Source organism: Staphylococcus ratti (genome assembly GCF_020883535.1).
In the GTDB taxonomy this organism is placed as follows: domain Bacteria; phylum Bacillota; class Bacilli; order Staphylococcales; family Staphylococcaceae; genus Staphylococcus; species Staphylococcus ratti.
This window is the reverse complement of sequence record NZ_CP086654.1, coordinates 1,845,489-1,960,831: the sequence shown is the minus strand read 5'-3', so window position 1 is coordinate 1,960,831 and position 115,343 is coordinate 1,845,489. Positions and strand designations below refer to the sequence as shown.

Here is a 115,343-nt window from a genome sequence, read left to right as displayed (position 1 = left end):
GGAGGCATCAACTCCACATTTACAAGTATGGGAAATTTCGTAGGTCCATTATTTGCAGGAGGACTTTATGATGTGAACATCGAATTTCCACTAATCATGTCTATCGCATTTATGGGCGTAGGGTGTTTCGTTATTTTGATTGAAAAGCAATTGCGAGGCCGTTTTATAAAAGGATAATTTGAGTAGAGTCTTTTGAGGAGAGACAACAATCGATTGGATTTCGTTGTCTCTCCATAGCAAAAAACTTATGGTATTAAAAGGTAAAAAACGTAATGTCCCATCCTCACTGAAATATTAATAAATCGTGATATACTACAATAAATTCTTTTTTTAGGAGTAATCGATTATGCATATTAAAATTTTAGGATTTAATTTATTTCAAAAAGGAGGTACGACACGAAGTAACCTCAATTTACTCCACACTTTACGAGAAGCAGGGCATACGGTCACGTATATCAACTATTTACCATTTCGTAATCGTCATGTTCAGAATTTAAAATTAAGTGCGGGGCGTCAAGTGGAAGAGATCCATTTTGAAAGTTTCAGACGCACGCAATCTTTACTAGATTGTGATGTGTTAATTTTAACAAGAGAAGACTTTTTCGCTTTTGCACGTGATGTGAAGCGACGCGCACCACACATTCAAATATTAGGTGAAATTCATGGACCGCTCGCTTATTTAAATACATCAAGTGATCTCGCGTTGGATGCTATAGATGCAATTCGTGTAAGTACGCCAGAAATTGCAACGCGCTTTAAAGCACAATACGATTTTCCATACGTTTTTCCAATGTACGTTAATACAGATCACATTGTGTACCAACCGCAACCGAAGCCTCAAACTCATAATTTAATCATTAAAGCACGTTTTGAAGATGCAATTAAAGATATTTCCTATGCATTAAAGTTAATGCATTTTATTGTCCATACTAAAGGGGAAAAAGAAGTTCATTTATATTTACAAGGGTACGGCCCTTCGTTAGAAATGTATGAACGATTAATACGTTACTATCGTCTTGAAAGTCACGTGCATCTTAATGAGGAACCTCCTCAAAATGCAATTTATCTGTCAACGTCTCCATATGAAACATTGGGATATTCTATACTTGAAGCGATTGGAGATGGCAACCAAGCATGTATTTTTCCTGGGAAGGATAATGTACTTAAGCATATTTATGCGCCATTTCATGCTGTAAAATTTTTGAATAAGCAACTTTCTCATGATTATGAAGTAGTGATGGATGTCATTAATAGCACGTACACCTTACAAATGCGTAAAGATGATTTTCAGTATTTTCATCAACAATTTCAGTATGAAAATTATAGTGGAACTTTGCTCGAACAGTTAGCCGCATTGGCTCATAAACATGCGGTGAACACTCGCGATATAGCCAATAAAACAGCGTCGATACCTTTTTATTATAGTCGTTATGTTATGAAGCATACGTTAAAAAAAGCTGTTAATCATCTTCCTAACCGAGTTCAGCGGGTATTTAATAAAAAATCGCGTCTTTATCAATATTCAAGACGAGGGCTATTTGCTATTGAAAAAAAGGTTAAGCAACGCAAACAACAGCAAAGACAGCCGTCCATTGATCATATTTTTATAGAATCATTTCACGGCAAAAACTTTTCTGGAGATCCTAAAGCTATCGCGCTTGAAATACAGCGCCAGTTTCCTAATAAACATATATTTGTGAGCTCGATAAATGAATTTGTAGATATAGAGATTCGGAGATGGGGATTACAACCTATTCGTTTCGGTTCACGTGACTATACGAAAGCTTTCGAACAATCTAAGTTTGTAGTAATCAACGGCAACTTATGGGACCGGTTGTTAAAACATCCGCAACAAAAAGTAATTCAAACTTGGCATGGTGTCCCTTTAAAACGTATGGTTAATGATTTAAAAGATGGCGTTGAACGAAAACAACAAAGCGAAGCCTTTACACCGCGTATGATGAAATGGGATGTGCTTTTATCATGCTCTAAGCGCTACGAAACACTTGTGGCCAGTGCGTTCAATTTAAAACAGCACCCGTCTTTACACATATGGCAAGAAGGTGCGCCGCGTAATAGCATCCTTATGAGAGATAAAGCTGATTTAACGCAACGTATGGCAGTGCAAGATAAATATTTAGAAGTTCAAGATGCGAAGACACGTTATATTTTATTTTGTCCTACTTGGCGTAAAAGCAAACGTCAGAAAGTTTCAGAGCTTGATTTAGTAGAGCTCATTAACACTTTGCCTCAACATTACGAAGTTATCGTAAAATTGCACCCTAATGAAGGCCATCTCTATGAGACGTATCGCCATCTTGATCCACGTATTCATTGCTTTATGAATGAATGGGTAGATATTCAAGAACTCTATTTAATGGCTGATGCATTAATTACGGATTATTCTTCGGCGTTGTTCGATTATGCACATTTGAATCGGCCAATGATTGTACTTGATGAAGATACGGTCGATTATCATCAAACTGTCGGATTTTATTTTGACTTGGATGAAATCAGCTCTGTCGTACAATTGTCTGCGGATGTTAAACAGATTGCAACATATCTATTGGAAAATGAACATGTCAATCACGAAGCAATGATACAAACTTTTATGACGTTAGATCGGCCAAACTCTGATAAAAATATCGTAGAGAAAATGTTTACAACTGGTCTGGAGTGAATTTAATGACAAAAAAGACGAATGCAATGCGACGTTTAGATCGGGAGAAAGTGCGATATGATATTCGCACATTTGAAGTCTCAGAAATGCATGTCGATGGTGAAGAGGTGGCAAAGAAAATAGATGTCCCATCGGAATTTGTGTACAAAACGCTCGTTCTTGAAAATAAGCAGCATGAGCATTTTGTGTTTGTAATTCCTGTATCTGCACATTTAGATATGAAAAAAGCGGCACAAGCGGTACGACAAAAGAAATTACAATTAATGCCACTAGATGATTTAAAACGTGTGACTGGGTATGTGCGAGGCGGCTGTTCGCCGATAGGGATGAAAGCAGAATTGCCCACCGTATTTGATAACGCTATGTTTGCATATGATTGTATTTTTGTAAGTGCAGGGCAGCGGGGCATACAAATGGGTGTTAATCCTGATGCGTTAGCAACCGTTGCTCATGCGCATCGGGCGACGGTTACGATAACCGCAGAATAGATAAGCATCAAAACTTCAAACAATACGTGCACGCACTTCGAAGTAACCATTAAAAAGAGGGTTGCTTTGAAGTGTGTTTTTATTTGTCTTCTATTTTGAAAATGACCATGTAATGAGATGTTTTTTTGGTGGTTTGTGAGCGTTTAGTAAGAAAATATGGCATAATTATGTCTTTTGATGACTGTTTTTGAATGGTTTTGAAAGAACATGATTGAATTTTGTAAACGCATTCATTATAATGTAAGAGAAAAGAGGTGGTTGAATGTTGACAGAGAAAAGGCATGGAATGATTATCGCTGCATTATCGCAACATCATTTTCTATCTTTGCAAAATTTAATGAAACATACGGGATGTAGTGCGTCCACAATTCGCAGAGATTTAACTAAACTTCAAGAGGAAGGGTTATTAATACGTGTGCATGGTGGTGCCAAATTAACTCAAAATCAAAGCGAATTGGCATTAGAGGCGAAGCGCACACAACATATGGATGAAAAAATTCAAATTGCACAACAAGCAGCCCAATTAGTTAAAGACGGCGATTGTATTTATATCGATGCTGGTTCAACAACGCTAGAGATGATTGCACATATTAAAGCGCAAAACGTAACGGCTGTTACAAATGGATTGCCTCATGTTGATGCACTGATTAAGCGTAGTATACGTACGATAGTCATAGGTGGCTCGATTAAGACAACGACATTGGCAGTGATTGGTTCCAGAGCTGCGGATAGTTTGAAGCATTACTCATTCAATAAAGTGTTTTTAGGGATTAATGGTATAGACTGTGAAGCCGGGTTGACGACGCCAGATGAACAAGAAGCTTTTATGAAAGAGAGCGCGATGCATCAAGGTTTACAAACGTATATATTAGCAGATGCCTCTAAATTTCATCAAAGTTATTTTGCGCGCCTTCATACTAATGAAACGCCTATTCTTATTACATCAAAAAAAGCGTTTAGTACTATTGATTTCAATCTATTCAAAGCACATTATGAATTTTTAGGAGGATAATAATGATATATACTGTGACGTTAAACCCCTCTATTGATTACGTTGTTTTTCTCGAAGATTATCGAACAGGGGCATTAAATCGTTCTACTGCTACTGCAAAATTTGCAGGTGGAAAAGGTATCAATGTATCGAGAGTATTGAACACATTAGGTGTATCTTCTGTTGCGTTAGGATTCACAGGTGGGTTTCCAGGTCGCTTTATTGAACATCAATTAGAAAGTGCTGGAATACAAACAGATTTTATAGCAGTAGATGAAGATACACGTATTAATATCAAACTAAAAAGCCATGAAGAAACGGAAATTAATGCGTCAGGCCCTACAATTTCTGAGGCGCAACTCCAATCTTTATTGCAACGTATTGAACAAACGACTTCAGAAGATATCGTTGTGCTTGCTGGGAGCGTCCCAACGAGCCTGCCTCAATCTACGTATGTAGATATTGCTGAAATCGTTCGTAAAACTGGAGCACAGCTTGTTGTAGATGCTGAAAAAGGGTTAATGGAAGGTATTTTGCCGTATCGACCTTTATTTGTGAAACCGAATCAACATGAATTAGAAGAAATGTTTGATGTACAAATCGATAGTGATCAAGATGTAGTGGCGTATGCCACAAAATTGATAGAACGTGGTGCTCAAGCAGTGCTCGTATCTCTAGGTGGAGCAGGTGCGATTTACGTAGATGACACGCAAGCGTTCAAAGTCAATGCGCCAAAAGGTCGTGTTGTAAATACGGTGGGGGCTGGAGACAGTACCGTTGCTGGAATGTTGGCGAGTTTAGTAGAGCAATTACCGATTGAAGCACGGCTTAAACTTGCAATTGCCTCTGGATCAGCCACAGCATTTAATGACGACTTAGCAGAACGACAAACCATTCAATCTTTACAATCAAACGTGTCAGTGACACCGATAAATAAGGAGGGGTAACATGAGAATCACAGAGTTACTCACTAAAGAAACAATCGCTATGGAATTGGATGCAACGGATAAAAATGGTGCAATCGAAGCACTAGCCCATCAGTTGAACCAAGCAGGAAAATTGAATGATTTAGCCGGATTTATTGAAGGTATAAACAATCGGGAGCGTCAAAGTTCTACGGGTATTGGTGAAGGGATTGCGATTCCACATGCTAAAGTAGCCGCTGTAGCCGCCCCTGCAATCGCTTTTGGTAAATCACAAGCAGGGATTGATTATGACAGTTTAGATATGCAACCTGCACATCTGTTTTTTATGATTGCAGCACCTGAAACAGGCGCACAAACACACTTAGATGCTTTAGCAAAATTATCTGGTATTTTAATGGATGAAGCAGTTCGTGCCCAATTGTTAAAAGCAGCTTCTCCAGAGGAAGTACTTGCCATTATCAATCAAGCAGACGATGAAGCGACAGACGAAGCAACGGAAGAAGTCGCAACGACAGTGCCTGATCATGACAATGAGCCTTATGTACTTGCAGTTACAGCTTGTCCTACAGGTATCGCACATACATTTATGGCTCGAGATGCACTTAAAAAGCAAGCAGACGCAATAGGCATTAAAATGAAAGTAGAGACAAATGGTGCGGGCGGTGTCAAAAATCGATTAACAGACGAAGATATTGCACATGCAACAGGAATCATTGTAGCTGCTGATGTACATGTTGAAACAGATCGCTTTAACGGAAAAAATGTAGTACAAGTCCCTGTAGCTGATGGTATTAAACGACCAGAAGCATTAATTAAGAGCGCACTCGACACCTCTAGAAAACCTTTTACATCACAAGGTAGTGGTCAAACTTTGACACAAGAAGAAAAAATGGGTATCGGTAAAACGATTTATAAACATTTAATGAATGGTGTTTCTAATATGTTACCCCTCGTCATTGCTGGTGGTATTTTAATGGCGATTGTATTTATGATTGGTCCAGAAGCTTATGACCCAAAAAGTTCAGATTACAACGCTTTTGCAGCAACATTATGGCAGATTGGTAATAAAAGTGCTTTCGCACTTATCGTTCCGATTTTAGCGGGATTTATTGCACGTAGTATCGCTGACAAACCTGGATTTGCGGCTGGTTTAGTTGGTGGGATGTTAGCGATGAGTGGACATTCAGGCTTTATCGGAGGAATTATTGCTGGTTTCTTAGCAGGCTACATTACACAAGGTATTAAAAAGTTAACTAAAAATTTCCCGCAAATGTTAGAAGGATTAAAACCAACACTTATTTATCCAATAGGCTCAGTTTTAATTACCGGTTTATTGATGGTTTACGTTTTCAACACACCTGCTTCATGGTTAAATGGAGCATTACAAAATGGCTTGAATGGACTTTCAGGTTCGAATGTGGTCATTTTAGGTATTGTGATTGGTGCAATGATGGCGATTGATATGGGAGGCCCATTTAACAAAGCGGCTTATGTATTTAGTACAGCTGCTTTAACAGCAGGTAATGCGGCACCGATTACAGCTGCAATGGTGGGCGGTATGGTTCCACCTATTGCCATTGCACTAGCGATGATTTTCTTTAAGAAAAAATTCTCAAAAGCGCAACGTGGGGCAATTATCCCGAATATCGTAATGGGGGCCTCATTTATTACAGAAGGTGCCATTCCGTTTGCAGCAGCTGACCCGATTCGTGTCATTCCTTCAATGATGGTAGGTTCAGGTGTTGCAGGTGGTTTAGCGCTATTATTCGGTTCAAATATTCAAGCACCTCATGGCGGTATCTTCGTGATTTTCGGAACAGATTTGAGCCACGCGCTATATACTATTATTGCCATTTTAATTGGGGGATGTATCAGTGCTATCCTTTACGGAATATTAAAAAAGAATACTGAAAAAATAACAATGTCAGATCTTACGTAAAAGTCTCAGTGGTTGTTATAGTGTGAACGTTCATTTTGGGGGTGAGACGACGAAATCAAATAGATTTCTGTCTCACTCCCTTTTATCTTAATTAACAAAGCGTGCAATAGTTGGGAAGTATATGTGGTTAAAGGTATATTTATAAAGCAATCAGTGAGGCAGGCTATCAAGTTGAAATGAGCAGAAGCATGTATTAATAGTATTATTTCACCTAAAATTATGCTATGATAGAATTAATATTTTTGCGTCTGGAGGGAGCTCAATGGGAAGGATTTAACATCAAGAAACTTTAAATTATCATGTATTAAATTATTGATGTCATCGCCTTTACTTGAGCGATGCAAAAAAACGGAGGTGAATCCCTTTCTATAAGGGAACTAATTGGATAGTACGACCATATTATATTTAACAATATTTGCAGCATTAATTGCATTAACAACAGTTTTTGTTGGTTCGGAGTTTGCGCTAGTAAAGGTGCGCGCTTCACGTATCGAACAATTGATTGCGGAAGGCAATGGCAACGCGAGAGTAGTAAAGCGCATGATTTCCAATCTGGATTATTACCTATCTGCCTGTCAATTGGGGATTACTGTGACCTCTCTCGGATTAGGGTGGTTAGGTGAACCGTTATTTGCGCGTATTTTACATCCTGTTGTGGAATTATTACATTTACCTAATGCGTTAGTTACCACGATTTCAATTGTGACAGCATTTATTATTGTGACGTATATACACGTTGTAATAGGTGAATTGGCACCGAAAACTTTAGCCATTCAATATACTGAAAAAGTTGCTTTGCTTTATGCACGTCCATTATACGTGTTCGGTTTAATTATGAAACCGCTCATTTGGGTAATGAATGGTTCAGCGCAAATGATTATTCGTTTATTTGGTGCAGATCCTAACGCCGGTAATGAAGCGATGTCTGAAGAAGAACTGAAAATCATTATGAACAACAGTTATCATGGTGGCGAAATTAACCAAACGGAATTGGCATATATGCAAAACATTTTTTCTTTTGATGAGCGACATGCTAAAGATATTATGGTGCCAAGAACACAAATGATTACATTAAATGAACCTTTTAATGTTGATGAATTGTTAGAGACAATTAAAGAACACCAATTTACACGTTATCCAATTACTGAAAATGGGGATAAAGATCATATTAAAGGTTTTATCAATGTGAAAGAATTTTTAACGGAATATGCATCGGGGACACCGATTAAAATTAGTAACTACATTCATGAATTGCCGATGATATCGGAAACGACACGTATTAGTGATGCACTTATCCGAATGCAGCGAGAACATGTACACATTAGTTTAATTATTGATGAATATGGCGGTACAGCCGGGATTTTAACAATGGAAGATATTTTAGAAGAAATCGTCGGAGAGATTCGAGATGAATTTGATGATGATGAAGTCAACGACGTCATTAAATTGGACGAAAGTACGTATCAAATTAACGGTCGTGTGTTACTGCGTGATCTTGAAGAAATGTACCAAATTCAATTTGAAGATTCTGAAGATATTGATACCATTGGTGGTTGGTTACAATCACAAAATACCGAACTAGAACAAGATGATTACATTGATACTAAATATGATCGTTGGGTCATATCTGAAATTGAGAACCATCAAATCATCAACGTATTATTGCGTTACGAATACAACGAAGCACGTCCTCGTTTAGGTAATAGTGAAGACGAAAACGTTCAAGAAAATATGCAAGACAAATAATAAAACCAAAAAGCGGACAAATCTTCCTTATTGTTATAGACATAATAAGTAATCGTCCGCTTTTATTCTATATGTAGCCTTACGACCATAAATGAAAATAGAATGAAGTTGAATGGTATTTTCAACAAATTTGATATATTTTTTGCTTTTTTGTAGGCGAATGAACCTTAATCTTGATATAGTTAGGGTTAGAGTTTAAATCGATTGTAAAGCAATCATGTGAATTCATATGTTTTGATGGCTTTGAATCCATGAGAATTACATTTTTAAGCCACTTTAGAAAAATACAGTGAGATAAGTAGGTGCACAATAATGAAGTTAAGAGTCATCGTGCCTTGTTATAACGAGACGGAAATCATTCAACAAACCATTTCGAAGTTAACATCAATATTAGACGAAGCATCCCAACAAAAATCTTTTGAATACGATTTATTATTTGTGGATGATGGTAGCAAAGACAATACTATTGAGATTTTACAAAATGCTGCAGAAACGATACCAACAGTAAAATATTTGTCGTTTAGTCGTAATTTTGGGAAAGAGTCTGCGATGATTGCAGGGTTTGAACATAGTACAGATTGCGACGCAGTAGTTATGATTGATGCAGATTTACAACACCCACCTGAGTTGATTCCTCAAATGGTAGAGGTGTATCGAGAAGGTTATGATCAAGTGATTGCCAAACGTAATCGTGATGGTGAGAATGCACCGCGTAAATGGATGACGCGCTTTTACTACAAAACAATTAACTACTTTGTCGAAGATATCCGTTTAGAAGATGGTGTTGGTGATTTCAGATTATTAAGTCAACGCGCCGTGCAATCACTCGTTAGCCTTAGTGAATATAATCGTTTTTCAAAAGGCTTATTTGCTTGGATTGGCTATAATACGAAAGTGATTAGTTATAAAAATGTCGAAAGAGAAGCCGGAGTATCAAAATGGTCATTTGGTAGCTTATTGAACTATGCGATTGATGGTCTCATTTCATTTAATAATAAACCATTACGTATGATGATTTACTTAGGTTTAGCGATTTTTGTAGTGAGCATGTTGTATATTGCTTACTTATTAGTGGATACTTTTGTACACGGTGTATCTGTGCCAGGCTATTTTACGAGTATTGCAGCCGTATTATTTATTGGTGGAATTCAACTAATATCCATTGGGGTTATTGGAGAATACATTGGTAGAATATATTATGAAGTTAAGCAAAGACCGAAATACATTGTTCAAGCGTCCAATGTTCAGCCGCCTGTAGAACTCAAAAAACAAGCATAAAGAAAAAGCTATTCGTCTTTATAGGCGTATATAGCTTTTGATTATTTATCAAAAATTAATCCAATATCTCTAAAAAAAGAGGCGGGAACATGGTTCCTGCCTCTTTACGTATTTATTGATTATCTTTTTTTACCACGTAAAGCACCTAAAATTAATGATACTAACGCGATAAGAATAATTGAACCAATTAAAGCTGGTAAGATGTAAACGCCACCTAAAGATGGACCCCAATGACCAAGTAATGCCGTACCTAATGCTGAGCCGAGAAGACCAGCGATAATGTTACCAATAATACCGCCTGGGATATCTTTACCAAGGATTGCACCTGCAGCCCAACCGATAAGTCCACCGATAATTAACATTAAAATAAAGCCCATTTATAAAACCTCCTCTATATCTAAATTATTGTCTTGATACATATACCACGATTGTGAGAGGTTTAATCATCAAATGTTAAATTTTGTATAACTTTTCTAAGTTGATAATTAAGAAGAACCCGAAATGGATAAGTAGCACGACATACCATAAAGGTGTTAAAGCTGAAAGTGTAACGATGCCAAGTATGATAAATAGTGTGCCTGTCCATCGTGGATTCCGGACTTTAATTTTTTGGTAAAAAGCTTGGTAGCGTGGTGACTGAAACGTACTAGAAAAAAATAAAATGCCACCCAAAATAAAAATAGTAGGTGCAGCGAAAGGGACGGACATATAATAGGATTGATCACCTGTTTGATATGTAATCACTAAAGCAACACTGACCATGGTTGCAAACAAAGCCATTAAAAATTTTTGTTGTCGTACTCTAAATGGTAAGTCGTGACGGTCTAAGTAAAAATGTAAAATGGTCCATACAATATACATCAACATTGCCGCCAAAGAAATAAAAGTAACTTTATTCAATATGATTTGGTTGAGGAAACTATTGATTGCAATCGCTAATAATACACTGCTAAATCTAAAAGATTGATACTGGTTTTTATGTAAATCGAACGCTAATATCATTAAGACGATTACAATATTCAATAAAACAAAAAGGACCATTGTACTCTCCTATCTTTTTAGTTCGTTTTTTCATTATAACAATAAGATGTCAAGATAGCATGTGAAACGGCCCTTTTCTATTAATTTGTTTATTTATAAATTAAACACCTTTTTTATTGCTCCATAATAACGTATGAAGTTGAGGAAGGACGAAGACGTTATTCATTGTAGCATCTGACATTACACGATCGATGAGTTGTTCATAGCGCACTAACAATTTGTCTGTATGATGAACCACATCGTCTTCTAAATAAGGGTTACCTACTTGTAAATAAAATGGAAGGTGCGGATAGCGATGATGAATCGTCTGAGCAAAGTGGTAGTCGTCATCATTAAAAATCACAACTTTAAGATTCAATGTTGTTGAGACACATTGATCAATAACAGTATCCAAAATTTCTAAGTTTTGCTGCATGCCCGAACTTGGGGGTTTAGGAGATAATGTTAAATCATCAATTTGGCGCATCCAAGGTTGGAATTTGCTGCCTTGGGTTTCAAGTGCTGTTTGAATATTGTAGGTTTTAAACAAATCAATGAGCGCTTGAATTCCCTTAATTAAGGCAGGGTTTCCTCCTGAAATCGTGACATGATTAAACTGATCGCCGCCTATAGCTTTAAGTTCATCATAAATCGCTTCTGGCGTCATCAGTCGAATGTCATCTTTAGCGCTACCGTCCCAAGTGAATTTGGAATCGCACCAACTACAACGAAAATCACATCCTGCTGTACGTACGAACATGGTTTTACGGCCAATAACTCGGCCTTCGCCTTGTATCGTAGGGCCAAAAATCTCTAATACAGGAATTTTAACCATGAGATTGCTCCTTTTTACGAGGGCGGTATACGACATAACTTGATGGTGTTTCTCTTAAAAAGACTTGAACACATACTGGAGCATGAGGTAATGTTGCTAAATGTGCTTCAATCATTTCATATATTGTGTGTGCGACAACTTCAGTTGAAGGAGACTTGCCTTTGAAATGTGTTAAGTCATTTAATAAATAATGATCAAATTGATCGTGGACTAATTGTTTAAGTGTGCTAAAGTTAACGAGAAATCCTAAATCGTCTAAAATATCACCAGCAATCGTGAGGTTTACAAAATACGTATGACCATGGATACGTTGACATTTTCCTGCGCGTGCATCTGGAATGGCATGAGCAGCTGAAAAGTTAAAATCTTTATTAAGCTCATATGTGTAGTTATGTGCAACCTGAGGATACATTTGATGCATCATGACTTCATAGCTCCTTTCTCATTTAAATAAGCGTTTAAACCTTGTTGTCTAAGATGGCAAGCGGGGCATTCACCACAACCTTCTGCCACAACCCCGTTATAACATGTTAATGTTTTTGTTCGGACATATTCTAAAGCGCCAAGCGAATCACTAAGTGCCCAAGTTTCTTTTTTATTGAGCCACATGAGCGGTGTATGAATTACAAAATCTCGATCCATAGCGAGGCTCATTGTGACGTTCATTGATTTGATAAAAGCATCTCTGCAATCTGGATAGCCAGAAAAATCGGTTTCACAAACGCCAGTAATGATATGTTTCGCATTGATTTGATATGCAAGTGCACCGGCGAAAGATAAAAATAATAAGTTGCGTGCAGGGACAAATGTATTAGGGATATCATCTGAAGCATCGATAGGCATATCATGTGATGTGAGGGCGTTTGGTGAGAGCTGACTTAATAGAGACATATCTAATACGTGATGTTTGAGGCCTTGTTCTTGTGCGATGTGCTTAGCAACTTCAATTTCTTGTGCGTGACGTTGTCCATATTCAAATGTCACAAGTTCAACTTCCTTAAAATGTGCTTTAGCATAAAAGAGGCAAGTCGTACTATCTTGACCTCCACTGAAAACGACAAGTGCTTTTTCGTTTTGAAGCACGTCTGACATAAAAAACCGCTCCTTTTTATAATAGAAGCTCCTAATCAATTATTCTTAATGAGTTGAATAGACGATTGAAATCATTGGATTTCGTTATCCGATGACGCAAGGTCGTCTAAATTAAAACTGATTAGCATAACCATTTTTAATTTAAACATCATCGCATCTCTTAAGATCAACACAGTAGATAAGGGGATGTGTTCAGCCCTATGTCCATAAAAAAAGCCTGTCTTCACTTAAGACAGACAGGACTAGACCAATTGACGTGACAAACCATACATCATCACTATAGGTGTCTAGTTTTTTATAGAGGGTTAAGTGCTAGGAACCTCTGTCTTTAGTTACGTTCCATACTTTAATACATTTGAAGTAAGAAATCAAGATGTAAAAATGGGATTATCTCTTTGTCAATCCTATCTACATCTGTGATAATAGATTTATTATTAAATGAATGAGGCGAATTAAGATGATAATAATGATAGATAATAAAGATTCGTTTACATATAACGTTGTAGATTTGTTGCATCAGGCAACAGAACAACATATAGAAGTAATAGATATTAACGATGTAGCAATTTCTGAACTAGAACAGATGAATCCTCGTGCTATAGTGATTTCTCCAGGACCTGGAACACCAAAGGATTATCCAATATTATTTGAAGTATTGCGCCGTTTTGAAACAATGTGTCCCATACTAGGTGTCTGTTTAGGCTTCCAACTTATCAATGCGTATTATGGGGGAGAGATTATTAAAGCGCCGTGGCCAGTGCATGGTCATACGACAACACTGAACCATAATGGATTAGATTTATATGAAGGACTGCCTTCTACTTTTAAAGTCATGCGTTATCATTCCTTAATGGTGGATGCTAAAACCGTCGCCTTACCATTAGTAGTAACGGCACAAAATGAGGAAGAGATTATTATGGGCGTGAAACATACGGCGCTTCCGATCTATGGCGTACAATATCATCCTGAATCCATCCTATCTGAGTATGGTTTAGCACAAATCAAAAATTTCTTAAGTAAGGTGAGTGACGTTCGTGGTTGTCGCATTTGATTTTCAATATTATTTAGATACATATCAAACCGAAAGATTAAAATTTACTTTTCAAAATCCTATCGCACAATATATCGCGACGACTTGTGAAGAAGTTGGTAATGTATTGACAAAAGCTGAAAAATATCAAAAACAAGGATATTATGTTGCCGTTTATTTACCATATGAAGCAGCGAAATACTATCATCAAAGCTTTCATGTGAAAGAGCCTGACAATGGTATTTATGCAGCATGTTATGTTTTTGAGCGTCCTGAAGAAGAGCAACATGTTACTCAAAAAGATGTTACGCACACACCGTTAAACTTTAAATTCACAGAATCCAAACAGCAAATTCAACAACAGATTCGACAAATACAAAATGAAATTCTTGAAGGTGAGACGTATCAAGTTAACTATACGACACGCCTTGAAGCACCGGTTTCAACAGATATTCAATCATTGTACGAACAACTCACAAAGCAAACGAACGGACATTATACCGTTATGATGGATACAGAGGAGTTGCAAATTGCGTCCATTTCACCTGAGTTATTTTTTCAAGTAGGCCCATTTCACGATCAAAAGCGTACGGTTGTAAGTAAACCGATGAAAGGGACGATGCCAAGAGGCATGAATCTAGCTACAGATGAAAATAATAAACAAGCATTACAAGCTTCTGAAAAAGATCGCGCTGAAAATGTGATAATTGTCGATTTATTACGCAATGATATTACACGTATTGCAACACCGGGCACAATACAGACGCCCCGACTGTTTGATGTTGAAAGTTATCCGACCGTTTTTCAAATGACGTCTATGGTGACAGGTGAAGTTGGAACGGGGGTAACGTTAAATGATATGATGCGTGCATTGTTTCCGTGTGGTTCGATTACTGGTGCACCAAAAGTGAATACGATGCGTATTATTGATGAGCTTGAACATGCGCCAAGACATATTTATTGCGGGGCGCTAGGACTCTGTTTGCCAGATGGACGTGCAATGTTTAATGTGCCGATACGCACCGTGCAATATATTAATAATAAAGCGATTTATGGTGTGGGCGCAGGTATTACGATAGATTCCGAAGCAGATAAAGAATATATAGAATTTCAAGATAAAACTAAAATTTTAGAGGGATAAAATGATGGAACTTTTTGAAACAATGCGATTAGAAGAAGGTCAAATTAGTCGAGAATCATATCACTACAAGCGTTTAAAACAAGCGAGCGAAGCATTAGGATTTAAGTTTGATGATATGGCATGGAAACATTGTATTCAAAACATTCAAAGTACTTTAACCCAAGGGACACATCGTATTAAAGTCCTACTAAGTAAGGACGGGACGTTGCAATATGTCGATGCCCCATTACCTAAAACGCAAATGATGTCAGCAAGTTTAAAAAAGTTGGATTCGTCAACGCCTATTTGGCAACGTATATATAAAACAACGGAACGCGATTATTTAAATCATTCCCACATTACACAATTAGTTTTACTTTATGATGTTAACGAGAAAATTTTAGAGTTTGACATTGGGAATGTAGTCGTTGAATTCGAAGGTCAATATATCACGCCTAAGTATGAAGATGATTTTTTACGTGGCTGTATGCGTCAAGATTTGTTGGATAATCAAAAAATAGAAGTAGGTATACTGACATTAAGTTCCTTAAAGCAATTTCTAAATCAAGGTGGTAAACTATGGATGATAAACAGTTTAAGAGGTTGGGTACCTGTTAAACTCATTGAATTGTAAAGGATGAGCCACATGATACTTTTATACTTATTGTGTATTATCATTGTGTTGTGGTTAGGGCAATGGATCAATCAACGTCTATTAAAACGCAACAAAGTAGCTGTTGCATATGTATGTTTTGGTGTCGTTTTGTTCATTCAAGGTATTTTGATATATCATTTTGTGAAAGCTATTTTACAGTGGCTAACATTTATTTTAAAGTTATTTTATAAATAATGATTGGGGAGAAAATCATGAAGGTTTATAGCCAAGGCGACCAAGCGATTGTCGTTTCTTTAAAAGGTGCCCTTACACCCGAAGCAACAGAACGATTATTGCTATTACGTCACTATTTAATCGAACAAAAGTATCCATTTATTACAGAAATTGTTCCAACAGAAACAGATATGTTAATTTCGTATGATGCGCGTCAAATGATGAAGCATTTAAATATTTCGTCGCCATTTCAATATATGAAATCATTAATTGAAAAAATAGATTTAAGTCATGAAACGTGGGAAGAAAAACGTCAATGTATTAAAGTGCCCGTTTATTATGGTGGAGACTATGGTCCGCATTTTGATGCTATTTTAGACGAGCTTCAAATGGATCGTAAAACATACATTCAGCACCATACAGCGCCTGAGTATTTTGTGTCAATGATGGGCTTTTCTCCAGGATTTCCTTATCTTTCAGGTCTATCTGAAGCGCTAGCGGTTAATCATACTGCTGATGAAAAGCAGTTTATCCCAGCAGGGTCTGTGGTTTTAGAAAACAAAAAATGCGGCATTACAACGACAGATATTTATGAAGATTGGCTAGTAATTGGCTACACGCCTGTAAAGCTCTTTGATGTAAATAGAGAAGATATGATATTAATATCTATTGGCGATCATGTTAAATTTTACGATGCCGAAGAAAGAGGCGAGACATTATGACAATCATCATTGAAGAGGGTGGCTTATTTTCAAGTTTTCAAGATTTTGGACGTGTAGGGTATGAACATTTAGGTATTATACGAAGCGGTGCTTTAGATGTGCTTGCGCATGAAATAGCTAATCGTTTAGTAGGCAATGATAAAAACGAAGCTACACTTGAAATGACAAATCAAATGGCACGAATTCGATTTACGGAACCGACGTTAATTGCGTTATCTGGCGCTCAAGCGGTAGCGTATACACAAGAGAGACCCGTAAAAATCAATACATTATATCTCATGAATAAAGGAGACGTCTTAACATTCGATTATGTTAAACGTGGTGCGCGTGTCTACATGGCTATTGCAGGAGGTTATGAAGTTGACGAGTGGTTGGCATCGACTTCAACAGATGTGCTTGCGCAAATAGGTGGATTTCATGGTCATACGTTAAAAGATGGCGATGAAATCCAAATGAAGCGTGATTATAATGAACGCCATCATAAACTGTTTGAAAACCTTGAAGTTACACGGCATACTGATTGGGGTGTCGATGGATATGCGCTCTCTTTTAATTATCTATCGGATGTCGTTCACGTTATTCCAAATAACGGGACTGAAGATTTCGATGCGCAAACATTAAAACAATTTACAAGCGGAGAATATCGAGTGACGAGCAAAGCCAATCGTATGGGAGTAGTGCTAGAGGGAGATCCAATTAAAGCATATTATAAAGAGTGTCCGCCACACCGTTCTGTTAAACGCGGCACAATTCAAGTAAAAAAAGATGGTTCACCTGTTGTGTTGTTAAACGATCACTACACGCTTGGTAGCTATCCTCAAATTGGAACAATCGCAACATATCATCTCACAAAAATCGCACAAAAGCGCCAAGGATCGAAAATTAAATTTCAATTCATTGACGTATTACAAGCCGAACAAAATCTCGTTAAGTATCATCGATGGTTGAAACAACTGTTTCATGGTATTGAATACCGCATGCAAAGTGAAATGTTAAAGTAAGTTAGATAACATTTGATGTTGGGAGTGGGACAGTGTGAGACATATGATCTATGTATGTTGATTTACATATTGATGCCTAGTTGTAAATAAGTGAGGCGCAACGTTTAGATGTTATGAGAATAAAAAGAGTGCGAGTGATTGACTTGCTCTACAACCGTAGTCCGAGTACATTTTAAAATGAATGTTATATAATCAATGATATTCGAGTGAAAAAGTATTGTTCCAAATAGATGTTAAGGAAATATTAATAACATATAAACGTAGTATATTCCTCTTTTTGAACGAAAATGAATTCGTTCAATTTCAAGAGTATAAACCCGTTTTCACTTGAAAAATCACACTAATTCATATATATTGTTATAATGAACTTACATATATTACGATAATGTTACAAATATAAAGTGGAACTAATGAATATGATGTGAATATTAAATTGTTGAATATATATTAAAGATTTGCGATTTTTAAACTGTGCAAAATGCACCATATGAGATAGAAATATGGGGGAACACGAATGGAAAATAATAGAAAGAAAATAGGGATTTTTACGTTTTTCCTTTTAATGGTATTTACAATTTCGCTAAAAACGTATTTTGCTTATTATGTTGACTTGTCACTTGGCGTTAAAGGACCGGTTCAAAATTTTATCTTATTAATGAATCCCTATAGTTTGCTTGCACTAATTTTAAGTGTCTTTCTGTTTTTTAAAGGGCGCAAAGCATTCTGGTTCATGCTAATCGGTGGATTTCTACTTACATTTTTACTGTATGCCAACGTTGTGTATTTCAGATTCTTTTCTGACTTTTTAACGTTTAGTACATTAAACCAAGTAAGTAATGTGAACTCAATGGGTGGTGCCGTTGGTGCGTCATTCCAATGGTATGATTTTGTTTACTTCTTAGATATTATTGCTTATTTGTTTATTTTAATTTTCAAGCAAAAGTGGTTGAGCTTGAATGTATTTCATAAGAAATTCATTCCTGTCGTGATGGCGGCTTCTGTAGCACTATTCTTTTTAAATTTAGCTTTCGCAGAAACGGATCGTCCTGAATTACTGACGCGTACATTTGACCACAAATATTTAGTTAAATATTTAGGACCTTATAACTTTACAGTTTATGATGGTGTTAAAACGATTCAAAATAATCAACAAAAAGCGTTAGCATCTGAAGATGATTTAACGAAAGTTTTAAACTATACGAAACAAAAACATACAGCACCCAATATGGAATATTATGGTAAAGCCAAAGGCAAAAACATTATCAAAATTCATTTGGAAAGTTTCCAAACGTTTTTGATTAATAAAAAAGTGAATGGTCATGAAGTAACGCCATTCTTAAATAAATTATCGTCAGGTCAAAATGATTTTAGATATTATCCGAACTTTTATCACCAAACAGGACAAGGTAAAACTTCTGACGCAGAATTTACAATGGATAACAGTCTTTACGGTTTACCACAAGGTTCTGCCTTTTCACTAAAAGGAGATAATACGTTCCAATCATTACCTGCTATATTGCATCAAAAACAAAAGTTCACATCTAATGTGATGCACGGGGACTATAAAACTTTTTGGAACCGTGACCAAGTATATCGACACTTTGGCGTTGATAAATTTTATGATGCAACATACTACGATATGTCACCGGAAAATGTTGAAAATCTAGGTTTGAAAGACAAAGAGTTTTTCAAAGAATCAGTGGATTATTTAGATAAAGAAAAACAACCTTTCTATTCACATTTAATTACGTTGACGAACCACTATCCATTTACATTAAATAAAGATGATGCGTCAATTCCACCAGGTAATACGGGCAACCCTACCGTGGATGGCTATATTCAAACGGCACATTATTTAGATCAAGCCGTAGAAGAGTTTATTAATGACTTGAAAAAACGTGGTCTTTATGACGATTCTGTAATTATTTTATACGGTGACCATTACGGTATTTCAGAAAATCATAACAAAGCAATGTCTCAACTGCTTGATGAGCCAATCACACCTGCTAAATTTAATGATTTAAATAAAACAGGTTTCTGGATAAAAGCACCGGGTGTAGAACCTAAAGTCGATCCAACTTATGCAGGTCAAGTAGACGTTATGCCTACATTACTTCACTTGATGGGTATCGATACGAAAAATTACATCATGTTAGGTACAGATATGTTATCTAAAGATCACAAACAGTTGATTCCATTCCGTAACGGTGACTTTGTTACTGATAAATATAAATATGTGAATGGTAAAGCTTACAGTCATAAAGACAATAAGCCGATGACAACACCACCATCTGATTTACAAAAAAATAAAAATCAAGTGGAAAATGATTTAGAAATTAATGATGAAATATTAAATGGAGACTTAATGCGTTTCTATAAAAACCCAGACTTCAAAAAAGTAAATCCTAGTGATTACCACTATGATGCTGGACCTAAGGGTAAAGGAAATTAATTGAATGCATTTAAAAAGCACTTTGGCGATGCGCCAAAGTGCTTTTTTATCATAAGTAAAAAGGACCTACGTCTATTTAAGTATATGTGATATGCATTAAACTATAGCATTAAGAGAATACAAGAAAATTTTATTGAACGTGTTTGAATGGCATAGGATTAACCAAGTGCTACATCAAGTATCATCATTAGTGTAAACCCTGCCATGAGACTTAACGTAGCTAAATCTGTATTTTCGGAGGATTGAGAATCAGGAATCAACGCTTCTACAACGACGAAAATCATAGCACCTGCTGCAAAAGCTAATGCGTATGGTAAGATAGGCGTTACGGTGATGACAGCAGCAGCTCCGATAACCGCAAAAACAGGTTCAACGAGTGCGGATGCCTGACCATAATTAAAAGCTTTCCACTTACTACTGCCTGCAGCGCGAATTGGAAGAGATAAAGCGGCGCCTTCTGGAATGTTTTGGATTCCAATTCCGATAGCTAAACCTAAAGCGCCTAAAATCGTAGCATGTGTATTGCCTGTTGCAATGCCCCCAAATGCAACCCCTATAGCTAATCCTTCTGGGATATTGTGCAACGTAATAGCTAAAAACAATAATGTGTTTTTCGTTAAATTTGTCTGCACACCTTCTTGTTTTTGAGAATCGTCTTGGGCATTACGATGCATATGAGGTATAACATAATCCAATGAGCGAATAAAAATCCCACCTAATAAAAAGCCGACTGCTGCTGGTAGCCATGGCATGGCACTACCTGAACTGCTTTCGATAGCCGGCTGAAGCAAAGACCAAAAACTGGCTGCAATCATAATACCTGCTGCAAAACCTTGCATCGAATTCAATACTTTTTCATTTACATTTTTAAAAACAAAAACCGTTGCCGCTCCTAATGCAGTCAACAACCATGTCACAGTTCCAGCTAGCAATGCTTGTAAAGTTGGGGACAACGCTGTGAAAAATTCTATCATTCTAAAAGGCTCCTTGTATCAATTAAGTTCAAAAAAGTGTATAATATACAGAACTGATTTAAGCGTAACAAATAATCTAGAGTAAATCTATAAGAAAAAGGAAGTATCAGCGTTGGAAGCTTTTAAAATTGAACACCTCAACAAATCATATGCAGATAAAGTGATATTTGATAATTTAGCATTGTCTATTTCCAATCAAGAACGTATTGGATTAGTCGGTATTAATGGGACAGGCAAGAGTTCTTTACTTAAAGTCATCGCTGGACTAGATGAAGATTTTACAGCAGATTTAATATATCCTAAACAATATAAAATAAGGTATGCGGCACAAAAAGAAGCGCTAGATTTAGAGGCGTCCGTATATGATGTAGTATATGAAGCAGAAACGGATGCTTTAAAAACAATTAAGCGTTATGAAGAAGCGGTTTCACGATATAGTGCGCAACCGACAGACCAAGCTTTAGATGAGATGATGAGTGCACAAGCCGATATGGATGCACAAGGTGTTTGGGATTATAGCGCTGAAATTAAAACAATCTTGTCTAAACTTGGTATTAACGACACGAATCAAAAAGTAAGCGCATTGTCAGGTGGGCAACAAAAGCGTGTCATTTTAGCACGTACACTTATTGAAAAGCCAGATTTATTATTACTTGATGAGCCTACAAACCACCTCGATTTTGAATCTATTCAATGGCTCATTAATTTTGTTAAATCTTACCCTAAAACAGTGATGTTTGTTACGCATGATCGCTACTTTTTAAATGAAGTGGCGACACGTATTGTCGATTTAAAAGACGGGCGACTTCATTCCTATCCTGGAAATTATGAAGCATATATTGCGATGCGTTCAGAACGCGACGAAATTGAACAGAAGCAGCAAACTAAGCAACGTGCTTTATACAAGCAAGAATTAGAATGGATGCGTGCTGGAGTGAAGGCACGTACAACCAAACAACAAGCACGTAAAGAGCGTTTTCAAAACCTTGAACAACAGGTCAAGTCGCATAAAACACAAGATAAAGGGGAACTTAACTTAGCGTATTCTAGGCTTGGAAAACAAGTATTTGAACTTGAAAATATTTCTAAATCAATTGGAGAAAAATGCTTATTCCGTGATTTTTCTACCATTGTCCAAAAGGGAATGCAAATTGGCATTGTAGGTCCAAATGGTGCAGGAAAAACAACACTTCTCAATATTTTAGCGGGTTTGGATTCTGATTTTAATGGCACATTAAAAGTAGGACAAACTGTCAAAATTGCATATTTTAAACAAACGGATGAACGACTTAATCGTGATATTCGTGTTATTGACTTTTTACGTGAAGAAAGTGAATTGGCACGTCAAAAGGATGGCACGTTAGTCTCAGTGACACAGTTGTTAGAACAATTTCTTTTTCCGAGCGCGACGCATGGAAAGAAAGTTTACAAACTATCCGGTGGGGAACAAAAGCGACTGTATTTACTAAAATTACTCGTACATCAGCCGAATGTTTTAATTTTAGACGAGCCTACAAACGATTTAGATACTGAAACGTTAACGATATTAGAGGATTATATTCAAACTTTTGGCGGTACTGTGATTACAGTCAGTCACGATCGCTATTTCTTAAATAAAGTCGTCGACCGTTATTGGTATATTCATGATAATCAAATTGAAGTTGTTTTAGGACAATTTGAGGATTATATGAGCTATAAGAAAGCTTTAGAATTAGCCAAGCAACCTTCCAAAGTGAATGTAGAAAAATCTGATGCGACTAAAAAGAAAAGTAAAGGTTTATCGTATAAAGAAAAACGGGAGTATGAAATATTGTTAACACGTATCGATGAGACGGAGAGCCGTTTAACAGAAATAGAGCAAGAAATGATAGAAGCGCATGCAGATTATGGGGCTATCAAACAATTAAACGATGAAAAGCAAAGTTTAGAAACACAATATGAAGCAGACATCACGAGATGGAGTGAACTTGAAGAAATTATTGAACAGTAAGAGGGATAAAATGGAACAAACACTGTCACATTATTTTGGATATACGCGTTTTCGTCCAGGACAAAAAGAAATTATTACAAATGTACTTAATCAGCATCATACATTAGGTGTGTTACCTACGGGTGGCGGGAAATCCATTTGTTATCAAGTCCCCGGTTTGATGCTCGGGGGTACGACACTTGTGATTAGCCCACTCATTTCTTTGATGAAAGATCAAGTCGATCAATTACAAACGATGGGAATTTCTGCAGCGTATTTAAATAGTAGTTTGACGATGAAGGCGCAAAAAGAAATTGAAACGCAACTGGTGAATGGAGAACTGCAATTTATCTATGTTGCACCTGAGCGTCTTGAGAATGAAATGTTTTTACGTTTATTGCGTCATGTGAACCTTAAACTTGTCGCCTTTGATGAAGCACATTGTATTTCAAAATGGGGGCATGATTTTAGACCGAGCTATCAAGCAGTAATTCATCGTGTTTTAGCTATGCCGCAGCAATTTGCCATCGTTGCTTTAACAGCGACAGCTACTACTGAGGTTCAACAGGATATTATGACGAGTTTAGGTATTCATGTCTCACATCTCATTAAAACGAGTATTAAACGATCAAATTTAATTTTTAAAGTGAATAACACATATCAACGTCAAAAATTTGTATTAAATTATGTTAAAGAACACCAAAATGTTTCAGGTATTATTTATTGTTCGACACGTAAACAAGTAGAAGCGGTGTATGAAGCTTTAGAAGACGCAAATATACCAGCGACTTACTATCATGCAGGTTTATCTGCCAAGCAACGCGATGAGGCACAACATGAGTTTTTATATGATCGTAAACGTATTGTTGTAGCAACCAATGCGTTTGGGATGGGAATTGATAAATCTAATGTGCGTTATGTGATTCATTACAATATGCCAGGAGACTTGGAGTCTTATTATCAAGAAGCAGGGAGAGCTGGGCGTGATGGACTAAACAGTGAATGTATTTTACTGTTTAGTGATCGTGATATTACGCTACATCAATATTTTATATCCAGTTCTACGGCAGATGACGATTACAAAGAAAAAATGGGTGAAAAGCTCACTAAAATGATTCAATATACAAAGACAAATAAATGCCTAGAAGCAACATTAGTCCATTACTTTGAACCTAATGAAAAATTGGCAGAATGTCAGAAATGTAGTAATTGTGAAGCGCAAAACAAAACGTATGATATGACGAAAGAAGCTAAAATGATTATTAGTTGTGTGATACGTCTAGGTCAAAAAGAAGGCTATCAAACCGTCATTCAAGTGTTAAGAGGAGAAGAGTCCGACTACTTAAAACACCAAAATTATGAAGGGTTGTCGACTTATGGCATTATGAAGTCCTATACTACAGGTGAATTACATCACTTAATTGACGAGTTGCGTTTTAAAGGATATTTAAACGAATATGATGAAATTTTGATGTGTGATCGTTCAGTTGAACAGTTGTTAAATGAAGATGTTCAAATATTAACGACACCATTCAAGACGAAATCTAAAGAAAGAGTAAATATTAATACGGTAGAAGGCGTCGACCGTCATTTATTTAATGCATTGAGCGAAGTGCGTCAAAAAATGAGTGACCAACTTGATGTCCCGCCAATCAATATTTTCTCAGATTATACGTTAGAAGAGTTTGCGAAACGAAAGCCTACGACTAAACAAGAAATGATTCAAATTGAAGGAGTAGGAAGCTACAAACTCAAGCACTATTGTCCTCAATTTTTAGAGGCGATTCAAAATTATAAAACACATGTGTAACACAGATGAATAAAAGAACTTGTGCAAAGGGCTGTACAAGTTTTTTTCTGTTTAGAAGCGCCTTAATATTATGTTAAATTTACTTAAGTCAAGCGGTTAACGATGATTGAATAGGGTATAATTTCTACAATGGAAATAAAAAGATATTTAAATGAGGGGAAATTATGATTAAATTCGAGGATGTTACGAAAGTTTACGGTGATAAAGTCGTCGTTGATAAAGTAAACCTGAATATTAAAGAAGGCGAATGTTTTGTATTGATTGGGCCGTCTGGATCGGGCAAAACGACAACAATGAAAATGATTAACCGACTGATTTCTTTAACAGATGGTTTTATTTATTTTAAAGATAAATTAATTAGTGATTATTCTGTATATGAAATGCGCTGGGATATGGGCTACGTTTTACAACAAATTGCGTTATTTCCACATATGACTATTCGGGATAACATCGCGCAAGTCCCTTTGATGAAATCTTGGACAAATGAGGATATCGATGCGCGTGTGGATGAACTGCTAAAAATGGTGAACTTGGACCCTGAGATTTATCGCAATCGAAAACCAGATGAATTATCCGGAGGGCAACGTCAACGTGTAGGCGTGGTTCGTGCGCTAGCAGCAGATCCTCCTGTCATTTTAATGGATGAGCCATTTAGTGCTTTAGATCCTATTACACGTGAAAACTTGCAAGATGATTTATTACGTTTACAAGCACAAATTAAAAAGACGATTGTATTCGTTACACATGATATTGAAGAAGCTTTCAAACTTGGAGACCGTATTTGTTTACTGAATGAAGGACGTGTTGAACAAGTTGGCACACCTAATGAATTCATTCAGCATCCTAAAAATGATTTTGTTAAACAATTTATTGGAGATTTATCAGGTGTCTTTTTAAATCATTTTACTTTGGGAAAAGTTGCAGAATTAATTGGTCATCCGACTTCACAGACAGAGCATCTTTCCGTCGTAAGTGGTGACCGAGTGGTAAGTGAGATTTATTCCGAGTTTGCCAACAATGAAGCGGTTATTGTACAAACTGAGCATCAATATTGGTTATTATCAAGACAAGATATATTTAACTTCTTATCCACGCACGGGGTAGGTGAAGTAAGGTGAAGGCATTTTTAACAACATTAAATGAACGAAAAGGCGAATTATTATCATCACTCATTGATCACATTCAACTGTCATTTATTGCTTTATTGATTGCTGTATTAATTGGTGTGCCTTTAGGAATACTGTTAACTAAGCAAAAAGGTATGGCAGAAATAGTCATTAATATTGCAGCGGTACTTCAGACGATTCCTTCGCTTGCATTATTAGGCTTAATGATTCCGTTATTTGGAATCGGTACGGTGCCAGCAATTATCGCACTTGTAGTGTATGCATTACTTCCGATTTTGCGTAATACATATACAGGGGTTACAGAAGTGGATCCTTCATTAATTGAAGCAGCGAAAGGGATAGGGATGAAACCTTTGAGACGCCTTACTAAAGTAGAACTCCCCCTAGCAATGCCGGTCATGATGGCGGGGATTAGAACTGCCATGGTACTAATTATTGGGACAGCGACACTAGCCGCATTAATAGGAGCTGGTGGACTTGGGGATTTGATTCTTTTAGGTATCGATCGTAACAATGCATCCTTAATTTTAATTGGCGCAATACCTGCTGCATTACTTGCGATTATTTTTGACATTGTCTTACGTATATTAGGACGTATGTCATATAAAAAAATGTTAGTGACGCTAGGCGCTATTTTGTTAATCATGTTTTTAGTTACAATCACACCACTTTTAGCGCATAAAGGAGAACGTGTGACTTTAGCAGGAAAACTTGGCACGGAACCTTCTATTGTAACGAATATGTATAAAATTTTGATTGAAAATGATACGGACTATACGGTAGAAGTTAAAGACGGTATGGGCAAAACTACCTTTTTATTTAATGCATTAAAATCTGATGATATTGATGGATATTTAGAGTTTACTGGCACTGTACTAGGTGAACTTACTAAAGAAGCACCAAAGTCTAAAAATGAATCAGCAGTTTATCAACAAGCAAATGCAAGTTTAGATAAAAAGTTCGATATGAAAATGCTTAAACCCATGAAATACAATAATACGTATGCGCTTGCTGTAAAGCGTGATTTTGCTGAAAAACATCACTTAAAAACGATCAGTGATTTGAAAAAAGTAGAAGATGAAATTCGTCCTGGGTTTACGCTAGAATTTAATGACCGTGGGGATGGATATAAAGCAGTTAAAAAAGCCTACCACCTCAACTTCCAAAATGTTAAAACGATGGAGCCTAAATTGAGATATCAAGCAATTGAAAAAGGCGATATTAATCTAATTGATGCTTATTCGACAGATGCAGAATTGAAACAATACGATATGGTTGTCCTTCAAGATGATAAGAATAGTTTTCCACCTTATCAAGGTGCACCGCTATTCAAAAAATCATTCATTGACAAACATCCAGAAATTGAACAATCACTGAACAAGTTAGAAGGTAAAATTACAGACGAACAAATGCAAGAAATGAATTATCGTGTTACCGAAAAAGATGAAGACCCTTATAAAGTAGCAAAAGCATATCTGCAAAAAGAAGGGCTTGTTAAATAAGGCATAGTTATTAGATGAAATGAAGGTAGCGCGTGAATGTTTTCGTTTAAGTAGATGGGCCAGTACAAAGCTTAGTCAGTGTCACGCTTTATCCGATTGTGTTAGTTTTATCGCCGTTTTATAGTGATTTCTCAGTATAGGTTGTAGTCTCGAATGTGTGAAAAGGTATAGCGTTTTTGCATAATTATCGCTATAATAGAAAACATATTTTAAAAATTCTGAATATTGGAGGCGGTAAACAGTGAAATCACAAATTGCCAAGCTTAATGCTTATCAACCTGGTTTATCCCCTAAGGCGTTAAAAGCGAAATATCATATTGAAGGCGAATTGTATAAGCATGCTTCAAATGAAAATGTTTTTGGACCTTCTCCTAAAGTTAAAGAAGCGATTCAAACGAGCATGGATGATTTATTTTTGTACCCTGAACCCAATGCGCCACAATTACAAAAGGCTATCGCAAAACATTTAGAAATTGAGCCAGAGCGTATTATTTTTGGTGCAGGTTTAGATGAGATGATTGTAATTATTTCAAGAACATTATTACGAGCAGGGGACAAAGTCGTCACAAGTGAAGCAACATTTGGTCAATATTTTCATAATGCTGTGGTAGAGGATGCGAATATGGTTCAAGTGCCATTGAAACATGGGAGTTATGATTTAGATGCGATTGCTGAAGCGGTGGATAAAGATACAGCTATCGTATGGCTATGTAATCCAAATAATCCGACAGGCACGTATCATTCACATGAGGCGATAGAAGCGTTTATTAAAAAAATTCCCGCAAATGTCACGATTATACTTGATGAAGCTTACGGAGAATATGTCACAGCAGCTGATTTTCCACGTACGTTAGAATTGATGGAGACGTATCCAAATGTGGCGATGTTACGTACGTTTTCTAAAGCCTATGCATTAGCAGCACTACGTATTGGCTATATGGTAACGACAAAAACGCTAGCCTCTAAATTAAATGTTTTACGCCCACCGTTTAATACAACACGTCTTTCAGAGCAAGCCGCGCTTGCAGCATTAAAAGACCAAGCTCACTTGCAAAAAGCGGTGGCAATCAATCAAAGAGAGCGTGAAAAATTTTATGAGATTGATACAAATCTTAAATTGTATCCTTCACAGACCAATTTCGTTTTTGTAGAAACGTCAGAAGCAACAAAATTAAACCAAGCCTTGTTGCAAGCAGGCATTATTGCGCGTGAATTTCCTAATGGTGTCCGTATCACAATTGGTTTTCCGGAACAAAATAAAGTGATCCGAGAAGTCTTGGCACAGTTTTAAGCGTGAGGATGAAGTACATAAGCTAAATTTGTTATAATCGATGTACTGAATGAAGACAAGGAGCGATAAGATGAGGCAATCAATAGGAATAGATATGGACGAAGTGATGGCAGATACGTTCGGCGCTATCTTGAGAGAATTTAATCAACGCACCGAATTAGGCCTTACCGTAGAACAATTGGTAGGGAAGAAAATCTATGATATTATGCCAGAGCACGTAGAAGAAATTCGAGACATACTGACTTCTGATGGATTCTTTAGACGGCTTGATGTAATAGAACATGCACAAGAAGTTGTGGAAAAGTTATCAGAGCATTACGATATCTATATTGTGACTGCAGCGATGGAAGTGCCTTCATCTTTTCATGATAAATATGAATGGTTAAAAACGCATTTTCCATTTTTAGATGCACAACAATTTGTCTTTTGTGGACGTAAAAATATTGTAGCAACGGATTATTTGATAGATGATAATCCTAAGCAACTTGCGATACATACGGGTAAACCGTTAATGTTTACAGCGCCACATAATCGAAATCATACAGAATTTGAACGTTTAAACAATTGGAAAGAAGTTGAAGCTTACTTTTTAAAGTAATAGATGTTAAGTCTTCGATGGGTTACTTCAACACACGTTATATAAAAATGAAGATAAAAAAGAGTAAAGGTCTTTTCAGAAAATGACCTTTACTCTTTTTGTATATTAACGTGTTGGAATGTTCGGTGGAACCGTTAATAATTTAATTTTTTGTGCGCAAATTTCAATGGAGATAGGTGTTTTTAAATTGATTTCGCCGTCGATATCTACACGCATATGCGGTGTTGTAGAGAGGTGGATATTGTAGCTCGGAATATGTTTAATATTTTCGCTAATTTCATTCCATGTCATACTATCTCGTAAACTAAAAATATCTTTTAAAATACTAATACTATAGTTATTAAAAATAAATGTGTTGAGCTCGCCATCTGTAGGAGATAAGTCTGTCATTGGAACTTTACCACCCCCTATGAAACGTCCATTGGCAAAAAGAATCATAGAAGTATCTCCAGTATAGGTTTTACCATCAATATTAAGTTCATAATTGAAATGTTCGGGATTTGCGAGTGTTTTCAATGTAGACGAAATGTAGCTCAATTTACCAAAAACATCTTTAGATTTGCCTTCAACATTTTCTGCATTTTGTACCATTAATCCGATACCTGCAAAATTTAAGGCGTATTGATCATTCACTTTCATAACATCATACGCTTTAGGTTCTGATGAAAGTAAGTCGTAGGCAGCATGACTTGCATTATTAGAAAGGTTTAAAGTTTTAGCAAAATCATTAAATGTGCCTCCAGGAATGACACCAACTGGAAGGTCTAATTGATTTTTAATTATGCCGTTAATCAATTCATTGACGGTACCATCTCCACCTAAAATAAATAACACATCCAAACCGTCAGCATTATCGGTTTGTGCGATACGTTGACAATAACGCGCAATATCTCCTTCCTCTTCACTAAGTTGAATAGAGAATTTTTTACATAACTGTGTCAACGCAACGGTGACGTCGCCTAATCCTTCATGAATTTTATTTAAGCCGGAATGTTGGTGGTAAAATAAGAGACCGTTTTTATATTTATGTGTCATTGTATGCTACCCACTTTCATAAAAGCTGTTTACTGACATATATACCGCAGTTGCATCTGTTTTAATCGTAAAATAAAAAATCATCTTCACGCGAATACTATATAGAGTGATTTATGAGTAGACAATAAAAAGGGGAGCGGGACAGAAATCTATTTGATTTCGTTGTCCCGCCCCGACAAGGCTGACTAGGATTGAAAAGAGCGGTGAAGCGAAATTTCAATCCAGACAGCTACTGTGCTTTTTAACAGTTATATATTCATTATAGGAGTGGGACAGAAATCTATTTGATTTCGTTGTCCCGCCCCCTTTTTTATTTATTTAACGCCTTGCATTAAGTTTTTAATGAATGGGGTAGTGAAAATGAGTAAAATACCTATGGCGATAGCGATTACACCTGAATATAAGAAGTACTCATTTGAACTGATTACTGTATACACATGAACCATTTGGGTATTGATACCTTGAGCCATTGCATTAGATAAAAACCAAATACTCATCATTTGTGCTGTAAAAGCTTCTGGAGCGAGTTTAGTCGTCGTTGATAGCCCGATAGGTGAGATACATAATTCACCTAATGTAACGATTAAGAAACTTGCTACTAACCAAAACGGATTAATTAATGATGTTTCTGCTGAAAGCGGAATAACCATAATTAAATACGAAATTCCGGCTAAAATAACCCCAATGGCAAATTTTAAAACAGTAGGTGGGTTATAGCGTCCTAATTTCACCCACAACATTGAAAATACAGGTGCGAGTAAAACAATAAAGAGTGGGTTCAACGATTGGAACCAAGCTGGTGGAATATGAAAATCAATAAAGCCACCAGTAATTTTAGCTAAATTTAATTGTGTTTTAGTATCTGCAAATTGTGCAAGTACCGTAGAACCTTGTTCTTGAATCATCCAAAATGCAACGGATGCAATAAATAATGGAAAATAGGCCAAGACACGTTTACGTTCATAGTCTTTTGTCTTCTTACTTAAAATCAATTTACCAAAGTAGAATAATGGTAGAAATACGCCTAATATAGTGACTAAATTCGCAAAACTAGCAAGTGTTAATTGGTTGAAGATACTAAGAATAAAACATAAAACAACGCCAACAATGATCACTAAACTAACAATAATCATCATTTTAAAGCGCTCTGCTTTTGTAAGTGGATCCGGTACTTCAAGACCGGCTAAACCTAAATTTTTCTTATTTGTAATCAAGTATGTCAGTAATCCGAAGAACATACCTACTGCTGCAATAGCAAACCCTAAATGGAAACCGAGATTTGCTTGTGCCCATCCAACAACAAGGGGCGATAATAGTGCACCAAGGTTAACGGACATATAAAATATTGTAAAGGCTGCATCAAGGCGTGGGTCATTTTTATCGTATAAAAGTCCTACAGTTGATGAGATGTTTGGCTTTAATAAGCCTGTACCTATAATTAAAAATAACAATGCAATCAATAATAAAGTAAAGTTATTTGGTAAAGATAGGAGGATGTGACCCAACATAATCAGTACGCCACCAAAGAAAAGTGCGTGACGCGTACCTGTAATACGGTCGGCAATCCAACCACCAATAATACCACTCATATATATTAAAGCACCATACATCGAAACGATTTGAAGTGCTAAACCTTGGTCAAGGCCAAATCCGCCTTTCGCTACAGAATAGTAAATATAGTATGCTAAAATTGCTTTCATACCATAGTAACTGAAGCGTTCCCAAAATTCTGTGAAAAATAATGTACTTAATCCCTTAGGATGCCCAAAGAAACCCGTTCGAGGTGTACTGCCGAGGATTTCTTCTTTGCTATAATGCTGACTCATAGTTTCATTTCCCCCTTAAAATCGTGAAGATAAAACTATTTTAAACCTAATATAAAGTTTTAACAAGAAAATTCAGTAAATTTAGAATGATTTCAAGTCAAAATAATGACAATTAATTTTTGAAATAAAACGTGAACATGAAGTAATTCATAGCAATCATTGATTGAGAAAATGATAAATGTTGTCTTCATTTTTATGTATAAAAAGAGAGCGGGACAACGAAATCAACTTGATTTCGTTGTCCCGCAACAAAAAAGAAAGCGTAATTTTTAGCGATTATCAATAGTTTCAGGATACATATCGTGATTCATCAGGCGATGTTCTGCCATTTTTTCGTATTTCGAATTTGGACGACCATAATTCGTATAAGGGTCGATGGAAATGCCTCCACGTGGAGTGAATTTTCCCCAAACTTCAATATAATGTGGGTCCATTAATTCGATTAAATCATTCATAATAATATTCATACAATCTTCGTGAAAATCTCCATGATTTCTAAAACTGAATAAATAGAGCTTTAAAGATTTGGATTCGACCATTTTGATATTTGGAATATATGAAATATAAATAGTTGCAAAATCAGGTTGTCCAGTAATTGGACATAGAGATGTGAATTCAGGACAATTAAATTTCACAAAATAATCGCGACCTTGATGCTTGTTATCAAATGATTCTAGCACATCAGGGCGATAGTTAAATTCATAGTTATTATTTTGGTTTCCTAGTAATGTAATATCTTGTAAATCTTCTTTAGATCGTCCCTCTGTCATGAGAAGACCTCCTTAAGTTTAATGTTTTTGTGTAGATTTTTGATGCGTCTGTGTTTCTCTTCTCGCTTTTTCAAACATGAAATAACTTGCACTTAAAATAATTACATATCCAACAACGGCGACAAAGTCAGGTGATTCACCGAATAAGATGAAACCGATGAAAGCTGTGAAAATAATAGATGCATACGTAAAAATAGAAATGTCTTTAGCCGGAGCATAGCTATATGCTACAGTAATACCAATTTGTCCCACGGCGGCAGAAAGACCAGCAAATATGAGAAATACGATTTGTGTCGTTGACATAGGTTCATAAGTAAAAATAACAAATGGAAGCAGCGCTACAACTGAGAATAGAGAAAAGTAAAATACGATAGTATAAGGTGCTTCTCGAGTGCTTAAGGCACGAACAGCAGTATAGGCAGCAGCAGCGAAAACACCTGATAATAAGCCCATTACAGCTGGGATGATATCTGAAGAAAACTCAGGTTTTACGACAAAAAGCATGCCGACAATCGCTATAATCATAGCAGTGATTTGATATTTTTGAATATATTCTTTTAAGAAAATGAGACTTAATAGAATCGTCCAAAAAGGATTGAGTTTCATTAAAATATCAGCATCACTCAACACCATATGATCTATGGCATAAATATTTAAAAGGACACCTGTTAAACCGAGTGTAGATCGGGTAATCAATAACGGTTGGCTACTAAGTTTACCTAAAATAGGTTGTTGATACTTAATAATGAAAAATAATGGTATAAACATCGCAACTAAATTACGTGCTAACGACTTTTGAAAGACAGGTAAATCACCAGCAAGACGAAAAAAAACTGCCATAAAACTAAAACCAATAGCAGAAATCAAGATAGCGATGATGCCTTTCATTTTTGAATTCATAGAATCGCCTCTTATTTATATTAAATTTGAATGTTTTTATCGTAGCACAATTCAAGCATTTGTGCATGAGAAAGTTGCAAAAAACTGAATTGAATTATATACTAAAACAGAACGTACGTTCGTGCTTTGTTCGTTGATGTACTATGTTCGTCTTCACAATGTCAAGCAATTTTGTGCTAGGTTTTAAATTAATTAAAGTCTAGAATTTTCATAAATTTTCATTCGTTGATATGGTCGCGTTTGGTGACAATTGGTGTCAAAAATTTCATTTTCTGCTTTAAAAAAAATCAAGTCTGATGTACAATGAAACACATAATATAGTATTGAGTAAGAACGTTAAACACAACATATAGTGTTTTAAGACTCAGTATACCAAGTAGAAACTACAAATAGTTAGCAAGATTACACTTTTAAAAGAGATTGGGTGTAACCTTGGATACAACATCTTGTATCCGAGTCGAATTGGCAAAAACAAATGCGTTTTAAGGGGAATTGATTTGCCAAATTATTTTATTTCATCTTTAAATAAAACAAAATATATGTTCGCTTTTACGTTAATTAATACTCAAATGTTAACTTCATTTTCTATACCTTTATATTAACACCTATAAAGATGATTAACTACATATCAATGCTGACACAACGAATATTCAAGATAAATTTTATAAATAAGCCGACGCAAAAATGCGTATATGGGCTTAAAAGAAAGGAAGTCCTTGATATGAAAGTGGTTTATTATTCATTTACAGGAAATGTAAAACGTTTTATTAAGCGTACGGAATTATCAAATACGATGGAAATAACACCAGCTTCTGTAGCAAAGCGCATCGATGAACCTTTTATCATCGTGACAAGTACGATTGGTTTTGGTGAGGTACCAAAGCCAGTGCAACAATTTTTAGATCTTAACCATGATAATTTAAGAGGTGTAGCCGCAAGCGGTAACCGAAATTGGGGACAAAATTTTGCAAAAGCAGGCAGTAGAATTGCAGATGAATACGAGGTCCCATTATTAATGCAATTTGAATTACATGGAAGCTTAAAAGATACAAAGGAATTTAAGGAGAAGGTGGTTAATTTTTATGAAGACAATGGAAAAAAAGCGATATAATCATATCGAATTGAATAACCAAGTAACAAAAAGAAATGAGACAGGCTTTTTTGATTTAGAAAAAGACCAAGAAGCATTGGTTGTTTATTTAGAAGAAATCGAGGATAAGACGGTTCAATTCGACGATGAGATAGCACGTCTACATTTTTTAGTAGACCAAAACTTCTACTACAATCTATTTAATGATTATAGCGAAGAAGATTTAAATGAAATTATCAATTTCGCAAATGACATTCCATTCCAATTTGCGAGTTATATGTCAGCGAGTAAGTTTTTCAAAGATTACGCCTTGAAAACAAATGATAAATCAAAATACCTTGAAAATTACCATCAACATGTAATTATTGTGTCGCTTTATTTAGCGAATGGGCAAGTCGAGCTTGCCAAGCAATTCGTACGTGCCATGATAGAACAACGCTATCAACCTGCAACGCCAACATTTTTAAATGCAGGACGAGCGCGTCGAGGTGAGTTGGTTTCTTGTTTTTTACTTGAAGTTGACGATAGCTTAAATTCGATTAATTTTATTGATTCTACTGCGAAGCAACTTAGTAAAATTGGTGGTGGTGTGGCAATCAACCTTTCCAAATTGCGCGCACGTGGCGAAGCAATTAAAGGTATTAAAGGTGTAGCCAAAGGTGTGCTTCCAGTTGCTAAAGCGCTTGAAGGTGGTTTCAGTTATGCTGACCAACTTGGCCAACGTCCAGGCGCAGGTGCGGTATATTTGAATATTTTCCACTATGATGTGGAAGAGTTTTTAGATACTAAAAAAGTAAATGCCGATGAAGATTTACGTCTATCGACGATTTCAACCGGCTTAATCGTCCCTTCTAAGTTTTTTGATTTAGCAAAAGAAGGAAAAGACTTTTTTATGTTTGCCCCACACACGGTAGAAGCAGAATATGGTGTGACGTTAGATGACATCAATATTGAAGACTACTACGATCAGTTAGTTGAAAATCCTAATATTATAAAAAAATCAAAAGACGCACGTGAAATGTTAAATATGATTGCGCAAACACAATTACAATCAGGTTACCCATATTTAATGTTTAAAGATAATGCCAATAAAGTGCATCCAAATGCTAATATTGGGCAAATTAAAATGAGTAACTTATGTACGGAAATTTTCCAATTGCAAGAGACGTCAATTATTAATGATTACGGTATTGAAGACGAAATCAAACGTGATATTTCTTGTAACTTAGGCTCTTTAAATATTGTGAATGTGATGGAATCTAATCGATTTAGAGATTCTGTTCATACAGGTATGGATGCGTTGACATTTGTAAGTGATGAAGCAAACATTCAAAATGCACCAGGTGTAAGAAAAGCGAACCGTGAGCTACATTCTGTGGGGCTAGGTGTTATGAACCTTCACGGTTTCTTAGCGAAAAACCAAATCAATTATGAATCAGAAGAGGCGAGAGATTTTGCAAATGTCTTTTTTATGATGATGAATTTCTATTCTCTTGAGCGTTCTATGGAAATTGCAAAAGAACGTGGAGAGGTGTTTGCAGAATTTGAAAAATCGGATTATGCGAATGGCCGCTACTTTGAGCGCTACACAACAGAAGACTTTTTACCACAATACGATAAAGTGAAAGCTTTATTTGAGCATCATGATATTCCAACACGTGAAGATTGGAAGGCGCTCCAAGAAGAAGTTGAAAAATATGGTTTGTACCATGCATACCGTTTAGCGATTGCACCAACACAAAGTATTTCATACGTTCAAAATGCAACAAGTTCGGTTATGCCAATTGTTGATCAAATTGAGCGTCGTACGTACGGTAATGCAGAAACGTTTTATCCGATGCCATTTTTATCTCCACAAACAATGTGGTACTATAAATCAGCATTTAATACAGATCAAATGAAACTTATCGATTTAATTGCGACAATTCAAACACATATTGACCAAGGTATATCGACGATTCTTTACGTTAACTCTGAAATTTCTACACGTGAATTGTCTCGTTTATATGTTTATGCGCATTATAAAGGATTAAAATCTTTATATTATACACGTAATAAATTGTTAAGTGTTGAAGAGTGTACAAGCTGCTCAGTCTAGAGTGAACTCGAAGGCTAATAGGTGATGAATTAAAAGATAGAGAATCTAAACAATTGGTGTAACGTTTTATATGCTTTGCATGTAACGTACAAATTGATTCAGATGATACGGGGAGATGTCATAGTACTAAGGGGACAAACGAGGTAGTGAGGCAGAAATATCATATTATAAAAAGGTGTGGTTGTCTCATTTCCATCGTTTACTTCATTCACCATATTAATATAAGAAAAGGAGAAATAGATTGAGATGATAGCTGTAAATTGGAATACACAAGAAGATATGACGAATATGTTTTGGCGCCAAAATATTGCACAAATGTGGGTAGAAACGGAATTTAAAGTTTCTAAAGATATCGCAAGTTGGAAAACATTAACAGAAGATGAACAAAACGCATTTAAAAAAGCTTTAGCAGGTTTAACAGGCTTAGACACGCATCAAGCTGATGATGGTATGCCGCTCATCATGTTACATACAAAAGACTTACGTAAAAAGGCAGTCTATGCATTTATGGGAATGATGGAACAAATCCATGCGAAAAGTTATTCTCATATTTTTACAACGTTACTACCTTCTAAAGAAACAAACTATTTATTAGATGAATGGGTTTTAGAAGAACCTCATTTGAAATACAAATCAGAAAAGATTGTGGGTACGTACCATAAATTATGGGGAGAAGAAGCTTCCATATATGATCAATATATGGCAAGAGTAGCAAGTGTCTTTTTGGAAACATTTTTATTCTATTCTGGTTTCTACTACCCTTTATATCTTGCTGGACAGGGGCGTATGACAACATCTGGTGAGATTATTCGTAAAATATTATTGGACGAATCTATTCATGGCGTTTTCACTGGTCTTGATGCACAACATTTAAGAAACGAACTGTCAGAAAGTGAAAAACTTAAAGCAGACCAAGAAATGTATAAATTGCTTGAAGACCTTTATAAAAATGAAGAGTCTTATACACGTGAATTGTATGAACCGCTTGGTCTTGCAGAAGATGTACTTAATTATGTGCATTATAACGGAAATAAAGCGTTATCTAATCTTGGTTTTGAACCTTACTTTGAAGAGCGTGAATTTAATCCGATTATCGAAAATGCCTTAGATACATCAACGAAGAACCATGATTTCTTCTCAGTTAAAGGTGATGGATACACATTAGCGTTAAATGTAGAAGCATTAAAAGATGAAGACTTCATTTTTGATCGTCAATAATTTAATGTAGCGATATTTTCATAAAAAAACACGTTCGTTGATGTCATGTAAAATGACGTTAACGAACGTGTTTTTTATACTCTTTGTTCATGATTCGTACGATATTGTATGCGCGCTATATTTCAAAATACAAGTGATAATGCAACTTGCAACGACTATTAAAATGCGCATTACACTTTGGACAAGCCTCAATAAGCATATACTCATTGATTGTCATTTCGTGCTTGCAAACGCCACATAAAATGGCTTTTTCATTAAACTCGCGTTCTTTCCAACGATGGATACGGTGATTTTCTGCTTCGTTGTGACATTTGTAACAAGGGTAATATTTATTGCAACATTTAAATTTTATTGCAATTACATCAAGAATGGATTGATAGTGCACGCATCGTGTTTCATTATCAATCACTTGACCATAAACAGTTGGCATTTCTTTTGCTCCTTTACTGACGTTCTTCTATTTTTTCGCCAATAATTCGAACTTCTCTTTGTAATTCAACGTCAAATTTTTCTTTCACTACTTTTTGGACATAGTGAATTAAATCTTCATAATCTGTTGCAGTACCATGGTCGACATTCACCATAAATCCCGCATGTTTTTTGGATACTTCGACGCCTCCGATGCGATGTCCTTGAAGGTCAGAGTCTTGAATTAATTTACCAGCAAAGTAGCCAGGAGGACGACGGAAGACGCTACCACATGAAGGGTACCCTAAAGGTTGTTTTGACTCACGTCGCTCAGTTAAATCGTTCATTATTTCTTGAATTTCATCTTGCTTTCCAGGTGCTAGAGTAAAAGCTGCTTCTAAAACGACATAATGCTCTTTTTGAATAATACTATTGCGATAATCTAATTCTAATTCATTATGTGTTAATTGAAGCATTTCTCCTTTTTCATTAATGACACGCGCATAGTCAATAACATCTTTAACTTCTCCACCATAAGCACCCGCATTCATATAAACGGCGCCACCTACTGATCCTGGGATACCGCAAGCAAATTCCAAACCGGTTAGAGATAAATCCCTAGCTTTTCGCGATACATCGATAATTGCAGCCCCACTGCCAGCTACGATAGTTGTATCAGAAACATCAATATAATTGAGTTCTAGGAGGCTTAGCACAATACCCCTGATACCGCCGTCACGAATAATGATGTTAGAACCATTACCTAAATAGGTAAGTGGAATATTTGCTTCATACGCAAACTTTACGACACTTTGAACTTCTTCATATTTTTGGGGTGAAATGTAAAAGTCAGCATTTCCTCCAGTTTCAGTGTAAGTATACCGTTTGAGCGGTTCATCCACTTTGATGATATCTTCTGGGACGATATGTTTTAACTTTTGTAAGATGCTAGCGTTATCCAAAAATAACATCCTTTCTTTTATGTCATTATAGTCATTTTAACGCTTTTGTATGCTTAAAGTCATCTGGAAACGTTAATTTGTGTGAATGATATGTGATAATTTTTTGAAATATGATTGTTTTAGACTTTCGTAGTCCCGTATCGGCATAGAAGGATGAATCTGTTGTTTAAAAGTATTGAAATGTGCGATTGCTGTAGGATGATGTGACAATATTTGGTCAGTTTCAATATATTGTTGGAAAACAGTTGTGTTTCGTTGGATAATATGTAAACGAACCGTTTGTTTTAATTCTGATAAATTATTGAATTTTGCCATAAGTACTTTTTTATGCATAGGTTGATGAATACGGTAAAACCCGGCATAGTTGAGGCGCTTTTCATCTAAAGATGTGATATCATGCAAGTTATCTACACCAACTAAAATATCTAATATAGGCTCAGTGGGATAGTTGAAATGTTTTGTTCCACCAATATGTTGGGTACTTTTAATAGGTGAGTCTAATAGATTAAATAAAATATCACGATAAACTAGATAACTTTTGGCATAATCGTTTAGGTGGTTTTCAACAATAAATGGTTGGACATGAGAATACATCTTTAACTCCTTATATTTACATAAATTCTGAATTACTATACCATAGTTTATTTTTAAGTTAAATACGTTTCGCTATAATATGCTATTATAGGAGGAGTATTATGAAAAATATCCTATTTCTTGTAATGACATTTTTAATTATTACAGTTACTTTAACGGCTTGTGGACACAACGATAAACAAGAAAAACAACAGTTTGATCAAAAAATGAAAACGGTTGAACAAAAAGAAAAAGCTTATTACAAAGCATGGGATGATGTTAATTTAGAAGCATTGAAGTCATTTAACCAAACCGACGCAACAGAAGACAATCATGAGATGTTAAAAAAGAAAAAGGAACAAATTGATCAAACATTGCGCCCAAAATTTAAAGCGTATCGAGATGCAGCTGAACAATTGCCAGGGTCAAATGATGATTTAAAAGCGTTGAAGCGCACCTACTTAACTGCAGTAGATAAAAAAGAAAAAGCTTTAAATGAAGTGAATCAATTTTTGGAACTTTGTTTGAATGCTATTGAATCGAATGAAAACATTTTAGCGCATACGCGCAAATTTGAACAACATCGTTCTACTGTCGAAAAGGGTTTAGCCCACGCAAAAGCGACGGCATTAGGGTACAGTGAAAGTGTGAAAATTGAACAAACGCTAATTCAAAATAACGAAAACATTAAACGTGTAGTGGAACGTGTACTTGAAGAAAAAAATGATATTCAACGTGCGAACAAAATAAATAAAGAAGTCATTCCATTAATCAAGAATGATATTAAAGCTTTAAATAAAGAACGCATCAATGAAAGTACAGTCAATAATGCGCGCCAAAGTGCAATTCAAATGTATTATGAGTTAGAATATTACTATAAAGAGCGTGCACAAAGTGCTCAATATAGCCAACGTCTATCAAAAACAAATGTAAAACGATTAATAAAAACTTCAAAAGAATTAGAACAGTACGAAGGACAGTATCACAAGAAGAATGATGAAATTGAGAGGGCTTTATAGCGCATTTATTTTAAATCAGAACGTTAGTTTTGAGATTAAGGTTAACAATAGTTGATATTATGTGTATAATAATTACCATTGAGAAAATACACAGATGTACGATTAATATAAAAAGAATTTGACTTAGAGGTGAAAAGTATGGCGACGAAGCTGACGTCTATTGATCAGTTTGAACAAGTCATCCAACAGGATCCATATATCTTTGTATTGAAACATAGTAATACTTGTCCAATTTCAGAGCGTGCAATGGATCAATTCAACAAATTTCTGTATGAAAGAGATATGGATGGGTATTATCTCATTGTTCAAGAAGAACGAGAATTATCAAATTATATTGAAGACAAAACAGGGGTTAAACATCAATCACCCCAAGCTTTCTATTTTGTGAATGGTGAGGCAACTTGGCACGAAAGTCACGATAACATTACAGTCTCATCTTTAGCTAAAGCAGAGTAATGGATTTGGGAACGTTCATAGGTGGGTGAATGCACTTATCTATGAACGTTCTATTCATTTGTATTCAAAGGTGAAGCAAGTCTATAATGGATATTAATCAAAAATGTCGAGAGGTGACAATATGAAAGTACTCGTAGCGATGGATGAATTTAATGGAATTCTTTCGAGTTATGATGCTAACCGCTATGTTGAAGAAGCGGTTGCTAGCCAAGTTCAAGATGCGGATATCGTACAAGTACCATTATTTAATGGTCGACATGAACTTTTAAATTCAGTATTCACATGGAAATCAGGAACACAATATCGCATTACAGCACATGACGCTCAAATGAATGAAGTAGAAGTACGATACGGACAAACTGACGATGGCTTAACGGTTATTCAATCTGAGCAATTCCAAAAAGGAAAAGCAAGCTATTTGGAACATACGAGTTATGGGTTAGGCGAAGTAATTGCCCATGCTTTGAACAGAGGTGCGAACAATATTGCTATCTCTGTAGGTGGTACAGATACGTACGATGGTGGTGCTGGTATGTTACAAGCACTAGGTGCAGTGTTTTATGATGATGATGGCGAACAGGTAGATATGAGAAAAGGATTAGGACAAATTAAACATATCCGCCGTATTGATACGAATGGACTACATCAAGGTTTAAAAGAAGCGCAATTTCAAATTTTAATTGATTTTGATAGTAAGATGTATGGTAAACAAAGTGCGATTTTAAAAAGTTATACGTCACTTCGCATTTCTAGAGAAGAAGCGGTAGAAATTGACAATTTGCTTTGGTATTTTAGTGAAATTATGAAACATGAACTAAAGTTATCATTAGGACAAATCGAAAGAGGGGGCGCTGGTGGAGGCCTTGCTGCTATTTTTAAAGCGATGTTCGCTACTAAAATTATGACAAGTCATGAACTCGTGGATCGAATTACAGGATTGGAAAATCTTGTAAAACAAGCAGATTTGATTATCTTTGGTGAGGGTCTGAACGAACGTGATTTTGTTATCGATACGTCTTCCTTGCGCATTGCAGAACTTGCGAATCAGTATAATAAAGTCGCTGTTGCAATATGTGGGACATCTGAAAAGTTTGAGCGATATGAAAATCAAGACGTGACCGCAATGTTTAGCGTATTTGATGAATTGCCATCGTCTTATCCTGATTTTAAATTGGGCGTACACTTGCGCGCATATGTCACTCAAATTATCAAATTATTACAAACGACGACATAAAAATAGCCGATGAGAATGCATATTATTGCCTTTCTCATCGGTTATTTTTGTTATGCGTCTTTTTCAATTTCTTGAACAATACCCACAATGACGTGAACCGCTTTTTCCATGACATCTATAGAAGCGTATTCGTAAGGACCATGGAAGTTGTCGCATCCTGTAAATAAATTCGGTGTTGGAAGACCCATAAATGATAATTGGGAACCATCTGTGCCGCCGCGTATTGGTGCTGTATTTGGAACAATACCTAACGCGTTATAGACGCGTTTTGGAATGTCTATAATATGTGGATGCGGTTTGATTTTCTCAGCCATATTGCGATATTGATCATTAATCGTTAAGTGTACCGGTTCATAATGGTAAGCATTGTTTAAAGATTTTTGAATTTCTATTAAGTGCTGTTTGCGTTTTTCAAATGTTTCGCCATTATGATCTCTTAAAATATAGTGTAAAGTTGCTTTTTCAACAGTCCCATTCATGTCTGTTAAATGATAGAAACCTTCATATCCGTCAGTTTGTTCAGGAACTTCATTTTGAGGTAATTGAGAATGGAATTGTATTGCAAGGCTTATAGCATTAATCATTTTATTTTTGGCAGAACCTGGATGAACGTTAACGCCTTCAAAAGTGACTTTTGCTTCTGCGGCATTAAAACTTTCGAACTGTAGCTCACCTAATTGGCTTCCATCCATAGTGTAAGCAAAATCAGCGTTGAAGCGTTCAACATCGAATTTGTGAGGTCCGCGGCCAATCTCTTCATCTGGAGTAAATCCAATGCGAATAGGGCCATGTTTAATCTCAGGATGGTCGATCAAATATTGTAGCGCTTCCATAATTTCAACAATACCTGCTTTATCATCTGCACCAAGTAGTGAGGTGCCATCTGTCGTCATTAAAGTATGTCCTTTTAAGTCAACAATATCAGGGAAGACTTCTGGGTCGATGACTCTTCCTGAATGGCCTAATGGAATAACTTCACCATCGTAGTTTTCAATGATTTGAGGCGTTACATTTTTAGCGTTAAAATCTGGAGAAGTATCTACATGAGCTAAAAATCCTACTGTTGGAACGGACTGGTTTGTATTGCTTGCTAGAGTAGCAAACAGATAGCCATGCGCGTCAATTTCAGTTTCTAACCCCATCGTTTTAAGCTCGTCATTTAACATGTGAAGCAAGTCCCATTGGACAGTAGTGGAAGGAGTTGATTCACTATTTGGATCGGATTGTGTATTGATTTTGACGTAACGTTCTAATCTCTTGATGATATTTGATTTCAAGTTAACACTTCCTTATATACGATTGTTCATATGATAGCCTCTTTTATAGGTCTTACCTTTCAGTTTAGCATAGTGATGTTTTAAACGTGTATAAATATAATAAAAGATTTCTGCACATAATATGCCAAATGCAATGGCTCCTGAAGTTAAAGTTACTTCTAAAAATTGGTTGACTGCTTTTGTATATTCATTTGATACAAGTAAACGCGTTGCTTCATAAGCAGCGCCCCCTGGAACGAGAGGGATAATACCAGGCACTATAAATATAATAACAGGGCGCTTGTAGCGTCTACTCATGACATGACTCATCACACCTAATATAAAGCTTCCACAGAAAGCGGCAGGGACAGCTCCATAATTTAAGTCGATCGTGAATTTGTAAATAATCCATCCCATAGCACCTACAAAACCTGCAGCAATAAGTAATTTTTTAGGTGCGTTAAAAATGATTGAAAAGAGCATGGTTGCGATAAAACTGATTAAAAATTGAGCTATGTAATACAACACGTAGGCCATTTGTGTCACACCTTTCTAGAATAAAATTAATACGACAGCAACACCGGCTCCGATAGCAAATGCGGTTAATGCAGCTTCTACACCACGTGACATGCCAGCTAACAATTCTCCCGCCATTAAATCTCGAATCGCATTCGTAATTAAAATACCAGGAACAAGCGGCATTACACCGGCAATTGTAATAATATCTTGATTGACCGTCATGCCTAATTTCGTAAAGGAAGCGGCTACGCCAATGACGACCATGGAGCTAATAAACTCTGAAAAGAATTTGATTTGAATATAGCGTTGCACAAGGTCGAAGGTTAAAAAAGCACCTGCCCCCGCCATGACAGCATAAATAAAGTCATTGGCTACGCCACCGAACATAAATAAGAAGAAACCTGAAGCAATAGCAGCAGATAAAAATTTAACAATAAATGAAAATTGAAGTGAGGCTTGTTCTAAATGAATAAGTTCAGACTTAGCTTGATCTAAAGTAAGTTGATTTTGAGAAATTTTACGTGACACATTATTGGCAATGGCGATTTTTTCGAGGTCTGTTGTTCTTTCGCGTACACGCACAAGACGTGTATTAGTACGGTTATTAAGTGAAAACATGATGGCCGTGGAAGTTACGAAAGCGTAGGTATCTTCCAAACCAAAACTTGCTGCGATACGGCCCATCGTATCTTCAACACGATATGTTTCCGCTCCGCTTTCTAACAAAACTTTGCCGGCCAATAAAACGACATCAATCACTTTGTTCTCATCAATAATTGTGAGTGAATCTGCCATAGGTGTTCCTCCTTATCTACTGAATCAATTGTCAGTCTACATGTGAATGCTTCATGTTGCAACATTTTAAATATAGGACAGGCGTGACCAAAATCATTTGAAGTTGAATATAGAAAGAATGACATGAATGCGATTTTAAAAATATTGGTGTATCGTTTGAGGCATAAAGTAAACCATCCAAAGATCGAGCGAAATGATTAGGGAGCGGGACAGAAATCTATTTGATTTCGTCGTCCCGCCCCCACAAAGCTGACTAGGATTGAATAAGCTGGCAAGCGCAGTTCAATCCAGACAGCTACTGTGCTTTTTAACAGCTATTTTCTCATTTTAAAAGCGGGACAGAAATCTATTTGATTTCGTCGTCCCGCCCCCTATTGGTCACTTTTAATCTTAGATGGTTTTATTGTAATTTGATGATTGGATTAAACATCACTTTGTTACGACCTTCATTTTTGGCAATGTGCAACATATCATCAGCATCTTTAAATACTTTACGTTGAGATTTGTAATCTTCACTTGTTAAATAACCTACGCCAATAGAGACAGATAATTTAATAACGACTTTATTAGGCAAGTGAAAATTAGATTTTTCAACGCCTTTACGAATGCTTTCAGCTAACTTAACGCATTCATCTAAAGAATAGTTTTCAAGTACAATTGAAAATTCTTCGCCACCATTTCTGAATATTTTATGCTTAGGTGGCACGTAATTTTGTAAAAGATGTGAAATTTGTTTTAAAATTGCATCACCTGCTTCATGCGTATGTGCATCATTAACTTCTTTAAAATCATCAATATCAATTAACAACAAGGCAAGACTATGCTTTTTGGCTTCAGCATGTTGCGTTAGTGTATTTAAATGACGGTCAAATTCTTTAACATTACCTAAACCTGTGAGGTAATCGATTTTATTTTCATTTTCGTAACGGTCAATAAGTTTAAAAAAGTGATGTAAGTCTACATAAAATAAAGCAGTGATCAGCGTAGCAATAATAGATAAAGGTATTAAATATAAAACTTCAATCACATCAAAGCTAGGGACAAATGTTGCGATAATAAGTAAGATGACAATACTGATAATATTTAAAATTTGTATAGCGATAATGTGGTTTTGTTTAATGAAAGGACCAATAATGCTAACTACGAGTGCAATAATTAGAAGCGCACTAGCAAATGTAAGTGGCGTTGCGAGTACGAAATAACTTACAAAGGCAATAAGTAACGCCGAAACGAACGTGTAAAACGCATTAGTATATCGGCCCAAAAATAATAAAGGAACAAATGAAAGTTGAATGTGATAATTTTCAATAGGCACTGGATAGAGTGCCAGTAATAATCCAACAATCGTCATCAGCACGGTAATGTAACTTTTAGAAAATCTGAAATCATGTGATTCAGCGTATTGAAGACGATGAAATAGATAGATACCAGCAATAGTTACTGATATATTATAAATAATGGCTTCAATCATAGTTATGACTCCTTTACTTAACCCTATGTTATTGTAAGTGAAAAGTTACATTTTGTCATTAAATAATTTAATGTACGATAAAGATTATATTTAACAGTGATGTCATACATAGACGATTCATGTTACTATGTAATAAGATTGTTACAAGAAAAAGCTTGTTTTTTGGAGAATAAAAAGTAGAATATAACAGATGAATTAATTTTTAAAATATGTAGGTGAACTGATGTATACTCTTACGTTGATTGTGTTTTCAATGATTGTCAGTTTGATACTAACGCCTATTGTTATAGCGGTTTCCAAAAAATTAGATATTGTGGATCGACCTAACTTCAGAAAAATACATACAAAGCCGATTTCTATGTTAGGAGGTTCAGCAATATTACTATCTTTTTTTATTGGTATTTGGCTTGGTGCTCCTATAGAGAGAGAAATTAAACCACTATTACTAGGTGCTATCGTTATTTACTTAGTAGGTCTTATTGATGATTTATACGATTTAAAACCTATTCTAAAGTTACTCGGACAAATCGCAGCTGCATTAATCGTTGTTTTGTACGGGGTTACAATAGATTTTATTTCTATTCCTATTGGACCAACGATTCATTTTGGATGGTTAAGTATTCCAATTACCATTTTTTGGATTGTTGCCATTACGAATGCGATTAATTTAATCGACGGCCTTGATGGCTTAGCAGCAGGTGTTTCTACAATCGCTCTTGTCACGATTGCCTTTATTGCGATTTTACAAGGAAATATATTTATCATTATGATTTGTAGTGTGCTTATTGGATCGTTATTAGGTTTTCTTGTCTTTAATTTCCATCCAGCTAAAATCTTCTTAGGAGATAGTGGGGCACTGTTACTTGGCTTTATTATCGGCTTTTTGTCTTTATTAGGATTTAAGAACATTACATTTATTTCATTGTTCTTCCCAATTGTGATTTTAGCCGTTCCTTTCATCGACACATTATTTGCGATGATACGTCGTGTGAAACGAGGACAGCACATTATGCAAGCAGATAAATCACATTTACATCATAAACTATTAGATTTAGGATATACACATAGACAAACCGTTATGTTGATATATGCAATGGCGATAATGTTTAGTGTAGTTAGTGTTATTTTATACTTATCACAACCTTGGGGCATGTTTTTAACGATTGTACTTATTGTGATAACAATTGAACTTATCGTAGAGTTTACAGGACTCATAGATGATGATTACCGTCCATTGCTCAATCTTATCTCGCGACGTCAAATAAAATAAAACCCTAGTTGCTTTAAAGCGATTTTAGCCTTAAAGTAACAAGGGTTTTATTTCATGTTTCAATATCAAACGCAAGCCTTTTAATTGTATCTTCTTGAAGTGAAAATTGACCTTGCGTATGTTGATTTAAAAAGTTGATAAATGATTCACGGTCCGTTTCTATCACATCGATTTCATATGTAACTTTATCTGTATAATGTGTATCTCTTAAATAAAAAGGGGCAGATTGAAGTTCATATTCGAATTTACCGGTTAAATCATAAGCGATTGTGACATGACAAGGGATGGCTTGTTTCAATTCTACACGACCGATAGCTTTGATAACATCACGAACAGCGCCACCATATGCACGAATTAAACCTCCAGTACCAAGCTTAATGCCTCCGAAATAACGTGTAACGACTACGGCTGCGTTATGAATGTCATAGTTTTTCAACATTTCTAACATTGGCACACCAGCAGTACCACTAGGTTCGCCGTCATCATTCGCTTTTTGGATATGCATCGTGTCACCGATAGTATAGGCTGAGCAGTTATGTGTTGCTTCACGGTGTTCTTTTTTCTTGGCTTCAATAAACGCTTTAGCTTCTTCTTCAGACTGCACAGGTTTAATATGAGCAATAAAACGAGATTTACTAATTACATTTTCTATAATATGTTCACTTTTAATGGTGATGATAGCGTTTTTCATGAGGCATCTCCAATCTGATATAGAATGAATTAAGGTTATAATATAGATTAAATGTGAACAATGAAAAAATCAATGGCTTAGTTGCCTGAAATTTGATATAAAAGATTGTATGATAGTATTAATTAAATAATATAAATACGAAGGGCGGGACAAAAGCGTTCACGTTTTAGAGAGAGTCAATCGATGTGTTGCATATAAAAGATTGTTGAAACGTGAACGGACTTATGAAAAATGTTTTTAGAGTTGCTGTTTATCAGAGCTCTAGAGCAGTTGTTCGCGACGTCCCAGTACTTAGTAGTAATAGATAGGAACTATATACGTAATTTAGGAGGACATTGGAAATGAAAATAGCTGTCATGACAGATTCAACAAGTTATATTCCTCAACTCTATTTAGACGAAAATAATATTCGAGTTGTCCCATTAAGTATTACATTAGAAAACGGTGAAAATCATAAAGAAAATGAGTCCATTACAGCGGATGAATTTTATTCCATTTTAGCGACGTCAAATTCAATCCCTACGACAAGTCAACCAGCTATAGGAGAAATGATTAATGCATTTGAAGCCTACAAAGCAGAAGGCTATACAGATGTTATCACAGTCCATTTATCAAGTGGTATTAGTGGGGCGTATCAAACGTCGGTACAAGCAGCGGTCATGGTAGAAGGCATTAATGTACATCCAATCGATTCGAAGATTGCTTGTTTTGTTGAAGGTGCGCTTGTCATTAGAGCGGTTGATCTAATTAAAGAAGGTAAACATATTGACGAAATTTTAGAAGAATTAGAAGACATGCGTCAACATACAGGTGCTTATTTAGTTGTCGATGATTTGAAGAATTTAAGCAAAAGTGGACGCATTACAGGGGCACAAGCTTGGATTGGTAATTTGTTGAAAATGAAACCTGTGCTCACATTTGAAGATGGCCTAATTGTACCGTATGAAAAAGTGCGTACAAAAAAGAAAGCTTTAAAACTTATAGAAGATAAAGCAATCGAATTATCAAATGAGTTCGAAACGTCGACGATTATCATTATTGGTGGGGATAATAAAGAAGAATCTCACAGTATATTTAATGAGCTAAAACAAAAATACCCGGAGAAAAATATTATTTTCTCTGAATTTGGACCAGTCATTTCTTCGCATTTAGGGTTAGGTAGCTTTGGTATTGGAGTAACGAACCGTAAAATTGAATTGCCTGATTATCATCAAAATATGTAAACAACGAAAGACAACAGTAAAGCGTTCTACTTACTTTGCTGTTGTCTTTTGTGTTATTTATATCGCATTACCCCGGTTTTACTCGCCTTTTTGAGGGAACAATTTTAAAGTTAAAAAAGAAATCTTGTAGTTTAAAACGAGTATATGAGTGAAGGGGGGATGAAGTGAAACGTTATGGACAGCTTATCAATGAACATGTTGTTTTGTCAGATGAAGTGATTGAAAAAGAGACATATGGTGTTATACGAACGACAACGGGTTATTGTTGCATGCAGTGTGAGACTACCAAGCAGGCACATTTTTATCGGTATCAAAGCCCCTTTTTTATAGAGCCTATTATTTATTGTCGTCATTGTTTAGCGATGGGAAGAATGGATTCTATTCATAAAGTGCGCTATGTCAAATCAGAAAGGCACACAACAGAAGGATGGTACGAACTTCCTTTCACACTATCTGAGCAACAACACTATGCGTCAACACAAATTGTTGCAGCGTTAGAAGAAAAGAAAAATTTATTGTTACATGCCGTTACAGGAGCAGGTAAAACGGAAATGATGTTTGAAGCTATCTCTAAAGCACGACAAAAAGGGTACAATGTGGCGGTCGTTTCTCCTAGAGTGGACGTAGTTATCGAAGTGAGCCAACGTATTTGCCAAACTTTTAAATGTGAAGCTATCGATATATTGCATTAAGCGAGTCGACAGACGTTTAACGGTCATTTTGTGGTTGCTACGGTTCATCAATTGTATCGATTTAAAAATCATTTTCACATTATTTTTATAGACGAGGTAGATGCGTTTCCGCTTTCGATGGAGCCTAATTTAATGCAATGTATTACTAAAGCAGCACGGAACCCTAGTACGTTAATTTATATGACAGCAACACCACCAAAAGCCTTATTAAAAGCCTTTCAAAAAGAGCAAATAATTACTTTACCTGCTCGATTTCACCGTCATCCTTTAGTTGTTCCAAAATTTAAATACTTTAAGGTGAAATACAATCATAGACAAATGCACATTTTAAAAACATTAAAACAGCAACTTCATCATCAGAGAACAACATTATTGTTTTTTAGCGATATTACACAAATGCAACAATTTTATCATTTATACCGTGCTTACTTTGATACGATGTGTTATGTATTTAGCGAAGATCCAGAACGTTTAGAAAAGGTACAAGCCCTGCGCGAAGGTGATTATAACATCGTTTTGACGACGACGATTTTAGAACGCGGTTTTACGATGGCATTTTTAGACGTTTGGGTAATGGACAGTCATCGGTATACGGCATCAGCACTAATACAAATTTCGGGGCGTGTCGGACGAAAAATAAGTTGTCCGAATGGCATGGTTCTCTTTTATCATGAAGGAAGAACGATGGCAATGTATCGGGCGAGAAATGATATTGAACGTATGAATAGAATAGGCAAAGCAAAGGGATGGATAGATGATTGACGTGTTTAGTTTGTAATGTAAAACTTCAAGAGCATTTGTCACTGCATACACTTTTTAAACCAAAACCAATGCTGTGTGACAAATGTGAGGATTTATTAAAACAATGTCGTTTCGAGGCTAAAGGCAGGTGTGACTATTGTTTGGGGGCTTTGAATGATTCCAATTGTATCAATTGTAAAAACTACGCTTACCCATATCGCTTTGATACGATACGCGCTTGTTACCACTATGAAGGTTTATATAAAAGTATATTCCAACAATATAAATTTCATGGAGATGTGGCACTTGCCAAGCTCATTGGGCAACAATTGAATGTTAAAGTATGGGACTTTGATATGATTATTCCGATTCCTTCTGTTGAAGATAACGATCTCGCTAGAACTTTCAATCCTGTACAACACGTATTACAAGTAGCACGTGTTCCATTTGAAAATTGTCTCACGATGCATCGTAGGCCTAAACAATTCACGTTGAATTTAAAAGAAAGGTTAGATTTGGAGAATGGGATAGCAATAAGAAGTGATATCTGTCTCGAAAATAAACGTATTTTTACTTGTAGATGATATTTACACAACGGGTAGAACTGCCCATAACGTAGCGGTTAAGCTATCTCAACAAAAAGTCAGAAAATTGAGTATGTTAACGTTTGCACGTTAGTATAAACATGGTAAAATATAAGTAAGAAATATATTCTAACAGAGGTTGAAAGGAGAGAGCGCTATGATTAACTTTGAAATTCATGGAGACAACCTCACAATTACTGATGCAATTCGAAATTACATTGAGGACAAGATTGGTAAACTAGAAAGATACTTCACTAACGTGCCGAAAGCGACAGCACATGTGAAAGTAAAAACTTACCAAAACTCAAGTACAAAAATTGAAGTAACAATTCCTTTGAAAAATGTTACTTTAAGAGCTGAAGAGCGTCATGATGATTTATATGCAGGCATTGATTTAATTACGAGCAAATTAGAACGTCAAGTTCGTAAATATAAAACACGTGTGAATCGAAAAAATCGTGATAGAGGAAATGAACACGATATTTTTGTAGATGCAGAAGCAACGACGCCTGAAATCGAAAATGATTCAAATGAATCAGATATTGAAATTATTCGTTCTAAAACATTTGGATTAAAGCCTATGGATTCAGAAGAAGCAGTGCTTCAAATGAATTTATTAGGACATGATTTCTTTGTGTTTCATGACAGAGAAACAGAAGGTACAAGCATCGTTTACCGTCGTAAAGATGGAAAATACGGTTTAATTGAAACAGAAGCATTAGATTAAATGATTTGAATTGTATAAATGTTATTCTCAGAAGAGCCTATCGCATGCTTATAGGCTCTTTCTTTAATGCGAATGTATCTTGTCATATCATTTTAAATATAAAATATGCACTTATCACGTAGAAAAACGAAAGATTTTGAACGAAATACGTCAACTTATTTAGTATTTTCATAAGATATAAGTATATGAGTATAAATTTATACCTAAAAATGGTATGATGTGATGTTGTAAGCGGAACAGTTTATTGCTAAAGGAGCGAAATAAATGGGTTTTTTAACGAAACTAGTTGAAGGTAATAACCGAGAAGTAAAACGCCTTGGAAAACTTGCAGATAAAGTTATTGCCTTAGAAGAAGATATGGCAATTTTAACTGATGAAGAAATAAAACATAAAACACGTGCTTTTCAAGAACAATTACAAGGCATTGAAGATAGAAAAAAACAAGACAACATGCTAGATAACATTCTTCCCGAAGCTTTTGCATTGGTAAGAGAAGCATCAAAACGTGTTTTTGATATGATCCCGTATAGAGTTCAAATTATGGGTGGTATCGCTATTCATAAAGGTGATATTGCTGAAATGAGAACCGGTGAAGGGAAAACATTAACAGCGACAATGCCAACATATTTAAATGCATTAACAGGGCGCGGCGTACACGTAATTACAGTCAATGAATACCTTGCTTCATCACAAAGTGAAGAAATGGCCCATCTTTATGAATTTTTAGGTCTTTCTGTTGGATTAAATACCAATAGTTTACAGACACACGAAAAACGTGAAGCCTATGCGCAAGACATCACATATAGTACAAACAATGAACTCGGCTTCGATTATTTAAGAGACAATATGGTGAATTATAAAGAAGATCGCGTTATGCGCAAATTGAACTTTGCAATCATCGATGAGGTTGACTCTATTTTAATCGATGAAGCCCGTACACCTTTAATCATTTCAGGTGAAGCGGAAAAATCGACGTCATTATATACGCAAGCTAATGTTTTTGCTAAAATGCTAAAATCTGAAGATGATTATAATTATGATGTTCAAACCAAAGCGATTCAACTTACTGAACAAGGTATTGATAAAGCGGAACGCATGTTCAAAATCGATAATTTATATGATGTAAGACATGTGGACATTATTCACCACATCAACCTTGCATTACGTGCACATTATACAATGGCACGTGATATTGACTATATGGTGTCAAATGGAGAAATTTTAATTGTCGATCAATTTACAGGGCGTACGATGCCTGGACGCCGTTTCTCAGAAGGTTTACACCAAGCAATTGAAGCAAAAGAATCTGTAAAAATTCAAAATGAATCTAAAACGATGGCATCGATTACATTCCAAAACTATTTCAGAATGTACAACAAACTAGCAGGTATGACAGGGACGGCTAAAACGGAAGAAGAAGAATTTAGAAATATTTATAACATGACAGTAACACAGATTCCTACGAACCGCCCAGTCCAACGTATAGACCATTCTGACCTTATTTATGTAAGCCAAAAAGGAAAGTTTGATGCTGTTGTTGAAAAAGTAATTGAAAAACATCGTAATGGACAACCAGTACTTTTAGGTACTGTCGCAGTTGAAACGAGTGAATACATCTCTAACTTGTTGAAAAAACGCGGTATTCGCCACAGTGTGCTTAACGCGAAAAATCATGAACGTGAAGCAGAAATTGTTGCTGATGCAGGACAACGTGGTGCAGTAACCATTGCGACGAACATGGCAGGCCGTGGTACAGACATTAAACTAGGTGAAGGTGTAGAAGAACTAGGCGGTTTGGCTGTTATAGGTACAGAAAGACATGAATCTCGTCGTATTGATGACCAGTTGCGTGGGCGTTCAGGTCGTCAAGGTGACCGAGGAGATAGCCGTTTTTACTTGTCGTTACAAGATGACTTGATGGTACGTTTTGGTTCAGAACGTATGCAAGCTATGATGAACCGTCTTGGTATGGATGATTCAACACCAATCGAATCTAAAATGGTTTCACGTGCGGTCGAATCCGCTCAAAAACGTGTTGAAGGGAATAACTTTGATGCGCGTAAACGTATACTTGAATATGACGAAGTATTACGTAAACAACGTGAAATCATGTATGAAGAGCGTAACCGTATTATCGATGAAGAAAGCAGCTCAGAACTTGTTATTGAGATGTTGAAATCTACATTGCAACGTACGATTCAGTATCACGTTAATGAAGATGATGAAACACCAGATTATGCACCACTCATTCATTATGTAGAAGACGTCTTTTTACATGAGGGAGAGTTAAAAGAATCTGAAATTAATGGCAAAGATCGCGAAGATATTTTTGATGTGCTTTGGGTAAAGGTCGAAAAAGCATACCATCGTCAAAAAGAAGCGCTTGGTGAGCGCATGCCAGAATTTGAAAGAATGATTTTATTACGTTCTATTGACGAAAGATGGACTTCTCACATCGATACGATGGATCAATTAAGACAAGGGATTCATTTACGTTCATATGGTCAACAGAACCCGCTTCGTGATTATCAAAATGAGGGACATGAACTATTCGATATTATGATGCAAGGTATCGAAGAAGACGTAAGTAAGTACATCCTTAAGTCAGTAGTAACTGTAGAAGATGATGTACAACGTGAAAAAACGAAAGAATATGAAGGTCAACATCTTTCAGCCAATGACGGTAAAGAAAAAGTAAAGCCAAAACCGATTGTTAAAGATCAAGAAATTGGCAGAAATGAACCATGTCCTTGTGGCAGTGGTAAAAAATATAAAAACTGTTGTGGTAAATAAAATGTAAAGGACGAGGAGCGCCGATATGGAATTATCTGAAATCAAGCGTAATATTGAACACTTTGAAACTAAACTAGAACAACTCAGGGGGTCTCTTTGACTTAGAAAAGAAAGAGACTGATATCCAAGAGTTTGAAGAGATGATGGGTGAACCTACATTTTGGGATGACCAAGCGCGCGCACAAGAAATTATAGACCAAAATAATGCGTTGAAATCAGTTGTAAGCACGTATTATGAAATCCATGATGACATCGAAGAGATGTATGCGACATGTGAATTATTGCAAGAAGATTATGATGCAGATATGAAGAATGAACTTGAAACGCTTGTCCAAGATTACGACAAGAAAATAGAGCGTTTTGAACTGCAACTGCTTCTTGATGGTGAGCATGACGCAAACAATGCTATCATGGAGCTTCACCCAGGTGCAGGGGGTACTGAGTCCCAAGACTGGACGAATATGTTGTTGCGGATGTATCAGCGCTTTTGTGAGCAACAAGGTTTTAAGGTGGAGATCGTAGACTATCAAGCAGGCGATGAAGCAGGTGTTAAAAGCGTTACAATGATTGTTAAAGGTCATAATGCTTACGGTTATTTGAAAGCGGAAAAAGGTGTGCACCGATTAGTAAGGATTTCGCCATTTGATTCTTCAGGACGCCGTCACACCTCTTTTGCTTCTTGTGATGTGATTCCTGAATTCAACAATGAAAAAATAGAAATTGATATTAATCCAGATGATATCACTGTCGATACATTTCGAGCTTCTGGCGCAGGGGGACAACATATCAATAAAACGGAATCGGCGATACGAATCACCCACCATCCTACAGGCATTGTCGTTAACAACCAAAATGAGCGCTCACAAATAAAAAACCGTGAAGCCGCTATGAAAATGTTGAAAGCAAAGTTATACCAACTTGAAATTGAACAAAAAGAACGTGAGCTTGCAGAAATTCGTGGAGAACAAAAAGAAATTGGATGGGGCAGTCAAATCAGGTCATACGTTTTCCATCCTTATTCGATGGTTAAAGATCATCGCACGAATGAAGAGACAGGTAATGTTAACGCGGTGATGGACGGGGAAATTGGACCGTTTATAGACGCTTATTTACGCAATCAGTTGAAATAATAGATGTTTTTTGAACTTGGAGTAGGGACAATCATCCGTTTACTCCAAGTTTTTTAATATTAACATTACTGGATAGGAGTGTTTTTGATTTAATGAACTATTATTTTTTAGCTTCACTTGTAACTTTTACGACATTATTGACGCAAAATATTGAAATAAGTGCTAAAATGACCCTTCGAGAAATTGCTCAAAAAACAGGAACGACAACCCGTGAACTTGAAGACTTAAATCCATCGAAAACACTAGAGACACGATATCCAAAAAACATACGTATACCTAATCAACATATACACGTCGTTCAAAACGGCGAAACATTAGCGCACATTTTAAAGCGTTACTCCTTGCCTTACTCAAAATTTCAACAATATAATCCTCATATTAAATATGTCACGCCTAAGCAATGGATTGCATTATCTCCTAAAGGTGTAGCACTTACTTTTAAACCACGTATGTTTCAACCGAATGAAATGCCTGATGCTATTAGTCATAACGCAAATGAATTAAAGAAACCTCACACAATGCGTCCCCCAAAAGCCTCATCACATACCTCGAAAAATCAAATTAACCTTTCATTCCATTCCGAAAATAATCATACGCAAAAAAGGATGCAACCAAGAGAAGCCCTATCACCATACACACCGTTGATAATGCCTTCATCTCAACTTCACCCCTTACCTAATCTTTATACGAGTGGTCAATGTACAGCTTACGCTTTTCAAAGACGCTATGATATCGGGAAGCCAATCAACAACGGTTGGGGAGACGCAAAAAATTGGCGAACAGCTGCCGAAAGGGAAGGATTTCGAGTTAATGCCATGCCTGAAGTGGGAGCAGTGCTTGTCTCTGAAGAAGGCATGTATGGCCATGTAGCACTAGTTGAAGCAGTGAAGCCTACGCATATTCTTGTTTCTGAAATGAATTGGATTGCGCCTTATGTTGTAAGTCAAAGAGTCATTGAAAATTTTCAACAGTATACCTATATTCATTGAAAATGACTATTTACGCTTATTAATATAAATAGTGATAGAATCCTTCATTTTGTGTTATATTATCATCAAACTAATAAACTGCATTCGGAGACGAAATAGCACGGTTAAATAACGTTATAGGAGGTCTGGTAATGGGCGTACATCAATATTTTAAAAGACTATCTGATTTAGAAAAATTAATTCGTTTGCCAGGAAAGTTTAAATATTTCGAACATAACGTAGCCGCGCACTCTTTTAAGGTGACGAAAATTGCTCAATATTTAGGCACTGTCGAAGAATATCATGGAAAAGAAGTGGATTGGAAAAGCTTATATGAAAAGGCGCTAAATCATGATTTTGCGGAAGTTTTTACCGGTGACATAAAGACGCCGGTTAAATACGCAAGTGGTGAATTGAAAAAATTATTTTCACAAGTTGAAGAAGAAATGGTGGATACATTTATTACCGAGGAAATACCAGAAAAGTATAGAGCCATTTATCGACAGCGCCTTCAAGAAGGTAAAGATGATTCATTAGAAGGCCAAATTTTAGCTGTTGCCGATAAAATTGACCTCCTTTACGAAACATTTGGAGAAATCCAAAAGCGTAACCCAGAGCCGCTATTTTTTGAAATTTATGAAATGAGCTTAGAAACGATTATGCAGTTTGATCACTTGTATTCTGTCCAAGACTTTATAGAAAATATTATTCCAGAGATGCTAACTGAGAAATTCATTCCACGTACAGAATTGAGAGAAACAACGATGCAAATACTTAATAACAAGAAAGTGTGATACGATGATTTGGTATATATTGGCAGCATTCTTTCCATGTGTTCTCGTAGTGATATTTAGTGCGATAACTCGAAATAAATGGGTGGGCACAATCATCACACTTATTTTAATTGGAGCATCGATTTATAAAGGTTTCTTTCATAATGAATGGATTATTTTTTTAGATGTAGTGTCATTACTTGCTGGTTATATTATTGTAGATCAATTGCATATTCATCAAAGACAAGATTTAGAAGGATAAGATTTCTGTATACAGGAATCTTATCCTTCTTTTAAATGTTTGTTATAGTGAATGCGTAAAAGAATATGCATCATTCTTAATAATGACATTCCCGAACAGATGTTTGGAATTCGGAGTGTTTTTTTGATAAAATAAGTTTATTATTGCTGTGAAAGGGGCGAACACGGATGGAGCATCACGATTTTAAAATTGCTTCAGCATTTGATCCTCAAGGTGACCAACCTAAAGCGATTGCAGCGCTTGTTAAAGGCATAAATGAAGGGAAGCGTCATCAAACGTTACTTGGTGCAACAGGTACAGGTAAAACGTTTACGATGAGTAATGTAATTAAAGAAGTAGGCAAGCCAACATTAATTATTGCGCATAACAAAACACTAGCAGGGCAACTTTATAGTGAGTTTAAGGAATTTTTTCCTGAAAATAGAGTAGAGTATTTTGTGAGTTATTATGATTACTATCAACCAGAGGCTTATGTGCCCTCAACAGACACTTTTATTGAGAAAGATGCGTCGATTAATGATGAAATTGATCAGCTACGTCACTCAGCGACAAGTGCATTATTTGAGCGCGATGATGTCATTATCATTGCAAGTGTAAGTTGTATTTATGGTTTAGGTAATCCAGAGGAGTATAAAGACTTAGTTGTAAGCATCCGCGTAGGTATGGAAATGGATCGTAGCGATCTTTTAAGAAAGCTTGTAGATGTTCAATACACGCGTAATGATATAGATTTTAAGCGTGGTACTTTTCGTGTTAGAGGCGATGTAGTGGAAATATTCCCGGCTTCTAAAGACGAATTATGCATTCGCGTAGAGTTTTTTGGAGATGAAATTGACCGTATAAGTGAAATTAACTACCTTACAGGAGAAGTTTTACGTGAGCGTGAGCATTTTGCTTTATTCCCGGCCTCTCACTTCGTTACGCGTGAAGAAAAAATGAAAATAGCGATTCAGCGTATTGAAAAGGAATTAGAGGAACAACTTGAAAAGTTGCGTAGTGAAAATAAATTGTTAGAAGCACAACGTTTAGAACAGAGAACGAATTACGACTTGGAAATGATGCGTGAGATGGGCTTTTGTTCAGGAATTGAAAACTATTCTGTACACCTTACATTACGCCCATTAGGTTCGACGCCATATACATTGTTAGATTATTTTGGCGATGACTGGCTTATTATGATTGATGAATCCCACGTTACGTTACCACAAATTAGAGGAATGTATAATGGTGACCAAGCGCGTAAAAATGTATTGGTAGAACACGGCTTTCGTTTACCAAGCGCTTTAGATAACCGACCACTTAAATTTGAAGAGTTCGAATCAAAGGCACGCCAATTGGTTTACGTTTCTGCCACACCAGGTCCATACGAATTAGAGCACACAGATGAGATGGTAGAACAAATTATTAGACCAACCGGCTTATTAGATCCTAAAATCGAAGTGCGCCCGACTCGAAACCAAATTGATGATTTATTATCAGAAATTCATGAACGCGTTGAGAATAATGAGCGCGTACTTATTACGACATTAACGAAAAAAATGAGTGAAGATTTAACGACTTATCTTAAAGAAGCTGGGGTAAAAGTAAATTATCTTCATTCAGAAATTAAAACTTTAGAGCGTATCGAAATCATTCGGGACTTAAGAATGGGAACCTTCGATGTCCTTATTGGTATTAACTTATTAAGAGAGGGAATTGATATTCCGGAAGTTTCATTAGTTGTAATTTTAGACGCAGATAAAGAAGGGTTTTTACGCTCAGAACGCTCTCTTATCCAAACAATTGGTCGTGCAGCGCGTAATGATAAAGGTGAAGTGATCATGTATGCAGACAAAGTCACAGATTCTATGCAATATGCTATTGATGAAACTGAGCGCCGTCGCAGTATCCAGATGACTTACAATAAAGAACATGGGATTACACCAAAAACAATCAACAAGAAAATTCACGATGTTATTAGTGCAACAGTTGAAACGGATGAGACCAATAAAGATAATCGCAAAGAAGTACCTAAAAAGTTAACTAAGAAAGAACGACAAAAAACAATTCAAAATATAGAAAAAGAAATGAAAGAAGCAGCAAAAGCATTAGACTTTGAAAAAGCGACAGAATTAAGAGATTTATTATTTGAATTAAAAGCAGAAGGGTGAATGAGATGAAAGAACCGTCAATCGTTGTAAAAGGGGCGAGTGCCCATAATTTAAAAAATATAGATATCGAATTGCCGAAGCATAAATTAATTGTCATGACAGGGTTGTCTGGTTCTGGTAAGTCATCACTTGCTTTTGACACAATTTATGCAGAAGGTCAACGCCGCTACGTAGAATCGTTGAGTGCCTACGCTAGACAATTTTTAGGGCAAATGGATAAACCTGACGTTGATACAATCGAAGGTCTTTCTCCAGCGATTTCCATCGATCAAAAAACAACGAGTAAAAATCCGCGTTCCACGGTGGCGACGGTAACTGAGATTTATGATTATATTCGATTATTATACGCTCGCATCGGAAAGCCGTATTGTCCTAACCACGGGATTGAAATTCAATCACAAACCGTACAACAAATGGCAGACCATATAATGCAATTGGAAGAACGTACGAAAATTCAATTACTTGCGCCTGTTGTGAACCATCGCAAAGGCACGCATGAAAAATTGCTTAATGATGTTAGTAAAAAAGGATATGTGCGTGTCCGTGTAGATGGAGAGATTATGGATATTACGGCAGTGCCAGAGTTAGATAAAAATAAAAATCACACTATTGAAATCGTTGTAGACCGTCTTGTCGTTAAGCCTGGAATTGAATCGCGGTTGGCTGACTCTATTGAGACTGTGTTAGAGCTTGCGAATGGTCGTTTAGTTGTTGATGTCATCGGCGGAGAAGCTTTAGAGTTTTCCGAAAAACATGCGTGTCCAATTTGTGGTTTTTCAATAGGAGACCTCGAACCACGTATGTTTAGTTTTAACAGTCCGTTCGGTGCTTGTCCGACTTGTGATGGTTTAGGGCAGAAGCTGACTGTAGATTTGGATTTGGTCGTTCCAGATAAGGAAAAAAGTTTGAATGAAGGTGCGATTTTGCCATGGGAGCCTACAAGTTCAGATTATTATCCAACGCTTTTAAAACGTGTATGCGAAGTTTATAAAATCAATATGGATAAGCCGTACAAAAAGTTGACAGAGCGTCAAAAAAACATCATTTTATATGGTTCAGGAGATAAAGAAATTACTTTTACTTTCAAATCAAAGTTTGGTCAAGCGCGGACAAGAACGATGGTTTTTGAAGGTGTTGTTCCGAACATTGAACGCCGTTACCATGACTCTCCTTCTGAATACGTCAGAGAGATGATGCAGAAATATATGGCAGAGCAAGTTTGTGAAACGTGTCATGGTCAGCGTTTGAGTGAAGCAGCACTTTCAATTTATGTAGGAGAGAAAAATATTGGTCAAGTTGTTGCGCAATCTATTTCTGAAGCCTTAACGTATTATCAAACGATTCAGTTATCCAATCAAGACGAACAAATTGCGCGCTTGATTTTAAAAGAAATTATTGCACGACTTGAATTTTTAAACAATGTTGGTTTAGGTTATCTTACATTAAATCGTGCATCAGGAACTTTATCGGGAGGAGAAGCACAACGTATTCGCCTTGCGACACAAATAGGCTCAAGACTTTCTGGCGTGTTGTATGTATTAGATGAACCTTCAATTGGTTTGCATCAACGTGATAACGACCGATTAATTGATACATTAAAAAATATGCGTGATTTAGGGAATACGCTTATTGTTGTTGAACATGATGAAGATACAATGATGGAAGCGGATTACCTTGTCGACATTGGCCCTGGTGCAGGGGACCATGGTGGAGAAGTTGTTGCGAGCGGTACACCAAAGCAAGTGATGCGCAATAAAAATTCTCTGACAGGTCAATACTTAAGCGGTAAGAAATATATTGCCGTTCCAGAGGTCCGTCGTGAAACGACAGCGCGTAAAATTGAAATTAAAGGCGCGCGTAGTAATAATTTAAAAAATGTTGACGTTACATTTCCATTGTCGGTAATGAATGTAGTCACAGGTGTATCCGGGTCAGGTAAAAGTTCACTTGTAAATGAAGTGCTCTATAAATCACTAGCCAAAAAGATTAACAAATCTAAAGTGAAGCCAGGAGACCATGATGAAATTAAAGGTGTGGATGAGCTCGATAAAATTATCGACATTGACCAATCACCAATTGGGAGAACACCAAGATCAAACCCAGCAACGTATACTGGCGTATTCGATGATATTCGTGACGTATTTGCCTCTACAAATGAAGCTAAAGTACGCGGTTACCAAAAAGGACGCTTTAGTTTCAATGTTAAAGGCGGACGATGTGAAGCATGTAAAGGAGATGGCATTATTAAAATTGAGATGCACTTCCTGCCTGATGTCTATGTCCCATGTGAAGTATGCGACGGCAAACGCTATAATCGTGAGACATTAGAAGTCACGTACAAAGGTAAAAATATAGCGGATGTTTTAGCAATGACGGTAGAGGATGCTACGCTATTTTTTGGAAATATCCCTAAAATTAAGCGTAAGCTTCAAACGCTTGTTGATGTGGGGCTTGGTTACATTACGCTAGGTCAACCCGCGACAACACTTTCTGGTGGAGAAGCACAACGTGTGAAGCTTGCTTCAGAGTTGCACAAACGTTCGACAGGCCGTTCGATTTACATTTTAGATGAACCTACTACCGGACTTCATGTAGATGATATTAGCCGCTTGCTTAAAGTATTAAATAAAATTGTAGACAATGGTGACACCGTTGTGATTATAGAGCATAATTTAGATGTCATTAAAACGGCGGATCATTTAATTGACTTAGGGCCTGAAGGCGGCGAAGGCGGAGGTACGATTTTAGCAACGGGAACGCCGGAGGAAATCGCTGCCACAGAGACTTCGTATACCGGAAAATATTTAAAACAAGTGTTAGCACGTGACAAAGCACGTATGGAGGGATAAACAATGACAGAAGCACAAATCAAAGTATTAGAGTTGTTAGAAGCACATAAAATTTCTGTTGAATCAGCTGTACTATTATTAGATGGAATGAACCATGTATCGAATGAAGCCGATGAGCATAAGCAACATTCAAATACTCAGAGTTTTTCATCTAAACAAGAGGATGAAAAATCAAATCATCAATCAACATCAGAAAAACAATCACAGTCGGAGTCATCGGTGGAAGATTTTGTAAGTAATACGATGAAGCAAATTTCTGCATCAATCAGAAATGCGACAGAAAAAACGTCAGAATTGCGTAAGACGAATCATGAAGTACCTACTCAAACTTTTGAGCAAATTGAAAAAGTGTTAAAAAATGTAAGCGAAAAATTAAATAAATACAACAAATAAAATGTGACGGGGTGAGCGATAAAAATAAATCAAATAGATTTATTTTTATAGGCTCACCCTGTTCATGTATACTATAATTAATTATTATAGATGAGAGTGTTAAATTGAGGTGAATGTATGTTAACGACAAAAGATTTAGTGGACAACTTTAATTTGGACGTCATTGCTGGCGAAAAAGGTTTAAACCGCCCGATACATAATACAGATATTTCACGACCAGGTTTAGAAATGGCGGGCTACTTTTCCCATTATGCTTCGAATCGTATTCAATTACTTGGAACTACAGAATTGTCATTTTACAATTTATTGCCTGTTGACGAGCGAGAAGGTCGTCTACGTAAATTATGTCGGCCAGAAACACCAGCGATTATCATTACGAGAGGTCTTGAAGCACCAGAAGAATTGATTCAAGCTTCAGAAGCCACGGATACGCCGTTAATGTATATTGATGAGGCAACGACACGCGTTATGGGAAGGTTTACAACATTTTTAGAACACGAACTTGCGAACTCAACTTCGTTACATGGTGTGTTAGTAGACGTATATGGTGTAGGCGTACTGATTACAGGAGATTCTGGTATTGGTAAAAGTGAAACTGCTTTAGAACTAGTGAAAAGAGGTCACCGGCTAGTTGCGGATGATAACGTGGAGATTAAAGAAATTAATAAAAATCAACTTATCGGAAAACCCCCCAAAATCATTGAACATTTGTTAGAAATTAGAGGCTTAGGCATTATAAATATCATGACATTATTTGGCGCGGGTTCAATTTTGACGCAAAAGCGCATTCGTCTAAATATTAATTTAGAAACATGGCGTCAAGATAAACTCTATGACCGCGTAGGGTTGAATGAAGAAACATTACGAATTCTAGACACAGAAATTACGAAAAAGACGATTCCTGTACGTCCAGGTCGTAACGTAGCCGTTATTATAGAAGTTGCCGCTATGAACTATCGTTTGAATGTGATGGGCATCAATACCGCCGAAGAATTTAACGAACGTCTTAATGCAGAAATTTTAAAAAACAGTCAACATAAAGGAGAGGTTTAGTAGTGCTAGGTTATATTGATCCTATCGCATTTTCGCTTGGGCCTATTCAAGTACGCTGGTATGGTATTATCATTGCATCGGCCATCCTTATTGGATATTGGATTGCCCAAAAAAGTGCACAAAAGATTGGTTTTAAAGAGGAAAATTTAATTAATACGATTTTAATTTGTGTCGTTGTTGCTATTTTATCTGCGCGTTTATATTTTGTATTGTTCCATCTCGATTACTATTTACTACATCCTATTGAAATTCCGATGATTTGGTTAGGAGGAATAGCAATTCACGGTGGACTTATCGGTGCATTTTTGATGGGGATTTATTACTGTCACCGACAAAATTGGAATCCATTTCAATTAGGGGATATTGTTGCGCCAAGTATTATTTTGGCACAAGCTATCGGACGTTGGGGCAATTTTATGAACCATGAAGCACATGGCGGACCTGTATCGCGCTCGTTTTTAGAAAACCTACATTTACCGAAGTTTATTATCGATAATATGTATATAGACGGACAGTATTACCATCCGACGTTTTTATACGAATCGGTTTGGAACATTATTGGGTTTGTTGTGTTGATAAGTTTAAGAAAAAATTTAAGAATTGGAGAAACATTTTTCTTATATTTAATTTGGTATTCCATTGGACGCTTTTTTGTCGAAGGTTTACGTACTGATAGTTTAATGTTAACTGAAACGATTAAAGTTGCCCAATTGATGTCTATCGTCCTTATTGTTTTGGGTGTTGTAATGTTATTATGGAGACGTCTAAAAGTGGTACCACCGAAATACAAAGACGTTAATGTGTTACCATGGCCAAGTCGCCAAAAGGGAATTAAAAATAATAAGAAACGTTAAAATGCTAAGATAGTAAGGTGAAGGGTGTGCGAATTGAGCGGAACAAAAAGTGTATGGATATGAACTTATAGAGACGTATGTCGACATTTTGTTCTCTTAGGGCTTAATGTATACTTTTGGTTTAAGCATATATTTGTAATGGAAAGAAATTTGGTTTAGTTTAAATTGTTATGAATGGGAGGTGACAATGATGACACAACATAATAAAGTGATTCAACTTGGAACGGATGTAGCGTTATATCAACGCTTAGCCAACCAAAAAATCAAACATCAAGATTACGTAAAAGCTAAAAAATATCTAGACAAAGTGTTGGAATTGTCACCTGATGATTTTGAAGCAAAGCAACAACTCGCCACATGTTATTTGAAATTACGTCAACCTAGGAAGGCGGAATTACTGTATTATGAGGCGATTAGTAAAGGGTATGAACTTGAAGCGTGTTTTTATGAGTTAAGTCAACTCAATATCGACATTAATGAAGCGAACAAAGCGTATTTATTCGGCTTACGTTATGCATTTTTATCTGGAGATGAGGCATATCGTGAAGAGTTAGAAAGCATGTTTGAAGTGACGTATATGGGAGAGCAACAATTAGAGTTTGAAAGTGAATTGTTTGTTACACAAATCATTTTTCAATATTTATTTGGGCAAGGGCGTTTGCTTGAAGCGCGTGAGTTTATATTGCAACAAGAATCACATGTTCAGAAACATAAGATTGTTAGAAATCTTTTAGCAATGTGTTACCTTTACTTAAATGAAAATCAAGCGGCTAAAGAAATGTTTGAAGCCTTGCTTGAAGAGGACGCTTCTGATGTACATGCGCTATGTCATTATACATTACTGTTATACAATATGAATGATATAAAGCAATACGCACATTACGTGAATGTATTGAATAAAATTGTACCTATAAATGATGATCAATCTTTTAAACTAGGTATCGTATTAAGTTATTTAAAACAATACGAAGCTTCGCAACAATTACTATTACCTTTGCATCGAAAAGGTAGCTTTCAAACGTTTCAACTGTTCCACGCGTTATCTTTTAATTTTTATTACCTTGGTAATAAAGCACAAAGTGAACACTTTTGGGCGTTGCTTGAAAACTTTTCCAAAGCGAATCCTGGGATTCCACCATGGGTAATGGCATCAAGCGAAAACTTTTTTAGCCAGCACATTGAACCGTTATTAACGAGTGAAGATACACATCAACGCATTTATGGTTTGTTTTTACTACATCAACTTAATGGCAAAGAAGTGTTAATGACGAAAGCCGTGTGGTCTATTTTAGAAGGATTGGGAGATTATGAAAAATTATATCTTTCCTATTTACTTCAGGACTTACAATTGCGTAAACTACATTTCATTCATAAAGGAATGGCACAATTATATGAGCAATCCATAATGAAAGATGAATCGGCGCTATTTTTAAGTTGGATTAATTATGCAGAATCGCTTTTAGAAACAGAAATTGATACCGAAAATGTGAATGCATATGCCGCTGCAGTGAGTTATTTGTATTTTAAAACGACGGACCAATCATTATTAAAATCCGAACTTAGTACGATGTTCGACACTTCAGAGGAAATGTTGGAAAAAGCATTACAAGATGTGTTGAGCATTTAACTTCATATTTCCAATTCAAATGTTGTAAAATGCGTATGATAAAGAATAGAGGAGGATTCATCCATGTCAGAACAAAAAAGATATGATGTTGCAATTATCGGGGCTGGGCCAGCAGGGATGACAGCATCAGTTTATGCCTCACGCGCGAATTTAGATACAGTTATGATTGAACGCGGCATGCCAGGTGGACAAATGGCAAATACAGAAGAAGTTGAAAATTTCCCTGGTTTTGAAATGATTTCTGGACCGGATTTATCAAGTAAAATGTTTGAACATGCAAAGAAATTTGGCGCAGAATATAAATATGGGGATATTAAAGGAATTGAAGATAAAGGTGACTATAAAGTCATTGATTTAGGATCGAACCAAGTTGAAGCGACAGCAGTTATCATTGCGACAGGTGCAGAATACAAAAAGATTGGCGTCCCAGGTGAATCAGAACTTGGCGGTCGAGGCGTAAGTTATTGTGCGGTATGTGATGGTGCGTTCTTTAAAAATAAAAATGTTTACGTCATTGGTGGAGGCGACTCTGCAGTTGAAGAAGGGACGTTTTTAACAAAATTTGCGGATAAAGTAACAATTGTTCACCGTCGTGACAAGTTACGCGCACAAAAAATCCTTCAAGATCGTGCTTTTAAAAATGAAAAAATCGATTTTATTTGGAATCATACGTTAAAATCAGTGAATGAAAAAGATGGGAAAGTAGGTTCGCTTACACTTGTCTCTACTGAAGATGGAACGGAGCAAACGGTAGAAGCAGATGGCTTATTCATTTACATTGGTATGAAACCTTTAACACAGCCTTTTGAAAATTTAGGTATTACAAATGAAGCAGGGTACGTTGTTGCAAATCCAGATATGAGTACAGCGGTCAAAGGTATTTATGTTGCTGGAGATGTACGAGAAAAAGGATTGCGTCAAATTGTGACAGCAACAAGTGACGGTAGTATTGCGGCACAAAGTGTCCAAGAATATATTGAAGCACTTAAAGATAAAGCAGAAGCTTAAAATGAATCCATTTTAGTGCATATGACATAAAGCATTATATTATGAAAGCGAAGCAGTCAATCAAATGAACATGATTTGATCACTGGTTCGCTCTTTTTTTACCTAGCCCCTACTACTAGAGTCGGATTTCATGTACACTTAAGTAGAATATGATTGGATGGTGGATAGTATGCAACAAGAAGATAAAAATGAAATAGTCAAAAGTGAACTGTTAGTTATCACAGGTTTATCAGGAGCAGGAAAGTCAGTCGTCATTCAAAGTTTAGAGGATTTAGGCTACTTTTGCGTGGATAATTTACCTCCTATACTACTGCCTAAATTTATTGAACTTATGGAACAAGGGAATCCTACACTTCAAAAAGTAGCAATTGGTATCGATTTACGTGGACGTGAGTTCTTTAAATATCTTGTGAAGGAAATTGATGATGTCTTAAGTCGAAAAAATGTCATTACAGATGTGCTTTTTGTCGATGCGACAACAGAAAAATTAATATCAAGATATAAAGAGACGAGACGCAGACATCCATTACAAGACCAAAATAATTTGACTTTAGTTGAAGCGATTAGCGAAGAACGCAATTTACTTTCAGATATTCGTAGTATGGCTAACTACAACGTGGATACTACGAATTTATCACCGAAAGAATTACGTACACGTGTGTATGAATATTTTAATAAATCAAATCATCCTACATTTATAATTAATGTCCAAAGCTTTGGTTTTAAACGTGGTATACAAATAGATGCGGATTTAGTGTTTGACGTCCGTTTTTTACCTAATCCATATTATGTTAAATCGTTACGTCCATTAACCGGAATGAATGAAGAAGTCTATAATTACGTAATGAAGTGGAAAGAAACAAACATATTCTATGAAAAATTATTAGATTTATTATTGTTTATGATTCCGGGGTATAAAAAAGAAGGGAAATCACAACTTGTTATTGCGATTGGATGTACAGGTGGACAGCATCGTTCTGTTGCTTTAGCGCAACGTTTATCTGAAGATCTTAAGCAGCACTTTGACTATGATATTTATGTGCATCATAGAGATGCACATTTTGAAAGTGGCGATAAGCATGAAGCAAATTAAACTTGTATTAATTGGTGGTGGCACAGGCCTATCTGTGCTTGCGAGAGGTTTGAAAAAGTTTCCAATAGACATTACATGTATCGTAACAGTCGCTGACGATGGCGGAAGCACAGGGAAAATACGGCATGAAATGGATATTCCGGCCCCTGGTGACGTACGCAATGTCTTGGCCGCATTAAGTGATGTTGAGCCTACATTGGAACAATTATTTCAATACCGTTTTGAAGAAGATAAAATAAGTGGACATTCACTTGGAAATCTTTTAATTGCGGCAATGACGAATATTACAGATGATTTCGGTCATGCGGTTAAAGAGTTAAGCAGAATACTCAATATCAAAGGGCGCGTGATTCCTTCGACCATATCCAGTGTCTCTTTAAATGCTGAAATGGAAGACGGGGAAATCGTCGCAGGGGAATCTAACATTCCGAGCAAACATAAAAAAATTAAACGTGTTTTCCTTGAACCGGCCAATGCAGAACCGATGGATGAAGCGGTAGAGGCTTTACTAGAGGCTGACTTAATCGTCCTTGGTCCGGGCTCTTTATATACGAGCGTTATTTCAAATTTGTGTGTTGAAGGTATTGCTAATGCGATTGTAGAGAGTAAAGCTAAAAAGTTATACGTTTCTAATATTATGACGCAACCAGGTGAAACAGACGGTTATTCTGTACTTGATCATATAGATGCAATTCATCAACAATTGGGACATAAAGTCATCGATTTTGTTATCGCAAATGAAATTACGTTTTCAAAAGAAATTTTGAACAAATATAAAGAAAAAGGGGCATGCCCTGTTTATTATGATAAGAACGAGCTTCATAAAAGTGGCATAAAGTTAGTGACTGGGGAAAATTTGGCGCAAATCTCAGAAAATCACCATGTACGTCATTGTAATGAAGTTTTAGCGGATATGATATACGATATTGCACTTGAAGAAATTGGTACGATTCAGTTTAATCTAAAGCGTATGAAGCGTTCCTAATCATGGACAATATAATAAAGGGGATGCCATTGATTATAGAGTGTCATAAGCGTGTTCTAACGTTATCAAAATCATGATAAAATAGAATACATAAAACAAATAGACGCGAATGTATCAATGCTAAAGAAAGGAATCGATAGACATGAGCTTTGCATCTGAAATGAAAAATGAACTAACCCGAATAGAGGCCGATGCTAACAGTGCGAAAGCAGAGCTCAGTGCATTGATTCGAATGAATGGAGCTTTGAATTTTTCAAATCAACAATTTGTTATTAACATTCAAACCGAAAACGCAACAACTGCTCGTCGAATTTACTCTTTAATTAAAATGGTCTTCCATGTAGAAGTAGAGATTTTAGTGCGTAAAAAAATGAAGTTAAAGAAAAATAACATTTATATCTGTCGCATTAAAATGAAAACAAAAGAGATTTTAGATGAACTCGGTATTTTAAAAAATGGTATGTTTAACCATGATATTGATGAAGAGATGGTGAAAGATGACGAGATGAAACGTAGTTACTTACGCGGCGCCTTTTTAGCAGGAGGTTCTGTGAATAATCCAGAAACATCCTCATACCATTTAGAAATCTTTTCCTTGTATGAAGGTCATTCTGAAGGTTTAACTGCTTTAATGAACCAATATGCATTGAATGCGAAAAAACTAGAGCGGAAAAAGGGCTGGATTACATATATTAAAGAAGCAGAACGTATTGCGGAGTTTCTAAGTTTAATCGGAGGCTATCAAGCCCTTTTAAAATTCGAAGATGTTCGAATCGTAAGAGACATGAGGAATTCAGTGAATCGACTTGTGAATTGTGAAACTGCCAATTTAAACAAAACAGTAAGTGCTGCGATGAAACAAGTCGAAAACATTCAATTGATAGCGCAAGAAATAGGTCTAGATAACTTGCCAGATCGCTTAAGAGAAGTGGCAAAGTTACGAATAGAACACCAAGACGTTTCTCTAAAAGAGTTGGGAGAAATGGTCAGTACAGGTACAATTTCTAAATCTGGTATTAATCACCGTTTACGCAAATTGAATGAAATGGCAGATAAAATAAGAAATGGCGAGCCATTCGAAATATAAAAGCGAGCCACCATAAAAGGCGCGCTCGCTTCTGTTATTTTATTCAGGCTGCATTACTTCGTCAATTAAACCGTAATCTTTAGCTTCATCAGCAGTTAAGAAGTTATCACGGTCCGTATCTTTTTCAATTTTCTCGATAGGTTGACCTGTACGTTCTGATAAGATTTTATTTAATTTAGCACGTGTTTTTAAAATATGATTTGCGGCAATTTCGATTTCAGTCGCTTGACCTTGAGCGCCACCAAGTGGTTGATGAATCATTACTTCTGCATTTGGAAGCGCATAACGTTTTCCTTTAGCGCCAGCTGCTAATAAGAATGAGCCCATTGATGCCGCCATACCAATACAAATTGTTTGAACGTCAGGCTTAATATGTTGGATTGTGTCGTAAATTGCAAATCCAGCAGTAACACTGCCTCCTGGAGAATTAATATAAAGATAAATATCTTTTTCTGCATCTTGTGCTTGTAAGAATAAAAGTTGTGATACAATTGAGTTTGCAACATTGTCATCAATTGCAGAACCTAACATGATAATACGGTCTTTTAATAAACGAGAGTAAATATCATATGCGCGTTCACCGCGGTTTGTTGTTTCAATAACTGTAGGAATTAAATTCATAACTCTTTCCTCCTATTAATAACTTTGAATTTATTTTAACTTAAAAGTCAAAAATGGTCAAAAATAAAGCTTGTTTAGACACTAATTTGATTTTAAGTCTTTTCTAAAAGATCTGCCAATTTAAAATTTTATTAACCCCTCGTAGTGTAATGGATAACACTTAAGATTCCGGTTCTTACAATAGAGGTTCGATTCCTCTCGAGGGGATTATTTAACTCATTTTAAATAATTTGAAATGTTGTCGAAAGTTCTATAAACGTTGATTTTACGGGGTTTGAGGAGTTTTCGGGGATTTCTCTAATACTGTAAAAAATGCTTAAATTAAAAATAAATGGTCACATTTTTGGTCACAAATTATTAAGTGCATTAACCGCTAATTTTGATTCTGATTCGTATTGTTCTTCTAGTAAATGTGAATAATACTTTAATGTTGTATCGATATTTTTATGACCTAATCTTTTTGAGATGTAATAAATAGAAATTCCTTGAGATAATAAAAATGAACAATGTGTATGTCTTAAAGAATGAGATGTTCGCTTAGTAGTGTTTAATTTATCGCATAGTTTGCCTAACGTTTTATTTATTGCTGCGTTAGAAATCACTGTGCCACATTCCGCAAATACATAACCGCTCATATCGATAGGGGTGCTATTTAAATAATTGACTAAGTGTTGCATATCATCACGCCCGATTTCAACGTACCTCGGTGATGTATCTGTCTTCTTCTCATTTATAAACAATGTGCAGTTCGTTTTGTCTATAAAACTATATTTTAAATTTAAAACGCCACTAACTCTTGCACCTGTGCATATCATCAAAAATAAAACCATGTATGAACGTAAGTTCTTCTCTTTTGCTAATTCTTTCAACTTTTTATATTCATACACTTCAAAATACTTTTCTTTTTCTTCTTTAGACGCCTTATTGCTTTTAGGTGCAACGTTGTGTGTGAAATCACGCTTAACTATTCCCTCGAATATAGCGTCTTGTACGCAGTTTTTTATTGCCCTGTGCATTTTACGTGTTGAATCTTGTACATGGTTTTTGCCATAATCATTGATGAAATTTTGGTATTGTAATCTAGTTATATTCTTTAACGGTATATGTCCGATTGTGTGCTTTTCTACAGATTTTAAACGTGCTGCCATATTAGCGATGGTTGACTTGCTATGATGCGATTCGTTATAAACATCTACATAATTTTTAAAATATTCGGCAAGCGTGATTGAATCGTTGTTATACATTCCATCTTCAATGTCAATCATTAATTCAGATTCCGCCATACGAGCCAATCTTTTAGTTTCGAAACCGCCTTTACGGTAACGCTTGCCATTCAATCTAAAGTCGTATTGGTAGGTATCGCCCCGTTTTCTTACCACCATTGTTTATAGCCTCCTCAAAAAAAGTAAAAAATAATAAGGGTAGTTTACCTACCCTGAATATTATGGTTGTAGTGATTCGTTTTGACTTCTAATTTCAGCTACACCTTTCTTATAACTTTCGTATGATTGACCGGGATAAGATAATCCCATTCCTGGACCGCCGCCCATACCTTGATATTTTTGAGGGTCTTTTTGCACATTTTCAGTTAATTGTTTGGCATTCAAATATTCTTGGTACGTTGGTTCGTTAGGGTCTCGCGGTTGTTGTACTTTATTTTGTTGTATTGCTTGTGTATTTCCATTATGATTTTGTTGCTTGGTAGTTTGAGTGTTGTTTGAATTGCTAGTGTTCGATTGTTGATTGTCATTTGTTGTTGGTGCGCTTTCTTCGGAAGCGGAAGAATCGGTTTGTTTTTCTTTCTTATCTTTCTTTTTGTCTTTCTGTTCTTGCTTCACTTCATTCTTTTTATTGTCTTTCTTGTTTTCGTCATGACCACATGCGGATAATACCAATAAACTTAAAAACACTGTAAAAATAATTCTTTTCATTTTACACATCTCCTTATTTAATTGTCTTTATTTCAAAAACTCTTAACGGCTCAAACTGAATCATGTAATTACCGCATAAAGTTTTTAACCCATATTTCTTTTTGTAATGCTCGATACAATCTAGTACATGACATTCTGTAACCTCAAAAAAATTAGCAAGCTCATACAAATTATGTATACCGTTCTTAAAAGCTTCAATTATTTCCTCTAAAGGCATTGAAGTTTCATAAGAATGTCTTCTTGCGTAGTTTTCGAATTTCCTATTATTAAATTGAGAGAGGTCAACTATATTGCCGCATGTAAGTTTGTGATGTGCAATTTCTTCATGTAAAACTTGGTGTTTAATTTTCTCTGGCAAACTTGTTTTGATAAATATGTCACCGTTCTGATACCAACCGTCAATGCCTTTAGGTAAACGATTTGTTTCAACAACTTCACATTCACTTTTCATAAGAAGTTCTTCATACTTCCCCATAAAATCCCCAACCCCTTGATGTTCTATTTTTTTCTGTCACGAACCCATTGCATAAATTTTTCTATTTCTTCCCATTCTTCAGGTGTAAATTCATCTTTATTTGCGTGGGCTGCAATTGTTTCTTGTTGAACACTTTTGTCATCAGTTATGTCAGAGGGCATAACTCCAAAATAGTCAGCAAGTAATTCGATTTTATCTCTTCTAGGATATTTAGCTGCGTTCATCCAACTACTTACAGTAGATTCTTTTAAATCTAAATCTTTTGCCATGTCTGTTTGCGTTTTACCTTTACGTTCTAAAAGATTTTTTAAATTCTTCGAAAGAATTTGTTTAGCCATTTTGTTGCCTCTCTTCTTATTTAAGTGTTGCTTAAATTATATTATTTAGTTTACAAAAAGTAAAGTGATTTCACAAAAAAATTTACTTTATGTGTTGACACTTTACTTTTAGTGTAGTAAATTAGGTACATACCTTACAAGGAGGTGGCAAAATGACAGATACAATTGAGGCATTTTCTCTGAAAGGAGCACGTAATGAATTTGATTACACACAAGAGCAAATAGCTGATAAATTAGGAGTTTCTAGGGCGCAGTACATTGCGTGGGAGAAAGGTAATGTGATACCTAAAAGTATGGTAGTTTATGCTTTAGCTTACATCTACGGCATTAACGCTGACTTATTAAGAGTCAGCAAAAAAATTTAAAACCCACTTCACTTAAAGTAAAGTTGTTGTGAAAAAGAGGACAAAAGAAACACAAACAACTTAAAAGGAGGAAGATTATGGAACAAATAACATTAACCAAACAAGAACTTATTGAAATTGTAGAGCGTGAAGTTAGTAAAAGGCTAGACGGCAAGAAGCCGATAAATTCAAATTCGATTTTTAACAACGTCAAAATTAAGGCTGTTGATTTCGAAGAAATTAATAAGGAGTTTGATTTCACTGAACATTTCTTTAAAGGTAAAAGCCCGAATGTAAGTCATTCTATATCTTTAAATAAGTACCAACATGGCTTGGGGTGTTACGAACATTACAAATCATACCCTTGTGACGTACATGACCTGATAAGAAAACTTACATTATCTATATTCGGGGTAACGCTCAATTCGGACTTAAGCGAGGTTGAATATAGTCAGGCGGCGAAAACTTACAAAGCTATAAAAGAGTTTTATTTACATCTATACAAGAACCGCTTGAGCAAGTTAACTATTGAAGATTTTAAACAAGTGCGAAAGGAGTATTAACGTATGCAAGGGTTACAACCTAAAACGGACATTGGAAAGATGTTCAACATTAAAGAAAAAGAAAATGGAGAAATTGCAATCAGTGGTCGTGAGTTGCACAAGGCGCTAGAAGTAAAAACACGTTATAACGACTGGTTCGAAAGAATGATTAATTATGGATTCGAGGAAAATTCGGACTATACAGCTATTACTCAAAAAAGAGTAACAGCTCAAGGCAATGCAACTAATTACTTAGACCACGCACTAACGCTAGACACTGCAAAAGAAATCGCAATGATTCAGCGCAGCGAACCTGGCAAACGCGCGAGACAATATTTCATCCAAGTCGAAAAAGCGTGGAACAGTCCGGAAATGGTTATGCAACGTGCATTGAAGATAGCGAATAACACAATCCTACAACTTGAATCACAAATTGAACGTAACAAACCCAAAATTGTATTTGCAGACGCAGTAGCTACAACAAAGACGTCGATTTTAGTAGGAGAGTTAGCGAAGATTATCAAACAAAACGGCGTAAATATAGGACAACGCAGGCTATTCGAATGGTTACGACAAAATGGCTATCTAATCAAACGCAAAGGCGTAGATTATAACATGCCGACACAGTATTCAATGGAACGTGAACTATTCGAAATTAAAGAAACTACCATAAGTCATTCGGATGGACATACATCGATTAGTAAGACACCAAAAGTGACAGGTAAGGGACAACAGTACTTTGTTAACAAGTTTTTAGGAGAAAAACAAACATCTTAACAGGAGGACAATATGGAAAATACAATTAAACGGTTTTTAGAATTCAGAAAGCAATTCACACTAAGACAGTGGCAAGAAATTAATCATATCGTTGATAGCCAATTCAAAAAGAAAGCCGCCGAGTTGGAACTCGACGACCAAGATGTTGAGATTATCGAAAATATTCTAACTCAACAAAAGATTACGAAGTAACTATTTGAATGAAAATAGGGTGAATGCGGTAGTCTCTAGATTTGTAATTAATCATGATGTAGTCCTGTTGATACATTGTATCAGCTTCTGTTTTTTGAATTGGAGACCATAATTCAGCGTTTTCTTCCCACCATACAGATGGAGAAGTCATACGAGGTCCCATTTTACAATTTTCATCATCATGAAGATTAACCCATTCACCTAAAAGGCAAGCGTGGACTTGTTCCATACTTATCACCTCCTTTCATAAGGAGATAAGAAAAGTATAGCACAACTAATACAAATAGGAGGATAACCATTATGCAACAAACACTTAAAGTTTCAATAGCAATACCTGAAACGCATGTAATGCTTACCTTAGATGAGTTTAAAGAATACAAAAAGTTAGAGCTTAAAGGTAAGTACTTTACACTCAATCAATTAGCGAAACGTATTAATCGCAGTGAAGAGTGGATTAAAAAACACGTTATAGACAACCCGCGTAATCGAAGACAAATTGAATCGTTTAGTAAATTTTCGACTGGCAAAGGCACTGGCTACATGTTTCATGCGGAAAAAATTTTAGATTGGTTAGATAACCACTTTGAAGATGTTGTGAAAGGGTGAGGAAATGAAAAAAGTATTTTCTATAATAATAGCATTAATAACTACATTCGTTATTGCTACACCATTCGCTTTTGAAGCGTACTTCACTACTACGATATTTGTAGCAACATGGACGCTGATAGGTAGTTACTACACAAGTAATTATGCTATCAAGACGCTAAAAAAGAATGAAAGAGGGGGTTTTTAAAATGAGCGAACAAATTACAGTAACAAAAGAAGAATTATTGACGATAGTAGAAAAAATGATTGAGAGAAAAATTGGGGGTCAAATGACCCAAGGACCAAATAATATTTTCAACAATGTTGCATTATCAACAAGCGATTTTGAAGATGTTAATAAAAAGTTTGTAATGCCACCTACATTCAGTTACTCAAATAACCACTTGGATTTAAGCAACCCACTACAAATAGCTAAGTCTAAATTTGGAGGGCGTATAACAAGTGATAACTTGCGTAGGGTACAAGCCCACGATTATTTAAGAATGCTTACACAGCGTTTGTTTGGAGTTTGTCGAAATAAAGATATAGAAGTTGATGATTATGAATTTGCAGAACAATGCTATCGAGAAATGAAAGGAAAGTTTCTTGAATTATACGAGAAAAACCTTGAAAGAAAGTTAGAAAAAAAGACTGAATGCTAGTGCCGGCTAACAAACAGTCAAAAAAACAAAAGGGTTAATGGATATGAATTATTAACCCCATTATAGCAGAAAATGGAGGTATTTCAATGAATAAAGAAAAATTTTTAAGAATTCAACGAGAATTGGACAGGACACGCATGTACTCCGACTGTGTTTGCGAAGTCAAAGGAACAAGCTATGATGACGGTCAAAACAGTATCGTCTTTACACACTATGACTCACGTTATCCGTACAACAATAATTCTATATTTATTTACGATTTTCAAGATGATGAAGCTATCGAAAAACTAGCCAACAAAGCTAAAGAAGTTATGTCGGGGGAGGCGTTAATTGAATGAAAACGATAGTGACTTATCTATATAAACACAAAGACCTAGACCTATACGTTACCAACCGTCCAACCGACGCAAATCCGACAATCAAATATTCAACCGACAAACGCGACGCTAGAAGATTTGACGGTACAGAAGATGTGCTTATAGACACGGCAACTCATGACATATACAAACACACGCATACTGAAACAGATGTGATTGAAAGGGTGGAATTATGAATAAATCAGAATCAGTTGTCGAAATTAACAAGGCTATGGTGGCCTTTCGGAAAGAAGTTAAACAACCACTTAAAGATAAAAACAATCCATTCTTTAAATCAAAGTATGTACCTCTTGAGAACGTCGTAGAAGCCATTGACGAGGCGGCAACGCCTCACGGGTTGTCTTATACCCAATGGGCATTAAATGACAGTCAGGGGCGTGTAGGAGTGGCTACAATGTTGATGCATGAAAGTGGAGAATACATTGAATATGACCCTGTGTTCATGAACGCAGAGAAGAACACACCGCAAGGTGCGGGGTCACTAATTAGCTATCTTAAACGATACGCATTATCAGCGATATTTGGTATCACGAGTGACCCAGATGACGACGGGAATCAGGCTAGCGGTAATGCCAAACAAAATAAACCTGACGCTAAGGCAATCGGCACTTTAAAACAAGAAATGCTCAAATATAGAGAACTACTGCAGTCGCAAGGCAAGCAAGTGAGTGCAGATGATATTCAACAAAAACTAGGTATTACCGACATTCAAACTTTGACTAACGCCCAAATAAGCGCATGTATCAGCAAATTGGATAGATGGATTAAGAAAACAAAGGAGCATTAATAATGGCAAATTCAGTAATTTTAACAGGACGAATCACAAAAGAATTAGAGTTGAAACCTGCAGGACAAACGGAAGTGACAAACTTTTCGTTAGCAGTCGATAACCCGTACAAAAAAGACGACGCTTCGTTCTTCGACATCGTCGCTTTTGGCAAAACTGCCCAATTACTAAATGACTACTGCGGTAAAGGAAGCAAAATTTTAATTGAGGGCACATTGAAGCAAGACCGTTTTAAAGATAAAGAGGGTAACAATCGTTCAGCAGTACGTGTCATCGCTAACCGAATTGAGTTTTTAGATAGCAAAGGTCAATCTAACAACCAACCTCAACAACAAAGAGGACAAGCGCAGATGGAAAACAACCCGTTTGATAATGGATTGCAAAACGCGAATGGTCCAATTGATATAAATGACGACGGCTTGCCGTTTTAGGTCTGATTGAATGCCACTAATCAAAAATTATATAACCCGAGATGACGGCGTGACAACCGCCGTTGTGGAGGGTGTGGAAATTGGCGATAAAGAATCGCTACTATTAGATAACGGGCTAGATGTTGAGGTCGAAGTTATAACGGTAGACCCTCATACAATTACAGATAAACAGCGTCGGAAGATATTTGCTTTGTGCAATGACATAGAGCAGCACACAGGGCAACCTCGTGAATATATGCGGTCAATGTTTATGGACTACGTGGCATTTGTCGAGGGGTACGATAACTTATCGCTTTCTACCTGCACCCGCACGCAAGCTAATCAAATTATAGAGGTTATGTTGGACTGGGTGTTTCACAACGACGTGCCACTTAACTACAAAACTAGTGACCTACTCAAACAAGATAAATCGTTTCTGTACTGGTCAACGGTTAACCGCAATTGTGTTATATGCGGTAAACCTCATTCGGATTTAGCGCATTATGAAGCGGTAGGTCGTGGAATGAATCGAAATAAAATGAATCACTACAATAAGCACGTATTAGCGCTTTGCAGGCAACACCACAACGAGCAACACAACATCGGTGTCGAAAGTTTTGATGACAAGTACAAGTTGCACAACAGCTGGTTAGCCGTAGATGAAAGATTGAATAAGATGTTGAAAGGAGAGAGGAGTTAATGGTTGAGGTATCGTGGATTAAATTAAAAGTTGGAATGTTTGACGATAGCAAAATTAAATACATTGAAGCCCTACCTGAACGCGACACAATCATAACGGTATGGGTTAAGCTGCTTACGCTTGCAGGTAAGTATAACGAGCATGGTTATATCATGTTATCTGAAAATCTACCGTATAATGATGAGATGTTGTCTAATGAATTTAACAGACCGTTAAACTCAATAAGATTAGCGCTTCAAACGTTTATTAAATTAGGAATGATTGAATATACAAAAGGGATTTACAAAGTTAAAAATTGGGAGAAGCACCAAAGTTTAGATAGCAAAAGCAAGCATAATGAAAAAAATAGATTGCGTCAACAACGTTACAGAGACCGAAAAAAACAAGAATTGCTAGAAAATAACGTTACCGTAACGTTACGTAACGATACAGAAGAAGAAGAAGAAAAAGAAGAAGAATATAAGAATAAGAAAGAGAAGAAAGAAAAAGAAGATGACGTCTTCGCAAAAGCTATTAATTACGTAATTACTAATTTAGATAAAAATACTACACCGAGCCAAATGGAACAAATCGGATATGCAACAGATGATATAGGCACTAATGCTGATGAAGTTGTAGAGGTTGCAGTTGACTATACAAAAAACAAAGGAAGTCATGTCGGTTATTTAATCAAAGTTTTAAACAACTGGGCTAAAGAGGGAGTTAAGACTAAAGATGACGCTTTGAAGAAAGTGAAGCCTAAACAAGAGAGTAAATCCGTCTTAGATGAAATTGAAAATGAATTAGGTGATGACTAATGCCTATGCATAAAAAAGAAGCGCTACACATACTTAGGCTTATAAACGATGTGTACACGATGAATCTTACGAAAGAGAAAGCAAGTACATGGATTGACATACTTTCTGAAAAGGGTGATTACGAACCGACCTTACGTAAGACAAAAAACTACATCGCTAATAACGGATATAAGCCTAAGGTAGCAGATATATTGGCGTACAAGCCTAAAGAGTTTAATTATACGAAAGTGCCTGAAAAAGAGACGAAAGAATACCTGATGAAGAATGACCCTGATTATCAACTGGGCATGAACCAGGCAAGAGAGCGTTGGGCACGCATGAGGGAGGAATTGGGATTTGACACGGATAGATAGGTATACGACAGAGCGGAGCCTTGTATCAAATCTTATGCGCGACCCTCAATTAATTAGCAAATTAAAGTTATCGCCAGAAATGTTTGAAGATGAAAACGCTAGAAAATTTATTGAATATGTGCTTGATGTCGGCAAAGTAGATTTAAATGAAATCTACTTTAAATGCCGTAACGACGAAGATTTCATACCGACAAAGACGCTATCAGAAATCTACAATTTTGACATAGCTGACATATCTTATTTTATGCGCGACCAATCAAACATCTTGAATGATTACGTATTGGTCGAATCTACAAATAAAATAGGCGAGTATCTAAAAGCACCTGATGACCAAGCGTTGAAAGTGTTAATTGATGAAATCAGTGATTTGCAAGACTTGAGCATAGAAAAGGTAAATCCTACTGATTCGTTTCTGGAAGAAATCATGACCAACGTACTAAGTGATAAGCCTAGACAGTTTATCAAGACGAAATATAGCAACCTAGATAACAAAATACTAGGCTTTGAGAGGTCGCAACTGAACATCTTGGCTGGTCGTCCGTCAACAGGTAAAACCGCATTTGCATTAAACATCATGTGGAGGATAGCGCAGCAAGGATACCCGACATCATTTTTTAGTTTAGAGACTGGCGGGACGAATATAGGCGAAAGGCTTATATCCATGATAACGAACATACCGTTATCTAAAATCAAACAATCACAAGGGCTTAGTTTGGACGAGACGAACAAAATTATGGACGCGATTAATCAAATTAAGAAGTTGCCCGGCTTTTCGATACATGACGGTGCTGTTATAACGCCTAGAGATATTAGAGAGCAGGCAATGCAAGATAATGATAAACCGCACGTGATATTTATCGACTACCTAACGCTTATGAAATCCGACGTGCCGATGAAAGAGCGTCGACTAGAGGTCGAGAAGATAAGTCGTGACCTTAAAATCATCGCGAAAGAAACGGGTTGCGTAATTATAGCATTAGCGCAATTGAGCCGTGGCGTTGAATCAAGACAGGATAAACGACCAATGATGAGTGACTTGAGAGAGACTGGCGGAATAGAGCAAGACGCGCATTTTATCTTCATGCTATATCGGGATGATTATTATGACCAAGACCTTGTGGACAATGAAACAGGTAAGTCAGATATAGAGGTCAACGTCGTTAAAAATAAGGATGGCGAAACTGGGGTTATACAAATGGAGTTTTACAAAAAAAGTCAGAGGTTTTATTGATGACTATTGGAGAAATGCAGGACTTTTTAGGACACCTCTATAGAGACGTATACAAGCACGACACGCTCATGCAACCTCTTTTGGTACAAATGGGTTGGGCGATAGAAAGATTGCTTGTGAGGGGCGATATAACGTTATTTGACGACTATGACAGAGTGAGTAAATTAATCTTCGATGAAATTGATTTTAATCAAAGGGGTAGACATGACAGAATCTGAAATCCAAAAACAAATAATTGAATATTTAAACAAATCCGAATGTAAAGTCTGGAGGGCAAACGCCGGCATGGTCAGGGTGGGGAAGAGGACGCTTAAACTTCTCCCCAAAGGATTTCCTGACATCTTCGGTGTAAGGCTAAAGGACGGAAAATTTATAGCGATAGAGATTAAAAAGCCTACTGGCAAATTATCGATTGAACAAATCGAATTTCAAGACTGGGCAATGAAACAAAAAATCATATACGGCGTCGCTTATTCAGTAGATGACGCTAAAAAAATCATAGAGGGTGATTAAATGCGTACAGTATTAGCTTTAAAGCGTAATGGAGAGAAAATAAACGAAACGTCTTATGACCAATTCGACCAAATGAAAGCAGAACGTGCATACCAGAATTATAAAAATAATCGTAAATCAAAACCGTGGTTAAAAACAGTACCACAATCGGTCAAGCCAAGTCCAGCTTACTATGATTTATGTCGTTTTGTAGGTGTTCCAACCGAAGTTCCTGATAGTTCAAAAGAAAATAACGAAAGGAAAATTGATTTCCCTGTAATTGAAAACGATAGGTCTAGAGAACTGAATTATAATGGCCAAACCTTCACAGTCAACCAACTAGCTAAATTGATTGGTAAAACTAGGGAGGACATTAACCAGCGCTTAAGCAAAGGCTGGACAGTCAGACGGTTTCTTAAGAACGGAGGATTTATTGGATGAAAATTCGTGATTTAGAAATTGATAATCGCATAGCTTTCTATGTGGATTATAACCAAGACATACCCTTCGAGGGAATTGTAACAGAGTTGATTTACAACTTTGATGGCGAAGAAAAAGCAGAAATCGAAACAGACGAGGGCGAATATTACTACATTAACGACAATGACGAATGGGAGCGAGTTTATGAATAGAGAAAAATTAATAAGTGATGTGGTTAACAACCCTGCGCACTATACGTACGGAGAGGTTGAAGTTATTGACTACATTGAGCAAGTGATAAAGGATTATCCGCCGAAAATGGCATTTGCGATTGGTAATGCGATTAAGTACATCAGTAGAGCGCGGCACAAGAATGGCAAAGAAGACCTGGACAAAGCGCGTTGGTACTTACAGAGAGCGTTCGACAATTGGGGCGAGTGAAATTATAAGGAGGACGAACACAATGAAGATTAAAACAAAGAAGAAAATGAACCTGCCACAGCTAATTGAGTGGGCTTGGGATAAAAATATTAAAGAGCGATATTTCTATAGCAACAAAGGCTCTGAGGTGTTTTTTGGTATAAATCCGTGCATAGAAATGGAATGTCTTGTTTATAAAAATGAACTATTCGAAGTTGAATGGGAAGAAGAAGTAACAGAGAAAACTAAAATACCTAGATTAATAGAGGTGTGTGAATACGAGGAAAGAATAAAAGTATTTTTGTATGAAAACGAATCTATAAAATCGGTGTTAGATTATTATTTTGATGATTTATTTCACGAACCAAAAGCATTCTACATGCTGAACGACGATATGAGTATGACGCTACTTTGGAAAGATGGAGGTATGGTGGAATGAAAAAAGAAGATTACTGGAGAAGTCAATGTTGGTTTATGACCGACGAAAATATAACGCTCAAAAAAACTATCGAACAGTTACAAGAAGAACGTGATGAATTAATCGTAAGTGAGGCTAGAGTAATACGGCATAACGCAAATTTACAACGTAAATTAACCGAAGTCACAATGTTATTTAAAGACCACTTGCACCATAAAAAAGCGTGGTCTTGCAATCCGTATTACGAAAAAGTAGAAAATGAGCTAAATGCAATTATGGAGGACAATGAATGACAGAAAAAGAGTTATTGTTGCGCCATTCACACGTAGTATTAAAAGAGATATTAAAGGAATTAAATACGGCGATAAACAAATTTGATAAATTCAGCAATACAAGTTATGACGCAGAAGTCGGTACAAGTCAATATTGGTCGACGGTTGCTAGCATGGAACAAATGCAAAAGGAAATAGACGGTTTAATCAAAAAATTACACGCTTTAGACGCTATTACAAGTTGGAGTAGCAAGCTACACCAAGACCGGTATAAATTCGTCAATAAGTACAAAGAGGCTTTAAAAAGATATGAAGTGGAGGATAAATAAAATGAATCATTTAATTAAACAAGTAGAACAATGGAGCATTGATAAAGGATTAGACAAAGGCAATAGCTTTACGCAATATGCAAAAAGTGTGGAGGAAATGGGAGAGGTTGCAGGTGCATTATGTCGTAACCGCAAACATGATTTAAAAGACGGTATCGGAGATGTAGTTGTTACTTTGATTATACTTGCACAACAAAATGGAATGACATTACAGGAGTGTTTAGAACAGGCTTATGGAGAGATTAAAGACAGAACAGGGAAAATGTCAAAAGACGGAAGTTTCATCAAATCCGAAGACTTGTACTAAAGACGTGCTGCAACGAATCAAGCAAATATTGAATAAGGAGTGATGACGTGAATATAACGGGGATTTTGACAATAATTGTTATATGGATGTTGATAGAATATATTATAAAAAATAAATTTAGAAATAGGCATGTGGATGCAACTTTAGAGTTTGCTATAGGGTTACTTGTGGCGGCGGCTATGGCCATTGGTTTAATAAATGACAGAGCGGAATTAGTGTTTGCGGTATTAATCACTATGATTCTGTTGGAAATTAGAAGCATTAATTTGAAAGAGGATTGATAACATGTGGTGGATTATATTATTTGTCATATACACATTGTTGCTTATTGGATTTAAGGTAGAGAATGCACAGTTGAAAGGGAAGTTGGAAGCTAGGGAATATGAAAAGCAAGTGCTTGAGAATAGGTTGAAACACATTGAGGGGGAACGCGATGTACAGTAAAGAGGCGATTATAAATATGATTGGCACACATAAGATGAAATGTAATGTGCTGGCTGATGTGGTGCCTGAATATGATAGCAACTCTATAGCACAATATGGTATACAAGCGACGTTACCAAAGGGTAAAGGGGAAAACAACAGTAAGGTAGAGGATATCGTTGTGAGATTAGATAGAGCGAATAAACGATTTTCTCAAATGCTAGTAGAAGTTGAGTTTATTAATAAGTCTCAACAGAAACTGGGTCATGTAGACTTCTGTTTTTTAGAGTTACTTAAAAGAGGATATCGGCGAGATGAAATCATAAAGAAAATGCCTAATGCTAAATTGAACCGCAATAACTTCTTGGCGAGACGAGATGAGTTGGCAGAGAAGATATATTTATTACAATGAATGACAAAAATGACACTAATGACTATTATAACAATGTTTTGTGTATACTGATTTATTTAATATAATAAATGTGTGGTTGATATGTATTCTCCTCCTTTCAAATAACCGGGCGTCTGTAATGGGCGTCCACTTTATACTGATATGAGTGTATAACTCAACTTTGGATGATTGGGTAAGCGTTTATCATGTATATGTTGCGCGCCCGGTTGCCGAACCGCTTATCTATTGGGTAGGCGGTTATACATTCGTATGAGTGTAGAGCTCAAATAAAATAACAAAACATAATCATTAGACACTGGTTTCTCGGTGTCTTTTTTTATATGTCAAAATAAGGTGAATTAACCGTGAGAGTTGGTGATAAATGAGATGACAAACATGCAAAATAACGCAACATTCGGGGCGTACTTAGAATTAACGAAGAAGCAACAGGCTTATATACAAATCAAGACTGATACAGGCGCAAAGGATATGGACATCGCAGAACAAATTGATGTGAACCGAGCTACTATATCCAGATGGAAAGCTAACGATAAGTTTAGAGAGGGATTTAAAGGGTATCAAGCGGAGCATTTACAAAAGCAAGTGCCTAAAGCCCTACAAACCATGATTAGCCTATTAGATGCTAAAAGTGAGTTAGTAAGGTTTCAAGCGTCCAAAGACATTCTTGACCGTACAGGATACAACCCTGTGGAGAAGCAAGAGATAGAGCATACAGGGGCGGTGATGTTTAATGACGACATCAATTAATCTTTCGTCCTTAATACCTAGACACTTTCATGATTTGTGGAGAGCTACCAAAGACTATAACGTATTGAATGTTGTAGCAAAAGGTGGTCGTGGTAGTGGTAAGTCATCAGACATATCTATAATCATTACGCAACTAATTATGCGCTATCCGATGAATGCGGTAGTTGTCCGTAAGACAGATAACACACTAGCAACATCTGTATTTGAGCAAATCAAGTGGGCGATTGAAGAACAAAAGGTGTCACACTTATTTAAGGTTAAGGTGTCGCCAATGGAAATCACATATAAACCCAGAGGGAATCGTATTATCTTTAGAGGGGCGCAGAACCCTGAACGATTGAAGTCGTTGAAAGATAGCCGGTTCCCTTTCTCTATTATGTGGATTGAGGAGCTCGGAGAATTTAAAACCGAAGATGAAGTGACCACGATAACCAATTCAATGTTACGTGGCGAGTTGGAGGACGGATTGTTTTATAAATTTTTCTTTAGTTACAACCCAGCCAAGCGTAAACAACATTGGGCTAATAAGAAGTATGAATCATCCATACAACCTGATAACACGTTTGTGCACCATTCAACATACTTAAATAACCCGTATATATCCAAACAGTTTATACAAGAGGCAGAGGCTGCTAAACAAAGGAATAAGTTACGTTATCGCTGGGAGTATATGGGTGAAGCAATAGGCAGTGGCGTTGTACCGTTTAATAACTTGCGTATTGAGAAGATACCTGACGAGTTATTTAAAACATTCGACAACATACGTAACGCTGTCGACTTTGGTTACGCTACTGACCCGTTAGCATTTGTCCGTTGGCACTATGACAAAAAGAAACGTGTTATATACGCTATGGATGAGTATTACGGCGTGCAAATCAGTAATAGGCAGTTTGGTAAGTGGCTGTGGTCTAAAGGTTATCAGAGCGACGATATATACGCGGATAGTGCTTAATGTTAGGCACTTAACTCGGTTAATTGCTGGGAACTCCTAAAGCTTTAAGTACCAAATGGTAACAATCTTAAAGATATGTGGACAATCAGCAGCAATATCATTAAGTTTTATGTCGTCATTGTGTCATATAAATGGTATAATAACCATAGGGGTGATATCAATGAAGATGATAAAAGAGATTAAAGGTTATGAAGATATTCTTGACTGTTATTTTGTAAATGAATTAGGCGGTGTTTATAGTTATTCTGCTAACGGTGGAAAAAGACGTAAAGAGCCTAAGAAATTAAAGCAATATGTAAAAACGGGCGGTTATTTATATGTAGCGCTAATGACCAATAGTAAAAAGGTTAGATATTTAAGAACTCACAGAATAGTAGCTGCGGCTTTCATAGATAACCCTAATAACAAAAAATATGTAAATCATATTGATGAAGACAGACAAAATAATAATGTGACTAATCTTGAATGGGTTACACCTAGAGAAAATAATTTACATTCATTAAAAAAGAAAATGTATGTTTACACTTTCAATGGAGATTTGGAAAAAACTTATCTGTCTACAAAGGAATGTGAAAAAGATGGTTACAACAGAGGCCATGCTTGCGCCTGCGCGAGGGATGAAACCAAATCGCATAAGAAAAGAATATTTAGTTATAAACCTTTAACAAAAGAAGATGTTGTTCAACGACTATCGAAACCGCACTATTTAAAAGGTGACCCAAGGAATAAAAATAGTGTAAGGGAGTAGAGTACACTCAAGTGAGTGGAAAAACCGAGCAATAAACGAGACCTTTCGAGGTCTTTTTTTATTGAAGATATAGTCTAATCTTGCAGGAAACTGTAAGCGGTTAATAACGGGCTGAGATTAACGACCTCAGTTGAATAAAATGGAACCCAAGTCTATTGATGAGCTTAAAAAAGAGCACGGAGTTAAGCGAATCAAGGGAGTTAAGAAAGGACCAGATTCTGTTGAATATGGCGAACAATGGTTGAATGATTTAGACGCTATTGTGATAGACCCGAACCGAACACCTAATATTGCCCGTGAATTTGAAAATATAGACTTTGAAACAGATAAAGACGGCAACGTTAAGCCTAAGCTAGAAGATAAAGACAACCATACAATAGACGCGACACGATATGCATTAGAGCGTGACATGCGTCAAAACAAAATATCAATTTTAACGTAAGAGGGTGATTAAAATATATTGGCCAAACGAAGTGCCCTATCACGAGAGAGTGGTTAAGCAGATTAAACCCAAATTCGAGACGCAAGAAGAAATGATTATCCGTTTGATAAATGACCATAAGCCGAAGATAGAGAAAATCGTGATGGGCGACAGATACTATAATCATGACCCTGATGTGCTACATCTTCCGCCTAAGTTGGATAACAAGGGTGTGGTAGACCCATTCAAACCTGATTGGAGAATGTACACTAACTACCATCAAAACTTAGTGGACCAAAAAGTAGCTTATGCGGTTGCCAACCCTGTTACTTTTGGTACTGATGACGATAAGTCATTAACGACCATTCAAAAAGTGCTTAATCATAAATGGGATGATAAGTTGGTCGACATTCTGACTGCAGCAAGTAATAAAGGTATTGAGTGGCTGCAACCCTATATCGATGAGAATGGAGAATTTAAAACATTCCGTGTACCTGCAGAACAAGCAATACCTATTTGGACGAATAAAGAGCGTGACACGTTAAAAGCGTTTATTAGGTATTACGAGTTGGACGGGGCAGAAAGAGTTGAGTATTGGACAGATACGGACGTTACTTACTACGAATATCAAGAGGGGCAATTGATACCTGATTTTTATCATGGAGATGACCATGTTCAATCACATTATTACGTTGGTAATAAGCGTGTGAGTTGGGGGCGTGTTCCATTTATACCGTTTAAAAACAACCCTCAAGAAGTTAGCGACCTGTTTATGTATAAAACAATCATTGACGCTATGGACAAGCGCCTGTCTGATACGCAAAACACTTTTGATGAATCAACTGAATTGATTTACGTATTAAAAGGATATGAGGGGCAGAACTTAGATGAGTTTATGCGTAACCTCAAATACTACAAAGCGATTAATGTAGATGGCGACGGAAGCGGTGTTGACACAATTCAAATAGAAGTACCAGTGCAGTCGTCTAAAGAATATTTGGACATGCTACGCGACTATATAATCGAGTTTGGTCAAGGTGTGGACTTCCAACAAGATAAATTCGGCAACAGTCCGTCGGGTATCGCATTGAAGTTTATGTATAGCAACTTAGACTTGAAAGCTAACAAATTAAAAAACAAAACACTTACTGCGTTGCAGGAGTTGCTACAGTACATCATAGATTTCTACAAGTTGAATATTAAAGTGCAAGATGTAGAAATCACATTCAACTTTAACGTCATGGTCAATGAGTTGGAACAATCACAAATCGGTGTGCAATCGCAATACCTATCTAAAGAAACTGTTGTTACTAATCACCCGTGGGTTAGTGACCCTGTGGCAGAACTTGAGCGCATTGAACAAGACAATATCGAATTTAACACTCAAGTAGAGGGTGACGCTAATGACAGAGCGCAAAATAACCAATCAGAATGATGTTGATAAGATTATTGAGCGCTTAATAGCTCAATCCGAAAAAGAGTTAGAGGTGTTGTTTGCTAGGTCATTAAAAGAGATTAAGCAAACACTTTCTGATATGTATGCTAAGTACGAATCGGACGACCCTCACGTCACGTGGACAGAGTTTAACAAATACAATCGTTTGAATAAGCAGTTAGCGCGTATAGCAGACATGATGACCAACGATTATAGAGAAGTAGCCAAAGCGATTAAAAAGACGCAACAGAACGTGTATATAGAGCAATATATGATGAGCTTGTATCTGTACGAAATGGCTAGTCAAACATCTATGGAATTCGACGTCCCTACACCAGCAGTGATTAATAAAGCGATTGAACAACCTATTGAATTTATTAAGTTAGTGCCCACATTGCAGAAACATCGCAATGAAATTTTAAAACGTATTCGTATACACATCACTCAAGGCGTTATGTCAGGCGAGGGTTATTCAAAGACTGCCAAAGCTATTAGTGATGACATAGGCATGAGTAAGGCGCAGGCGTTGCGTGTGGCTCGAACTGAAACAGGTAGGGCATTGTCGCAAGCTAACCTCGATAGCGCTCACATAGCGCAAGATAACGGCTTTAAAATGATGAAACGATGGTTTGCTACTAAGGACGCGAAAACACGTGATACACATCGCCATTTGGACGGTAAGAGCATTCCGTTAAACGAGAACTTTAAATCCAGTGGTTGTGTAGGACAAGCACCTAAGTTATTTGTGGGTGTAGCAAGTGCTAAAGAGAACATTAACTGTCGTTGCAAGCTACTACACTACATTGATGAAGAGGATTTGCCAGGTGTTATGCGTGTGAGGAATGATGATGGCATGACAGAAGTCGTTCCATCCATGACCTACAGTGATTGGGAGAAGATGAAACGAAAAGGTGGTGAATAATGTGGATTTTAAAGTAAGTGTAAAAGTTGATGCTGATGAAGCTATAGAAAAATTGGAACGTATCAAAGCGTTATACAAAGAAATAAATGATTTGCAAAACGAAAGACCTATTGTAAACATAAAAGTTAAAAATGAGGCGGATATTCCCGCAATTAAAACTTATATAGAAGAAGAAAATACCAAAAACATTGATTTTAGCCTTATGTAGCTAGCACCTTATGTGCTGGCTATTTTTATGCCCAAATCATGCTCAAGGCGTTAAAAGGTGCAAACTCGTGCTGGAAAAGACCAGTGTTATCAAAAATGTGAGGAGTAATAATTATGAAAAGAGAATTTTTACGTGGTTTAGGTTTAGAGGAAGAAACAGTTCAAAAGATTGTAGATGAACATCACGATACGTTACGAGATTTAAAAAGTGAAGCTAAAAAAGTTGAATCTCTAAAAGAGCAACTAGAAAAAGCTAACAAAGAACTGGAGAACCGAGACAAACAAATCACAGACCTTCAAAAAGCTAAAGATGGGGACAATCAAGAGCTTAAAGACAAGTTAAACCAATACAAGCAAGAAAACGCCCAATATCAAGCTGATATGAAGGAGCTAAAACTAAATAACGCCATCAAGTTAGCAGTTGCTAAAGAAGCAAATGACGCAAACGACGTTCTATTAATGCTTGATAAAAGCAATTTAGAACTTCAAGAAGATGGCACAGTTAAAGGTTTAGATGACGCAGTTAAAGGGCTGCAAGAATCTAAGCCTTATTTATTTGCAGAACAAAAACCCACAGGCCGTACACCTAACGAGGGTGAAAGTTTAAAAGGCGGAATCACTAAAGAACAATTTGATGACATGACCGTGTCTGAACGTGAGAACCTTTTCTACAACCATCGTGAAACGTACGACAAATTAATTAATGAGTAAAGTGAGGTAATTATTTATGGCAACAGGTACAACTAAATTAGCGTCATTGGTAAATCCAGAAGTATTAGCGCCAATGATGCAAGCAGAGTTAGACAAAAAATTACGATTTGCACAATTTGCAGAAATCGACAACACATTAGTAGGACAACCAGGTAACACATTAACATTCCCAGCTTTCGTTTATAGCGGAGACGCTAAAGTAGTGGCGGAGGGAGAAGAAATTCCAATAGACCAAATCGAAACCCAAAAGCGTCAAGCTACTATTCAAAAAATTGGTAAAGGTACTGAATTAACTGATGAGGCTTTACTTTCAGGCTACGGCGACCCTAAAGGCGAAGCGGTACGTCAACACGGTTTAGCAATCGCTAACAAAGTAGACAATGACGTATTAGCTGCACTTAAAGGCGCGTCATTAACAGTTAATGCAGACATCACTAAATTAGCTGGATTACAAAGCGCTATTGATAAATTTAACGATGAGGACTTAGAGCCAATGGTATTATTTGTTAATCCATTAGACGCCGGTAAGTTACGTGGTAACGCTACTGACAACTTTACACGTGCTACTTTATTAGGCGATGACGTAATCGTTAAGGGTGCATTTGGCGAAGCGTTAGGCGCAGTTATCGTACGTACAAACAAGCTAGATGTAGGTGAGGCAATCCTTGCTAAAAAAGGTGCGGTTAAATTAATCACTAAGCGTGACTTTTTCTTAGAGGCGGAGCGTGACGCTTCACGTAAAGCAACTGCTTTATTCTCTGACAAACACTATGTGGCGTACCTTTATGACGAAGCTAAAGTCGTTAAAATCAATAAAGGTTCAGGCTCATTAGAAGTTTAGTAAGGAGTGATAATATGCTATCACGAGTGATTGCTAAATTCACAGACGGGCAAGATGAAGGACACCTTTATAACGAGGGTGCCCTTTATCCTCGATTAGGATATAAACCTACCAAAAAGCGCATTGAAGAATTGGCGTCGGGTAATAACAAGCGCAATCTTTCTGTAATCGAGGTTATCGACTTGGCTAAATTGAAAGTTGATGAGCTTAAAGACATTGCAAAAGAGCGTGAAGTTAACGACTACGATTCGCTAAAAAAGGCTGAATTGATTGAGGCGTTAGAGGGTGGTCAATAATGCTACCTAAAGAAGTTAAACAACTCAATAAAATGCCTGTTGAAGATACGTCTAATGATGATGTTTTAACTAATTTAATTTTGTTTTATAAAGGAATTGCGGAAGAGTATTGCAATAAAACGTTTGTTGTTCCGTATCCATTTGGCGTAAGGAAGTTTATAGCTGAAAGTATCAAGTATGGTACAAATGGCAATATATCCAGTCGCACAATGGGCACGGTATCTTATACGTTTGTAACTGACCTACCGCAATCAACCTACAAACACTTAAAACCTTTACGCCGATTGAGGTGGTAAAATGTTTGACCCTTACGACGAATTCCCCCACACAATTAGAACTGGAATTATAAAGAAAGTGGGCGAGTATCCTATTATTAAAGAGCGCTTTGTAAGCGAGAAAACAATTAAAGGATTTATGGACACGCCCACTGTTTCTGAACAACTTAAATTCCACCAAATGTCCGAGGACTGCGACAGAAACTTGTATATACCGTATGACTTGCCAATCTCTACTAATACTTTATTTGAATATGAGGGCAGAATCTACGGCATGCAAGGCGATGTTATCGACCAAGGCGGTCAACATGAAATAAAAATGATTCGACTTAAAAAGGTACCATATGGCAAAGGTTAAATATGGCGCTAACTCGATTGTTGCAGACCTTGAAAAGTATTCCAAAGACATAGATAAGTGGGTTAAAAAAGGTATAGCAAAGACCACGATGAAGATTTATAACACGGCAGTCGCACTTGCACCTGTTGACCAAGGTTTTTTGAAAGAAAGTATCGACTTTCGTTTTGAGAACGGCGGTTTAACGGGTGTTGTTAATGTAGGCGCGAGTTACAGTTTATACGTTGAATATGGTACTGGTATTTACGCCACAAAAGGCAGTCGTGCTAAAAAGATTCCGTGGAGTTACAAAGACCCTAAAACTGGGCAATGGATAACAACTAAAGGACAAGCACCTCAACCGTTTTGGAATCCTGCACTTGACGCAGGTAGAAAAACGTTTGAAGCGTACTTTAACTAGGAGTGCTGCATATGTGGGTATCAGTAGAACCCGAACTTACAAATCAATTATATAAGCGGTTAAAAGAGAGCCCTATTATCAATATGTTTGTTGGCGATAGGGTTTTTGATGTTGTTCAAGAGGACGCTGTTTACCCATATATCATCGTGGGTGAATCAAACGTAACTAATAATGAATCGAGCGCTTCAATGCGAGAGACAGTCGGTATCATCTTTCATGTGTATTCGCAATTCGACACGCAGTACGAAGCGAAGTTGATTATTAGCGCGATTGGGCACGTCCTTAACCGTCCGATACAAATAGAAAATTATGAATTTGAATATAGCCGTATTGATAGTCAATCGGTATTTCCTGACATCGACAGGTTTACCAAACATGGCACGATACGGCTTCTGTTTAAGTACAGACACATTAAAAAGAACGAGGGAGTGTAATATATGGCTCAAAAAAGTTATTTAGCTGTTGTGCGTCCTGCTGAAAGCAAACTTGATAAAGTTGACGCTTTGTTATTGGCGGACTTGCAAGAGGGCGGACACACGATTGAGAATGACCTAGCTGAAATCATTCGTGGTGGCAAAACTGATTACTCATCAAACGCTACATCGGAAGAAATTAAATTAACTGTAGGCAATGTGCCAGGCGACCCTGGTATCGACGCTATGAAGAAGGCAGCCAAGACTGGCGGTCAAGTCCGCGTTTGGTTGTATGAACGTAATAAGCGTAAAGATAACAAGTACCACGGTATCTTTGGTTACAGCGTGCCAGAATCTTTCGAAATGTCATTTGATGATGAAGACAACAAAATAGGACTAACGCTAAAAATCAAGTGGAACACGGCAGAGGGTACAGAAGATACTTTGCCACCTGAATGGTTTGAAGCGGCTGGTGCTCCAACGGTTGAATACGAGCACTTTGGTGAAAAAGTTGGCACATTCGAGGAAATGCAAAACGCTACGGCGTCATCAAGCACACTTGAAGTCTAACTTAATAATAAAGGGGGCATAAGCTCCCTATTTTTTTATACAAAAATTAAAGCGAGGTATTTATTTTGAATCCAATTACAATTTTAAAGATTAACGATAACGACGTAGAAGCTAAAGCTACATTCTTCTTTGACAAGACAGCTAAAAAGTTTGCAGAAGAAAAAGAGGACGCAAACGGCAAAATGGTAAAAACGCCAGGATTCAACGTTATCTATAACGGCATTTTAGAGCGTGACACTGACGCAATCGCTAGCTTTTGGGAATGTGCAACGGCTTATTTAGGCAAAAACGCACCTACACGCGATGATATTGAGGTTGCCTTATATAAAGTCATCGAAGAAAAGAACGACACGCTAGAGCTATTACAGGGCGCATTAGAGGTGTTAAACAATAGCGGTTTTTTCAAGCAGAAGTCTCGTCTATTCTGGTCACAGATGAACGAAGCGCCGAAGTTGGCGAAAGAAGACGAAAAAGAGTCAACGAAAGCGGGAATCGAATTCATGAAAGAAAACTACAAAGAAATCATGAACGCGGAACCTTACTCAACTACTCCGAAATCCGACAACTAACAGCAAGGTTTGTCGGTTATATACCTGAATGCGAACTAATGATGATGACGCCGAATGAATGGCGTGATTGGATAATAGGTTCGCAAGACAGATATTTAGACCAACGTCAACTTGGTGTGGAAAGCGCACAAGCTAATGGCCTTGTACAAGCAGGCAAATCAATCAAACGTATTACTAAAGACATAGAAAAGCAACGTTACGAGATAAGAGAACCTGGCAGCTACAAGCGCATACAACAAGCAAGACTGGCCGAAGAAAAGCGTAGACGTGAGTTATTCAAGGCTGGTACTAGACGTTGGCTAGAGCAGAAAGGAGGTTAAGCGTGGATAAAAATTTCATGGTCAAAATCATGGCTAACATCAGGAACTTTCAAGCGAATGTACGTAAGGCTCAAAGTATGGCGAAAACATCGATTCCTAATGAGATTGAAACAGATGTTAAAGCGGACATCTCTAAATTCCACCGCGCTTTACAACGTGCAAAAGCTATGGCTCTAAAATGGCGTGAGCATACAGTAAAAATTGACGGTAACAACGCTCCTTTAAGGCATTCAATAAATGGAGCTAGAGCAATGTTAGCCACATTGTTTGATAAGACAGTAAAGGTTAAGTTTGACACTAGAGGCATGACAAGGGCGCAAATACTTACGAGAGCACTTAACCAATCATTGACAGACTACGGCGACAAAATGGACGCCTTAGCATCGAAAATACGCACATTCGGTACTGTATTTAGTCAACAAGTCAAAGGTTTAATGATTGCAAGTGTACAAGCGTTAATACCAATTATAGCTGGATTGGTACCTGCTATCATGGCCGTGCTTAACGCAGTTGGTGTGTTAGGTGGCGGTGTACTAGGTTTAGCAGGCGCATTCAGTATAGCAGGCGTAGGTGCAGTAGCATTTGGTGCTATGGCAATCAGTGCCATTAAGATGTTAAAAGATGGTACATTGCAAGCGACGAAAGAAACTAGAGCTTATCAATCCGCTTTAGAGGGTGTAAAAACAACGTGGCAAGGAATCATTAAACAGAATCAGGCACAAATTTTTAACACATTAGCAAACAGTTTAAACACGGTCAAAACAGCCTTAACTGCGTTGAAACCTTTCATATCTGGTGTGGCACAATCGATGGAACAAGCCTCACAGAAGTTATTAAAATGGTCGCAAAATAGCCAAGTAGCGCAACGGTTCTTCAACATGATGAATACGACGGGTGTTAAGACGTTTAACGCTTTGTTAAGTGCTGCAGGGCGTTTTGGCGACGGTCTAGTTAATGTGTTCACTCAATTAGCACCTCTTTTCTTGTGGGTTGCTAATGGCTTAGATAGTTTAGGTCAGAAGTTTCAAAACTGGGCAAATAGTGTAGGTGGCCAAAATGCGATTCGGTCATTTATCGAATACACGAAAACCAACTTACCTAAAATTGGACAAATATTCGGCAACGTGTTTTTAGGTATAGGCAATCTAATGAAAGCATTCGCACAAAACAGCGCGAGCATATTCGATTGGCTAGTTAATTTAACAGCTCAATTTAAATCATGGTCTGAACAGGTTGGCAAGTCAGAGGGATTTAAACAATTTGTGCAGTACGTGCAACAGAACGGTCCGGTGATTATGGAGTTAATCGGTAATATCGTGCGTGCGTTAGTAGCATTCGGAACGGCTATGGCACCTATCGCAAGTGTGTTATTAAGATTTGTAACTGCCTTAGCAGGATTCGTCGCAAACTTATTCGAAGCACACCCTGCTATTGCCAAAATTATAGGTGTATTTATGATTTTAGGTGGTGCTGTGTGGGCTTTAATGGCACCGTTATTAGCTGTAGGTACAGTTTTAAGTAATGTATTTGGCGTATCGCTTATTAGTGCCATAGGCTCAATTGGCGAATTTATATCTTCGAGTGGTGCTTTAACCGGTATCTTAAATGTACTCCGTGGCGCTTTCGCATTTTTAATGAATCCAGTTGCTAATATAGCAAAATTACTACCAATGTTAGGTACGGCATTGACTGCCTTGACGGGACCAGTCGGGATTGTCATTGCAGTTATTGCAGGATTGGTTGCGATGTTCATCTATTTATGGAAGACAAACGAGAATTTCAGAAATACCCTAATCAATGCTTGGAATGGCATAGTTAGCGCGGTCAGTGGTGCAGTTAGTTCGTTAGTAAGTTGGTTCCAGCAACTCGGTGCAAGCATTATGCAGACCCTACAACCGATAATGCCTATTCTACAAAAACTGGGTCAATTCTTCTCTGAAGTGCTAGGCGTGGTGGTTGTTGGAGTTATTCAATTGCTAATCACTAGCTTTCAAGCCTTGTGGAATGCGGTTTCGATTATCTTCACGGCGATAGGTGCGATTATATCGTCGGTTATCCAAATTATCGTCGGTATTTTTACCGCTTTCATTCAATTGTTAACTGGCGATTTTTCAGGCGCCTGGTTGACATTACAAAATACGATAATCAACGTTGGCCAAACAATTTGGGGTGCAATATCGTCAATTTGGAATCAAATTTCTAATTTCATCTTCACTACACTAAACAAAATTTTAGGTACGAATATTACAAGTTGGGGGCAAATTTGGAGTGCGATTACTGGATTTGTCACTCGGATTTGGAACTCGGTATCTAGCTGGTTTAGTAAAACGGCAGCTACGGTGCTTGCGAAAATGGTACAAGCATACAGCTACATCGTGTCTAATGGCGCTAGATGGGTGTCATCTATTTGGAACACAATGATTAGCTTTGTAAGCCGAATTATATCAGGCTTTGTGAGAGTGGTAAGTGAGATAGAAAGCGGAATGCAACGCGGGTTAGACAGAATCACTAGCTTTTTCGGAAGTTTTATGAGTGCTGGTGCGGAATTGATAGGTAAAGTGGCAGAAGGTATTGCTGGTGCCGCATGGCGAGTGGCTAGTGCGGTTGGTAATGCAATATCTAACGCATGGAGCAACGTGACCTCTTTTGTTGCATCACACGGTGGTGGTATGGGTGGCGCCGTATCACAAGCACAGTCGCTGGCTTCAAGAGTGGGCGACGCTTTCAGTACCGAATTGTCATCTAACCTCACAGACGGATTAGGTGGCGGTATGGGTGGCGTTGTTGACACCCACATGACGAAAGACGTACAACACAGTATGCAAGAAAACAACAGACCTATCGTTAACATTACTGTACGAAACGAATCTGATATACCTGCTATTAAATCATATATCGAAGAAACAAACGCAAAAAATGCAAGTTTTCAACTTATGTAAGGGGGCAGTCAATTGATTGCGCATGACATAGAAGTAATTAAAAACAACAATAAATACCGTATCAGTAACAACCCCTTTACGTATGACGCATTGCGGGTTGTTTCTTTCAATGTCGAGGGCGCAGGTTATAGCCGTAGCTTCGACAATGTGGAAAGAATCAATGGTCGTTTTTATAATTCGACAGTTGAAGAAAAGAAGAAAGTTGTACTTGTGTTAAGATACGACGTTAGCAGAATGGCTTATGCCTCGCATTTAAAATCCACTATACAAGATTTGTTTAGCGGGCATTTTTATATGCGTGAGCTTGCTACACCTGACAACTCAATCGTATATGAGAGTGTGTTTGCTAGCGAATCGCAAAAGTTTGAAATGGAATACGTGGACGGCAGACAAATATACGTCGGTCTTGTGAATGAAGTGTCATTCGATACGGGCAAGATTGGTGGCGAAATCACGCTAGAATTTGAAACGATTAACCTACCATACTTCGAAAGTATAGGTTACAGTACAGACTTAGAAAGAGACCCTAACATGGAGAAATGGGCAGTACCAGATAATCTACCATTCAATAAATCTGATATTAAACGACGCTACACATTTGAAAACGTAGCCTATGACGATGTTTATTATAACGGTAGCGTTCCTATTAACCAGTTTAACCAAGATAGCGTGGTCGAAATCACGCTTGGTAAAAACGTCAGCAAGAATGACGATAAAGGGTTTACATTCTATATGACGCACAGCAACATGATTAAGATTAAAGGTTTAGAGTTAAAAGCAGGCGATGTCATCAGGTTTGATGGCTTGCATACGTATCGTAACAACTTACGTATCGATAATTACAACACTGAATCTGAACAACCAGTTTTACACCCTGGGATTAATCGATTTAAGATGAATCAGGTTGTACAAAAAATAGTATTCAAACACAAAATCTATTCAAGGTAAGGAGATGAGGCGTATTCCAGTAAAATTAAAGAGCTTACAAGGCGTTGGCTTCGATTTATACGTAAGCACAAAGACCAATCATAAGTTAGCGGAAGATGGCACTTTAGAAATGGACATTATCGAAAACAAAGCGACATTTGACGCCATCGGAGCCATAACAAAGATGTGGACAATAACAAATGTTGGTGGACCTAATGACTTCAACGAATACAGAATCGTGGTTTTAGACAAAACTTCGGTTGGGTCCAAAGAGAAGTTGAGCATTAAGGCACGTCTTGTTGAAATTGATGATTTAAACACAACGCGTGTCTATGAACGTTATACAGGTAGCTTTACAGGACAAAAATATTTTGACTTAGTATTTAAAGGTACGGGTTATAAATTCAAACTACATGATGACGTAAAGGCTTCACGCTTTGAAAATTTAGGCAATGCAGATACTAACCTAGACTTATTTAAAAAGGGATTAGAACGTTACAAATTAGAGTATGATTATGACCCTAAAGCAAAAACTTTCAACCTATATAAAACCGTTCAAAAAGACGCTAATTACTTCATTAAAGCGGGAGTGAATGCAAATAACATCAAGATTCAAGAAGACGCTACTGACTGTTTTACTTACATTAGAGGTTACGGCGGATTTGAAGACCAACAAACATACGCAGAAGCTAGCTTGCAATTCGAATACACGCACCCTCTTGCTGATTTAATCGGTAAGCGACACGCACCTGCTGTTATTGACGGACGAATGACCAACGAAGATACGCTTAAAAAAGCAATGGAGTTAACCATTGATGAAAGTATAAAGACGTCTATATCTTTAGACTTCGTGTCGTTAAAAAATCAATTCCCCGAAGCAGAGCCTAAAATAGGTGATGTGGTTCGTGTTACCGACGACCTCATAGGCTACAACGATGTGGTGCGTATCATTGAGATTAGCACGGAACGCGACGCCTACAATAAAATCATTAAGCAAGATGTTGTGTTAGGTGCGTTTACTATGCAGGATAGATACAACAAAGCGGTAGCAAAGGCTGCTAACTATGCTAAAACATTCAAGTCTAACAACCCTGCTAAAGAAGCGTTTGAGTTAAGGGCGCAGACTAATGCTAATACAGCCACAAACCAACAAATCATGGGCGCCACAGATAAAATTAAAGATAAAGTGAATGCCATCGACAGTAAAAGTATCACAACAAGTAACGGTACTATTATTCGCGATTTTACAACCAAGTCATCTATACGCGATGTCAAAATGATAGGCACTGTAGGCGATTCCGTTGCAAAAGGTAGTATGGCGAAAGAAAACTTCACACAAATGCTAGCCAAGAAGATTAAAGCTAAATCTACCAATTTATCGGTTAGTGGCGCGACAATGTCGACAGTTAAAGAAAATAGCATATACGACCAAGCAACTAAAATAGACGGCGACCTAATCATCTTGCAAGGTACTGATGACGATTGGTTGGCTAATGTAGATATAGGCACTGATAAAACGAACTTAAAAACGTTTTATGGTGCCTTTTGTAGTGCAATTGAAGTGATTAAGAAGAACAACCCTAACGCTAAAATCTTAGTCATGACAGCTACAAGACAGTGCCCTATGGACGGTACTAAAATACGACGCAAAGACACGGATAAAAACAAACTTAATTTAACACTTGAGGATTACGTTAACGCACAGGTTATCGCGTGCAATGAGTTAAACGTACCCGTGTTTGACGCGTATCATTCGGATTATTTTAAACCGTATAATCCTGCATTTAGAAAGGCTAGCATGCCTGACGGACTACACCCTAACGAGAAAGGTCATGAAGTGATTATGTATGAGCTTATCAAAGATTATTACTTCTTCTATGACGAATAAGGAGGTACACAATGCCAATAAAATTGATTAAAAAATTCCATTCCGTATTTGGTCAAAAGTTTGTATCTCAAAACGAAAGCAATGCGGAAGATATCGAGTATGCATTAAATAAAAATGAAAAGTACAAAAAATATCACGAAAAAGAACAAGCTACCGCCCACACAACTAATCAGATTGTGCATAAATTGGCGGACGGTACGACCAATAACACTGCTGATGAATTGAAGTATCAACGCAAGCAAATTGAAAGACTTGTGTTAGGTCACAATGGCGACGGAATCCAAGAATTACGCGCAAGCCGCGTGGCTATGGACGCTCAACACTTCGATTCTTTAGCGTCACGACTATATCACGACTTCTTGAACGAGAAGAATAACCGTGAGAAGCTGCGTGATGAATTGTTGGCTAAGATTATGCGTGTGGTTAATGTAGATGATTACGGCGGCGACCCTACCGGTCAAAAGGACAGTACACAAGCATTCACAGACACTTTAGCCGATGGAAACAGAATGGTTACAATGAGTGCTGGAACGTACTTAACTACAGGTATTAAAATGCCGAATAACTCACGTCTTGTGGGGCAAGGCGTAGATATAACTACGATTAAATTTATGGATAGCACACCCGCTGCTAACATAGGTATTACCAACTTGAAGATGAGTGGATTCGCTAAAAATATTTCTCTCGAAAACTTCACTTTCGACGGAAATAAACATAGACAAGACAAATCGCTAAAAGCAGTCGGTGGGTCGCGTTCTAGCAATATCCGCTTTGCAGGTGTTACTAACGGCTACATCTACAACGTTAAGTCATTCGACGCATTACTACACGGCATAGATGTAACTTACGCAAGTGATGACTATTATTATCAAGGCGACGGCAACCGCGTGCCAGAGGCGTTAGAGAGTAAACACATCCACATTGATAGATGTGAAGTTTACGGTCATGGCGATGATGGTATTACAACGCACCACTCGCGTTATCTTACTATTTCGAACAGCTATGCCCATACGCCAACTGGTGGTGGGAATAGCAACGGTATCGAGATTGACGACGGGTCTCAATATGTATTTTTGGATAGCAACAAAACAGAGGGGAACTATGGCGGTCTGGAAATTAAAGGTCATGCTGCAACAAGTGCTGCACAAGGTGTATTTGTAAATGGTCATGTGTCTATTGAAGATATTCGAGCATTCAACATACGCCATATAGGCCACCACAGAAGCGCCACAGACGCTAAAAGTAAAACGGCGATGAATGTGTCATTGAACAACTGTTTAGCGTTATACCCGTATTATAACGGCGTATATCCAGGCACTACACCTAGAGGGTTGTTAATCAGTGCTTATCGTAATGTATCGGTCAACAACTTCACTGCAATTGGCGATAATCGCTTTGCTAAAATCGACGGCGGAAAAACTGACTACACTATGCCGGTTATTGCTGTTCAATTCATGGCAGAAAACGTGACGCTAAACAATATCAATGTCACTGGATTTAAAGACGCTGGGGCAGACGTTAAAATCTTCGGCGGTGCTAACAAAGGTAAACGATTTACAATCAACAACGCTAATATTTGGAACTCATCAAACAAAGTGGGTATTGCCAGCGGTGGTGGTATATATGACTTGAAAATTACCAACTGTAACTTATTAGGTAACGGTTCAGGTAATGGTGTGGAAGCGTACAATAACACGACAATTTTAAGTGGTATTACTGCTGAAAACTACACTAACGCCGCTATGATTGCGAAAGAAAAGTATAGCGTTGTACCTACTATAACTAAGGGTGGATTCAGCGGAGCTTCTACGGGTAGTGCTGCAATTAGCCCTGTAAGTGCTGTTATCGCTTCTACTGGTAACTCTCGCGCTTATGATTCGCGAAGCTATGTCATCGGTAGTGGTTACAACTCTAAGGCGTATGGCTCACGTTCAGGCGTCATTTCATCACTGCAATCTGAAACAACTAAAGGTGGTCACACGCAAATTGTTATCAACAGTAACCGTGTTAAATCGCCTGGCAACTACCATATTGTCGGTGGTTATTCAGATAAGGGCGAAGCGTCCACAAGCAACATCAAAGTTGATTTAAGTACGTTTAGCGGTAACCTAACGCTTGCTGGTAAGATTACGCAAAACAGTGCCGATATTGCAGAGTTGTTCGAATCGCAAAATGGTAAAGCAATTCCTTTAGGAACAGTCGTTACTTTAGAGGGCGACAAAATCAGAAAGGCACAGCCACATGATAAGCCAATCGGTGTTATCTCTGGCACTGCCGCATTAGTAGCCAACGAAAAATCTTATCATCACAAGGACAGATACCTAAAAAATGAATACGGCGTGACTATCACAGAGCACAAGCAAGTAAGCTACTTGGACGACGAGGGTCACGAGCAATTCGAATGGCGCGACGTGCCTGTAGAAAATCCAGATTACGACCCGTCAATCGAATACATGTCGCGTTCAGAACGACCAGAATGGAACACGGTTGGTTTGTTAGGTCAAATCTATACAAACGTTGAGAAAGGCGTATCAGAGGGTGACTTAATCAATGGTCGTGCAGGTACCGGATTCACTGACAATGTGAACGGTAAAGGCCGTGTGATGAAGATTACAACGCCTTATGACGACAAAAAAGGCTTTGGAATCGCATTAGTATTGTGGGGTGTTAACTAGTGGAATTACAAAAAGTAGCGAAAATAAATTTAGAAGAAGAACCTTATTTAAAGCCAATATCTGACAGAGGTATTGGCTTTTACAATTTGGATAAAAACACGGCACAATTTCAGTTTATTGTGTCTAAAAATGACAAACCGTTGCTCATATCAGAGCAAAATGTTAAAGGTTATGCTTTCTTCAAAGGTAAACCTGTCGATAATGAGCGTCCCTCCACATCAGGGGTGTTAGACGTTGAATTCATCGACCCTATGCGTGGTTTGATTGGGGTCACAGTGCCACAATGGTTTTTAAAGAATGTCACAAATTCGACAGTGTTGGGAGAAGTTTATTTATCCCTAAATGACGCCAAACTTGAGGGGAAAGATGACACAGTCGTCTTAGGTACATTTTCATTTAGTGTCAGAGATAGTTTGGTTAACCAAATCGAAAGTGACATTAAAGTAAGCTATATCCGCATGTTTGATGATTTAAGAGAAACGATTGAGAAAAAAGTTGAGCAAGTACAAAAGGACTTGGGCGACTTGAATAGCTTAATCGAGCTTATTAAACAAACTGCGAATGAAGCGGTTGAAAAGATTAACCTAAGTCAAAAACAAACGCTCGATGAGTTGAAGTCGGTTAAAACAGAGGCTCGCACTGATATTGATAACGCTAGAGATGACGCACTTAGACAAATCAGTGCTAAACGTGATGACGTAGACGCCAATTATGAGTTGGTTAAAACATCATTCCAAGAAGTTGTTAAGCAAAGCACAACGGACTTTGATTCGCACGCTACCGACGCCAACACGACGATTGACGAGAAAGTATCAGACTTCAAAAAGACTTTAGAAGCGGACGGATTTGTTAAGCCAGAAGCGCTTGACAGTAAGTTAAGTGATTTGTCTTGGCAGAAGTATAAACTAACTTCCGATGACGGCAACATGGCAATTGTTGAACAATTCGACTTTAACGACTTAGATAATGCTTTGGCTAAAACACCGCACATGTATTTCGGTATTTCGGAAGCCAAAAACGTTCCGAATGATTTATTGAATGCGGGTGTTATGACTAATATCGGCGTAGGGAACTACAGGTTATTAACATATTATCCACATAGCAACCCTGACAAATTTATCACTAATGTTAAATGGGGTGGCGTGTGGAAAGGCTGGAAGCAAAACATCGTTCCTACCGACACTGGTTGGGTCGAGTTTAATTTGCTAAATGGCGCTAAAGCTAATACTGCGTTTAATAGTGACGGAGAAGAAACGGGCTTTAAGTGCTCGTATCGCAAAGTCACGAACGGAAGCGTGACAACGAACTACCTACGATTAAACGGGTCGAACGTAACAAGCGGTCAAATCATCGCCCAACTGCCTAATACATTTACAAAATATTCTCAATCGTTCCCAGTGCGAGTGCCAGTATCAACGGTATTTGCGGGTGGTTATATTACTATCCGCCCTAGTGGAGAGGTTAGGTTTTATGTAAATGGCGACACAAGTGGTTGGAGAACAACAAGCTATTTCTACGGCGAAACAAATTGGAGTGATTAGGTGAAAGTAGTAAAAGTGGTTTATAACGTATCAAACGGACAACCTTTTTTGGTCATGACGAATAGTGAGGGTGAAAGTGTTTACCCTGATTTTGAATATACTGAAATACCAGTGCCCGACGGTTTGTATCAACCGTTTTATTTTGATGTAAGTCAAAACAAATGGGTTGGTACTTCTAAAGAGGACTTCGAAAAGCAACATCAACCAGGGGAAGAAGTGGTCGATATTAAAGACCAAATGATTATGGAATTGACGACGCAATTAGCAGAAACAAAATCAAAAGTCGAGTCAATGGAAACAGCTTTCGTTGATTTGACTGAACAAGTAGCAAGCATTCAAGGAGGTAAATAATTATGGGTAAATGGGTCATTAAGTGGTACAAAGAAGGTCGTTTTACGAATGAAAAATTTAAAATCTTCGTACGTTGTGGCTGGGTGACGAAAGAAGAATATAAAGAATTGACCGGCGAGGACTACGTAGAGGTGGAATAAAGTAGGTGGCGCAGTGTTTGGATTTTATAAAAATAAAGAACACGAATTCCGAATAAGACGTTTAGAAGAAAACGACAAGACGGTATTCAACAAGCTGGACAGAATCGAAATTAGTTTGAAAACTCAAGAAAAAGTCGGAGAAAAGCTCGATTGGACGCTGGAGGAAATGAGGCGTGACCGAGAAGAAGAACACCGCACCAAAGAGAAGAACGCCAAAAACATAAGAGAAATCAAAATGTGGGTTCTCGGATTAATAGGCACTATTTTAAGTACGATTGTCATAGCTGTATTACGTATGCTTATGGGAATTTAAGGAGGTGAGCGCCATGTTTGGATACAGTTTTTGGACGTGCTTCTGGTTTGGCATTTGTAAATAGTTAAAGAAAGTCGACGCTTATGCGTCGGCTTTTTATTATGCAGAAAAGAGGTGCATAAATGGGATTACCAAACCCTCGTACAAGAAAGCCCACAGCTAGTGAAGTGGCGGCATGGGCTAAATATAGATTAGGAAAACGGCTAGATATAGACGGTAGATATGGTCCACAATGTTGGGACTTACCTAACTATATTTTTAGGACTTATTGGAACTTTATTACTTGGGGTAACGCTATGCACATGGCTTACTATAAATACCCTAAAGGATTTAAATTTATTAGATATACAAGAGGTTTTGTACCAAAGCCTGGTGACATTGCAGTTTGGCACCCTGGGAATGGTATAGGTTACGCTGGTCATACCGCAATTGTAGTCGGACCGTCCGACGAGAATGCGTTTACTAGTGTTGACCAAAATTGGAAGCATTATGAAAGGCCTCCTAACTACAATGCGGGAAGTGCTGCGAGTTTGGAAAAACACGGTTATGTTAGTGTGACGGGTTTCGTGCGTCCTGCATACCACCCAGAAGCTACCGACCCTAAAACGCCAACGGACATCAAACCGAATATCAAACCTAATAAAAACGATAAATTAACCACTACAGGAGAAGCTAAAAAGCCTGAATTCAAAGAAATCAAGAAAGTGCAATATACGTCGTTTAGTAGTATGTTAGATGAAAAACTTGAGTATATTGACCATTATGTAGCATACGGCAATATGCAACCTAAGCCTAAAGGTATATATATAAAAGAATCATCGCATTTGCGGTCTGTAGAGGAATTATACCTACAACGTAACAAATACATTGAAGAGGGTGAATACCCGCATGTATACGTCGACAGAGAGCGTGTGTGGACACCTAGACCGTATGACAGAGAAGCGCCACAATATCCTGGTTGGTTAGTTGTAGAGGTGTGCGGTGGACAAACTGAGGGCAAGCGTCAATTCATGCTTAATCAAATAAGGGCTTTGATTTATGGCGTTTGGATGTTAGGTTGGACAGATTTGAAATTATCCCGAAGTAGTATTAAGGTAGACCAAAACATTTGGCGTACGATGAAAGATTTGATTAATTATGACTTGATTAAAAATGGCATACCTGATGAAAGCAAATATGATGAGGTTGAGAAGAAAATCATCAATCTGTATCTAAATAAAGATAAGTTGATGAGAGAGACAATCACGACCACGACCACAAAAATGAAGATAAGAATCAGCAATACAACCACAGTAGATACGCCAAGCACTGGTACGGCTCCGAAGTCTAAAGAACCTAGTAAGGCTCCCGAAATTGTAGTAGAGAAAAGTCCTTTTACTTTCCAAAAAGCACTCGACTTACAAATGGCAAGAGGCATGCCTCAAAAGTCATATACATGGGGCCGGGGTAATGCGTCACGTTCGGAAACGAGCAAATATATGAATCCTAATACAATTTGGGATTCAGGCACACAACGCTATCAAATGCTTAACTTAGGTAAGTATCAAGGCATTTCTGTCGATAAGTTGAACAAGATTCTACAAGGTAAAGGCACGTTGTCAGGTCAAGGTAAGGCGTTTGCAGAGGGTTGTAAGAAGTACAACATTAACGAGATTTATCTTATAGCCCACGCTTTATTAGAAAGTGGTAATGGTAGGTCTTACTTTGCGAGTGGCAATGCAGGGGTTTATAACTACTTTGGTATTGGTGCATTCGACAACAATCCTAACAATGCAATACCTTTTGCCCGTAGTAAAGGGTGGACATCACCACCTAAAGCGATTATTGGTGGTGCTAAATTCGTAAGACGTGACTATATAGACAAAGGGCAAAACACTTTGTACCGCATGCGATGGAATCCTAAAGCACCTGCCACACATCAATATGCTACTGCTATTGAATGGTGTCATCATCAAGCGACCAATATTAGCGCATTCTACAAAAAGATTGGGCTAAAAGGTGTTTACTACGTTAGGGATAAATACAAATAGTGAGGTGTATTAATGGTATATAAAATAGCCAATGTTACAACCAATATAAACAACAAAGATGTATCTGTGGGCGACATTGGAAGTCGCTTCTATACAGAAGATGAAAATACGGTTGTTGTACGTATCAGAATAAACTACGAGGGTAAGCCAGTAGATTTAACTAAAACAGATATGCAACCGAAGCTGGATTTATTTTTAGAAGACGGTTCGATTATGTTAAATTAACCTGTCGAAAAGCTAATGCCTGCAAGTGGGCTAGTTCAATACAACGTGCCTGTCAAAGTGATAAAACACGTTGGTAAGGTTGATTGTAAGTTATTTTTAGAAAACGAAAGACAATCTATTCACGTTGCAAACTTCTCATTCAACATTGTTGATAGTGGCGTAGAGAAAGCTGTACAAAAAGAGGTAACTGTAACACTTGTTGACGACGCCGTGAGAAGAATCGTTAAAGAGAACGCTATTCAATTGTTAGGTGATGACTTTGAGCCAAAGTTGAAAAATGATGTGTTTGAATATTTAAGCGAACACGCAGATTTATTCAAAGGCGCTAAGGGCGACACTGGTCTAACTGGAGAGCGTGGACCTAAGGGCGATGTTGGACCACAAGGCGAGCAAGGCATACAAGGTGTAGCAGGACCACAAGGACAGAAAGGCGAGCCTGGCGCTAAAGGGGAACGAGGCGAGAAAGGAGACATTGGTCCTCAAGGTGTACAAGGACCTAAGGGAGAGACTGGACAAGCAGGACCGCGAGGAGAAGCGGGCCCTCAAGGTGATGTTGGACCCGCTGGACCTAAAGGCGATACTGGTGTGCAAGGTTTAAGAGGTTTACAAGGTCCTAAAGGCGACACAGGACCACAAGGACCCGCTGGCACTTCGCCTATCAAAAGTGATACAGGGTGGATTAACTTCACTTTAATCAACGGCGTAGTTGAATACGGCTCGTCATACACGCCAAAATATAGATTAATCAATCTTGATGGCGCATATATATTGACGTTGAAAGGTGCTGTTAAAGGTATTACCAAGCCGAATGTGACCATTGGACAACTGCCCTCAAACATATCAACTTATATTAGCGACATCTTCCCATTCTCACAAATTGGAAGTAACAAAGGCGGGGTAGCTTCAAATATACGTTGGGGCATAAATACAAGTGGAGGTGTGGTTATGGAAAATACTTCATACGCCTCATCTTCAATGACAGACAGCGATTTCTACCCAATCAATTGCACAATCATACTATAAGTCGACTATTAACGTAGTCGGCTTTTTATTTTAGGAGATGAATTTAATGGATATTAATTGGAAACTAAGATTTCAAAACAAGGCGGACAAGTTTAGTAAGTGCCGTTTTACTTTTTATTAAACAAGTTACAGAAGTTTTCGGAATAGATTTATCAAATCAGTTAGAACAAATTAGCGGTGTTATTGGCACTATTTTAATGTTGCTTGCTGGTTTAGGTATCATCACAGACCCTACCACAAAGGGGGTGGCTGACACGGGCATTGCGCAGACGTATCAGAAACCTAGAGACAGTAGCAATCCAGAAGAATATGTTAACTGGGAATCACAAAACAAATCTCAAGGCGCTCTTAAATATCATGCTCCTGAGTATGTTGATGAGCTACAAAAAGAAGTGGTTGAGCATGAAGAAGGTTTAAGAGATGTTGAGGACAATACAAGACTTGTGAGTAATTATGATTCAGACATCAACAACTCTGGAGTTAAATTAGATGTTCATGAAAGTGTTGAGGGGGTAGTTGCAGATGAAAACTCAAGCACAGATTGATAGTTTAGTAAACAGCTATGTTGGGAAATATGTTGATTTTGATGGTTATTATGCCTTCCAATGTATGGATTTAGCTGTTGACTATGTTTATAGAATGACAGATGGAAAGACTCGTATGTGGGGAAATGCTAAAGACGCTCCCTCTAACTCACTTCCTGCTGGATGGAAAGTTATTAGAAACGAAGCAAGCACAGTACCAAAGAAAGGTTGGATAGCTGTTTGGACTGAAAAACAATATGCTCGATGGGGACATATTGGTCTGGTTTATAATGGAGGAAACGCTAGAAGTTTCCAAGTATTAGAACAAAACTTTGATGGTAATGCAAATACACCTGCAAGATTAAGATGGGACGATTATTCAGGTTTAACACATTTCTTAGTCCCGCCAGTAAGCAATACTCCTTCATCTTCTGGAGCTATTAAAACAGTTTCAGATATTAAAACTCCTAGCAAGAAGCGTAAAATTATGCTTGTGGCAGGGCATGGATACAGTGATCCAGGTGCAGTGGGAAATGGTACAAATGAGCGTGATTTTATTCGTGCAAATGTAACCAAAAGAGTTAAGGCTTATCTTGAAAAAGAAGGTCATGAAGTTGCATTGTATGGCGGAAACAATCAGTCTCAAGACATATTCCAAGATACTGCTCATGGACAAAATATTGGGAACACTAGAGATTATGGTTTATACTGGGTTAAAAACCAAGGCTATGACATTGTGGTAGAGTTCCATTTAGATGCTGCAGGAGCAAGCGCAAGTGGCGGACATACAATCATTCCTTATGGCTTAAAAGCTGACAGTGTAGACACAGGTATTCAGAAAGCAATTGAGAAGCATGTAGGGACTATTAGAGGCATTACAGGACGTTCTAATTTATTAAACTGTAATGTGGCTAAACAAATTGGAATCAACTACAGACTTGTTGAATTAGGGTTTATCACTAACAGTGGAGATATGAGTAAAATTAAAAATAATATTGACGCCTATTGCAAAGATATTGCCTCTGCTATTAGCGGAGCTGCTATAAAAACAGGTCTAGGAAGCTCTGCTAAACCTAAGACAAAAACAGCTCCTCAAGGTTGGAATAAGAACAAATATGGTATCTTGTGGAAAACAGAAAAAGGAAGTTTTACTTGTCAAGTGCCACAAGGAATTATTACTCGAAGAACAGGACCAGGAAGAAATTTCCAACAAGCAGGGGTTCTTAAGAAGGGTCAAACTGTAAATTATACAGAAGTTCAAAAAAATGATGGTTTTGTATGGATTAGTTGGATGACTAATTCTGGTTATGAAGTGTATATGCCAATTAGACAAATCAAACCAGATGGCAGCTTAGGACCATTATGGGGAAGCATAAAATAATAAAGTGTGCTATAATAGAAAACGAAATATCTGTGCAAGTGCAATTAGAAAAGGCTATCCGTTGTGGGTAGCCTGTTTTTTTATGGTATAATATATTCGATTTTACTTAAACTGGGAGAGAAAACATGGAAATTAAGGTAGCTTTGGATGAATCGGGGAATTTTGGTAGAGATGGAGAGTATGTGGTAGTTGGTGGCTTACAAGTTATAAACAGCAAGCCAATTCAAAATTTTATGAAAAAACAAGAATTGAAATTCAAAAAAATGTACCCTAAAGATTTTGAAATTCAAGAAATAAAACATAATAATTCATATCCTGCTATGAAACATCATTACATTAATAAAATAGTTGAAAAAGCAGAAAAAATTCATTATTGTATTTCAAACAAACGCAATTGTGACCCTAAAATGTTAGAAGATGAGAACATTTTATATAATTATATGGTATTTAGGATTGTTAAACGAATAATTACTCAAAACCCTGATTTAAAAAAGCTAACTTTGTTGTTGGACAATAGAACAACTAAAATTACAAGACGTGATAGTTTAGTTGATTATTTAAAAGGTAAGGTTTATTTCGATTTAAATAGACCTGATGTCGAATTAATAGTTAAAATGTTAGATAGTGAAAATTCTAGATTAATCCAAGCTGCAGACTTTATTGCAGGTTCGATATATCATTACTATACATATAACAACAGCTTATGCTATAATTTACTTAAAGAAAAACTTGACTGTAAATATCATTATCCTTATAATAACTTTTAGTGCACACGTAAACCTGTGTATTCCGTGCTCAATTACAAGAAGCATAAAGGCGTATAACCGTCCTCGGATACATAGTGGTGTGCACTCTTTTTATGTTATAATTTAAATGATCAAAGGCAAGTGCCTGCTAAATATTGGGCTTGCCTCTTTTTTGTGCTTTTTTAGCACGAATGAAAAGATAATGTGGTATATTTGAATATGACAAAAAGGGGACTTATTTTAATGCGAAAGTAGATGGATTAGGAGCTACATCAGCCACGAGATATGGAGAGAGTAGAGCGAACTACAAATTTAATGTAGGAAAAGCTGAGTATACGCCGGGTACATTGATTTACGTATTTGAAATCATCGATGGTTGGTGTCGTATTTATTGGAATAATCATAACGAGTGGATTTGGCATGAAAGGTTAATTGTGAAAGAAGTGTTTTGATGATAATTAAGGGGTGATCGTAATGACCGCCCCTTAATAATAATTTTGAGTGGTTTAATTTTCTGGAGTTACAACAACATTATTAAAGTTAAAAAACATATTGACAATGCGATATTTAAACTTGCACCGTTTAAAAATGGCCGCCCTAATTTAAACTTAGACACAGCTAAAACACTTGCTATAGTCATTATTGGAGGACTCAGTAAAATATATAAGGTTATGAAATGAGTGTTATTAAAATAGAGTGAAACAATATAACCAACCCACCCTAGATATGCTGTAATTACTTTGCTATTTTAGAATATAGATAAGAGTAATTCGAAAGGCTGTCCTTAAGGGCGGCTCTTTTTTATTTTTTGATAAAAAAGAAATGTAAAAAGTATAAAATTATATCATTTTATTTAAGTATAAAAACCGTAATTGTGATATAGTGTATTTATTAGATTTAAAATCTAAAATAAAAAATGAAAAGAGAGATATAATGAAATTAAAAAAAACGCTAACATCTTTAGTTTTAGCAGCAGCAGTAGCAACTCCTTTTGTGCAATACTCTGAAATAAACGCGGAAGAGAAGGCTAATAACCATTTAGACTACATAGAAAACACACTAGCGAACCACGGATGGGATTGGAATGGTATTAATGGTTATGAAGCTCTAGATCTTGCTAATGTATACTGGAACCATATTTTTGGACATGCTCTTAAAGGTGAAAAACCAAAAGACATTTTAACTGAAAATGATTTTAAAAATGAAGCAGTTGTGTATAAGTACGAAGAAGGGTTTGAAGCACAAACAGGTGATTTATTTGTAATGGAAAATGGGAAAAATGGTGATGGACACGTTGGTATTGTAGTTAACACCTTAAGAGAAGAAGATGATAAAACATTCTTTGTTTTAGAACAAGATTGGCTTGGCGGTGGAAAGAGTAAAAAAGAATTAGCTAGATATAATACTCAGACTTATGATTATGAGGAATTCGGACAGATGTATTTCATTAGACCTTTAAAATAAGTTTGGATAACTGTGAGTGCAAAGATAACTATAATTTAGAAAGCGACCAATAAACAGGTCGCTTTTGTTATAGTCACATCATGGTCACAAAACGCTTATAAAGCTTGTGAAATCAACATATTTAATCTCTCTCGAGGGGGTTTTTGCAAACAAGTTGCAATCAAAAAGGACTAAAACCGTGTTTTGTTTCATGGTTTTAGTCCTTTTTTAGAATTAAGAGCAAGTAAATACAATGTTATTTTTAATATTAGTGAACAAATGATGAACTTAAATTTTTGCTATTGACTTAATTTATTAAAAGAGTAATATGAATAATGAAAAAGTATTTAATAGTATTATTATTTTAATTAATTTAAAGGAGGTCCAATAGCAATGA

The 115,343-nt window shown here is 36.9% G+C and carries 122 protein-coding genes, 1 tRNA gene and 7 pseudogenes (2 of these 130 cut by a window edge); 106 read left to right on the top strand and 24 right to left on the bottom strand.

The genetic code is table 11. The annotated features are described in order from the left end of the window. The 8 genes from norA to LN051_RS09480 form a co-directional block, all read left to right on the top strand. On the top strand, window positions 1-177 hold the 3' portion of the coding sequence (gene norA, locus LN051_RS09515; protein WP_229292298.1) for a multidrug efflux MFS transporter NorA. 984 nt of this gene lie to the left of the window's left edge; only the last 177 of its 1,161 coding nucleotides appear in the window; the start codon falls outside the window, past its left edge; the stop codon is at window positions 175-177. 169 nt (window positions 178-346) lie between these two features. Continuing rightward, complete coding sequence (locus tag LN051_RS09510; RefSeq protein WP_229292297.1) at window positions 347-2,680, top strand: CDP-glycerol glycerophosphotransferase family protein; 2,334 nt, start codon at window positions 347-349, stop codon at window positions 2,678-2,680. Window positions 2,681-2,685: 5 nt separating this feature from the next. Then, window positions 2,686-3,168: a Cys-tRNA(Pro) deacylase gene (gene ybaK / locus LN051_RS09505; protein ID WP_229292296.1), complete on the top strand. Its 483-nt coding sequence runs from the start codon at window positions 2,686-2,688 to the stop codon at window positions 3,166-3,168. A gap of 262 nt (window positions 3,169-3,430) precedes the next feature. Continuing rightward, the gene (locus LN051_RS09500; RefSeq protein ID WP_229292295.1) at window positions 3,431-4,180 is read left to right on the top strand and encodes a DeoR/GlpR family DNA-binding transcription regulator; all 750 of its coding nucleotides are present in this window, start codon (window positions 3,431-3,433) and stop codon (window positions 4,178-4,180) included. Window positions 4,181-4,182: 2 nt separating this feature from the next. Continuing rightward, window positions 4,183-5,106 carry a 1-phosphofructokinase gene (pfkB, locus tag LN051_RS09495; RefSeq protein ID WP_229292294.1) on the top strand — a complete coding sequence of 308 codons (924 nt, stop codon included), beginning with the start codon at window positions 4,183-4,185 and terminating at the stop codon, window positions 5,104-5,106. A gap of 1 nt (window position 5,107) precedes the next feature. Further along, window positions 5,108-7,024, top strand: a complete 1,917-nt coding sequence (locus LN051_RS09490) for a PTS fructose transporter subunit IIABC (protein WP_229292293.1) — start codon at window positions 5,108-5,110, stop codon at window positions 7,022-7,024. Window positions 7,025-7,405: 381 nt separating this feature from the next. Then, window positions 7,406-8,770, top strand: a complete 1,365-nt coding sequence (locus tag LN051_RS09485; protein ID WP_229292292.1) for a hemolysin family protein — start codon at window positions 7,406-7,408, stop codon at window positions 8,768-8,770. Window positions 8,771-9,082: 312 nt separating this feature from the next. Continuing rightward, complete coding sequence (locus LN051_RS09480; protein WP_229292291.1) at window positions 9,083-10,048, top strand: glycosyltransferase family 2 protein; 966 nt, start codon at window positions 9,083-9,085, stop codon at window positions 10,046-10,048. 119 nt (window positions 10,049-10,167) lie between these two features. Here LN051_RS09480 and LN051_RS09475 read toward each other — a convergent pair whose 3' ends face one another. The 5 genes from LN051_RS09475 to queC form a co-directional block, all read right to left on the bottom strand. Further along, window positions 10,168-10,425 carry a GlsB/YeaQ/YmgE family stress response membrane protein gene (locus LN051_RS09475; RefSeq protein ID WP_229292290.1) on the bottom strand — a complete coding sequence of 86 codons (258 nt, stop codon included), beginning with the start codon at window positions 10,423-10,425 and terminating at the stop codon, window positions 10,168-10,170. Window positions 10,426-10,501: 76 nt separating this feature from the next. After that, a complete protein-coding gene (locus tag LN051_RS09470; protein WP_229292289.1) occupies window positions 10,502-11,089 on the bottom strand; it encodes a hypothetical protein in 588 nt (195 codons plus the stop codon). A gap of 100 nt (window positions 11,090-11,189) precedes the next feature. Further along, entirely contained in the window at window positions 11,190-11,903 is a 714-nt protein-coding gene (gene queE, locus LN051_RS09465; RefSeq protein WP_229292288.1) for a 7-carboxy-7-deazaguanine synthase QueE, read from the bottom strand. Further along, complete coding sequence (gene queD, locus LN051_RS09460; RefSeq protein ID WP_229292287.1) at window positions 11,896-12,327, bottom strand: 6-carboxytetrahydropterin synthase QueD; 432 nt, start codon at window positions 12,325-12,327, stop codon at window positions 11,896-11,898. Before queD ends, queE begins: the two co-directional genes overlap by 8 nt. Beyond that, on the bottom strand, window positions 12,324-12,995 hold the full coding sequence (gene queC / locus LN051_RS09455; RefSeq protein WP_229292286.1) for a 7-cyano-7-deazaguanine synthase QueC: 672 nt from the start codon (window positions 12,993-12,995) through the stop codon (window positions 12,324-12,326). Before queC ends, queD begins: the two co-directional genes overlap by 4 nt. Before the next feature lie 457 nt (window positions 12,996-13,452). On the opposite strand from queC, the gene LN051_RS09450 reads away from it, so the two are divergent. From LN051_RS09450 to ltaS, 7 genes are all read left to right on the top strand, one after another. Further along, on the top strand, window positions 13,453-14,046 hold the full coding sequence (locus LN051_RS09450) for an anthranilate synthase component II (protein WP_229292285.1): 594 nt from the start codon (window positions 13,453-13,455) through the stop codon (window positions 14,044-14,046). Continuing rightward, window positions 14,030-15,166: an aminodeoxychorismate synthase component I gene (gene pabB, locus LN051_RS09445; RefSeq protein ID WP_229292284.1), complete on the top strand. Its 1,137-nt coding sequence runs from the start codon at window positions 14,030-14,032 to the stop codon at window positions 15,164-15,166. The genes LN051_RS09450 and pabB overlap by 17 nt, the downstream gene beginning before the upstream one ends. A 1-nt stretch (window position 15,167) precedes the next feature. Continuing rightward, window positions 15,168-15,779, top strand: a complete 612-nt coding sequence (locus LN051_RS09440) for an aminotransferase class IV (protein WP_229292283.1) — start codon at window positions 15,168-15,170, stop codon at window positions 15,777-15,779. A 12-nt stretch (window positions 15,780-15,791) separates the two neighbouring features. Continuing rightward, window positions 15,792-15,995, top strand: a complete 204-nt coding sequence (locus LN051_RS09435; RefSeq protein ID WP_229292282.1) for a hypothetical protein — start codon at window positions 15,792-15,794, stop codon at window positions 15,993-15,995. Between the two features lie 17 nt (window positions 15,996-16,012). Continuing rightward, window positions 16,013-16,696: a 5-oxoprolinase subunit B family protein gene (locus LN051_RS09430; RefSeq protein ID WP_229292281.1), complete on the top strand. Its 684-nt coding sequence runs from the start codon at window positions 16,013-16,015 to the stop codon at window positions 16,694-16,696. Beyond that, window positions 16,693-17,697, top strand: coding sequence for a 5-oxoprolinase subunit C family protein (locus LN051_RS09425; protein WP_229292280.1), 1,005 nt, complete (start codon window positions 16,693-16,695; stop codon window positions 17,695-17,697). The genes LN051_RS09430 and LN051_RS09425 overlap by 4 nt, the downstream gene beginning before the upstream one ends. 514 nt (window positions 17,698-18,211) lie before the next feature. Continuing rightward, the gene (gene ltaS, locus LN051_RS09420; protein WP_229292279.1) at window positions 18,212-20,149 is read left to right on the top strand and encodes a polyglycerol-phosphate lipoteichoic acid synthase LtaS; all 1,938 of its coding nucleotides are present in this window, start codon (window positions 18,212-18,214) and stop codon (window positions 20,147-20,149) included. A gap of 158 nt (window positions 20,150-20,307) precedes the next feature. Here the strand turns inward: ltaS and LN051_RS09415 are convergent, their stop codons facing one another. Next, entirely contained in the window at window positions 20,308-21,123 is an 816-nt protein-coding gene (locus LN051_RS09415) for a ZIP family metal transporter (RefSeq protein ID WP_229292278.1), read from the bottom strand. Between the two features lie 112 nt (window positions 21,124-21,235). Between LN051_RS09415 and LN051_RS09410 the strand changes: the two genes are divergently transcribed. The 6 genes from LN051_RS09410 (at window position 21,236) to LN051_RS09385 (ending at window position 29,420) form a co-directional block, all read left to right on the top strand. Further along, the gene (locus LN051_RS09410; RefSeq protein WP_229292277.1) at window positions 21,236-23,113 is read left to right on the top strand and encodes an ABC-F family ATP-binding cassette domain-containing protein; all 1,878 of its coding nucleotides are present in this window, start codon (window positions 21,236-21,238) and stop codon (window positions 23,111-23,113) included. A gap of 10 nt (window positions 23,114-23,123) precedes the next feature. After that, window positions 23,124-24,902 carry a DNA helicase RecQ gene (gene recQ, locus LN051_RS09405; protein ID WP_229292276.1) on the top strand — a complete coding sequence of 593 codons (1,779 nt, stop codon included), beginning with the start codon at window positions 23,124-23,126 and terminating at the stop codon, window positions 24,900-24,902. 164 nt (window positions 24,903-25,066) lie between these two features. After that, the gene (locus tag LN051_RS09400; protein WP_229292275.1) at window positions 25,067-26,020 is read left to right on the top strand and encodes an ABC transporter ATP-binding protein; all 954 of its coding nucleotides are present in this window, start codon (window positions 25,067-25,069) and stop codon (window positions 26,018-26,020) included. Then, window positions 26,017-27,531: an ABC transporter permease/substrate-binding protein gene (locus tag LN051_RS09395; protein ID WP_229292274.1), complete on the top strand. Its 1,515-nt coding sequence runs from the start codon at window positions 26,017-26,019 to the stop codon at window positions 27,529-27,531. The genes LN051_RS09400 and LN051_RS09395 overlap by 4 nt, the downstream gene beginning before the upstream one ends. 241 nt (window positions 27,532-27,772) lie before the next feature. Then, window positions 27,773-28,822: a histidinol-phosphate transaminase gene (gene hisC, locus LN051_RS09390; protein WP_229292273.1), complete on the top strand. Its 1,050-nt coding sequence runs from the start codon at window positions 27,773-27,775 to the stop codon at window positions 28,820-28,822. Between the two features lie 70 nt (window positions 28,823-28,892). Next, window positions 28,893-29,420 carry a 5' nucleotidase, NT5C type gene (locus tag LN051_RS09385; RefSeq protein ID WP_229292272.1) on the top strand — a complete coding sequence of 176 codons (528 nt, stop codon included), beginning with the start codon at window positions 28,893-28,895 and terminating at the stop codon, window positions 29,418-29,420. 105 nt (window positions 29,421-29,525) lie between these two features. On the opposite strand, the gene LN051_RS09380 is transcribed toward LN051_RS09385, so the two are convergent. The 4 genes from LN051_RS09380 to LN051_RS09365 form a co-directional block, all read right to left on the bottom strand. Beyond that, window positions 29,526-30,455 carry a diacylglycerol/lipid kinase family protein gene (locus tag LN051_RS09380; protein ID WP_229292271.1) on the bottom strand — a complete coding sequence of 310 codons (930 nt, stop codon included), beginning with the start codon at window positions 30,453-30,455 and terminating at the stop codon, window positions 29,526-29,528. A 314-nt stretch (window positions 30,456-30,769) separates the two neighbouring features. Next, window positions 30,770-32,281, bottom strand: a complete 1,512-nt coding sequence (locus LN051_RS09375; RefSeq protein ID WP_229292270.1) for a peptide MFS transporter — start codon at window positions 32,279-32,281, stop codon at window positions 30,770-30,772. Between the two features lie 269 nt (window positions 32,282-32,550). Then, window positions 32,551-33,051, bottom strand: a complete 501-nt coding sequence (queF, locus tag LN051_RS09370) for a preQ(1) synthase (protein WP_229292269.1) — start codon at window positions 33,049-33,051, stop codon at window positions 32,551-32,553. Between the two features lie 18 nt (window positions 33,052-33,069). Continuing rightward, window positions 33,070-33,951: a DMT family transporter gene (locus LN051_RS09365; protein ID WP_229292268.1), complete on the bottom strand. Its 882-nt coding sequence runs from the start codon at window positions 33,949-33,951 to the stop codon at window positions 33,070-33,072. A 721-nt stretch (window positions 33,952-34,672) separates the two neighbouring features. Between LN051_RS09365 and nrdI the strand changes: the two genes are divergently transcribed. The 3 genes from nrdI to nrdF all read left to right on the top strand — a co-directional run bounded on the left by nrdI (window position 34,673) and on the right by nrdF (window position 38,357). Continuing rightward, window positions 34,673-35,062 (top strand): class Ib ribonucleoside-diphosphate reductase assembly flavoprotein NrdI, encoded by a 390-nt coding sequence (nrdI, locus tag LN051_RS09360; RefSeq protein ID WP_229292267.1) that lies wholly within the window; start codon window positions 34,673-34,675, stop codon window positions 35,060-35,062. Then, a complete protein-coding gene (gene nrdE, locus LN051_RS09355; RefSeq protein WP_229292266.1) occupies window positions 35,034-37,139 on the top strand; it encodes a class 1b ribonucleoside-diphosphate reductase subunit alpha in 2,106 nt (701 codons plus the stop codon). The genes nrdI and nrdE overlap by 29 nt, the downstream gene beginning before the upstream one ends. A 246-nt stretch (window positions 37,140-37,385) precedes the next feature. Beyond that, the gene (gene nrdF / locus LN051_RS09350; RefSeq protein ID WP_229292265.1) at window positions 37,386-38,357 is read left to right on the top strand and encodes a class 1b ribonucleoside-diphosphate reductase subunit beta; all 972 of its coding nucleotides are present in this window, start codon (window positions 37,386-37,388) and stop codon (window positions 38,355-38,357) included. A 115-nt stretch (window positions 38,358-38,472) separates the two neighbouring features. On the opposite strand, the gene LN051_RS09345 is transcribed toward nrdF, so the two are convergent. The 3 genes from LN051_RS09345 to LN051_RS09335 all read right to left on the bottom strand — a co-directional run bounded on the left by LN051_RS09345 (window position 38,473) and on the right by LN051_RS09335 (window position 40,321). Beyond that, window positions 38,473-38,787: a CHY zinc finger protein gene (locus LN051_RS09345; protein WP_229292264.1), complete on the bottom strand. Its 315-nt coding sequence runs from the start codon at window positions 38,785-38,787 to the stop codon at window positions 38,473-38,475. Window positions 38,788-38,800: 13 nt separating this feature from the next. Further along, window positions 38,801-39,736: a UDP-N-acetylmuramate dehydrogenase gene (murB, locus tag LN051_RS09340; RefSeq protein WP_420853974.1), complete on the bottom strand. Its 936-nt coding sequence runs from the start codon at window positions 39,734-39,736 to the stop codon at window positions 38,801-38,803. A 63-nt stretch (window positions 39,737-39,799) separates the two neighbouring features. After that, window positions 39,800-40,321 carry a GrpB family protein gene (locus LN051_RS09335; protein ID WP_229292262.1) on the bottom strand — a complete coding sequence of 174 codons (522 nt, stop codon included), beginning with the start codon at window positions 40,319-40,321 and terminating at the stop codon, window positions 39,800-39,802. 101 nt (window positions 40,322-40,422) lie between these two features. Between LN051_RS09335 and LN051_RS09330 the strand changes: the two genes are divergently transcribed. The 3 genes from LN051_RS09330 to LN051_RS09320 all read left to right on the top strand — a co-directional run bounded on the left by LN051_RS09330 (window position 40,423) and on the right by LN051_RS09320 (window position 43,009). Then, window positions 40,423-41,319 (top strand): EMYY motif lipoprotein, encoded by an 897-nt coding sequence (locus LN051_RS09330; protein WP_229292261.1) that lies wholly within the window; start codon window positions 40,423-40,425, stop codon window positions 41,317-41,319. Between the two features lie 138 nt (window positions 41,320-41,457). After that, window positions 41,458-41,775, top strand: coding sequence for a bacillithiol system redox-active protein YtxJ (gene ytxJ, locus LN051_RS09325; protein WP_229292260.1), 318 nt, complete (start codon window positions 41,458-41,460; stop codon window positions 41,773-41,775). 121 nt (window positions 41,776-41,896) lie between these two features. Further along, window positions 41,897-43,009, top strand: coding sequence for a glycerate kinase (locus LN051_RS09320; RefSeq protein WP_229292259.1), 1,113 nt, complete (start codon window positions 41,897-41,899; stop codon window positions 43,007-43,009). 50 nt (window positions 43,010-43,059) lie between these two features. Here the strand turns inward: LN051_RS09320 and pepT are convergent, their stop codons facing one another. The 4 genes from pepT to gdpS form a co-directional block, all read right to left on the bottom strand. Continuing rightward, window positions 43,060-44,286, bottom strand: a complete 1,227-nt coding sequence (gene pepT, locus LN051_RS09315) for a peptidase T (protein ID WP_229292258.1) — start codon at window positions 44,284-44,286, stop codon at window positions 43,060-43,062. A 12-nt stretch (window positions 44,287-44,298) separates the two neighbouring features. Further along, complete coding sequence (locus LN051_RS09310; RefSeq protein WP_420853973.1) at window positions 44,299-44,802, bottom strand: threonine/serine exporter family protein; 504 nt, start codon at window positions 44,800-44,802, stop codon at window positions 44,299-44,301. 15 nt (window positions 44,803-44,817) lie between these two features. After that, window positions 44,818-45,579 carry a threonine/serine exporter family protein gene (locus LN051_RS09305; RefSeq protein ID WP_229292257.1) on the bottom strand — a complete coding sequence of 254 codons (762 nt, stop codon included), beginning with the start codon at window positions 45,577-45,579 and terminating at the stop codon, window positions 44,818-44,820. Between the two features lie 400 nt (window positions 45,580-45,979). Beyond that, window positions 45,980-47,050 carry a GGDEF domain-containing protein GdpS gene (gdpS, locus tag LN051_RS09300; RefSeq protein WP_229292256.1) on the bottom strand — a complete coding sequence of 357 codons (1,071 nt, stop codon included), beginning with the start codon at window positions 47,048-47,050 and terminating at the stop codon, window positions 45,980-45,982. Between the two features lie 223 nt (window positions 47,051-47,273). Between gdpS and LN051_RS09295 the strand changes: the two genes are divergently transcribed. Next, window positions 47,274-48,320 carry a glycosyltransferase family 4 protein gene (locus LN051_RS09295; RefSeq protein ID WP_229292255.1) on the top strand — a complete coding sequence of 349 codons (1,047 nt, stop codon included), beginning with the start codon at window positions 47,274-47,276 and terminating at the stop codon, window positions 48,318-48,320. A 52-nt stretch (window positions 48,321-48,372) separates the two neighbouring features. Here LN051_RS09295 and LN051_RS09290 read toward each other — a convergent pair whose 3' ends face one another. Next, window positions 48,373-49,011, bottom strand: a complete 639-nt coding sequence (locus tag LN051_RS09290; protein WP_229292254.1) for a YigZ family protein — start codon at window positions 49,009-49,011, stop codon at window positions 48,373-48,375. A 341-nt stretch (window positions 49,012-49,352) separates the two neighbouring features. On the opposite strand from LN051_RS09290, the gene fakB1 reads away from it, so the two are divergent. The 19 genes and pseudogenes from fakB1 (at window position 49,353) to whiA (ending at window position 72,003) form a co-directional block, all read left to right on the top strand. Then, window positions 49,353-50,234, top strand: a complete 882-nt coding sequence (gene fakB1, locus LN051_RS09285) for a fatty acid kinase binding subunit FakB1 (RefSeq protein ID WP_229292253.1) — start codon at window positions 49,353-49,355, stop codon at window positions 50,232-50,234. Between the two features lie 185 nt (window positions 50,235-50,419). After that, window positions 50,420-51,688, top strand: a pseudogene (locus tag LN051_RS11530) (DEAD/DEAH box helicase family protein). Window positions 51,689-51,828: 140 nt separating this feature from the next. After that, the gene (locus tag LN051_RS09275) at window positions 51,829-52,251 is read left to right on the top strand and encodes a ComF family protein (protein ID WP_229292252.1); all 423 of its coding nucleotides are present in this window, start codon (window positions 51,829-51,831) and stop codon (window positions 52,249-52,251) included. Between the two features lie 157 nt (window positions 52,252-52,408). Beyond that, a complete protein-coding gene (gene hpf / locus LN051_RS09270) occupies window positions 52,409-52,978 on the top strand; it encodes a ribosome hibernation-promoting factor, HPF/YfiA family (protein ID WP_229292251.1) in 570 nt (189 codons plus the stop codon). 264 nt (window positions 52,979-53,242) lie between these two features. After that, window positions 53,243-55,771, top strand: coding sequence for a preprotein translocase subunit SecA (gene secA / locus LN051_RS09265; RefSeq protein ID WP_229292250.1), 2,529 nt, complete (start codon window positions 53,243-53,245; stop codon window positions 55,769-55,771). Window positions 55,772-55,796: 25 nt separating this feature from the next. Next, window positions 55,797-56,901, top strand: a protein-coding gene (prfB, locus tag LN051_RS09260) for a peptide chain release factor 2 (RefSeq protein ID WP_229292249.1) whose coding sequence is annotated in 2 segments (ribosomal slippage) — window positions 55,797-55,868 and window positions 55,870-56,901 — 1,104 coding nt in all. Because the reading frame shifts where the segments join, the coding sequence is not laid out codon by codon here. Window positions 56,902-56,993: 92 nt separating this feature from the next. Next, window positions 56,994-57,890, top strand: a complete 897-nt coding sequence (locus LN051_RS09255; RefSeq protein ID WP_229292248.1) for a COG3942 and LysM peptidoglycan-binding domain-containing protein — start codon at window positions 56,994-56,996, stop codon at window positions 57,888-57,890. Between the two features lie 131 nt (window positions 57,891-58,021). Next, on the top strand, window positions 58,022-58,663 hold the full coding sequence (locus LN051_RS09250) for a YfbR-like 5'-deoxynucleotidase (protein ID WP_229292247.1): 642 nt from the start codon (window positions 58,022-58,024) through the stop codon (window positions 58,661-58,663). A 4-nt stretch (window positions 58,664-58,667) separates the two neighbouring features. After that, entirely contained in the window at window positions 58,668-58,904 is a 237-nt protein-coding gene (locus tag LN051_RS09245) for a CsbA family protein (RefSeq protein WP_229292246.1), read from the top strand. A gap of 167 nt (window positions 58,905-59,071) precedes the next feature. Continuing rightward, a complete protein-coding gene (gene uvrB / locus LN051_RS09240) occupies window positions 59,072-61,054 on the top strand; it encodes an excinuclease ABC subunit UvrB (protein WP_229292245.1) in 1,983 nt (660 codons plus the stop codon). Window positions 61,055-61,059: 5 nt separating this feature from the next. Continuing rightward, a complete protein-coding gene (gene uvrA / locus LN051_RS09235; RefSeq protein ID WP_229292244.1) occupies window positions 61,060-63,903 on the top strand; it encodes an excinuclease ABC subunit UvrA in 2,844 nt (947 codons plus the stop codon). A 3-nt stretch (window positions 63,904-63,906) separates the two neighbouring features. Next, complete coding sequence (locus LN051_RS09230; protein ID WP_229292243.1) at window positions 63,907-64,296, top strand: hypothetical protein; 390 nt, start codon at window positions 63,907-63,909, stop codon at window positions 64,294-64,296. A gap of 117 nt (window positions 64,297-64,413) precedes the next feature. Next, window positions 64,414-65,349, top strand: a complete 936-nt coding sequence (gene hprK, locus LN051_RS09225; RefSeq protein ID WP_229292242.1) for an HPr(Ser) kinase/phosphatase — start codon at window positions 64,414-64,416, stop codon at window positions 65,347-65,349. A gap of 2 nt (window positions 65,350-65,351) precedes the next feature. Beyond that, window positions 65,352-66,203, top strand: a complete 852-nt coding sequence (gene lgt / locus LN051_RS09220) for a prolipoprotein diacylglyceryl transferase (RefSeq protein ID WP_229292241.1) — start codon at window positions 65,352-65,354, stop codon at window positions 66,201-66,203. 187 nt (window positions 66,204-66,390) lie between these two features. Further along, window positions 66,391-67,830 carry a tetratricopeptide repeat protein gene (locus tag LN051_RS09215; protein WP_229292240.1) on the top strand — a complete coding sequence of 480 codons (1,440 nt, stop codon included), beginning with the start codon at window positions 66,391-66,393 and terminating at the stop codon, window positions 67,828-67,830. A gap of 63 nt (window positions 67,831-67,893) precedes the next feature. Next, window positions 67,894-68,838: a thioredoxin-disulfide reductase gene (trxB, locus tag LN051_RS09210; protein ID WP_229292239.1), complete on the top strand. Its 945-nt coding sequence runs from the start codon at window positions 67,894-67,896 to the stop codon at window positions 68,836-68,838. Between the two features lie 169 nt (window positions 68,839-69,007). Next, window positions 69,008-69,931 (top strand): RNase adapter RapZ, encoded by a 924-nt coding sequence (gene rapZ, locus LN051_RS09205; RefSeq protein ID WP_229292238.1) that lies wholly within the window; start codon window positions 69,008-69,010, stop codon window positions 69,929-69,931. Next, window positions 69,918-70,916 carry a gluconeogenesis factor YvcK family protein gene (locus tag LN051_RS09200; RefSeq protein ID WP_229292237.1) on the top strand — a complete coding sequence of 333 codons (999 nt, stop codon included), beginning with the start codon at window positions 69,918-69,920 and terminating at the stop codon, window positions 70,914-70,916. The genes rapZ and LN051_RS09200 overlap by 14 nt, the downstream gene beginning before the upstream one ends. A 142-nt stretch (window positions 70,917-71,058) precedes the next feature. After that, complete coding sequence (whiA, locus tag LN051_RS09195) at window positions 71,059-72,003, top strand: DNA-binding protein WhiA (protein ID WP_229292236.1); 945 nt, start codon at window positions 71,059-71,061, stop codon at window positions 72,001-72,003. A 39-nt stretch (window positions 72,004-72,042) separates the two neighbouring features. Here whiA and clpP read toward each other — a convergent pair whose 3' ends face one another. After that, complete coding sequence (gene clpP / locus LN051_RS09190) at window positions 72,043-72,624, bottom strand: ATP-dependent Clp endopeptidase proteolytic subunit ClpP (protein ID WP_229292235.1); 582 nt, start codon at window positions 72,622-72,624, stop codon at window positions 72,043-72,045. A gap of 135 nt (window positions 72,625-72,759) precedes the next feature. Between clpP and LN051_RS09185 the strand changes: the two genes are divergently transcribed. Continuing rightward, window positions 72,760-72,831: transfer RNA gene (locus tag LN051_RS09185), tRNA-Arg, on the top strand. A 140-nt stretch (window positions 72,832-72,971) separates the two neighbouring features. Here LN051_RS09185 and LN051_RS09180 read toward each other — a convergent pair. The 4 genes from LN051_RS09180 to LN051_RS09165 are packed head-to-tail and all read right to left on the bottom strand — an operon-like array spanning window position 72,972 to window position 75,368. After that, window positions 72,972-74,006 carry a tyrosine-type recombinase/integrase gene (locus LN051_RS09180; RefSeq protein WP_229292234.1) on the bottom strand — a complete coding sequence of 345 codons (1,035 nt, stop codon included), beginning with the start codon at window positions 74,004-74,006 and terminating at the stop codon, window positions 72,972-72,974. Between the two features lie 60 nt (window positions 74,007-74,066). Next, the gene (locus LN051_RS09175) at window positions 74,067-74,555 is read right to left on the bottom strand and encodes a hypothetical protein (RefSeq protein ID WP_229292233.1); all 489 of its coding nucleotides are present in this window, start codon (window positions 74,553-74,555) and stop codon (window positions 74,067-74,069) included. 13 nt (window positions 74,556-74,568) lie between these two features. Beyond that, the gene (locus LN051_RS09170; RefSeq protein WP_229292232.1) at window positions 74,569-75,030 is read right to left on the bottom strand and encodes an ImmA/IrrE family metallo-endopeptidase; all 462 of its coding nucleotides are present in this window, start codon (window positions 75,028-75,030) and stop codon (window positions 74,569-74,571) included. Between the two features lie 23 nt (window positions 75,031-75,053). After that, window positions 75,054-75,368, bottom strand: a complete 315-nt coding sequence (locus LN051_RS09165) for a helix-turn-helix domain-containing protein (RefSeq protein ID WP_229292231.1) — start codon at window positions 75,366-75,368, stop codon at window positions 75,054-75,056. A gap of 152 nt (window positions 75,369-75,520) precedes the next feature. Between LN051_RS09165 and LN051_RS09160 the strand changes: the two genes are divergently transcribed. From LN051_RS09160 to LN051_RS09145, 4 genes are all read left to right on the top strand, one after another. Continuing rightward, on the top strand, window positions 75,521-75,733 hold the full coding sequence (locus tag LN051_RS09160; protein ID WP_229292230.1) for a helix-turn-helix transcriptional regulator: 213 nt from the start codon (window positions 75,521-75,523) through the stop codon (window positions 75,731-75,733). Between the two features lie 77 nt (window positions 75,734-75,810). After that, a complete protein-coding gene (locus LN051_RS09155; protein ID WP_229292229.1) occupies window positions 75,811-76,275 on the top strand; it encodes a hypothetical protein in 465 nt (154 codons plus the stop codon). Window positions 76,276-76,278: 3 nt separating this feature from the next. After that, entirely contained in the window at window positions 76,279-77,031 is a 753-nt protein-coding gene (locus tag LN051_RS09150; protein WP_229292228.1) for a phage antirepressor KilAC domain-containing protein, read from the top strand. 12 nt (window positions 77,032-77,043) lie between these two features. Further along, on the top strand, window positions 77,044-77,223 hold the full coding sequence (locus LN051_RS09145; protein WP_229292227.1) for a hypothetical protein: 180 nt from the start codon (window positions 77,044-77,046) through the stop codon (window positions 77,221-77,223). Here LN051_RS09145 and LN051_RS09140 read toward each other — a convergent pair. Further along, window positions 77,213-77,452, bottom strand: a complete 240-nt coding sequence (locus LN051_RS09140; RefSeq protein WP_229292226.1) for a hypothetical protein — start codon at window positions 77,450-77,452, stop codon at window positions 77,213-77,215. The two genes, LN051_RS09145 and LN051_RS09140, sit on opposite strands and share 11 nt — an antisense overlap. Window positions 77,453-77,523: 71 nt before the next feature. Between LN051_RS09140 and LN051_RS09135 the strand changes: the two genes are divergently transcribed. From LN051_RS09135 to LN051_RS08865, 54 genes and pseudogenes are all read left to right on the top strand, one after another. After that, window positions 77,524-77,829, top strand: coding sequence for a DUF771 domain-containing protein (locus LN051_RS09135; protein ID WP_229292225.1), 306 nt, complete (start codon window positions 77,524-77,526; stop codon window positions 77,827-77,829). 188 nt (window positions 77,830-78,017) lie between these two features. Then, on the top strand, window positions 78,018-78,470 hold the full coding sequence (locus LN051_RS09130) for a hypothetical protein (RefSeq protein WP_229292224.1): 453 nt from the start codon (window positions 78,018-78,020) through the stop codon (window positions 78,468-78,470). 86 nt (window positions 78,471-78,556) lie between these two features. Then, entirely contained in the window at window positions 78,557-78,808 is a 252-nt protein-coding gene (locus tag LN051_RS09125) for a hypothetical protein (RefSeq protein WP_229292223.1), read from the top strand. Further along, entirely contained in the window at window positions 78,805-79,023 is a 219-nt protein-coding gene (locus LN051_RS09120; protein WP_229292222.1) for a DUF2483 family protein, read from the top strand. Before LN051_RS09125 ends, LN051_RS09120 begins: the two co-directional genes overlap by 4 nt. Next, the gene (locus tag LN051_RS09115; RefSeq protein WP_338061508.1) at window positions 79,020-79,634 is read left to right on the top strand and encodes an ERF family protein; all 615 of its coding nucleotides are present in this window, start codon (window positions 79,020-79,022) and stop codon (window positions 79,632-79,634) included. Before LN051_RS09120 ends, LN051_RS09115 begins: the two co-directional genes overlap by 4 nt. A 2-nt stretch (window positions 79,635-79,636) precedes the next feature. Continuing rightward, window positions 79,637-80,065 (top strand): single-stranded DNA-binding protein, encoded by a 429-nt coding sequence (locus LN051_RS09110; RefSeq protein WP_229292220.1) that lies wholly within the window; start codon window positions 79,637-79,639, stop codon window positions 80,063-80,065. Between the two features lie 10 nt (window positions 80,066-80,075). Continuing rightward, window positions 80,076-80,744 carry a putative HNHc nuclease gene (locus LN051_RS09105; protein WP_229292219.1) on the top strand — a complete coding sequence of 223 codons (669 nt, stop codon included), beginning with the start codon at window positions 80,076-80,078 and terminating at the stop codon, window positions 80,742-80,744. Then, on the top strand, window positions 80,744-81,541 hold the full coding sequence (locus LN051_RS09100; RefSeq protein WP_229292218.1) for a phage replisome organizer N-terminal domain-containing protein: 798 nt from the start codon (window positions 80,744-80,746) through the stop codon (window positions 81,539-81,541). Before LN051_RS09105 ends, LN051_RS09100 begins: the two co-directional genes overlap by 1 nt. 5 nt (window positions 81,542-81,546) lie before the next feature. Further along, window positions 81,547-81,894: a hypothetical protein gene (locus tag LN051_RS09095; protein WP_229292217.1), complete on the top strand. Its 348-nt coding sequence runs from the start codon at window positions 81,547-81,549 to the stop codon at window positions 81,892-81,894. 34 nt (window positions 81,895-81,928) lie between these two features. Further along, window positions 81,929-83,125 carry a DnaB helicase C-terminal domain-containing protein gene (locus tag LN051_RS09090; protein WP_229292216.1) on the top strand — a complete coding sequence of 399 codons (1,197 nt, stop codon included), beginning with the start codon at window positions 81,929-81,931 and terminating at the stop codon, window positions 83,123-83,125. Between the two features lie 204 nt (window positions 83,126-83,329). Further along, window positions 83,330-83,638, top strand: coding sequence for a VRR-NUC domain-containing protein (locus tag LN051_RS09085; protein WP_229292215.1), 309 nt, complete (start codon window positions 83,330-83,332; stop codon window positions 83,636-83,638). Next, window positions 83,639-84,058, top strand: coding sequence for a hypothetical protein (locus tag LN051_RS09080; RefSeq protein ID WP_229292214.1), 420 nt, complete (start codon window positions 83,639-83,641; stop codon window positions 84,056-84,058). Beyond that, window positions 84,055-84,249 carry a hypothetical protein gene (locus tag LN051_RS09075; RefSeq protein ID WP_229292213.1) on the top strand — a complete coding sequence of 65 codons (195 nt, stop codon included), beginning with the start codon at window positions 84,055-84,057 and terminating at the stop codon, window positions 84,247-84,249. Before LN051_RS09080 ends, LN051_RS09075 begins: the two co-directional genes overlap by 4 nt. Before the next feature lies 1 nt (window position 84,250). After that, window positions 84,251-84,478: pseudogene (locus tag LN051_RS09070) on the top strand (DUF3310 domain-containing protein); the annotation flags it as partial. 22 nt (window positions 84,479-84,500) lie between these two features. Then, window positions 84,501-84,896 carry a hypothetical protein gene (locus LN051_RS09065; protein WP_229292211.1) on the top strand — a complete coding sequence of 132 codons (396 nt, stop codon included), beginning with the start codon at window positions 84,501-84,503 and terminating at the stop codon, window positions 84,894-84,896. After that, entirely contained in the window at window positions 84,893-85,168 is a 276-nt protein-coding gene (locus LN051_RS09060) for a hypothetical protein (protein ID WP_229292210.1), read from the top strand. Before LN051_RS09065 ends, LN051_RS09060 begins: the two co-directional genes overlap by 4 nt. Further along, window positions 85,165-85,476, top strand: coding sequence for a DUF1140 family protein (locus LN051_RS09055; RefSeq protein ID WP_229292209.1), 312 nt, complete (start codon window positions 85,165-85,167; stop codon window positions 85,474-85,476). Before LN051_RS09060 ends, LN051_RS09055 begins: the two co-directional genes overlap by 4 nt. Before the next feature lies 1 nt (window position 85,477). Next, window positions 85,478-85,783: a MazG-like family protein gene (locus tag LN051_RS09050; RefSeq protein WP_229292208.1), complete on the top strand. Its 306-nt coding sequence runs from the start codon at window positions 85,478-85,480 to the stop codon at window positions 85,781-85,783. An 86-nt stretch (window positions 85,784-85,869) separates the two neighbouring features. Beyond that, entirely contained in the window at window positions 85,870-86,064 is a 195-nt protein-coding gene (locus tag LN051_RS09045; RefSeq protein WP_229292207.1) for a hypothetical protein, read from the top strand. A 152-nt stretch (window positions 86,065-86,216) separates the two neighbouring features. Continuing rightward, a complete protein-coding gene (locus LN051_RS09040) occupies window positions 86,217-86,618 on the top strand; it encodes a hypothetical protein (RefSeq protein WP_229292206.1) in 402 nt (133 codons plus the stop codon). A gap of 366 nt (window positions 86,619-86,984) precedes the next feature. Then, window positions 86,985-87,365 (top strand): DNA-binding protein, encoded by a 381-nt coding sequence (locus LN051_RS09035; protein ID WP_229292205.1) that lies wholly within the window; start codon window positions 86,985-86,987, stop codon window positions 87,363-87,365. Continuing rightward, window positions 87,349-88,314, top strand: a pseudogene (locus tag LN051_RS09030) (PBSX family phage terminase large subunit); the annotation flags it as partial. The gene LN051_RS09035 and the pseudogene LN051_RS09030, both read left to right, overlap by 17 nt. Before the next feature lie 163 nt (window positions 88,315-88,477). Then, the gene (locus LN051_RS09025; RefSeq protein WP_229292204.1) at window positions 88,478-89,065 is read left to right on the top strand and encodes an HNH endonuclease; all 588 of its coding nucleotides are present in this window, start codon (window positions 88,478-88,480) and stop codon (window positions 89,063-89,065) included. A gap of 142 nt (window positions 89,066-89,207) precedes the next feature. Beyond that, window positions 89,208-89,507, top strand: a pseudogene (locus LN051_RS09020) (terminase large subunit); the annotation flags it as partial. A 4-nt stretch (window positions 89,508-89,511) separates the two neighbouring features. After that, window positions 89,512-90,921, top strand: a complete 1,410-nt coding sequence (locus LN051_RS09015) for a phage portal protein (protein ID WP_229292203.1) — start codon at window positions 89,512-89,514, stop codon at window positions 90,919-90,921. Continuing rightward, window positions 90,890-91,843 carry a phage head morphogenesis protein gene (locus LN051_RS09010; RefSeq protein ID WP_229292202.1) on the top strand — a complete coding sequence of 318 codons (954 nt, stop codon included), beginning with the start codon at window positions 90,890-90,892 and terminating at the stop codon, window positions 91,841-91,843. Before LN051_RS09015 ends, LN051_RS09010 begins: the two co-directional genes overlap by 32 nt. Before the next feature lies 1 nt (window position 91,844). Continuing rightward, window positions 91,845-92,051, top strand: a complete 207-nt coding sequence (locus LN051_RS09005; RefSeq protein ID WP_229292201.1) for a hypothetical protein — start codon at window positions 91,845-91,847, stop codon at window positions 92,049-92,051. Window positions 92,052-92,164: 113 nt separating this feature from the next. Further along, the gene (locus tag LN051_RS09000) at window positions 92,165-92,761 is read left to right on the top strand and encodes a phage scaffolding protein (RefSeq protein WP_229292200.1); all 597 of its coding nucleotides are present in this window, start codon (window positions 92,165-92,167) and stop codon (window positions 92,759-92,761) included. A 16-nt stretch (window positions 92,762-92,777) separates the two neighbouring features. Beyond that, window positions 92,778-93,602: a N4-gp56 family major capsid protein gene (locus tag LN051_RS08995; protein WP_229292199.1), complete on the top strand. Its 825-nt coding sequence runs from the start codon at window positions 92,778-92,780 to the stop codon at window positions 93,600-93,602. 14 nt (window positions 93,603-93,616) lie between these two features. Further along, window positions 93,617-93,898 carry a Rho termination factor N-terminal domain-containing protein gene (locus LN051_RS08990; protein WP_229292198.1) on the top strand — a complete coding sequence of 94 codons (282 nt, stop codon included), beginning with the start codon at window positions 93,617-93,619 and terminating at the stop codon, window positions 93,896-93,898. Continuing rightward, window positions 93,898-94,194 (top strand): phage head-tail connector protein, encoded by a 297-nt coding sequence (locus LN051_RS08985; protein WP_229292197.1) that lies wholly within the window; start codon window positions 93,898-93,900, stop codon window positions 94,192-94,194. The genes LN051_RS08990 and LN051_RS08985 overlap by 1 nt, the downstream gene beginning before the upstream one ends. Window position 94,195: 1 nt before the next feature. Continuing rightward, a complete protein-coding gene (locus LN051_RS08980) occupies window positions 94,196-94,531 on the top strand; it encodes a phage head closure protein (RefSeq protein WP_229292196.1) in 336 nt (111 codons plus the stop codon). Further along, complete coding sequence (locus tag LN051_RS08975) at window positions 94,518-94,928, top strand: HK97-gp10 family putative phage morphogenesis protein (RefSeq protein WP_229292195.1); 411 nt, start codon at window positions 94,518-94,520, stop codon at window positions 94,926-94,928. Before LN051_RS08980 ends, LN051_RS08975 begins: the two co-directional genes overlap by 14 nt. A gap of 11 nt (window positions 94,929-94,939) precedes the next feature. Beyond that, window positions 94,940-95,362, top strand: coding sequence for a DUF3168 domain-containing protein (locus LN051_RS08970; protein WP_229292194.1), 423 nt, complete (start codon window positions 94,940-94,942; stop codon window positions 95,360-95,362). 3 nt (window positions 95,363-95,365) lie between these two features. Further along, window positions 95,366-95,911: a phage tail protein gene (locus LN051_RS08965; RefSeq protein ID WP_229292193.1), complete on the top strand. Its 546-nt coding sequence runs from the start codon at window positions 95,366-95,368 to the stop codon at window positions 95,909-95,911. A gap of 65 nt (window positions 95,912-95,976) precedes the next feature. Next, entirely contained in the window at window positions 95,977-96,480 is a 504-nt protein-coding gene (locus LN051_RS08960) for a tail assembly chaperone (protein ID WP_420853972.1), read from the top strand. Between the two features lie 38 nt (window positions 96,481-96,518). Then, window positions 96,519-96,800 carry a hypothetical protein gene (locus LN051_RS08955; protein ID WP_229292192.1) on the top strand — a complete coding sequence of 94 codons (282 nt, stop codon included), beginning with the start codon at window positions 96,519-96,521 and terminating at the stop codon, window positions 96,798-96,800. Window positions 96,801-96,802: 2 nt separating this feature from the next. Beyond that, window positions 96,803-99,739 carry a phage tail protein gene (locus LN051_RS08950; RefSeq protein ID WP_229292191.1) on the top strand — a complete coding sequence of 979 codons (2,937 nt, stop codon included), beginning with the start codon at window positions 96,803-96,805 and terminating at the stop codon, window positions 99,737-99,739. A 12-nt stretch (window positions 99,740-99,751) separates the two neighbouring features. Next, window positions 99,752-100,687: a phage tail family protein gene (locus LN051_RS08945; protein WP_229292190.1), complete on the top strand. Its 936-nt coding sequence runs from the start codon at window positions 99,752-99,754 to the stop codon at window positions 100,685-100,687. A gap of 13 nt (window positions 100,688-100,700) precedes the next feature. Next, on the top strand, window positions 100,701-102,554 hold the full coding sequence (locus LN051_RS08940) for an SGNH/GDSL hydrolase family protein (protein ID WP_229293660.1): 1,854 nt from the start codon (window positions 100,701-100,703) through the stop codon (window positions 102,552-102,554). Between the two features lie 11 nt (window positions 102,555-102,565). Next, window positions 102,566-105,229: a peptidase G2 autoproteolytic cleavage domain-containing protein gene (locus LN051_RS08935; protein WP_229292189.1), complete on the top strand. Its 2,664-nt coding sequence runs from the start codon at window positions 102,566-102,568 to the stop codon at window positions 105,227-105,229. Beyond that, window positions 105,229-106,770, top strand: coding sequence for a BppU family phage baseplate upper protein (locus tag LN051_RS08930; RefSeq protein ID WP_229292188.1), 1,542 nt, complete (start codon window positions 105,229-105,231; stop codon window positions 106,768-106,770). Before LN051_RS08935 ends, LN051_RS08930 begins: the two co-directional genes overlap by 1 nt. Beyond that, window positions 106,771-107,121 carry a hypothetical protein gene (locus tag LN051_RS08925; RefSeq protein WP_229292187.1) on the top strand — a complete coding sequence of 117 codons (351 nt, stop codon included), beginning with the start codon at window positions 106,771-106,773 and terminating at the stop codon, window positions 107,119-107,121. 2 nt (window positions 107,122-107,123) lie between these two features. Next, a complete protein-coding gene (locus LN051_RS08920) occupies window positions 107,124-107,261 on the top strand; it encodes an XkdX family protein (protein ID WP_229292186.1) in 138 nt (45 codons plus the stop codon). Between the two features lie 13 nt (window positions 107,262-107,274). Beyond that, the gene (locus LN051_RS08915; protein WP_229292185.1) at window positions 107,275-107,574 is read left to right on the top strand and encodes a DUF2951 family protein; all 300 of its coding nucleotides are present in this window, start codon (window positions 107,275-107,277) and stop codon (window positions 107,572-107,574) included. Between the two features lie 122 nt (window positions 107,575-107,696). After that, a complete protein-coding gene (locus LN051_RS08910) occupies window positions 107,697-109,604 on the top strand; it encodes a glucosaminidase domain-containing protein (protein ID WP_229292184.1) in 1,908 nt (635 codons plus the stop codon). Window positions 109,605-109,616: 12 nt separating this feature from the next. After that, window positions 109,617-110,852 (top strand): annotated as a pseudogene (locus LN051_RS11430) (phage baseplate upper protein). Window positions 110,853-110,898: 46 nt separating this feature from the next. Then, window positions 110,899-111,397 (top strand): annotated as a pseudogene (locus LN051_RS11525) (phage holin). Further along, the gene (locus tag LN051_RS08890) at window positions 111,375-112,757 is read left to right on the top strand and encodes an N-acetylmuramoyl-L-alanine amidase (RefSeq protein ID WP_229292183.1); all 1,383 of its coding nucleotides are present in this window, start codon (window positions 111,375-111,377) and stop codon (window positions 112,755-112,757) included. Before LN051_RS11525 ends, LN051_RS08890 begins: the two are co-directional and overlap by 23 nt. A 125-nt stretch (window positions 112,758-112,882) precedes the next feature. Continuing rightward, window positions 112,883-113,524: a DUF3800 domain-containing protein gene (locus LN051_RS08885; protein WP_229292182.1), complete on the top strand. Its 642-nt coding sequence runs from the start codon at window positions 112,883-112,885 to the stop codon at window positions 113,522-113,524. Window positions 113,525-113,730: 206 nt separating this feature from the next. Next, window positions 113,731-113,955: pseudogene (locus LN051_RS08880) on the top strand (CHAP domain-containing protein); the annotation flags it as partial. Between the two features lie 45 nt (window positions 113,956-114,000). Further along, complete coding sequence (locus LN051_RS08875; RefSeq protein ID WP_229292181.1) at window positions 114,001-114,183, top strand: hypothetical protein; 183 nt, start codon at window positions 114,001-114,003, stop codon at window positions 114,181-114,183. A gap of 202 nt (window positions 114,184-114,385) precedes the next feature. Beyond that, window positions 114,386-114,967 (top strand): hypothetical protein, encoded by a 582-nt coding sequence (locus LN051_RS08870; RefSeq protein ID WP_229292180.1) that lies wholly within the window; start codon window positions 114,386-114,388, stop codon window positions 114,965-114,967. Window positions 114,968-115,339: 372 nt separating this feature from the next. Then, window positions 115,340-115,343, top strand: the 5' end (the start) of a protein-coding gene (locus tag LN051_RS08865) for a peptidoglycan recognition protein family protein (protein ID WP_229292179.1). 749 nt of this gene lie beyond the right edge of the window; only the first 4 of its 753 coding nucleotides appear in the window; its start codon is at window positions 115,340-115,342; the stop codon falls past the right edge of the window.

Bases quoted from the DNA above. Each gene is read 5' to 3' on its own strand.
- LN051_RS08935 (WP_229292189.1), top strand. From the start codon at position 102,566: ATGCCAATAAAATTGATTAAAAAATTCCATTCCGTATTTGGTCAAAAG.
- LN051_RS09295 (WP_229292255.1), top strand. From the start codon at position 47,274: ATGTATACTCTTACGTTGATTGTGTTTTCAATGATTGTCAGTTTGATA.
- ltaS (WP_229292279.1), top strand. From the start codon at position 18,212: ATGGAAAATAATAGAAAGAAAATAGGGATTTTTACGTTTTTCCTTTTA.
- LN051_RS09080 (WP_229292214.1), top strand. From the start codon at position 83,639: ATGCGTACAGTATTAGCTTTAAAGCGTAATGGAGAGAAAATAAACGAA.
- LN051_RS09155 (WP_229292229.1), top strand. From the start codon at position 75,811: ATGGAACAAATAACATTAACCAAACAAGAACTTATTGAAATTGTAGAG.
- LN051_RS09120 (WP_229292222.1), top strand. From the start codon at position 78,805: ATGAAAACGATAGTGACTTATCTATATAAACACAAAGACCTAGACCTA.
- LN051_RS09160 (WP_229292230.1), top strand. From the start codon at position 75,521: ATGACAGATACAATTGAGGCATTTTCTCTGAAAGGAGCACGTAATGAA.
- LN051_RS09060 (WP_229292210.1), top strand. From the start codon at position 84,893: ATGAAAAAAGAAGATTACTGGAGAAGTCAATGTTGGTTTATGACCGAC.
- queF (WP_229292269.1), bottom strand. From the start codon at position 33,051: ATGACAGAGGGACGATCTAAAGAAGATTTACAAGATATTACATTACTA.
- LN051_RS09490 (WP_229292293.1), top strand. From the start codon at position 5,108: ATGAGAATCACAGAGTTACTCACTAAAGAAACAATCGCTATGGAATTG.
- LN051_RS09320 (WP_229292259.1), top strand. From the start codon at position 41,897: ATGAAAGTACTCGTAGCGATGGATGAATTTAATGGAATTCTTTCGAGT.
- LN051_RS08995 (WP_229292199.1), top strand. From the start codon at position 92,778: ATGGCAACAGGTACAACTAAATTAGCGTCATTGGTAAATCCAGAAGTA.
- nrdI (WP_229292267.1), top strand. From the start codon at position 34,673: ATGAAAGTGGTTTATTATTCATTTACAGGAAATGTAAAACGTTTTATT.
- queE (WP_229292288.1), bottom strand. From the start codon at position 11,903: ATGGTTAAAATTCCTGTATTAGAGATTTTTGGCCCTACGATACAAGGC.
- LN051_RS08970 (WP_229292194.1), top strand. From the start codon at position 94,940: ATGTGGGTATCAGTAGAACCCGAACTTACAAATCAATTATATAAGCGG.
- LN051_RS09100 (WP_229292218.1), top strand. From the start codon at position 80,744: ATGGTTGAGGTATCGTGGATTAAATTAAAAGTTGGAATGTTTGACGAT.
- LN051_RS08975 (WP_229292195.1), top strand. From the start codon at position 94,518: ATGGCAAAGGTTAAATATGGCGCTAACTCGATTGTTGCAGACCTTGAA.
- LN051_RS09090 (WP_229292216.1), top strand. From the start codon at position 81,929: ATGCGCGACCCTCAATTAATTAGCAAATTAAAGTTATCGCCAGAAATG.
- LN051_RS09145 (WP_229292227.1), top strand. From the start codon at position 77,044: ATGGAAAATACAATTAAACGGTTTTTAGAATTCAGAAAGCAATTCACA.
- LN051_RS09045 (WP_229292207.1), top strand. From the start codon at position 85,870: ATGTTGATAGAATATATTATAAAAAATAAATTTAGAAATAGGCATGTG.
- gdpS (WP_229292256.1), bottom strand. From the start codon at position 47,050: ATGATTGAAGCCATTATTTATAATATATCAGTAACTATTGCTGGTATC.
- pfkB (WP_229292294.1), top strand. From the start codon at position 4,183: ATGATATATACTGTGACGTTAAACCCCTCTATTGATTACGTTGTTTTT.
- LN051_RS09475 (WP_229292290.1), bottom strand. From the start codon at position 10,425: ATGGGCTTTATTTTAATGTTAATTATCGGTGGACTTATCGGTTGGGCT.
- LN051_RS09125 (WP_229292223.1), top strand. From the start codon at position 78,557: ATGAATAAAGAAAAATTTTTAAGAATTCAACGAGAATTGGACAGGACA.
- LN051_RS09255 (WP_229292248.1), top strand. From the start codon at position 56,994: ATGAACTATTATTTTTTAGCTTCACTTGTAACTTTTACGACATTATTG.
- ytxJ (WP_229292260.1), top strand. From the start codon at position 41,458: ATGGCGACGAAGCTGACGTCTATTGATCAGTTTGAACAAGTCATCCAA.
- LN051_RS09135 (WP_229292225.1), top strand. From the start codon at position 77,524: ATGCAACAAACACTTAAAGTTTCAATAGCAATACCTGAAACGCATGTA.
- LN051_RS09335 (WP_229292262.1), bottom strand. From the start codon at position 40,321: ATGTATTCTCATGTCCAACCATTTATTGTTGAAAACCACCTAAACGAT.
- LN051_RS09290 (WP_229292254.1), bottom strand. From the start codon at position 49,011: ATGAAAAACGCTATCATCACCATTAAAAGTGAACATATTATAGAAAAT.
- LN051_RS08955 (WP_229292192.1), top strand. From the start codon at position 96,519: ATGATGATGACGCCGAATGAATGGCGTGATTGGATAATAGGTTCGCAA.
- LN051_RS08885 (WP_229292182.1), top strand. From the start codon at position 112,883: ATGGAAATTAAGGTAGCTTTGGATGAATCGGGGAATTTTGGTAGAGAT.
- LN051_RS09430 (WP_229292281.1), top strand. From the start codon at position 16,013: ATGAAGGTTTATAGCCAAGGCGACCAAGCGATTGTCGTTTCTTTAAAA.
- LN051_RS09130 (WP_229292224.1), top strand. From the start codon at position 78,018: ATGAGCGAACAAATTACAGTAACAAAAGAAGAATTATTGACGATAGTA.
- queC (WP_229292286.1), bottom strand. From the start codon at position 12,995: ATGTCAGACGTGCTTCAAAACGAAAAAGCACTTGTCGTTTTCAGTGGA.
- LN051_RS08920 (WP_229292186.1), top strand. From the start codon at position 107,124: ATGGGTAAATGGGTCATTAAGTGGTACAAAGAAGGTCGTTTTACGAAT.
- LN051_RS09075 (WP_229292213.1), top strand. From the start codon at position 84,055: ATGAAAATTCGTGATTTAGAAATTGATAATCGCATAGCTTTCTATGTG.
- LN051_RS08910 (WP_229292184.1), top strand. From the start codon at position 107,697: ATGGGATTACCAAACCCTCGTACAAGAAAGCCCACAGCTAGTGAAGTG.
- LN051_RS09435 (WP_229292282.1), top strand. From the start codon at position 15,792: ATGATACTTTTATACTTATTGTGTATTATCATTGTGTTGTGGTTAGGG.
- LN051_RS09230 (WP_229292243.1), top strand. From the start codon at position 63,907: ATGACAGAAGCACAAATCAAAGTATTAGAGTTGTTAGAAGCACATAAA.
- LN051_RS09450 (WP_229292285.1), top strand. From the start codon at position 13,453: ATGATAATAATGATAGATAATAAAGATTCGTTTACATATAACGTTGTA.
- LN051_RS09425 (WP_229292280.1), top strand. From the start codon at position 16,693: ATGACAATCATCATTGAAGAGGGTGGCTTATTTTCAAGTTTTCAAGAT.
- LN051_RS09330 (WP_229292261.1), top strand. From the start codon at position 40,423: ATGAAAAATATCCTATTTCTTGTAATGACATTTTTAATTATTACAGTT.
- murB (WP_420853974.1), bottom strand. From the start codon at position 39,736: ATGTTATTTTTGGATAACGCTAGCATCTTACAAAAGTTAAAACATATC.
- LN051_RS09170 (WP_229292232.1), bottom strand. From the start codon at position 75,030: ATGGGGAAGTATGAAGAACTTCTTATGAAAAGTGAATGTGAAGTTGTT.
- LN051_RS09035 (WP_229292205.1), top strand. From the start codon at position 86,985: ATGACAAACATGCAAAATAACGCAACATTCGGGGCGTACTTAGAATTA.
- nrdE (WP_229292266.1), top strand. From the start codon at position 35,034: ATGAAGACAATGGAAAAAAAGCGATATAATCATATCGAATTGAATAAC.
- LN051_RS09440 (WP_229292283.1), top strand. From the start codon at position 15,168: ATGATGGAACTTTTTGAAACAATGCGATTAGAAGAAGGTCAAATTAGT.
- LN051_RS09500 (WP_229292295.1), top strand. From the start codon at position 3,431: ATGTTGACAGAGAAAAGGCATGGAATGATTATCGCTGCATTATCGCAA.
- uvrB (WP_229292245.1), top strand. From the start codon at position 59,072: ATGGAGCATCACGATTTTAAAATTGCTTCAGCATTTGATCCTCAAGGT.
- LN051_RS09025 (WP_229292204.1), top strand. From the start codon at position 88,478: ATGAAGATGATAAAAGAGATTAAAGGTTATGAAGATATTCTTGACTGT.
- LN051_RS09085 (WP_229292215.1), top strand. From the start codon at position 83,330: ATGACAGAATCTGAAATCCAAAAACAAATAATTGAATATTTAAACAAA.
- LN051_RS09310 (WP_420853973.1), bottom strand. From the start codon at position 44,802: ATGGCCTACGTGTTGTATTACATAGCTCAATTTTTAATCAGTTTTATC.
- LN051_RS09050 (WP_229292208.1), top strand. From the start codon at position 85,478: ATGAATCATTTAATTAAACAAGTAGAACAATGGAGCATTGATAAAGGA.
- LN051_RS09150 (WP_229292228.1), top strand. From the start codon at position 76,279: ATGCAAGGGTTACAACCTAAAACGGACATTGGAAAGATGTTCAACATT.
- LN051_RS09400 (WP_229292275.1), top strand. From the start codon at position 25,067: ATGATTAAATTCGAGGATGTTACGAAAGTTTACGGTGATAAAGTCGTC.
- trxB (WP_229292239.1), top strand. From the start codon at position 67,894: ATGTCAGAACAAAAAAGATATGATGTTGCAATTATCGGGGCTGGGCCA.
- LN051_RS09105 (WP_229292219.1), top strand. From the start codon at position 80,076: ATGCCACTAATCAAAAATTATATAACCCGAGATGACGGCGTGACAACC.
- LN051_RS09140 (WP_229292226.1), bottom strand. From the start codon at position 77,452: ATGGAACAAGTCCACGCTTGCCTTTTAGGTGAATGGGTTAATCTTCAT.
- secA (WP_229292250.1), top strand. From the start codon at position 53,243: ATGGGTTTTTTAACGAAACTAGTTGAAGGTAATAACCGAGAAGTAAAA.
- LN051_RS09115 (WP_338061508.1), top strand. From the start codon at position 79,020: ATGAATAAATCAGAATCAGTTGTCGAAATTAACAAGGCTATGGTGGCC.
- uvrA (WP_229292244.1), top strand. From the start codon at position 61,060: ATGAAAGAACCGTCAATCGTTGTAAAAGGGGCGAGTGCCCATAATTTA.
- clpP (WP_229292235.1), bottom strand. From the start codon at position 72,624: ATGAATTTAATTCCTACAGTTATTGAAACAACAAACCGCGGTGAACGC.
- LN051_RS09510 (WP_229292297.1), top strand. From the start codon at position 347: ATGCATATTAAAATTTTAGGATTTAATTTATTTCAAAAAGGAGGTACG.
- rapZ (WP_229292238.1), top strand. From the start codon at position 69,008: ATGCAACAAGAAGATAAAAATGAAATAGTCAAAAGTGAACTGTTAGTT.
- LN051_RS09200 (WP_229292237.1), top strand. From the start codon at position 69,918: ATGAAGCAAATTAAACTTGTATTAATTGGTGGTGGCACAGGCCTATCT.
- LN051_RS09480 (WP_229292291.1), top strand. From the start codon at position 9,083: ATGAAGTTAAGAGTCATCGTGCCTTGTTATAACGAGACGGAAATCATT.
- LN051_RS09380 (WP_229292271.1), bottom strand. From the start codon at position 30,455: ATGACACATAAATATAAAAACGGTCTCTTATTTTACCACCAACATTCC.
- LN051_RS09110 (WP_229292220.1), top strand. From the start codon at position 79,637: ATGGCAAATTCAGTAATTTTAACAGGACGAATCACAAAAGAATTAGAG.
- LN051_RS08965 (WP_229292193.1), top strand. From the start codon at position 95,366: ATGGCTCAAAAAAGTTATTTAGCTGTTGTGCGTCCTGCTGAAAGCAAA.
- ybaK (WP_229292296.1), top strand. From the start codon at position 2,686: ATGACAAAAAAGACGAATGCAATGCGACGTTTAGATCGGGAGAAAGTG.
- LN051_RS09180 (WP_229292234.1), bottom strand. From the start codon at position 74,006: ATGGTGGTAAGAAAACGGGGCGATACCTACCAATACGACTTTAGATTG.
- LN051_RS09000 (WP_229292200.1), top strand. From the start codon at position 92,165: ATGAAAAGAGAATTTTTACGTGGTTTAGGTTTAGAGGAAGAAACAGTT.
- nrdF (WP_229292265.1), top strand. From the start codon at position 37,386: ATGATAGCTGTAAATTGGAATACACAAGAAGATATGACGAATATGTTT.
- LN051_RS09165 (WP_229292231.1), bottom strand. From the start codon at position 75,368: ATGGCTAAACAAATTCTTTCGAAGAATTTAAAAAATCTTTTAGAACGT.
- LN051_RS08985 (WP_229292197.1), top strand. From the start codon at position 93,898: ATGCTACCTAAAGAAGTTAAACAACTCAATAAAATGCCTGTTGAAGAT.
- LN051_RS09365 (WP_229292268.1), bottom strand. From the start codon at position 33,951: ATGAATTCAAAAATGAAAGGCATCATCGCTATCTTGATTTCTGCTATT.
- LN051_RS09055 (WP_229292209.1), top strand. From the start codon at position 85,165: ATGACAGAAAAAGAGTTATTGTTGCGCCATTCACACGTAGTATTAAAA.
- LN051_RS08980 (WP_229292196.1), top strand. From the start codon at position 94,196: ATGTTTGACCCTTACGACGAATTCCCCCACACAATTAGAACTGGAATT.
- whiA (WP_229292236.1), top strand. From the start codon at position 71,059: ATGAGCTTTGCATCTGAAATGAAAAATGAACTAACCCGAATAGAGGCC.
- LN051_RS09010 (WP_229292202.1), top strand. From the start codon at position 90,890: ATGACAGAGCGCAAAATAACCAATCAGAATGATGTTGATAAGATTATT.
- LN051_RS08890 (WP_229292183.1), top strand. From the start codon at position 111,375: ATGAAAACTCAAGCACAGATTGATAGTTTAGTAAACAGCTATGTTGGG.
- LN051_RS09305 (WP_229292257.1), bottom strand. From the start codon at position 45,579: ATGGCAGATTCACTCACAATTATTGATGAGAACAAAGTGATTGATGTC.
- LN051_RS09245 (WP_229292246.1), top strand. From the start codon at position 58,668: ATGATTTGGTATATATTGGCAGCATTCTTTCCATGTGTTCTCGTAGTG.
- LN051_RS09470 (WP_229292289.1), bottom strand. From the start codon at position 11,089: ATGGTCCTTTTTGTTTTATTGAATATTGTAATCGTCTTAATGATATTA.
- LN051_RS09375 (WP_229292270.1), bottom strand. From the start codon at position 32,281: ATGAGTCAGCATTATAGCAAAGAAGAAATCCTCGGCAGTACACCTCGA.
- LN051_RS08990 (WP_229292198.1), top strand. From the start codon at position 93,617: ATGCTATCACGAGTGATTGCTAAATTCACAGACGGGCAAGATGAAGGA.
- hprK (WP_229292242.1), top strand. From the start codon at position 64,414: ATGTTAACGACAAAAGATTTAGTGGACAACTTTAATTTGGACGTCATT.
- LN051_RS09215 (WP_229292240.1), top strand. From the start codon at position 66,391: ATGATGACACAACATAATAAAGTGATTCAACTTGGAACGGATGTAGCG.
- LN051_RS09040 (WP_229292206.1), top strand. From the start codon at position 86,217: ATGTACAGTAAAGAGGCGATTATAAATATGATTGGCACACATAAGATG.
- LN051_RS09175 (WP_229292233.1), bottom strand. From the start codon at position 74,555: ATGAAAAGAATTATTTTTACAGTGTTTTTAAGTTTATTGGTATTATCC.
- LN051_RS09065 (WP_229292211.1), top strand. From the start codon at position 84,501: ATGAAGATTAAAACAAAGAAGAAAATGAACCTGCCACAGCTAATTGAG.
- LN051_RS09345 (WP_229292264.1), bottom strand. From the start codon at position 38,787: ATGCCAACTGTTTATGGTCAAGTGATTGATAATGAAACACGATGCGTG.
- LN051_RS09250 (WP_229292247.1), top strand. From the start codon at position 58,022: ATGGGCGTACATCAATATTTTAAAAGACTATCTGATTTAGAAAAATTA.
- LN051_RS09385 (WP_229292272.1), top strand. From the start codon at position 28,893: ATGAGGCAATCAATAGGAATAGATATGGACGAAGTGATGGCAGATACG.
- LN051_RS09095 (WP_229292217.1), top strand. From the start codon at position 81,547: ATGCATAAAAAAGAAGCGCTACACATACTTAGGCTTATAAACGATGTG.
- hpf (WP_229292251.1), top strand. From the start codon at position 52,409: ATGATTAACTTTGAAATTCATGGAGACAACCTCACAATTACTGATGCA.
- LN051_RS09415 (WP_229292278.1), bottom strand. From the start codon at position 21,123: ATGATAGAATTTTTCACAGCGTTGTCCCCAACTTTACAAGCATTGCTA.
- fakB1 (WP_229292253.1), top strand. From the start codon at position 49,353: ATGAAAATAGCTGTCATGACAGATTCAACAAGTTATATTCCTCAACTC.
- queD (WP_229292287.1), bottom strand. From the start codon at position 12,327: ATGATGCATCAAATGTATCCTCAGGTTGCACATAACTACACATATGAG.
- recQ (WP_229292276.1), top strand. From the start codon at position 23,124: ATGGAACAAACACTGTCACATTATTTTGGATATACGCGTTTTCGTCCA.